Annotated in this window: 75 protein-coding genes; 37 read left to right on the plus strand and 38 right to left on the minus strand. The window is 56.9% G+C overall.

Annotation, left to right across the window (positions count from 1 at the left end):
* The 5 genes from VFE46_18940 to VFE46_18960 all read right to left on the minus strand — a co-directional run.
* Positions 1–1,250, minus strand: a 1,250-nt coding sequence (locus VFE46_18940; protein ID HZZ30081.1) for a HAMP domain-containing sensor histidine kinase, incomplete at its 3' end; no start/stop codon positions are given.
* Positions 1,251–1,394: 144 nt separating this feature from the next.
* Positions 1,395–1,976, minus strand: a complete 582-nt coding sequence (locus tag VFE46_18945) for a response regulator (protein HZZ30082.1) — start codon at positions 1,974–1,976, stop codon at positions 1,395–1,397.
* Positions 1,977–2,389: 413 nt separating this feature from the next.
* Positions 2,390–4,243 (minus strand): tRNA uridine-5-carboxymethylaminomethyl(34) synthesis enzyme MnmG, encoded by a 1,854-nt coding sequence (gene mnmG, locus VFE46_18950; GenBank protein ID HZZ30083.1) that lies wholly within the window; start codon positions 4,241–4,243, stop codon positions 2,390–2,392.
* Between the two features lie 557 nt (positions 4,244–4,800).
* Entirely contained in the window at positions 4,801–5,337 is a 537-nt protein-coding gene (locus tag VFE46_18955) for a general stress protein (protein HZZ30084.1), read from the minus strand.
* Positions 5,338–5,445: 108 nt separating this feature from the next.
* Entirely contained in the window at positions 5,446–6,321 is an 876-nt protein-coding gene (locus VFE46_18960; GenBank protein HZZ30085.1) for an ATPase domain-containing protein, read from the minus strand.
* Between the two features lie 438 nt (positions 6,322–6,759).
* Between VFE46_18960 and VFE46_18965 the strand changes: the two genes are divergently transcribed.
* The 5 genes from VFE46_18965 to VFE46_18985 all read left to right on the plus strand — a co-directional run bounded on the left by VFE46_18965 (position 6,760) and on the right by VFE46_18985 (position 12,361).
* Complete coding sequence (locus tag VFE46_18965; protein HZZ30086.1) at positions 6,760–7,227, plus strand: hypothetical protein; 468 nt, start codon at positions 6,760–6,762, stop codon at positions 7,225–7,227.
* Positions 7,228–7,347: 120 nt separating this feature from the next.
* The gene (locus tag VFE46_18970; protein ID HZZ30087.1) at positions 7,348–8,817 is read left to right on the plus strand and encodes a PQQ-binding-like beta-propeller repeat protein; all 1,470 of its coding nucleotides are present in this window, start codon (positions 7,348–7,350) and stop codon (positions 8,815–8,817) included.
* A gap of 16 nt (positions 8,818–8,833) precedes the next feature.
* A complete protein-coding gene (locus VFE46_18975) occupies positions 8,834–9,700 on the plus strand; it encodes an alpha/beta fold hydrolase (protein HZZ30088.1) in 867 nt (288 codons plus the stop codon).
* 57 nt (positions 9,701–9,757) lie between these two features.
* A complete protein-coding gene (locus VFE46_18980) occupies positions 9,758–10,888 on the plus strand; it encodes a hypothetical protein (protein ID HZZ30089.1) in 1,131 nt (376 codons plus the stop codon).
* A 21-nt stretch (positions 10,889–10,909) separates the two neighbouring features.
* The gene (locus VFE46_18985) at positions 10,910–12,361 is read left to right on the plus strand and encodes an aldehyde dehydrogenase family protein (protein ID HZZ30090.1); all 1,452 of its coding nucleotides are present in this window, start codon (positions 10,910–10,912) and stop codon (positions 12,359–12,361) included.
* 19 nt (positions 12,362–12,380) lie between these two features.
* Here the strand turns inward: VFE46_18985 and VFE46_18990 are convergent, their stop codons facing one another.
* Positions 12,381–12,764, minus strand: a complete 384-nt coding sequence (locus VFE46_18990; GenBank protein HZZ30091.1) for a four helix bundle protein — start codon at positions 12,762–12,764, stop codon at positions 12,381–12,383.
* 109 nt (positions 12,765–12,873) lie between these two features.
* On the opposite strand from VFE46_18990, the gene VFE46_18995 reads away from it, so the two are divergent.
* From VFE46_18995 to VFE46_19030, 8 genes are all read left to right on the plus strand, one after another.
* Entirely contained in the window at positions 12,874–14,025 is a 1,152-nt protein-coding gene (locus VFE46_18995) for an iron-containing alcohol dehydrogenase (protein HZZ30092.1), read from the plus strand.
* Positions 14,026–14,210: 185 nt separating this feature from the next.
* Positions 14,211–14,555 carry a GxxExxY protein gene (locus tag VFE46_19000; GenBank protein HZZ30093.1) on the plus strand — a complete coding sequence of 115 codons (345 nt, stop codon included), beginning with the start codon at positions 14,211–14,213 and terminating at the stop codon, positions 14,553–14,555.
* 14 nt (positions 14,556–14,569) lie between these two features.
* Positions 14,570–15,886 (plus strand): PQQ-binding-like beta-propeller repeat protein, encoded by a 1,317-nt coding sequence (locus VFE46_19005; protein HZZ30094.1) that lies wholly within the window; start codon positions 14,570–14,572, stop codon positions 15,884–15,886.
* A gap of 11 nt (positions 15,887–15,897) precedes the next feature.
* Complete coding sequence (locus VFE46_19010; GenBank protein HZZ30095.1) at positions 15,898–16,983, plus strand: twin-arginine translocation signal domain-containing protein; 1,086 nt, start codon at positions 15,898–15,900, stop codon at positions 16,981–16,983.
* 53 nt (positions 16,984–17,036) lie between these two features.
* Positions 17,037–18,344 carry a coproporphyrinogen-III oxidase family protein gene (locus tag VFE46_19015; GenBank protein ID HZZ30096.1) on the plus strand — a complete coding sequence of 436 codons (1,308 nt, stop codon included), beginning with the start codon at positions 17,037–17,039 and terminating at the stop codon, positions 18,342–18,344.
* Between the two features lie 155 nt (positions 18,345–18,499).
* A complete protein-coding gene (locus VFE46_19020) occupies positions 18,500–19,732 on the plus strand; it encodes a polyprenyl synthetase family protein (protein HZZ30097.1) in 1,233 nt (410 codons plus the stop codon).
* A gap of 91 nt (positions 19,733–19,823) precedes the next feature.
* Positions 19,824–20,372, plus strand: coding sequence for a hypothetical protein (locus VFE46_19025; GenBank protein HZZ30098.1), 549 nt, complete (start codon positions 19,824–19,826; stop codon positions 20,370–20,372).
* Between the two features lie 50 nt (positions 20,373–20,422).
* Positions 20,423–21,784 carry a glycosyltransferase family 4 protein gene (locus tag VFE46_19030; GenBank protein ID HZZ30099.1) on the plus strand — a complete coding sequence of 454 codons (1,362 nt, stop codon included), beginning with the start codon at positions 20,423–20,425 and terminating at the stop codon, positions 21,782–21,784.
* Positions 21,785–21,808: 24 nt separating this feature from the next.
* Here the strand turns inward: VFE46_19030 and VFE46_19035 are convergent, their stop codons facing one another.
* Entirely contained in the window at positions 21,809–22,084 is a 276-nt protein-coding gene (locus VFE46_19035; protein ID HZZ30100.1) for a hypothetical protein, read from the minus strand.
* Positions 22,081–22,317, minus strand: a complete 237-nt coding sequence (locus tag VFE46_19040; protein HZZ30101.1) for a hypothetical protein — start codon at positions 22,315–22,317, stop codon at positions 22,081–22,083. The genes VFE46_19035 and VFE46_19040 overlap by 4 nt, the downstream gene beginning before the upstream one ends.
* Before the next feature lie 425 nt (positions 22,318–22,742).
* On the opposite strand from VFE46_19040, the gene VFE46_19045 reads away from it, so the two are divergent.
* The 4 genes from VFE46_19045 to VFE46_19060 all read left to right on the plus strand — a co-directional run bounded on the left by VFE46_19045 (position 22,743) and on the right by VFE46_19060 (position 24,881).
* On the plus strand, positions 22,743–23,063 hold the full coding sequence (locus VFE46_19045) for an RNA-binding protein (protein ID HZZ30102.1): 321 nt from the start codon (positions 22,743–22,745) through the stop codon (positions 23,061–23,063).
* Between the two features lie 472 nt (positions 23,064–23,535).
* On the plus strand, positions 23,536–23,820 hold the full coding sequence (gene rpsR, locus VFE46_19050) for a 30S ribosomal protein S18 (protein ID HZZ30103.1): 285 nt from the start codon (positions 23,536–23,538) through the stop codon (positions 23,818–23,820).
* An 87-nt stretch (positions 23,821–23,907) separates the two neighbouring features.
* Positions 23,908–24,327: a thioesterase family protein gene (locus VFE46_19055; protein HZZ30104.1), complete on the plus strand. Its 420-nt coding sequence runs from the start codon at positions 23,908–23,910 to the stop codon at positions 24,325–24,327.
* Between the two features lie 83 nt (positions 24,328–24,410).
* Positions 24,411–24,881 (plus strand): nucleoside deaminase, encoded by a 471-nt coding sequence (locus VFE46_19060; GenBank protein HZZ30105.1) that lies wholly within the window; start codon positions 24,411–24,413, stop codon positions 24,879–24,881.
* A gap of 27 nt (positions 24,882–24,908) precedes the next feature.
* On the opposite strand, the gene VFE46_19065 is transcribed toward VFE46_19060, so the two are convergent.
* The 4 genes from VFE46_19065 to queF all read right to left on the minus strand — a co-directional run bounded on the left by VFE46_19065 (position 24,909) and on the right by queF (position 26,690).
* On the minus strand, positions 24,909–25,145 hold the full coding sequence (locus VFE46_19065) for a hypothetical protein (protein ID HZZ30106.1): 237 nt from the start codon (positions 25,143–25,145) through the stop codon (positions 24,909–24,911).
* A 151-nt stretch (positions 25,146–25,296) separates the two neighbouring features.
* Positions 25,297–25,917 carry a hypothetical protein gene (locus VFE46_19070; protein ID HZZ30107.1) on the minus strand — a complete coding sequence of 207 codons (621 nt, stop codon included), beginning with the start codon at positions 25,915–25,917 and terminating at the stop codon, positions 25,297–25,299.
* Between the two features lie 20 nt (positions 25,918–25,937).
* Positions 25,938–26,303, minus strand: a complete 366-nt coding sequence (locus VFE46_19075; protein ID HZZ30108.1) for a VOC family protein — start codon at positions 26,301–26,303, stop codon at positions 25,938–25,940.
* Positions 26,304–26,324: 21 nt separating this feature from the next.
* Positions 26,325–26,690, minus strand: a complete 366-nt coding sequence (gene queF, locus VFE46_19080) for a preQ(1) synthase (GenBank protein ID HZZ30109.1) — start codon at positions 26,688–26,690, stop codon at positions 26,325–26,327.
* A 46-nt stretch (positions 26,691–26,736) separates the two neighbouring features.
* Here queF and queC point away from each other — a divergent pair, with 46 nt between their 5' ends.
* Both queC and VFE46_19090 read left to right on the plus strand, forming a co-directional pair.
* The gene (gene queC, locus VFE46_19085; protein HZZ30110.1) at positions 26,737–27,474 is read left to right on the plus strand and encodes a 7-cyano-7-deazaguanine synthase QueC; all 738 of its coding nucleotides are present in this window, start codon (positions 26,737–26,739) and stop codon (positions 27,472–27,474) included.
* Between the two features lie 127 nt (positions 27,475–27,601).
* The gene (locus VFE46_19090; protein ID HZZ30111.1) at positions 27,602–28,336 is read left to right on the plus strand and encodes a 7-carboxy-7-deazaguanine synthase QueE; all 735 of its coding nucleotides are present in this window, start codon (positions 27,602–27,604) and stop codon (positions 28,334–28,336) included.
* Positions 28,337–28,413: 77 nt separating this feature from the next.
* On the opposite strand, the gene VFE46_19095 is transcribed toward VFE46_19090, so the two are convergent.
* From VFE46_19095 to VFE46_19105, 3 genes are all read right to left on the minus strand, one after another.
* Positions 28,414–29,520, minus strand: a complete 1,107-nt coding sequence (locus VFE46_19095) for a hypothetical protein (GenBank protein ID HZZ30112.1) — start codon at positions 29,518–29,520, stop codon at positions 28,414–28,416.
* A gap of 92 nt (positions 29,521–29,612) precedes the next feature.
* On the minus strand, positions 29,613–33,158 hold the full coding sequence (locus VFE46_19100; protein HZZ30113.1) for an ABC transporter permease: 3,546 nt from the start codon (positions 33,156–33,158) through the stop codon (positions 29,613–29,615).
* A gap of 53 nt (positions 33,159–33,211) precedes the next feature.
* A complete protein-coding gene (locus tag VFE46_19105; protein HZZ30114.1) occupies positions 33,212–33,889 on the minus strand; it encodes an ABC transporter ATP-binding protein in 678 nt (225 codons plus the stop codon).
* A 256-nt stretch (positions 33,890–34,145) separates the two neighbouring features.
* Between VFE46_19105 and VFE46_19110 the strand changes: the two genes are divergently transcribed.
* A complete protein-coding gene (locus tag VFE46_19110; GenBank protein ID HZZ30115.1) occupies positions 34,146–35,165 on the plus strand; it encodes a sugar phosphate isomerase/epimerase family protein in 1,020 nt (339 codons plus the stop codon).
* Positions 35,166–35,188: 23 nt separating this feature from the next.
* Here VFE46_19110 and VFE46_19115 read toward each other — a convergent pair whose 3' ends face one another.
* A complete protein-coding gene (locus VFE46_19115) occupies positions 35,189–39,496 on the minus strand; it encodes a hypothetical protein (protein HZZ30116.1) in 4,308 nt (1,435 codons plus the stop codon).
* An 867-nt stretch (positions 39,497–40,363) separates the two neighbouring features.
* On the opposite strand from VFE46_19115, the gene VFE46_19120 reads away from it, so the two are divergent.
* Positions 40,364–40,810: a TraR/DksA family transcriptional regulator gene (locus tag VFE46_19120; GenBank protein ID HZZ30117.1), complete on the plus strand. Its 447-nt coding sequence runs from the start codon at positions 40,364–40,366 to the stop codon at positions 40,808–40,810.
* Positions 40,811–41,038: 228 nt separating this feature from the next.
* A complete protein-coding gene (locus tag VFE46_19125) occupies positions 41,039–42,217 on the plus strand; it encodes a trypsin-like peptidase domain-containing protein (GenBank protein HZZ30118.1) in 1,179 nt (392 codons plus the stop codon).
* Positions 42,218–43,520: 1,303 nt separating this feature from the next.
* On the opposite strand, the gene VFE46_19130 is transcribed toward VFE46_19125, so the two are convergent.
* The 3 genes from VFE46_19130 to VFE46_19140 form a co-directional block, all read right to left on the minus strand.
* Positions 43,521–44,465, minus strand: a complete 945-nt coding sequence (locus VFE46_19130) for a nucleoside hydrolase (GenBank protein ID HZZ30119.1) — start codon at positions 44,463–44,465, stop codon at positions 43,521–43,523.
* Positions 44,466–44,738: 273 nt separating this feature from the next.
* Complete coding sequence (locus VFE46_19135; GenBank protein ID HZZ30120.1) at positions 44,739–45,143, minus strand: hypothetical protein; 405 nt, start codon at positions 45,141–45,143, stop codon at positions 44,739–44,741.
* A 51-nt stretch (positions 45,144–45,194) separates the two neighbouring features.
* Positions 45,195–47,081: a sigma 54-interacting transcriptional regulator gene (locus VFE46_19140; GenBank protein HZZ30121.1), complete on the minus strand. Its 1,887-nt coding sequence runs from the start codon at positions 47,079–47,081 to the stop codon at positions 45,195–45,197.
* Between the two features lie 168 nt (positions 47,082–47,249).
* Between VFE46_19140 and VFE46_19145 the strand changes: the two genes are divergently transcribed.
* From VFE46_19145 to VFE46_19190, 10 genes are all read left to right on the plus strand, one after another.
* Entirely contained in the window at positions 47,250–48,122 is an 873-nt protein-coding gene (locus tag VFE46_19145) for a sirohydrochlorin chelatase (protein HZZ30122.1), read from the plus strand.
* A gap of 493 nt (positions 48,123–48,615) precedes the next feature.
* Complete coding sequence (locus VFE46_19150) at positions 48,616–50,805, plus strand: carboxy terminal-processing peptidase (GenBank protein ID HZZ30123.1); 2,190 nt, start codon at positions 48,616–48,618, stop codon at positions 50,803–50,805.
* A 509-nt stretch (positions 50,806–51,314) separates the two neighbouring features.
* The gene (locus tag VFE46_19155) at positions 51,315–51,836 is read left to right on the plus strand and encodes a 3-hydroxyacyl-ACP dehydratase FabZ family protein (protein ID HZZ30124.1); all 522 of its coding nucleotides are present in this window, start codon (positions 51,315–51,317) and stop codon (positions 51,834–51,836) included.
* 116 nt (positions 51,837–51,952) lie between these two features.
* Positions 51,953–52,828 carry a rhomboid family intramembrane serine protease gene (locus VFE46_19160; GenBank protein ID HZZ30125.1) on the plus strand — a complete coding sequence of 292 codons (876 nt, stop codon included), beginning with the start codon at positions 51,953–51,955 and terminating at the stop codon, positions 52,826–52,828.
* A 67-nt stretch (positions 52,829–52,895) separates the two neighbouring features.
* Positions 52,896–53,540: a tRNA (guanosine(46)-N7)-methyltransferase TrmB gene (gene trmB / locus VFE46_19165; protein ID HZZ30126.1), complete on the plus strand. Its 645-nt coding sequence runs from the start codon at positions 52,896–52,898 to the stop codon at positions 53,538–53,540.
* A 72-nt stretch (positions 53,541–53,612) separates the two neighbouring features.
* The gene (locus VFE46_19170) at positions 53,613–53,900 is read left to right on the plus strand and encodes a DUF4258 domain-containing protein (GenBank protein HZZ30127.1); all 288 of its coding nucleotides are present in this window, start codon (positions 53,613–53,615) and stop codon (positions 53,898–53,900) included.
* Positions 53,897–54,100: a hypothetical protein gene (locus VFE46_19175; GenBank protein HZZ30128.1), complete on the plus strand. Its 204-nt coding sequence runs from the start codon at positions 53,897–53,899 to the stop codon at positions 54,098–54,100. The genes VFE46_19170 and VFE46_19175 overlap by 4 nt, the downstream gene beginning before the upstream one ends.
* Before the next feature lie 201 nt (positions 54,101–54,301).
* The gene (locus tag VFE46_19180) at positions 54,302–55,144 is read left to right on the plus strand and encodes a glycosyltransferase family 2 protein (protein HZZ30129.1); all 843 of its coding nucleotides are present in this window, start codon (positions 54,302–54,304) and stop codon (positions 55,142–55,144) included.
* Complete coding sequence (gene lpxB, locus VFE46_19185) at positions 55,141–56,460, plus strand: lipid-A-disaccharide synthase (GenBank protein HZZ30130.1); 1,320 nt, start codon at positions 55,141–55,143, stop codon at positions 56,458–56,460. Before VFE46_19180 ends, lpxB begins: the two co-directional genes overlap by 4 nt.
* Before the next feature lie 122 nt (positions 56,461–56,582).
* Positions 56,583–57,368 carry a hypothetical protein gene (locus VFE46_19190; protein ID HZZ30131.1) on the plus strand — a complete coding sequence of 262 codons (786 nt, stop codon included), beginning with the start codon at positions 56,583–56,585 and terminating at the stop codon, positions 57,366–57,368.
* A gap of 12 nt (positions 57,369–57,380) precedes the next feature.
* Here the strand turns inward: VFE46_19190 and hpnE are convergent, their stop codons facing one another.
* Genes hpnE through hpnC form a run of 3 tightly spaced genes read right to left on the minus strand, consistent with a single transcriptional unit; the run spans position 57,381 to position 60,678 of the window.
* Complete coding sequence (gene hpnE / locus VFE46_19195) at positions 57,381–58,862, minus strand: hydroxysqualene dehydroxylase HpnE (GenBank protein HZZ30132.1); 1,482 nt, start codon at positions 58,860–58,862, stop codon at positions 57,381–57,383.
* Positions 58,841–59,734: a phytoene/squalene synthase family protein gene (locus VFE46_19200; protein ID HZZ30133.1), complete on the minus strand. Its 894-nt coding sequence runs from the start codon at positions 59,732–59,734 to the stop codon at positions 58,841–58,843. Before VFE46_19200 ends, hpnE begins: the two co-directional genes overlap by 22 nt.
* Positions 59,731–60,678 carry a squalene synthase HpnC gene (gene hpnC / locus VFE46_19205; protein ID HZZ30134.1) on the minus strand — a complete coding sequence of 316 codons (948 nt, stop codon included), beginning with the start codon at positions 60,676–60,678 and terminating at the stop codon, positions 59,731–59,733. Before hpnC ends, VFE46_19200 begins: the two co-directional genes overlap by 4 nt.
* A 114-nt stretch (positions 60,679–60,792) precedes the next feature.
* Between hpnC and ispH the strand changes: the two genes are divergently transcribed.
* Positions 60,793–61,728: a 4-hydroxy-3-methylbut-2-enyl diphosphate reductase gene (gene ispH, locus VFE46_19210; GenBank protein HZZ30135.1), complete on the plus strand. Its 936-nt coding sequence runs from the start codon at positions 60,793–60,795 to the stop codon at positions 61,726–61,728.
* Positions 61,729–61,825: 97 nt separating this feature from the next.
* On the opposite strand, the gene VFE46_19215 is transcribed toward ispH, so the two are convergent.
* The 5 genes from VFE46_19215 to VFE46_19235 all read right to left on the minus strand — a co-directional run bounded on the left by VFE46_19215 (position 61,826) and on the right by VFE46_19235 (position 66,150).
* Complete coding sequence (locus VFE46_19215; GenBank protein HZZ30136.1) at positions 61,826–62,263, minus strand: CBS domain-containing protein; 438 nt, start codon at positions 62,261–62,263, stop codon at positions 61,826–61,828.
* Between the two features lie 327 nt (positions 62,264–62,590).
* Positions 62,591–62,989 carry a hypothetical protein gene (locus tag VFE46_19220; protein HZZ30137.1) on the minus strand — a complete coding sequence of 133 codons (399 nt, stop codon included), beginning with the start codon at positions 62,987–62,989 and terminating at the stop codon, positions 62,591–62,593.
* Positions 62,990–63,082: 93 nt separating this feature from the next.
* The gene (locus VFE46_19225; protein ID HZZ30138.1) at positions 63,083–64,588 is read right to left on the minus strand and encodes a hypothetical protein; all 1,506 of its coding nucleotides are present in this window, start codon (positions 64,586–64,588) and stop codon (positions 63,083–63,085) included.
* Positions 64,589–64,861: 273 nt separating this feature from the next.
* Complete coding sequence (locus tag VFE46_19230; protein ID HZZ30139.1) at positions 64,862–65,023, minus strand: hypothetical protein; 162 nt, start codon at positions 65,021–65,023, stop codon at positions 64,862–64,864.
* Positions 65,024–65,145: 122 nt separating this feature from the next.
* Positions 65,146–66,150 (minus strand): TerC family protein, encoded by a 1,005-nt coding sequence (locus VFE46_19235; protein HZZ30140.1) that lies wholly within the window; start codon positions 66,148–66,150, stop codon positions 65,146–65,148.
* Between the two features lie 643 nt (positions 66,151–66,793).
* Between VFE46_19235 and VFE46_19240 the strand changes: the two genes are divergently transcribed.
* Positions 66,794–68,431 carry a 2-isopropylmalate synthase gene (locus VFE46_19240; protein ID HZZ30141.1) on the plus strand — a complete coding sequence of 546 codons (1,638 nt, stop codon included), beginning with the start codon at positions 66,794–66,796 and terminating at the stop codon, positions 68,429–68,431.
* A 31-nt stretch (positions 68,432–68,462) separates the two neighbouring features.
* Here VFE46_19240 and VFE46_19245 read toward each other — a convergent pair whose 3' ends face one another.
* Both VFE46_19245 and VFE46_19250 read right to left on the minus strand, forming a co-directional pair.
* The gene (locus tag VFE46_19245) at positions 68,463–69,545 is read right to left on the minus strand and encodes an aldo/keto reductase (protein ID HZZ30142.1); all 1,083 of its coding nucleotides are present in this window, start codon (positions 69,543–69,545) and stop codon (positions 68,463–68,465) included.
* Between the two features lie 106 nt (positions 69,546–69,651).
* On the minus strand, positions 69,652–70,248 hold the full coding sequence (locus VFE46_19250) for a DUF420 domain-containing protein (protein ID HZZ30143.1): 597 nt from the start codon (positions 70,246–70,248) through the stop codon (positions 69,652–69,654).
* 514 nt (positions 70,249–70,762) lie between these two features.
* Between VFE46_19250 and VFE46_19255 the strand changes: the two genes are divergently transcribed.
* Positions 70,763–77,755: a Calx-beta domain-containing protein gene (locus VFE46_19255; GenBank protein ID HZZ30144.1), complete on the plus strand. Its 6,993-nt coding sequence runs from the start codon at positions 70,763–70,765 to the stop codon at positions 77,753–77,755.
* 57 nt (positions 77,756–77,812) lie between these two features.
* On the opposite strand, the gene VFE46_19260 is transcribed toward VFE46_19255, so the two are convergent.
* From VFE46_19260 to VFE46_19300, 9 genes are all read right to left on the minus strand, one after another.
* A complete protein-coding gene (locus VFE46_19260; GenBank protein HZZ30145.1) occupies positions 77,813–78,736 on the minus strand; it encodes a WecB/TagA/CpsF family glycosyltransferase in 924 nt (307 codons plus the stop codon).
* 6 nt (positions 78,737–78,742) lie between these two features.
* Positions 78,743–79,987 carry a glycosyltransferase family 4 protein gene (locus VFE46_19265; GenBank protein ID HZZ30146.1) on the minus strand — a complete coding sequence of 415 codons (1,245 nt, stop codon included), beginning with the start codon at positions 79,985–79,987 and terminating at the stop codon, positions 78,743–78,745.
* Positions 79,984–80,994 (minus strand): glycosyltransferase family 2 protein, encoded by a 1,011-nt coding sequence (locus tag VFE46_19270; protein HZZ30147.1) that lies wholly within the window; start codon positions 80,992–80,994, stop codon positions 79,984–79,986. The genes VFE46_19265 and VFE46_19270 overlap by 4 nt, the downstream gene beginning before the upstream one ends.
* A 17-nt stretch (positions 80,995–81,011) precedes the next feature.
* A complete protein-coding gene (locus tag VFE46_19275) occupies positions 81,012–82,082 on the minus strand; it encodes a GNAT family N-acetyltransferase (GenBank protein ID HZZ30148.1) in 1,071 nt (356 codons plus the stop codon).
* On the minus strand, positions 82,079–83,443 hold the full coding sequence (locus tag VFE46_19280) for an O-antigen ligase family protein (GenBank protein HZZ30149.1): 1,365 nt from the start codon (positions 83,441–83,443) through the stop codon (positions 82,079–82,081). The genes VFE46_19275 and VFE46_19280 overlap by 4 nt, the downstream gene beginning before the upstream one ends.
* Before the next feature lie 6 nt (positions 83,444–83,449).
* A complete protein-coding gene (locus VFE46_19285; protein ID HZZ30150.1) occupies positions 83,450–84,814 on the minus strand; it encodes a lipopolysaccharide biosynthesis protein in 1,365 nt (454 codons plus the stop codon).
* Positions 84,811–85,812, minus strand: a complete 1,002-nt coding sequence (locus tag VFE46_19290) for a polysaccharide deacetylase family protein (GenBank protein HZZ30151.1) — start codon at positions 85,810–85,812, stop codon at positions 84,811–84,813. The genes VFE46_19285 and VFE46_19290 overlap by 4 nt, the downstream gene beginning before the upstream one ends.
* A gap of 26 nt (positions 85,813–85,838) precedes the next feature.
* Entirely contained in the window at positions 85,839–86,921 is a 1,083-nt protein-coding gene (locus VFE46_19295; GenBank protein ID HZZ30152.1) for a sugar transferase, read from the minus strand.
* Between the two features lie 197 nt (positions 86,922–87,118).
* On the minus strand, positions 87,119–88,723 hold the full coding sequence (locus VFE46_19300) for a hypothetical protein (protein HZZ30153.1): 1,605 nt from the start codon (positions 88,721–88,723) through the stop codon (positions 87,119–87,121).
* Positions 88,724–89,485: 762 nt separating this feature from the next.
* Here VFE46_19300 and gmd point away from each other — a divergent pair.
* Both gmd and VFE46_19310 read left to right on the plus strand, forming a co-directional pair.
* Positions 89,486–90,640 carry a GDP-mannose 4,6-dehydratase gene (gmd, locus tag VFE46_19305; GenBank protein ID HZZ30154.1) on the plus strand — a complete coding sequence of 385 codons (1,155 nt, stop codon included), beginning with the start codon at positions 89,486–89,488 and terminating at the stop codon, positions 90,638–90,640.
* An 11-nt stretch (positions 90,641–90,651) separates the two neighbouring features.
* Positions 90,652–91,614, plus strand: a complete 963-nt coding sequence (locus tag VFE46_19310; protein ID HZZ30155.1) for a GDP-L-fucose synthase — start codon at positions 90,652–90,654, stop codon at positions 91,612–91,614.
* Positions 91,615–91,778: the final 164 nt, after the last annotated feature.

Below are 91,778 nucleotides of genomic sequence, written 5' to 3' on the forward strand. Positions count from 1 at the left end.
AGCTTGTCGCGAATTTCCGGCGCGATGCCGGGGCCATTGTCGGTGACTTGAATCTGCACCGCGCTCGTGGGTTGCTCGGTCGAGCCTTCGACGCCGTCGCAACGGCAAACTTCGATGGTCACTTGACCTCCCTGGTTCAGCGCTTCTAGCGAATTTTGGCACACGGCGCGTAAGGCCACGCGCAATTGCGCTGCATCGGCAACAATGGGCAGCGGTTCGATCCGGGTCGGCGCCTGCAGCGTGGTTTGTTGCGCGGCGGCCTGTTCGGCCAGCCCGGCGAGCACTTCGCGAACCAAAGCCGTTACATCAACTTGCTCCCACACCGGTCGCGGCGGATGGGCAAAGAGCATCATGTCCGCGAGCATTTCGTGAGCGCGAAAAGCTTGTGTGTTGATGGCCGCTAATCTGCGGCGCCGCTCCGGATGCGTTTCCTCTTTGAGCAGAGTTTGCGCGCGACTGGCGATATTGGCCAAGGGATTGTTGAGTTCGTGTCCTGCGCCGTAGGCAAATTCTTTGAGTGATTCGAGCTTGGCCGTTTGCAAACGCTCTGCAAAGCTTTGTTCCAGCTCCACCAGGCGGCGCAATTGCGCTGCGAGCGCCGGCAACGTTTTGTGGATGCCAGGAATTTCTACCAGCCAGCGACGCCAAGCTTCGTCGGCGGCCGGACGCGCCACGGGGTAAGTGGAGTTGTCCGCCGCAGGCGCTGTCAATGGCCACGCTGGCCAGGCAGCGACGGGGCCCGCTTCGCTATTGTTTGCAGCCAGCAACCATTCCTGCCAGCGGGTGGTTAAGGCCGCGAGATAGCACGGTTCCGAAAGCGCATTTTCGCGGCCGGCTACACGCAAAGCATGTTGTGCTGCGCCGATCGATTCGGCCACGAGCGCCGCAAACTTCCCGTGCTGATCGGACGAAAGCTCACTTGCGGCCGGGGCATCGCACCAATCGAGCAACTGCAGCAAGCGTGGCGCCAGCCAGGCGGCGAGCAACGTAATCGATTGCGGAAACTCCGCGGTGAAAGACGGCGGGGAAGGATTCGCCTGCGGCCTGGTTTTGGCCACCTGCCACACGGTCCAAATTGCCAGAGCCGGATCGGCTGACAGGGTGGCGCATAAATTGCGCGCAAGATCAGTATTCGTTTTTTCAGCCAAGGCCTCCAGCAATGCCAAGACGGAGGAATCGCACAAGGGCAAACGCCAATGGCGTGACTCGTGAACGATCGCAGGCAGGCTGAGCAATGTGCGGGAAGTCATGTCGACTGTTTAATAGGCCACGGCCCTGGGCACAAACGCATCGCCAGCCACGCGGCAAAAAAGTTGCCAAACAATAAAAGCCCACGGGCGCTAACCCATGGGCTTGGAGTTTTGTCGTGTTCATCCAACCGGCCGGCTGGCAAACTAACCGGTGGTTACCGATTCCACATCCAGCAGAGTCCCGATCCGATCGACCAAGGTTTCCACTTCGAACGGCTTGTGCATAAAGTCGTTGGCACCGGCGGCTTTCAAATCTTCGATTTTGTCGTTTTCGATCATGCCGGAAATGCAGATAATTTTTACATCATCCATGGTTTTGTCGCCGCGCACTCGCTGGCAGACCTCGCGCCCGTTGATGTCGGGCAGCATGACGTCCAGGACCAGCAAATCGGGACGATATTCCTTGACCATCATGCCGGCATCGAACCCGTTATTGACGGAACGGACTTCGAAGCGGCCGTCTTTTTCCAAGACATCGACAATCAGGTCGACCAGTTCTTGATCGTCGTCGACGACCAGGATTTTCCGCTTGCCGCTTTCGAGCGCATCGGTCGGAATGCCGTTGTCGCGCATGAAGGAGTACAACTCGGCCCGGGGAATGCGACGAAACCGGCTGCCAGGAACTCGGAAGCCCTTGAGTTGGCCGGAATCAAAGCAGCGAATAATAGTTTGTTGACTGACTTTGCAAATTTTGGCGGCTTCGCCGGTCGTGAATACGGTTTTCATCTGGCAAACTACCCTCTCGCTAGCCGCGGCGCAGCTAGTCTCAGCGGGACCCACGATTTGCATCTGTTCCGCAAGACGCCTCGGGGTACCTAGTCCTCCGTGTTTCGCAAAGACGAGCGCCGAACGATTATCACGCACGGCCTCACCGGGAAAAGTCTCTCGTCCACCCTTGACGCAAGATTCCTGTAACCAACCCAGCATACTGAGCAACCTGAAGTTGCCAAGGATGACAGACTGGATTCACCTAACCCGCCTTACCAATATTGCCATCCATGCGAATTATAGCCATCTTGTTGTTTACGTCAAGATTGATCTAATCGCCGCAACCGGCGGACAACAAATAACTTGCGCAAAACATAAATTTCTCCTTAGTCGCCTCATTTCTTATTCTAACAGCTCTTTTCATGTGGTTTTTACCCCTCCAAATGCACTAGCAAAACTGCTACGTCTGTGGGAGTTATGCCGCTAATTCGACTAGCCTGAGCCAAACTTACTGGCCGTACTCGGGCAAATTTTTCACGGGCTTCCGTGCGAAGCTGAACGAGGGAAGCGTAATCGAAACTCGCCGGAATCCGCTTTTCCTGCAGCCGGCGCAGGCGAGAGATTTCCACTTCCTGGCGCTCCACATAGCCGGCGTACTTTAGGTCGTACTCGATGCTGCGCGCCGTCTCTGCCGACGCCTGGGCAAGTTCCGGAAGTTGGGCGACCAACTCCGGCCAGCCAATCTCCGGCCGTCTTAATAGTTTGGCTAGCGAAACTTCGCCAACTCTAGTGGTTTCCAAAAGTGCCAAGCTCTGAGCGATAGCAATTTGCTTTTGCTCGAAGCGCTGCCATCGCCGCTCGTCGACCAGGCCAATTTGCCGGCCCAGCGGCGTTAGCCGGCGATCCGCATTATCTTGCCGCAGCGAAAGGCGGAATTCTGCGCGGCTGGTGAACATGCGGTAGGGCTCGTCCACTCCGCGCGTTACCAAGTCGTCGATCAACACGCCGATGTACCCTTGTTCGCGCGCCAGCATCAGCGGCTCGGCGCCGCGCAACATTAAAGCCGCGTTAATCCCGGCCATCAATCCTTGAGCAGCCGCTTCTTCGTAACCGGTGGTGCCGTTAATTTGACCGGCGAAGTACAACCCGTTAACAAGCTTCGTTTCCAAGCTGGGCCACAGTTGCACCGGCGGAGCGTAATCGTATTCCACCGCGTAGCCATAGCGCATAATCTCGGCCCGCTCCAGTCCCGGAATCAGCGGCAGCATTGCGTCTTGCACATCGCGCGGCAAGCTGGTCGATACGCCGTTCACGTAAACTTCCAGCGTGTTGCGTCCTTCCGGCTCCAAGAACAACTGATGCCGCTCCTTATCCGCAAACCGCACTACCTTGTCTTCAATCGACGGGCAATACCGTGGCCCGCGCGATTGAATTTGCCCCGAGTACATGGGCGCCCGGTGCAAATTGGCGCGAATTAAATCATGCACGGCCTGGTTGGTGTAGGTAATCCAACACGGCATTTGATTCTGCGTGATGCGGTCACTCAGAAAACTGAACGGCTGCGGATCGTCATCGCCCGGTTGAAGTTCGCAGCGGCTGTAATCGATCGTGCGGCCGTTCAAGCGACAAGGAGTGCCGGTTTTGAAGCGTGCCAGTTCGAAGCCTAATCGCACCAGCGCGCCGCTGATGCCGGCAGTGGTTCCTTCCCCGGCGCGGCCGCCGGGCGTTTGAGTTTCGCCCGTGTGCATAATCGCTTGCAAAAACGTGCCGGTGGTGAGAATGATCGCGCGGGCCCGGTATTCGGCGCCGCCGCGAACCCGAACGCCGGTGATGCGCGAAGGTTCGGAATGGGGAATGGGGAATGGGGAATGGGGAATGGGGAACGAAGATGGTTCGACCAGCAAGTCTTCCACCACTTCTTGCCGCAGTACAAGATTCACTTGCGATTCCACAATCCGCTTCATTTCCTGCTGATATGCTTTTTTATCGGCCTGGGCCCGGGGGCTGTGCATGGCCGGGCCTTTGCGGCGGTTCAGCAGGCGGAATTGAATGCCGGTGGCATCGATGGCCTGGCCCATGGCTCCCCCTAGCGCGTCGATTTCCCGCACAATTTGCCCCTTGGCCACGCCGCCAATGGCCGGATTGCAGCTCATCTGCGCCACCGTGTCGCAGTTGGTGGTGAGCAGCGCCGTGCGAGCCCCCATCCGCGCCGCCGCCAGCGCCGCTTCGCACCCGGCATGACCGGCGCCAATCACAAGCACGTCGAATTCGTAGGGGAAGGGCATGGGGGATAGGGGTTAGTGGCTAGGGACTAGTGGCTAGAGTTAGTTTTGTTCTGAGGTTTTTATTTTCGCGACAGAACGCAATCGTTTTGTCAGCGGACAGATGAAATGGGTTCCGAAAATTGCGGGTTCGGGAATCATCATGGGTGACTCAAACAGTTCGATTTACGTTCGGCAGTGTTCATTTTCGGTGAAGTGTTTTTCGTCGCTACATTTTCTTTGAATCAAATTTATGAGACAACCTCGTGCTTCACGGCATTGTCTTGGGCATCGCCCGGCCGCGAACTCTTTGCCCGCGCATGGTCGTTTTGGCCTAAATCTGCCGGCCGCACAATATCTGTGCGCAAAGCAAAGGTGTGCTGATTTTACCGGATCGCCCGATCGCGTTCAAATCAAAATTAGGCCACTGGCAACATGCAGGTGCGCCACCGGCAATCGCATGAATTCGTAAAATGCCGCTGGCTGCAGATTAAGCTGCCACAGAGTCATTCGCCGCAAATGAACGGGAATGAACGCAAATCAGAGGAGCCATTTTGCGCGGGCTTACTGTGGCCGGCCCATTATGCCTTCGGCAAATCGTCGACGCGGGGGTCGTCGGCGTCGTCGACGGCGGCGTGCAGGCGAATTTCCACGGCGTTGGTGGCGTCGTACAAAGTTTTTTCGGCCTTGGCCACCGCCAGCGGATCGTTTCCGTGGGCCAGCACCAGCACCTGGCCCGATTTGATTTTTGCTTCATACCCGGGGATGTGATCTTTGTGCACGCTCCAGCCGCGGATGGCGCCAATCAATCCGCCCACGACCACGCCGGTCAGTGCGCCCAGTGGCCCGGCAATGAACACGCCGGTGCCGGCCAATGTCACCACCGTGCCGCCGCCGAGCAGACCGATGACGCCGCCAATGCCGGCGCCAATGGCGGCATCTTTTTGGGATTCGTCCCCCAGTTCCAGCGCCCGCTTGACGGCCGCCGATTCGTTCTGGAGCGTGGCAGTGACCAGCGAAATGTTAGTTTTCGGAAAGCCGGAGCCGATGAGCTTATTGATTGCCGCTTGGGCATCGGCGACATTCTGATAAACGGCCACAACGCATTCTTCAGGCATGGTGGGAGCTAGGGGTTAGAGAGTAGGGGGTAGAGGGTAGGGGGCTAGTAAGAAATCTTGCAAACTGTGTGCCGTGGAGCGATCACATCATAACGCCGGAAGCAGGATTTAGGCTAGTCGCAGGCCGTGGTCGGTAATTTCGAACGGCACGGTCTGATCGCTGGCCGCGCTGCCCCGATGCTTGGCAATGTGCAAGGCCCGGCGGATTTTGCCGCCATCCATCACTTTGCCCAATTGAATGATGGTGTTGGCGTTGGCCAGCACGTCCCCTTCGTCCAGCGGCCGGCGAATTAGCTCGTCCAGCATGGTCTCGGCCGAAGTGTATAGCAGCAGGCAGCCAATTTGCTCGTGATCGTAACATGCCTGGGCCACGGCCTCAGCATATTCGCGGAATCGCTGGCGAAACAAATCGCGGGCGACCCAATCGGCCTGCTTGCGCAGAATTTGATGATAGACGTAATCGAACAGCTCGAATTGGATCGATTCGCTGTGCCGGCCGGCCGGTTCCACGCCGTCGATCACCGTCCGGCGCACGCCTTGGATAAAGTTCCCGTAGAAGAAGGCAATGGCCGCGTTCAGCCGGGCGTTCAATTCGGCGCGCCACTCGTGCCAGGCGTCAAAATCTAAATCAGATCGACTGACACGTTTGCCGCGGCGATCGAAAATGTGCAAGTAATCGCCGTGGCAGCGGAGCGGGTTGAAAAAATCGTCCAGGGCCGGCGACGCGGCAGCGCTGGCCGGATGCAGCTTCCAAGCGAACATCCGCTGGGCATACTCGGCCTGACTTTGCGAATCGCCGCGGGCGGTCATGTCCAAAATAATGCCGCGGTGCTGTTCCTGATGTTGGCCCGCCTCGGCAAATTGTAACCCCAGTTGCGTTTTGCCGATGCCCGTTGCCCCGACCACCACCGTTAGCCGACCGGGAAGCAACCCGCCCCCGAGCAGCTCGTCGAGACCAGGGATGCCGGTAGAGAGGCGGGACATTGCGGGGTGGGAAATGGGGAGTGTGGAATGGGGAATGGGGGAGTGCGGAATGGGGAATGTCGGCCGTTCGTTTAACCCCGGCGGCCACGCCGGGCGGCCACCGAAGACCTTTCAAGCGGCAGCGTGGTTCGCCGATGAATCGATAGTACCAGTTGAGAAGCGCAGATTGAACGATGCCCATCGTCCCGCGGTTTGAAATGCTAGCGGCGGCTTGGGCGGAGGCATGGTGATTGATCTGCCGGCAGTCGGGGCGACAGCGGAATTCCGGATTTGGCATGGTTGCCCGGCGAGCGTGTTTGTCGGGAAATTCAACGGGAAAGCTCAATTCCGCCAGAAAGCTCAAATTGTCCATGATCTTACTGGCAAGTAGTGGCAGAGGAGGGAGTTTGTTGTTAAATTAAGAGTTTAACACCTCATCTGACTTAGGATTCGCTCTCGATGTCAAACTCGATCCGCCCGGCCACCCCGTTGTATACCCAAGTCGATATTACTACGGCTGCCGCATCCATCCCTGCCCCGGCGGCCGGCAATTTGCTGGAGCAGAACCAGTTGCTGCACGATATGCTGCTGGCACTGGACCGGCAAAACGAATTGATGGAAGAGCTGATTTCGCAGGTCGGCTCGGTCCAAAAGCAACGGGCCAACGAATTAAAGCAATGGAAAGAGGCCAATCCGCGGTTGGCGCACCGCTGCCGCATTGCCTCCGAAGCGCTGACCAAAGTGCAGACCGAATTCCTGGAAACGCTGACCACGGAAGTCAACGAAAACCCCGACGCCCTGATCGACGGTGATTTCTTCCTGAACGAATTCATCGATCGCTACGGCCCTCGGCTGGCGCATTTGAACGGCGTGCTCCAGGTGTTGGCGCAATTGGGCAGTGCATCCAGCCCGGCCAACTCGCAATAACGCTTACAATCTAACCCCATTCCGTGGCATGTTCCGCGAGGAAACGGAACCCGGCCATGGCTCCCCTTGGTTACGCGGAAGCCGCCGTAAGGATTTTTGCCGGCGCTTCGCACAGGATTCATGCGCATTCAGCTTGCGTTTTGTGGGCATGACGGCCCGTTGGCGCCGATGTGGATTGCCCTGCTGGCGGCATGGTGCGCCTGCGGTTGCGGGCAAGAACATGGACGGCCCGATGTGGTGCTGTCGCTGCCGGCCAGCGCGGAATCGGCCATAGCGTCCAATCCCACGATTTCCAGTGCGGCAACCTTCCAACCCTCGGCGGTTCCAGGCGAGGCGGCAGATAGGACGGAGCCGGCGGTTGCCGATTTAAACTGGCCCGGCTGGCGCGGTGAAAACACTTCCGGCCTATCGGCCTCGCAGCATTTGCCGATTGAGTGGACCACGGAAAAATGCATTCGCTGGAAGCAGCCGGTGCCAGGGCGTGGAAATTCTTCGCCCGTGATTTGGGGCGATCATGTATTGATTACCTCGGCGCTGGGGGAAGACGAGGGAAGCAAGCTGGTGGTGTGCGCGCTGGATCGTCGCAGCGGCGCGCCGCAATGGCAGGCCGATGCCGGTACGGCGCGCGGTTCTAAGCACAATAAAAATGGTTATGCCTCGGCCTCGGTCGTGACCGATGGCCAGCGGGTGTTTGCCAGCTTTGGCAGCGCCGGCTTGTTTGCTTTTGATTTGGACACCGGCCATCCACTGTGGCACGCTGATTTAGGACCCCTGACGCACGAATGGGGCAGCGCCTCCAGCCCCGTGTTGGTGGGCCAGAACGTCATTCAATTGTGCGATAGCGCGACCGAATCGAGCCTGAAGGCATTCGATCAGCGCACGGGCCAGCCGGTGTGGAGCACGCCGCGCACCAGCACCGGTTCCTGGAGCACGCCGGTAATAATCGATGCGGTAGACGCAGCCGGGCAGCAGCGGCCAGAGTTGGTGGTAAATGGCACGGGTGTGGATGGCTCGGGCAGCGGCTTTATCACAGCGTATGATCCGGCCGATGGCCACGAATTGTGGCGCGTGCAAGGAACGACCGACGTGGTATGTCCGACGGCCATCGTGTGCGGAGGATTAGTCATTAGCACCAGTGGGCGGAATGGACCCATCATTGCCATTCGGCCCGGCGGAAGCGGCGATGTCACCGCCAGCCGCATCGCTTGGAAATATTCTCGCGGCGGGGCCTATGTGCCGACCGGCGTGGCCCTGGGGAATCGGTTGTACTTGATCGCTGACGGCGGCGTGATGAGTTGCTTGAATTTGGCCAGCGGCGAAGAAGTATGGCGCGAGCGGTTGAAGGGCACGTTCACCCCCAGCCTCGTTGCGGCCGATGGGCACATTTACGCCACGAACGAATTCGGCACGGTGTACGTGCTGGCTGCCGGCGACAAATTTCAAACGCTGGCCGCCAACGACATGCAAGAACGCACTTTGTGCACCCCGGCCATTGCCGGCGACCTGTTTTTGCGCACCGAAACCCAGCTATACTGCGTGGCAGGCGGGCAGCAGGACGATCGATCGGGCCAGGTTTCCGGCAATCAGTAAACAGAGCCGATTTCGAATGTCTCATGTTGAATTAGTCCAGGTGCGAACGGCCGACGGTCTGCGCTTGGTTGGCGCGCTGGCGATGCCAAAGCATGTCGATTCGCCGCGCCAGCCGCCGGTCGATGCGGTGTTGTGCGTGCATGGCACCGGCAGCAACTTTTACGCCTCGGCACTGTTCGAGGGCCTGGCTTCCAAACTGTTGGCCGATGGCATTGCCGTGCTGCGCGTGAACACACGGGGACACGATGTGCTTAGCATCGCCAGCACGCTGCACGGTCCGCAGCGAGCGGGCTCGGCCCTGGAGCACGTGGACGATTGCCGCCACGACCTGGTCGCTTGGTTGGAGTGCTTGGCGGCGCGCGGCTGCCAATCGGTGGCGCTGGTGGGGCACAGCCTGGGGGCCATCAAAGCGCTATATACCGCAGTTCGAATGCAACATCCGGCGCTGGTGCGGTTGGTGGCGATTTCTCCGCCGCGGCTGTCGCACGCGCATTATCTATCTTCCGAGAAGCGCGACGAATTTCTGGCTCATTACCGCCTGGCGCAGGAACATTTGGCGGCAGGGCACGGCGAGGCGCTGATGGAAATCAAAACGCCGCTGCCGTTTTTGGTCTCGGCCGCCAGCTTCATCGACAAGTACGGCCCTGAGGAAAAATATAACTTTTTGCGCGAACTGGACCGCATCAATCTGCCCACGCTGTTTGCTTTTGGCGACGTGGAACTGCAGGAGATGAATTTTCGCGGCCTGCCCGAAGCGATTTTGGCGGCCGCCTCGCCGGCCCAAAATATCCGCGTAGTCACCATCGCCGGAGCCAATCACATTTACACCGGCCAAATCGACGAGCTAGCGCACAAAATCCGCGCCTGGCTGGCGACAAACTGACTTCGGGCGATAAAATCAGTAGCTTGCCGGTTACCCGGGAATCGCTAAGGATCTTGCATGACCTCCGCCGCCGCTTTGCCAGCCCAAATTCAATCTTTGGTTGCCGCTGCCCGGGAACGGCTTGATGCCCACGTGTACGAAACCGTGCAGTGGCATTTTCATCCGTCCACCGGCTGTCCATTCTGGCTGGAGAAGGCCAAGGAATTGAAGTTCGATCCGCTGAAAGAAGTGCGCACGTTCGACGACTTGAAAAAGTTTCCGGAATTCCAGGACGAATGGCTCCGCGGCGGACCGGTGCGGCGCTGGGTGCCCAAGGCGCTGGCCGATAAGCCGATTTACGTGTTTGAAACCGGCGGCACCACGGGCATCCCCAAAAGCCGCATTGCCAGCGAAGATTTTCGCATCGATTACTCGCTATTCAGCGATACGCTGCCGGAAAAATATTTTCCCAAGGGCGCCAACTGGTTGATGCTGGGTCCGTCAGGGCCGCGGCGGCTGCGGCTGGCCGTGGAGCATTTGGCACAACATCGCGGCGGCATTTGCTTTTGCATCGATTTGGATCCGCGGTGGGTCATCAAGCTGATCAAGCGCGGCTGGATGGAGCATTTGGAAGCGTACAAGCAACACTGCATCGAACAGGCGATCACCATTTTGCGCGCCGGCCACGAGATCAAGTGCATGTTCACTACGCCCAAGCTGCTGGAGGCGCTGGCGCTGGAACTGGAGAAGCAAGGGTCCAGCATTCCGAAGGAAGGCATTACGGGAATTTTCAGCGGCGGCACAGAATTCACGCCGCAATGGACCCGCTTTGCCGTCGAGGAATTTTTGGGCGGGCCGCCGGAGCAAAGCGGCGTGTACATGACTCCGACGTACGGCAACACGCTGATGGGCCTGGCCGCCAGCAAGCCGATCACCGCCGCCGACGGCTACAAAATTAGCTACTACGCGCCGCAACCGCGGGCGATGGTGGAAGTCGTCGAGTTCAAAAACTACAACAACGTGGTCGGCTACGGCCAAACAGGCCGGGCGAAATTGACCACGCTGACCAAAGAATTTTTTGTGCCTGGGTTCCTGGAGCGAGACGAAGGGGAGCGTGAACCGCCATTCGAAAAATATCCCTGGGACGGTGTCAGCGGCGTGCGCCCCTTTCACGAGCTGGCCGAAGCCACGACGGTTGGGGTGTATTAAAGCGGGGAGTAAGGGTGGTTAATGTTAAATTTGCCTGTCATCCGCTGGGGCCAGCCATACGATTCGCTGGAGAAGGACCAGGTGGTTCACTTCCTCAGCGGCGAGCCGATTGCTTCGGTCAGCCAGGCAAACGGGGCGCTTTTGCAGCGCGACATGCGCAATGCCAAGCAGGCCCGGAAGGCACTGTTGGATTTCAAGCCGGAAGAACTGATCGAGCGGATCAAAAAAGCGGCGGATTTGTATTTGAACGCCACGTTGCCGATGGGCGATGGCACGCAATCGCCCCAGCAGTTTTCCCGACAGCAATCGGCCAGCACCGGCCTGCCGGAGCACATGGCCAAAGGGAACATGGCCAAAAACCATTTCGTGCTGACGCACATGGATCAAATGCTCGATGCGCTCACTCGCGGACTGCCGCTGTCGATTCTTTCGCGCGGCTATGGGGTGGAAAGCCGCGGCGTGGTGGTGAGCTATCAATGCCAAGCGCCGGCCCTGGGCGTGGTGCTGCCGTCCAACTCGCCGGGCGTGCACACGCTGTGGCTGCCGGTGATACCCATGCAGGTGGGCCTGGTCCTCAAGCCTGGGCCGCAAGAGCCGTGGACGCCGTATCGCATGACCGCGGCCTTTGTGCAGGCAGGCATTCCAGCCGAGGCGATCGGTATTTACCCCGGCGGGGCCGATGCCGGCGCTGCGGTGCTGGCCAGTTGCGAGCGGAGCATGATTTTCGGCGGCGCCGCCACCGTGGAACGCTACAAAGGCAATCCGAAAGTGAGCGTGCACGGTCCGGGCTTCAGCAAAATTCTGCTCGGCGATGACATGGTGGACGAGTGGGAAAAATACCTCGACGTGATGGTCGAAAGCGTGTTCATCAACAGCGGCCGAGGCTGCATCAATTGTTCCGGCATTTGGGCTTCGCGGCACACCCAAGAAATTGCTGAGGCCATCGGCAAGCGGATTGGCCCGGTGGAACCGAAACCGCCGGAGGACCCGACCGCATCGTTGGCAGCTTTCACGGTGCCCGGTCAAGCTGCCGGCGTGTGGAAGAGCATCGAGGCCGATTTGCGCGAAAGCGGCGTGCAGCATGTCACCGAGCAATACGGCCCACGGCTGGTGGAACGGGAACGCTGCGCTTATCTGCGGCCCACGGTGTTGCATTGCGAATCGCCCACGCTGGCGGCGGCGAAAAAAGAGTTCATGTTCCCGTTCGTTACCGTGGTGAAATGCCCCCAAGAAAAAATGATCGAATCGATCGGTTACACGCTGGTAGGCACGGCCATTACGAACCATCCGCAGTGGCAGCGCGAACTGACCGACGCCACGAACATTGATCGGCTGAACATCGGACCCATTCCCACCACCAAGCTCGATTGGCTCCAGCCGCACGAAGGAAGCATCGTGGAATTTTTATTCCGCGCCCGAGCGTACCAGCTTCCGCCGGATCGCGTGGCCACGTTGAAAGGGGCTAGTGGCTAGGGGCTAGTGACTAGCTTAGTCAGCGCTGTTTGGCTTTTAGCGACTTTTGAAGGCCGCGCAGCATTTTGCCGATTTCATTGAGTTGCGACAACAAATCATCGATGGCTTGTGGAGCGACGAAACCAAGATCGGCGGCAAGAATCAGTTGAGTTTCCAGTTCCGCAAGAGAACCCAGCGCATATGATATGTGGTGCAGAAACTCAAGCGTGGAATCACGTGCTTGGCCTTCTGCGATATTAGAAGGTATAGAAATGGCTGCGCGCTGGGATTGAATTGCTAAACCAAAAGTCTGTTGTTTTGGATATCGCTCGGTCAATTTGAATACGGTTTTTGCGACACCCATGGACCGTTCCCAAACCTTCAGATGACGGTAATGCCGGACTTTTAAATCTGACGAATTCATTGGAGTTCCCCAATTACGTTCCGAATGTTGTGTAACAGACCGCGCTGAAATAGCATTGTGATCGACACAAGCATCGCTAGCCACTAGTCCCTAACCACTAGCCACTCAATTGACATCGTTTGATTTTTATCCGCGGACGCGCATTGTTTTCGGGCCAGGCAAAGTGGCTGCGCTGGGTGAGTTGGCCGGCGAGCTGGGGGCCCGGCGCGTGCTGGTGGTCAGCGATCCGGGCATTGTGAAAGTCGGGCACAGCGCTCGGGCGATCAAAATGCTGGAGCAGGCGGGGATCGAAGGGCAACTCTTCGATACGGTGGGAGAAAATCCGACTACGGAGCACGTCGAAGCGGGCTTGAAAGTGGCCAAGCGCTGGGAGCCGGAACTGATTGTGGGCCTGGGGGGCGGCAGCAGTATGGATTGCGCCAAGGGAATCAATTTTCTGTACACCAACGGCGGGCAGATGCAAGATTATTGGGGCATCGGCAAAGCGACCAAGCCCATGCTCCCGATGATTGCCGTGCCGACCACGGCCGGCACCGGCAGCGAAACGCAATCGTTCGCACTCATCAGCGATGCCAAAACGCACGTCAAAATGGCCTGCGGCGATAAAAAAGCCAGCTTTCGCGTGGCGCTGTTGGATCCAGAATTAACGCTCACGCAGCCGGCACGGGTGACGGCGCTAACGGGCATTGACGCCGTGGCCCATGCCTTGGAAAGCTACGTGTGCCGGACGCGCAATCCCGCTTCGATGGCCTTCAGCCGGGAGGCATGGCTGGCCTTGGGGGGAAACTTTGCCCATGTGTTGGCCCAGCCAAGCGATTTGGCTGCCCGCGGCGGCATGCAATTGGGGGCGTGCTTTTCCGGCCTGGCGATTGAGAACAGCATGCTGGGAGCGGCGCATGCGCTGGCCAATCCGCTAACGGCCAGCTTCAACATTGCCCACGGCCAGGCGGTGGGCATGATGTTGCCGCACGTCATTCGCTTCAACGGCGAAGAGTTCGGGAATTTATATTTCGAGCTACTGGAATGCACGGCCGGCGGAAACGGCTTTCCTGCGCCGGCGGCGGGTTATCAAGGCCTGGCAGATTTCGTGGCGGAGCTGCTTCAACAGGCGGGCTTACTCGGCCGATTGCGCGAATTTAAAATCCCGGCGGAAAAGCTGGAATCGCTGGCCGCCGACGCCGCCAAGCAATGGACGGCCGAGTTCAATCCGCGAAAAGCCGGCGTGCCGGAATTGCTGTCGCTGTATCAGGCCGCGTATTGAGGCCAGGAATTGGCCGCGAATCGCCGCAAAGCAGAAAATTAGCCGCGGATGAACGCCCAGCCAAAGTATTGCCGCGAATGAACGCAAATGAACGCGAATATCTGAATGATTTAGCACAACGGGTGATCGGCGCTGCTTATGATGTTTCGAATACTTTGGGAACCGGATTTTTGGATTAGCCGCAAATGCACGCAAATTCACGCGAATATTTGAATGAATTGGCGGAGAAAGTGGTCGGTGCAGCCTACGAAGTGGCAAATGTTCTGGGGCTTGGTTTTTTGGAAAAAGTGTACGAACGGGCCATGACCAGCGAATTGACCCGACAGGGAATACGCGTGCGTCCTCAAGCGCCCATTAGCGTGATCTACAAGGATGAAATGGTGGGAGATTATTTCGTAGATCTGCTTGTCGAAGAAGTTTTAATTGTCGAGCTGAAATGCGTTGATAGTTTTTGCGATCAACATTTGGCACAATGCCTCAATTATTTGAAGGCTACTGGATATCATTTGGCGCTCCTGGTTAACTTTTAACGCAACCGGGTCGAATGGAAGCGAGTGGTCTGGAATTTTTGAAATCGGTCGCCGTTTGCATGCAACATCTGTTTCTCATTTGCGTTCATTCGCGTTCATTTGCGGCCAATCTCCTGCTGAATGCATTCCGCATCCATTCGCGTTCATTCGCGGCTAATCTCCTGCTGGGTGCATTGCTGATTTGCGGCGGTTGTGAAGGAAATCATCCTGCAGCGCCGGCAGCAGGTAATCATCCAGCAGCGGCAGTTGCTGGCGATGACAGTGACAGTTCCACCGGCGGGCCCTGGCCGGTGTTTCGCCAAAACGCTCAGGCCACGGGCGTGGCGGAGAGTACATTGCCGCAGGAGTTGCAGCTGCTCTGGAAGTACACGGTGCAGAAAGGCTCGTTCGAATCGACGCCGGTCATTGTCGACGGCGCGGTGTACATCGGCGACATGGACGGCACGTTTTACGCGCTCGATTTGCGCTCCGGTCAGGAGCGCTGGAAGTTCGACCTGGGCAAAGACAAAGCCGGCTTTACCGCCGCGGCCGCCGTGCGCGACGGGCGGGTGTATATCGGCGACATGGACGGCAATTTTTTGTGCCTGGACGCGCAGACGCACGAAAAAAAATGGACAGCCACGGCCGGCGCGGAAATCGATTCGGCGGCGAATTTCTATCACGACGTGGTGCTGTTCGGTTCGCAAGACACCACGCTGTATTGCTGCAACGCCGCTAGCGGAAAGCAGCAGTGGACGCATCAAATTGGCGATCAAATTCGCTGCTCGCCCACCGTGGTGGAAGATTGTTGTTTTCTGGCTGGTTGCGACGGCAAGCTGCATGTGATCGATTTGCACGATGGCCAAGAAACCGGCGCGGTCGAAATTGCGGCGCCCACCGGCAGCACCCCGGCCGCCAGCGGAGAGTTGATTTATTTTGGCACGGAAGGGGGCACGTTCTTGTGCGTGAATTGGAAGCGTTTGGAAAAGGTTTGGGATTGGCAGGACCGGCTGCGCGGCCAATCGATTCGTTCCAGCGCCGCCTTGACGGACAAGGCCGTGATTTTCGGTGGGCGAGATAAAATGGTTCACGCGCTGGATCCCAAGACCGGCGACAAACGGTGGGATTTTATCACCAAAGGGCGCGTCGATAGCTCGCCGGTGGTCGTGGGCCAGCGCGTGTTTTTCGGCTCGGCCGATGGCCGGATTTACGCGCTCGACATGGCCACGGGCGAAAAAGTCTGGGACTACGAATGCGGCGGCCGGCTGGTCGGCAGCCCCGCGGTGGCCCAAGGGCGCCTCGTTATCGCCAGCGATGCCGGGGTGATATACTGTTGGGGAGAGAAAAAGTGAGGAACTGAAACATGAAATTCACGCACAAATCGCCGCACCTTTCGCGGCGCGATTTCGTCAAAATTGCCGGCGTCGGTACGGGAGCCGCGCTGGCCGGAGCGCCGCTGTTTCTGCACGCCGACGATAAAGCCGGCGGCAAGCCGCCGATTTTGGGCAGCGGCGCGCACACCTATGAGGCGATTCATGGCTGGGCACAGGTGCCCGAGGGCATGCGGTTTGGCAACACGCACATGGTGCAGGAAGATTCGCAGGGGCGGATTTTCATTCATCATCAAAACGGCGCGCCCGATTCGGTGTTCATTTTCGATCCCGACGGCAAGTTTATTAAATCGTGGGGGGCCGAGTGGCGCGTTGGTGCGCACGGCATGCAACTGCGCAAGGAAGGGAACGAAGAATTTTTGTATTTGGCCACGACCAAGCAGCATCAGGTGGCGAAAACCACGCTCGATGGGGAAAAAGTATTCGTGCTCGATTATCCCAAAGAAGCGGAAAATGCCGCCAGCGATCGTTGCTATGCAAATGAGCAAAAATATTTGCCCACCAATATTGCCTTCGCCCCGAATGGCGATTTTTATGTGGCCGATGGTTACGGCTCGTATTACGTTCATCGTTACGATAAAAACGGCAAGTACATTTCCACTTTTGGCGGCGCAGGCACCGATGACGGCGTGCTCGAGGAACCGCATGGCATTTGGTGCGATACGCGCGGCCCGAATCCGATGATTTTGGTGGCCGATCGCAAGAACGAGCGGCTGCAATGGTTCGATTTGGAAGGCTCGCACCTGGAAACCTTGCTGCCGCCGGAAGAAAAGGGATTCCGCAAGCCATGCCATTTCGATCAGCGGGGCACCGAATTGCTCTTGCCGGGGCTCGATGGCCGCGTAAGTATTCTCGATAAGGACAATCAGCAAATTGTCATTTTGGGCGATAACGATAATCCGAAGCAGCGCGGCCAAAACAAGGTGCCGCCGGAGCAGCGCAAGCCGGGCGTGTTTGTTTCGCCGCACGGCTGCCTGTGGGATTGGGCCGGCAACATTTACATTACCGAGTGGCTGACCGACGGCCGAGTAATCAAGCTGCGAAAAGTGGATGCGTGATCGAAAAGTGTTTAGCCGCGACGCGCTAGCGGAGCGGGAGGGAATAGCAGAGCGTGGCGACCGGAACGACTAAAAAAACCGAAGTTGGCAGCTACTTCATTGCCAATTATCCGCCGTTTTCGCAATGGACGGCCGACGCCCTGCCGGCGGTTCAAGCGGCGCTGCATGCGCCGCCGGCCGATGTTCCCTTGGGGCTGTATTTGCATATTCCGTTTTGCCGCAAGCGCTGCAAGTTTTGCTATTTCCGCGTGTATACCGATAAAAACGCGGCGGAAGTGGAGCAATACGTAGCGGCTTTGGCGCGCGAAATTGAACTCGTGAGCAAGCTGCCGGTGATGGGCGGGCGGCCGTTCCGGTTTGTCTATTTCGGCGGCGGCACGCCGTCGTTTTTGAGCGCCAAGCAATTGACGTCGCTCGTCGATCGGTTGCGGGCCAACATCCGTTGGGATCGGGCCGAGGAAGTTACGTTTGAATGCGAACCCGGCACGCTCTCGGAGCCCAAAGTAAAAACGCTGCGCGATTTAGGCGTGACACGCATTAGCTTGGGCGTCGAAAACTTCGGCGATTCCATTTTAGAAGAGAACGGCCGGGCTCATTTGTCGGCGGAAATCGCGAAGGCTTGGCAGTGGATTGTGGATGCCGGTTTTCCCAACACGAACATCGATTTAATTTCCGGCATGGTGGGTGAAACATGGGAAAATTGGCGCGACACCGTGCGGCGGACCATCGATTGCTCGCCCGACAGCGTGACCATTTATCAAATGGAGTTGCCGTTCAACACGGTGTACTCCAAAGACGTTTTAGGCAATCACACCGAAACGCCCGTGGCCGATTGGCCGACGAAGCGGGCCTGGGTGGATTATGCCTTCGATGAGTTATGCGCCGTCGGCTACAGCGTTTCCAGTGCGTACACGCTGGTGAAAGACAAACGGAAAGTGAATTTCAGCTACCGCGATAATTTGTGGCGTGGCAGCGATTTGCTGGCCACGGGCGTGGCCAGCTTTGGGCACGTCTCCGGAGTGCACTACCAAAATTTAGCGGAATGGCCCCAATATGTGGGTGCGCTGGATCGCGGCGAATTGCCCCTGTGGCGCGGCATGCAGCCGACGGCACATCAGCGGCTGGTGCGCGAAATGATTTTACAACTCAAAACGGGCCAACTGGAGGCGGGCTATTTTCGCGACAAATTCGGCGTCGATATTTTGGAGCAGTGGCGAGAGGTGTGGCAGGAATACGTGGCGGACGAGCTGTTGGCCCTGGACGGCGACCGCATTCAATTGACCCGCGCCGGCTTGCTACAGGTGGATGCACTGTTGCCAGCATTTTTTGAGCCCGAACATCGTGGGGTGCGGTACACGTAAGGGCTGTGAAAGCGGAGTGATTCGCAGTATTACGCCGGCAGAATGTTGGGGAAAGTCTGCGCAACCGGCCGAATACCATCTTTTCTTGTGGCTTCAAACGTGTAGCATTAGACGGAACGTGAATTGACCGGCCGCGGCTTTTCAGGAAATTTACTTTGGCGACTGCATTACCCCAATCTGTCCGGGCGGATGGAAGTTTGTCGTCGGCGACAAAATCTGCGTTGAATCGCCGGTGTGCGGCTAGCGGCGCGGCGTATAGTCGGTTGCTGGAAGCAGCCGCGGCAATGTTCTTGCCGCAGGAATTGGAGCGGTTGGCGCCTCGCTTACATGCCGCAACCAGCGGGGGCCGCACGCATCCGGAGCGGCTTAACGGCCAGGGCGTGCAACATTTGGATCCGCTGTCGGCGACCGAAGCCATGGCCTACGATTTTTTGGCCAAAGGCGGCAAGCATTCGCGGCCATTCATTACGTTGGCGGCGTATCACGCCTTGGCGGAGAATGTGAATGTCTCCGGCAGCACTACTGGCGGCAGCGCGGCAAACGTGGGGGATGAATCTAAGCCCATCGCCTTGCCCGATGCCGTGAAGCGCTGCGCTTTGTCGATCGAAACGTTTCACAAGGCGTCGCTGGTGCACGACGATATTGAGGATAACGACGAGTTCCGTTACGGCACGCCCACGCTGCATCGCAAATACGGCACGCCCACGGCCATTAACGTGGGCGATTATTTGATTGGGCTGGGCTACCGGTTGGTCAGCCGCGAGGCGAAGTCGCTGGGGCCGGAAGTGGTCAGCGACATTTTGGATCGAATTGCCGATGCCCACATGAAGCTGAGCGCAGGGCAGGGCGCCGAGTTGTTGTGGCGCGATTCGCACAACAAACAGCTCACCCCGCAAGATACGCTCCGCATTTACGCTCTGAAAACCGCGCCCGCCTTCGAAGCGGCGTTGCATACCGGCTTACGTTTGGCCGGCCCGGCCGAGCACTACTTGGAGCCCGTCGGTCAATTTGCGCGCAATTTGGGCATCGCCTTTCAAATCATCAACGACCAGAACGATTGGTTGGGCGATAATCACAATAAACTGTTGGTCGCCGGCGATGTCATCGGCGGCCGCCCCACTTTGCTGTGGGCTTTAGCATTGGAAGGTTTGGCGGCGGGAAATCGCAGTGAATTGGAAACCTTGGTCAGCGAGCTTCCCTTGTCGGATGAAAAGCTATGCGAAATCCGCCGGCTGTACGAAGAGGCGGGCGCTTTTCAGAAAGCCGATCGCCTGGTCGAAAAGCATCAACAACGGGCCGAGGCGTTGGCCGCGGAAATCGAGCCCGAGCCGCTACGGCGATTGTTTTTCCATTTGATCGACATGGTATTGGAGCGCCGGCGGAGTTAAGATCGATGTCAGAGAGGCTTTGTTCCGTTTGAAGTTCCCACCGTTCGCTCCGCCTGCTGCCTACCGTTTACCGCCTACCGTTTTGCCGCCTGTGCCCACTCGCCGCGTCAACGCTGAGTTATCGGACCTCGTCGAGTTGTTTTATGATTCGCCTGTCGCGCTGGGCAAATTAGAGGAGACGGCCGCGGCCGAAGTTCCCCCGCCGTATCATCAGTTGCTGGTACATAACCATCACATGACGGTTACCGTCGAGGAGTTTTACGGCAGCCCGGTGGATGTGAAAGTACTGGAAAGAAAACGCAGCGGAACAATCTATGCGCGGCGAATTCTCTTAGCCCGCCAAACCGATGGGCGGATTGTGCAGTTCGGCATTGTACGGCTCAATTTCGAGTTTCTTAGCCCTGAAGTGCGGCAAGAAATCGAAAGCCAGCAGACGCCGCTGGGGCGGATTTTGGTTCGCCACAACGTATTGCGGGAAATCGAGCTGGTCAGGCTGTGGCGCGTGCAGCCAGGGAGCGATTTGTGCCGCCTGCTGGCCATTGGGCCAGAACAATTCACGTATGGGCGCACCGCCATTATTCACTGCAACGGCGAGCCGGCGGTAGAATTGCTGGAGATCCTTGCGCCCGTTGATGTTTAGCCGCCGGGCTTGCCCGGCGAAGGCGCCACATGACTCCGCAGGCAACCACAATGATTCAACCGCCGGAAATGCCTGGCTCTAAGGGTGCCGGGTCGTCACTGCGGATTGTGTATCTCACCGCCGGGGCAGCCACGCGCTATTGCGGTTCCTGCTTGCACGACAACGGTTTGGCGAAAGCATTAGCAGAGTTGGGCGAGGATATTTTGCTGGTGCCCGCCTATACGCCGCTGCGCACCGATGAAGAAAATGTCAGTTTGAATCGTGTGTTTTTCGGCGGCGTGAATGTGTATTTGCAACAGAACTCTTCGGTGTTCAGGCACACCCCCTGGTTTTTGGATCGCTGGTTCGATTCGCCCAAGTTCCTTAACTGGCTCGCGCAGCGCAGTGCCGGCATGGAATTCGCCAAGCTCGGCGCACTGACCGTTTCCACACTGCAAGGCGAACAAGGCCGACAGCGGAAAGAACTCGAAAAGCTGCTGCAGTGGCTAGAGCAAGAGGGGCGGCCGGAAGTCATTCATCTTTCCAATGCACTGCTCTTGGGCATGGCCGGCCGGCTGCGCAAAAAACTGAATGTGCCCATCGTGTGCGGCCTGGCAGGCGAAGATTTGTTTTTGGAACAATTGAGCGAGCCGTACTACAGCCAGGCGCGGCAGTTGCTACGCGAGCGCGCCAAGGATGTCGACGTGTTCGTGGCGTATAATCGCTACTTCGCGGATTTCATGGCCGATTATTTGGGCATTCCGCGCAGCCGGATTGAGGTGATTCGTCACGGGCTGCATTTGGCCGGACACGGCGAGCGCCAGACTAGCCAACCCGGCCAAGCGTTTACCGTTGGTTACTTTTCTCGCATTGCGCCGGAGAAGGGCCTGCATTTATTGATTGAGGCGTTTGCATTATTGCGAGCCGATGGGTCTGGCGCGCCGCTGCCGCCCCTGCGATTGAAGGCCGCCGGTTACAAATCGTCGGGCGACGAGCAATATTTTCAATCGATTTTAAAGCGCGTGCAGCAATTGGGCTTGGCCGACCAGTTTGAATTTACTGGCGAATTGGACCGTGCCGGGAAAATTGCGTTTTTGCAATCGCTGGATGTGATGAGCGTGCCGACCGTGTATCGGGAAAGCAAAGGGCTTTCGATCTTGGAATCGCTGGCCAATGGCGTGCCGGTGGTGGTGCCGCGGCACGGTTCTTTCCCGGAAATCATCGAGCACACCGGCGGCGGGCTGTTGTGCGAAGCCGAAAACCCCGCCGATCTGGCCGCTAAATTGCGCGAATATGTTTTGAATCCTGCGCTGGCCGCCGATCACGGCCGCCGCGGGCGGGAAGTCATTCACACCCATTACACCGCCGCGCAGATGGCCCAGGAACACCGGAGCTTGTATCGCCAAGTGAGTACGGCAGCAAGGAAGCAGTGACGAGTGGTGACGGAAGCTTCCCTCTCAGTCCAATCCTCGACGTTTGAGAAAGCGGACGTTGAGCACTTGAACGAGCAAGTCGGGCTCATTGACTTTATAGGTAATTACCAGGGGCGGCACAAATAGAATGCGCAGCGACTCCACTCCGCGAGATTCTCCTTGATCAGCGGGATCAACACGCAGCAACTCATCGAGTTTGCTGGCGCCCGCGTTGATGCTCGAGCGTTGTTGTGGGTAATCGAGCCAGAACTGCCCCAACGCGCCAAGTGCCATGTGGCTCCAGCGAATTTGAAAATTCACTGAAGGCTCTCCAGATGACGCAATACTTCGGCGGTTGTGTGCCACTCCGACGATTGTTCGATCTTGCGATATTCTTCGGGGCTTAAATCCGGGCCGACAATTTCATAATCGCTGGATTCAATCGCCGGCACAAAATAGCCGAGCTTTTTTCCGGAAGCATCACACAGATTTACAGGATGCGGCAAGCCCGCCAGCTGCGCGGCCAACTCGGCGGGAATAACGAAATTACCCATCAGTGGATTCCTATTAGCAACCGTAAAAACCAGCGCTTCTAAAACTTATATGATTATATCGCCAGGGCTGCCAAGTAGCACGTTTAGCGTTTAGATCGCAGTGCCGAGCATGGGCCGGTGGCGGAAGCTGCTGGTGCCTTCCCCAACCTAAAAACCGGCAAAGCTTTGCGGCTTACCACGGGAGGGGTGGGCCTAGTGTCCGCGGAAGGTCGACGGTAGTCGTCGCCGGCATTTTCGGACTTTCTAGATCGTTTTTATCACACAGACATTGCGGCTTGCGCCGGGGGCACGCTACACTTTTAGTAGCCGGTCAAGCGGCGCCAGTGGCCCTCGGGGAGCCAAGCCACGGCGTCCTCGGTTCAGTTCACGTCTCGTTTTGAAGAAGTGCTGGCTTCGCTCGTGTGCTCCCTTGTAGAAGGTGTTCGATGGGTCGACGGATTTATGTAGGGAATCTTCCCTGGTCAACCACTTCCTCGGAATTGCAAGACATGTTTGCAGAACACGGCGGCGTGAAAAACGCTGAAGTGATTTCCGATCGCGAAACCGGCCGCTCCCGCGGTTTTGGTTTTGTCGAAATGGAATCCGATGAAGCGATGAATGCCGCCATTGCCGCGATGAACGGCAAAGACATGGGCGGCCGCGCTTTAACGGTCAACGAAGCGCGGGAACGCACCCCGCGCCCCGCCGGTGGCGGTGGTGGCCGTGGCGGTTATGGTGGCGGCGGCGGCGGTTACGGCCGGCGTTAAACCGTTTTTGCGGCGGCAGCACTGGCTGCTACCACCGCAAGTAGCCTGGCGTCAAAATCGCCATATTGTTTGTGAGGGTAGTTGACGGAGAGTTAACTTGACCATCACCTCGCCCCCGGTTGGCAAGCTGCCCACCGGGGGCGAATTGTTTTTAGGGGGGATAAGTGCCTGGGTGTCTAAGTGTCTGGTTTTATTGCTGGAGCTTAAGGCTATTCAGACACTCAGACACGTAGGCACCAGGCACCTTTGGTAGTGATGCATTTTGCAGTGAACTGCATTGGGTGGCCGGGGTCGAGTGCCGCCGAGCCCCCGGAATGCTGCCCGCTGGGGGCTCCCTTCGGTCGACCCCAGCCACCCTGCGGAAGCAAAGTGCATCACGACCGGCGCCTTTTTACCGCTAGATTTCCGCTGCTGATTCCGGTATCTTAGGGAGTTTGATTCCCCCTCACTGTTTGGAAGCGCAGAACTCGCCATGCCTCGATTTGGTTTTCGTGATAAGAAGAAAATGCCTCTGCGGAAGCGGGCCAAGCCCAAGATCCGCACCAAGAAAAAAGACCCCATCTTCATCGACGGCAAGCGGCCGCGCCCGCTTTTTGTCGATTACAAAGATTTGGACCTGCTGAACAAGCTCACCAATCGCCAAGGCAAAATTGTCAGCCGCCGCAAAAGCGGTTGCACCGCCGCCAGCCAACACGCCATTACCCTGGCCGTTAAACGGGCCCGCTTCATGGCGCTGTTGCCGTACGTGGGCGAATAGTTTTCAAGGCAGAAGGCAGACCGCAGAAAGCAGAATCGAAACTCACGATTTTGTATTTTCTGCCTTCCGCCTTCTGCCTTCTGCGTTATGCCATCTTTCACTGCCACGCGCCGAGTGGAATTTCGCGATACCGATGCGGCGGGCATCATGCACTTCGCCTCGTTCTTTCCATTGATGGAATCGGTCGAGCATGAATTTCTGCGATCTCTTGGTCTGAGTGTTTTGGCCAAAGATGATAGTGGTCCGTTTAGCTGGCCACGCGTCAATGCTCAATGCGATTTTCAAAGCGCGGTGAAATTTGAAGATGTGCTAACCATCACGCTCACGATTGCTCGGCTGGGAAACAAAAGCGTGACCTATAAGTTTGAAGTCCGACAGGAAGAGCGGCCCGTGGCCGAGGGGCGCATGACCGCGGTCTGCTGCCGGCTGCCGGCGCTGGGGCACGAGTTGCAATCGATTCCCATTCCCGAAGACGTGGCCGCCAGGCTGCGGCCATATTGCGCCTGATCTGGTTTGGGACTGCCGCCGCGTGTAGACTTATCTCGGTATCATTCCACTAACTTGCCGCCCAAAGATTGGCACGTTCGGTTATGTCTCCTGAAGAATTGATGCGGTTGGCGATCGAGAAAACCCGGGAGGGTTTTAAGACCGGCAACAGTTGTTTCGGCTGTGCGATTGCCAAAGACGGCCAGGTTTTGGCGACGGCGCACAATACCGTGCTCACCACCATCGACAGCACGGCGCACGCCGAAGTGAATGCCATTCGGACGGCCTGCAAGCACACCAATGCCATTTTCCTGGAAGGAGCTATGGTGGCCACCACGTGCGAGCCGTGCCCGATGTGCATGTCGGCCTTGCACTGGGCGCGGGTGGAGACGGTTTACTTTGGCGCGACCGTGCAAGATGCCGCCGATGTGGGCTTCAACGAACTGCATATCGATGCCGCTAAGATTCTTTCCATGGGGGGCAGCAAAGTGCGAATTGTTGGCGGAATTCTGACCGACGAGTGCCGGCAAATGATGCACGATTGGAAAAAGCTGCCGACGGCGCGAACGTACTGAGCGGAAATACGACTCAACGGCAGAACGTCACTTCTTCGCAGTATTTTTTGTCCGAGTACGTTTGCCCGCGCTCGATTTCCGGCCGTTAGGCTTGATTTTTGGCTTAGACAATAGCAGCTTTTCAAGTGTCGACGGGACCGCAAGCGCAAAAAAACGATTTGCGGAGTATCCGTAGTCTTCGCCGCTTTCGTCGATCACACGCATCAAACCATGGTTTGTTGCATCGTTGTCGGGAACGACTTGATACAGCTTGCCAATTTCCAAAGAGGCGCGATACCCAGCGTTATCGACGCAAACTGCAAACACTGGAGATTCTCTCTTTCTGATCATGTTCAATCCAAGAACGGCAATTTAAGTTTCATTTCGCGACGGCCTATGCCATGGGCCAGATACCAATGGATTTTACAGAGTCAGCTCACTTCTGTTTTTCGTCCGGCAAAGTGATCGACGAAACCGCGCCGTTGTGGTCTAAATCTTTGCCGAAGGAGAGTTCGGCTTTGGCTTTGGCATCTTTAAAGTTTGGCAAGCCCACGGTGGGTGCGGAACTGTAGCCGGCGCCGCCGCTTTCCACTTCATAGCCGATGACTTTGCCGTCTTTGACCAGCGCGTAAGCCACGGCCGGCTTGGTGGGCCACATTTCGCCCTTGCTGCGCTGGTAGCGGTAGAAGTTGGAGATTTTGTCGAGCTGGTCGTTGGTGATGCCGTACTTGCCTAGGGCGTCCATCAGCGCGGCCTTGTTCTGGCGAACTTGCTCTGGATCGGGCTGGGTTCCGGCCGGGGCGGGGTGAACATGACTAAAGGCTTCGCGAAACACTTCCGGCTTCACCCCCAAGGCATTGGCAATGAGCACGACCGGGCGACCTTTATCTACGCCTTCGGTATCGTGACCGCCAGAGAATTCGACCTTCACGCGGGTGACGCCCGGCGGCAGCGGTTTCTTTTTAGCGGCATCGTCGTCCTTGGATTGAGCGAACAATGCAGCAAATGTGAAAGTAATGGACGCCACAAAGATTGAGATTCTGGCAATGCTTGACATGGTTCATCCTCAAGAGCGAATCATCGTACTTTTTCGAGCGCAAAATGTGGATTTTCAATAATGCCGAAGCTGTTGCCAAAGGGATCGGCCACGGCGGCAACTCGGATACCTTCGCCAACATCTTGCAGTGGCTCGCTGATTGCGGCGCCCAATGATTGCAATCGGGCCACTGCTGCTGCGGCATCTGCCACACCCCAATAAGCTACGGTGCCCCCTGGCCCGGGCTTTCCATCAGGAACCAGGCCCAGCTCAAAACCGCCGACGGAATAACCGACGTAAAACGGCTGATCGAAGTACGGTTCTTGATTTAAGACCTGGTTGTACCAAGTCTTTGCTGTGGCCAGATCGCTAACATGATAAATCACGGTACGCAAACCTTGGATCATTGAAGTCTCCAGTCCGCTAAGTCATTTGACATTTTTGGCTTCAAACTGCACGGTGACGTTCGTGCTGATTCCGCCGCGGGGGGTGAAAGCGGCAACCAGCTTCATGCGGCGTGGGGAAAGCACAGCCACCAGATCGTCCAGAATGCGGTTGGTGACCATCTCGTAAAAAATTCCCTCGTTACGGAACTGTTGCAAGTACAGCTTCAGGCTTTTTAGCTCTACGCATTTCGCTTCCGGCGTGTAAGTGATGGTCAGCGTGCCGAAATCGGGCTGGCCGGTTTTGGGGCAAACCGAGGTGAACTCGGGGCAAATGATTTCGATGCTGTAATCTCGCCCGGGATATTGGTTGGCAAAAGTATCGAGCGTGTGGCGGAAGTTGTCGGACACGTTCTGGCTCCTTTTCTTGCAGTTTCAATTGTGCCAACATGGAAGGATGGAAGCCAGGGTCTCCCGACAAACCAGTTCAGTTAATCCGACCTCGCAGGGTAAGCCGGCGGTGATTTTATTGTCAGGCGGGTTGGATTCCACCACGACCGGCGCGATCGCCAGGGCCGATGGGTTCGAGCTATTTGCCCTGTCGGTTGATTACGGGCAACGGCACCGGTTCGAATTGGAAGCGGCGGCACGAGCGGCCAAATTTTTGCGCGTAAAGCGGCATGAAACGGTGCGGATTGATTTGGCCCGTTTCGGCCACAGCGCACTGACGGCCGAAATTGCCGTGCCTAAGGGACGCAGCGCCGCTGAAATGGAACACGGCATTCCAGCGACGTATGTGCCGGCGCGGAACACGGTGCTGCTATCGCTCGCGCTGGCGTATGCCGAAACGGTGGCAGCGGCCGACATTTTCCTGGGCGTGAATGCGATCGATTACAGCGGCTATCCCGATTGCCGGCCGGAGTACATCTCGGCCTTCGAGCGGCTGGCGAATTTGGCGACGAAGGCGGGCGTGGAAGAAACACTACGGTTCAAAATTCACACGCCACTGATTACGATGACCAAGGCGGAAATTATTCGCCGCGGCACGGAGTTGGGCATCGATTTCGGAATGACGCACAGTTGTTACGATCCGGATTCGCAAGGCAAACCGTGTGGCCGCTGTGACGCCTGCCTGCTGCGCCGCAAAGGTTTTGCCGAAGCGGGGCTGACCGATCCGTTGCCGTATTCAGATTGAATGGGCCGCAAATGAACGCAAATCAACGGAAATGCGGTAAATTGAAATTCAGATTTCATCAACGGTCTAATTCGCGTCTATTTGCGTTCATTCGCGGCTGATTTTGCAGGCTTGGAAAATTGCCACCGTGAAAATTGCTGAGATATTTCGATCGTTGCAGGGCGAGGGCTTTCTGACCGGCACGCCCAGCGTGTTTGTCCGCGCCAGCGGCTGCAATTTAAGATGCTGGTTTTGCGATACACCGTATACGTCGTGGGAGCCGGAGGGCGAGGATCTATCGGTGGAAGAAATTCTGCGGCAGGTCGATGAATTGTTGGGCAGCCCTCACTCCGGCTCTCTGCCAAAGGGAGAGAGAGAATATGCGTGCAGTCATGCGGTGTTGACCGGGGGCGAGCCGATGTTGTTTGCCGAATTGGTGCCGCTGGCCGGCGCGCTGCGCGATCGGGGAATGCACATTACGGTGGAAACCGCCGGCACGCTGTATTTGCCGCTGGAGTGCGATTTGATGTCGATCAGTCCGAAGTTGGCCGGATCTGGACCGACGGCCGAGCAAAATGAGCGTTGGCATGTACGGCATGAGCAATCGCGGCATGCGCCGGACGTGATTCGGCGGTTGGTGACGGAGTATCCGTATCAAATTAAATTCGTGGTCGATTCGCTGGACGATTGCGTGGCAGCCGAAGCGTGGCTGGAAGAATTTCCACAGGTGAATCGCTCCCGCGTGCTGCTGATGCCGCAGGGAATCGACACGGAAACGCTCGCGCAAACCGCCGCATGGCTGGAACCCTATTGCCAGCAGCAGCAGTTAAACTTTTGCCCGCGAAAGCACATCGAATGGTTCGGCTGCGTGCGGGGAACGTGAGGGAAAAACCAATAACCAAATCCCAATGACCAACGAGAAAAACAACTCCGGTTCGGTCATTGGTGCTGGGTCATTGGTCATGATTTCGCGGGCGCCGGCGTTGGTGGTGCTGGTTGCGCTTTGGTTTCGACGGTTGGCGCAGCATGCGGCGCGCCGCGGGGAGCAAAGATCAGCACGCTGACCGCGCCGGCGACAACGACAATTAACCCGGCGTAGAAAAACGGTGAAATGCTGCTTAGTTGTTGGGCCGTGATGATGCTGAAGAAAGTGTTGACGACCGGTGCCCCACCGAACACCAGCGGCATGACGTAAATAGGTTTGCCGCCAAAGGTGAACGCCAAAATTACGCCCAGCGAGCCAACCGCGCCGGCGGTTCCGCCCGCCAGGCTCCAAATCACTCCGCGAGCGGAAATTTGGCCGTGGTCTCCCAGAGCGGTCCAAAAAATCAAAGGCGCAACGATTCCCACGACAACGTACGCCATTCCCACACAAATGAATGGACGCATCCGGCTGCCGTGCATGAAAGTTTGGCCTTTGTGCAATAACGGACCGTAACATCCCCAGCAAATTGCGGTTAAAGCGATGAAGGCTGAAATGATCAGCAGCGCGGTAAAGCCAGAACTCGCATTTGCTGCGGCAGCTTGTACGGTCGCGCCATTGGGCGCGGAAGTGGGAGCCTCTGGCGCGGCGGCCACGGTTGGAGTGGGAACTGGCGGGGCTATCTCGTGAGGCTTAAAGACCAACACCGCCACGGCCCCGGCAATGACCAAAATTAATCCGGCATAGAACAGCGGCCCTGTTTCTCGGTAGGTTTTTGAAATCCACATCGCCAGCAAGGTGTTGACGACCGGCGCTCCGCCGAACACCAGCGGCATGACATAAATCGGATTGCCCTTGTTCGTGAGCGCCAAAATTAAGCTTAGCGCGCCCACGGCAGTAACCACGCCTGCGAAAAAACTCCAGATGATGCCGCGAGAATTCCAATTACCGGGCTCACCTCGCCACAGCAACAAAGCAGTTGTCGCTAAAACCGCAATCAGGAAGTATGCCACGCCCACAAACACAAACGGCAACCAATGGCTGCCGCCCATTTGTTTTCCGCCAGCGTTCAACAAGGGACCGTAAATTCCCCAAGCAATGGCAGTCATGGCGGTAAAAAGCAAAACGTAGAATAGATTTTTCATGAAGTTGCCTGTGGGAGAGAAAATGGAAAGTTCTGTAGTGTAACATTTTCGGTGGCAGCGGAACGAGAGATGTTTTGTCGAATTCCCGCCGATCAATTTCCGCGCAACGCGGCCAGCAATGGGGCGCGTAGAACGGCTCGCACGGCCAGCATTCCGGCCGACACGCCGACAATCAGCACCACCGCCAACATGGCGCCGATCGAAAGCCACGGAATGCCAGCCCCGCCCGACATCCAATAGGGGCACAGCGTTACCAGTGCGGCCACCGTTCCCGTGCCCAGGCCGGCAACAAGCAGCGAAGCGTCTTCCCACAACACCAATTGCGCCAATCGACGTCGTCGGAAGCCTGTGGCTTGCAGCAGTGCCAATTCACCGCGGCGTTCGAAGACGCTGCGCAACTGCACGGCGGCCAAGCCAAACGTGCCCAGTAGCAATCCCAGCGCGCCCAGGCTGCGAAATGTGGCGAGATATGTGTTTTGCACGGCGAAGAACATGGCCAGGCGTGCGGCCGTACTTTGCGTGACGAAACCGTAATCGCTCAAGGCGGTTTCCAAAGCATCGGCAACTTGAGCAGCGCTGGGCAGCGGCGTGCTGCTCGCTAGTGCAGTCGGGGTGGAAACCGCGGCATCCCCGGCAGCCGGCGGCACGCTCGCCAGAAAAAAACGGTAGCCGCTGGTATCAGGAAACAGCCGTTGAAAATTTGTTTCGCTCATCAGCAAATCGCCTTGAAAAATACTATTGGCCAACAGGCCAGCAACGCGCAGACGAATTTTTCCGCCGCGCGGATTGTCGATTTCGAAGACTTCGCCGACGCCGCCGGAAAGATGCAAGCTGTACAAGGCCGTGTTTTGATCGAGCACAACCGGGATGGCATCGGCATCGGCTTCCGCAGGCGATTTTTCTTCCGCGGCATTCGCTTCGCGCTTGTGGAGCAGCAGTAACCAGGGATTGTTTTTTTCTCGGACAGTTTTCGCGGCGGTGGCCGTCCAGGCGAATCCGCCCTGGCCAATGAATTCCAGCGGCAGGCCCAAAATGCGCGGCTGCCTCGGTTGGTACAAATTCAAACAACTGGCGTCGTCGCCAGCCTGAACGCGCAGAGAATAAATGCGTGTTCCGGCAGCTTCCGCCGCGGACAATGTTTTTTCGGGTTGCGTGCTGAATCCTAAATCTTCTCGAGCGGCGGCAGAATTCAGGTTTTGATAAATTGGCTGATCGCTCTGAGCGATGAAGGCGTAACCGCCGTCGCCACTGTCGAAATCGGGTCCATGAGTCGGCGCATCGAGCTGGAACGCACTGAGCGCAACAATCAAAAAACAGGCCGCCGCCGTCAAAGCAATAGTGAGCGTGCTACGCAAGGGATGCCGGGCGGCGCTGCGCCAGGCCAATCGCACCAGCGCTCCACGACCAATCAGCACCGCGGATCGGCGATCATCTCGGAGCCGGTCCCAAATCCAGGTTAGCAGCGCGGCCAACACCAGGGCTCCGGCGGTCATAAAGGTGCCGGCCTGCTCCTCGCCGGCTAGCTGCGTGGCCGAAAAGCCGGCGGCGATGGCCGCAATCAGTAGGGCGGCAGCAATCCACGGGGTGCGCCGTGCCCGGCGCTTGGGAACAGCGCGATTTTCTTCCGCCCGGCCAGCCAGCAAAGTACGCACACTAACTTGCCGGGTTTGGCGGACGGCCCAAATGATCGTGGCCAGCGAAATCAGCACGCCGAAAAATCCGCCATGAACCACACTGTGCTCGTCGACATACAAATGTAAAAACGGCGTCGAAATCGCGCCCAGCCACCAGGTTTTCAAGCCCTCCAACATCAGCCACGCATAACCAATTCCGGCCAATGCGCCCAGTGAAGCCCCAATCAAAGCCACGCAGCCTCCTTCCACCAGCAGCATGCGCCGCGCCCAGCGTTGCCGCAGTCCGACTGCCAACAGAATGCCCAATTCCGCGGCCCGGCTATCGACTCCCAGCTTGAACAGCAGCATGACCAACAGCAGCGCAGCGGCAATGATGAACAGGCTGAATCCTAAAAATAATATCGCAAACGGCGTGGTGCCGGCAGCGGCGGTTAAACTGAGCCGTTTGACCGGCAGAAATTCAAATCCCAAATCGGCGGGTTTGATGGCCTGCTGTAGCTTTTGGGCGATGGCTTGCTCGGTCAGATCGTCACCAGGCGGAATGCGAATGGAAGTGGCATTTCCGAAGCGGCTGCCCCACAGTTCACGGCCTTGCTCTAAGCGGATAAATGCCTTGGGTGTGGCTCGATGCTGGCGCCAATATAAATCGTCTTGATTGTTGGGGGGCGTGGCGCGCACGCGCTTCGAATCGTAGGGAAACGGTGGATTCCAATCGGCGATGGAGGCTTCGTCGGTGACGCCTTTCACCTCGGGCGTGAAATTGGGATCGTCGGCCACGCCGCTGAGCGGGGTAATGTCTTTCAAGCGAAAGCTGTGGCGCGATTCGGCCACTTTGCCATGCGTGCTTTCCGGTTCGAAATAGGTGAGCACAATTGCATCGCCTGGCTTCACCGGCGTGCCTTGCGCGGCGAAATCGTCGGCGGCCCAGGAGTTGAGCACGATTTCGTCTTCAAGCAGCGGGCCAATCGGCGAGCCTTCGCGATTCACGAGCGGACCCAGCGGCGGCTGATCAGAAAAATCGATGGCGGCAACGGTGGAATACGGAAGTTTTCCACGTCCCTCGTCGGCCAGAATGTAATTGGCCAGATAAGTAAATGCCGGCTGGGCGCCCGCCGCGGCAAATGCTTGCTCGGCGGCGGATTCCACGGCCGGCTCCAGCAACATGCGGTCAGTGGTAATGTTGAAGTAACCACGGGCTGTTTTGCGAACCGAGATGTTGTAATCGGCGAGCGTCGGCTGCAGCGATTGTTGCAAAGACTGCTCGGCGGCGGCATCGGGGATGGCATTCTCGTCCGCACCACGGCCGGAGACGAAAATGGCGTTTACACGCCCATCGACGCCGAGCATTTCTTGCAGCGGCTGGATGGCCGTAAAAGCATTGAGCGGCACTTGCTGCGTGGGACGGAGGCCAAAGCGGCCCAATCCCTCGGCCGGAATGATGGCGCTAACAAGGAACCGCCGACTGCGGACCGTTTCGGTTTTGCGGCCCAGCGTACTGTCGGCCGGCACATTGCTGGCCTGAGAAAAGCGCAGAACGACTTCATCGCCGACTTGCACACTTAGCTGATTGGCCAGCGGTTGATTGAGGACGATTTCGTCTTTCACCGGCGGCTTGGGTGGAGCGCCACGGCCGAGCTGCCAAAACTGCTGGCCCACGCCCAGAACCGCCACATTACCGGCGCGGCGATGGTGATCGCCCACAGGGTTTTCCAAAGTGCCTAACAGCATGATGGCAGGCAGGGAGGCGGTGAAATTGGATTGGAAACCCGGAGCAGCGCCGACTTCCTCCGCTAGCTTTTCGCGAAAGAAATGAGGCGTAACCAGAGCGGCATCGATTTGGCCGAGACGTTCAATCGCTAAGTGCCGCAAGCTGAGCGTGACCGAATCGCCGACCACTAACGCGCCGGTCAGCACTGCCGTGGCGGCCATTACGCCCAGCGATACCGCCAGATTGCTGCGCCAATGATAGGCGAGGCTGCGAAGGGCGAGGCGGAGGAGGGACATGGCAGCGGAGTAAGTGGCTGGTGGTTAGTGGCTAGTGGTTAGAGAGTGAGTGGCTACGTCGTGGGTGAAAGTTTGCCTGCGTTTAATTCCAAGCGTCGATCGAACAAGGCGGCCAACTCCTGGCTGTGCGTAACGACAATCAGCATCATTTGCTCGTCGCGCTCCAGTTCCAATAGCAGCTTTCCAACCCCGGCGGCGGTGCTGCGGTCAAGATTGCCCGTCGGTTCGTCAGCCAAGAGCAACACAGGCTTGTGAATGAGCGCCCGCGCCAGTGCCACCCGTTGGCGCTCGCCGCCCGAGAGTTCCGCCGGACGGTGATCGATGCGCTGGGAAAGCCCAACCCGATCGATCAGCATTCGTGCGCGCTCCAAAAGCGCGCCGTTTTGTCCCGCTTGGGCGACCGTGGGGAGCAGCACGTTTTCCAGGACCGAGCATTGCGGCAACAGGTAATGATCCTGAAACACGAAGCCAATTTGCCGACTGCGAAAATCGGCCAACTGGGGCTCGTCGAGAGTAAAGGGATTGGCACCTTTTAGTTCGACACGGCCGGAAGTTGGCCGATCCAGCGTGCCGACAATGTACAGCAGCGTGCTTTTGCCCGAGCCGCTGGGTCCTAAAATTGCCACGTTCTCGCCGCGCGATAACTCCAATGACACGCCGCGCAACACGGATAGCGATTCTGCTCGTGTGGGAAACTCCTTCGTGATGTTTTCGACAACTAGATCGGGCATAGCAGAAGCCGGTCAACTTAGGACACGTGTGGGTTCAACTGGCAGTTGCTTCATTATCGCGGTGTTGACGTAAGTTGTTGTTCATTGGCAACACGACATCGTGAACTTGCATTTACAAAAACGAAATTAGGGGCAATTTGCTCCGGCCCTTGCGGGAGGTTATGCTGGGCCACACAATGGCAGTTCTTTGTCTGGTACCGCGAAGGGCGTCTGCACAAAGCGAAACTATTTCATCCCCTCAGCAAAGTCAATCACCATGCCTAACGAGCAGCCCGAGGTCATTCTTAGCGCTTTTGCGGACGAGGCTGCCAACCAAAAAACGGCGGTTCAGCAGTTTGCTGCCTTGGCTGCCTTGGGATTGCAATACTACAGCATACGGTTCATCGACGCCGGCAATGGCATTAAAAATGTGATGAAGCTGTCGCGGGCCGAAATTACCGCGCTACGCCATTTGGAAGACGAATATGGGCTGAATGTGACGTGCATTGGCTCTCCCTTGGGCAAAGTGAAATTGGTGGACGATGAAGACGGCACCAAAAACGCCTACATACCGTTCAAAAAATATTTGGCGAGCGACGTGAAGCGGGCTTGCGAATTAGCGCATGCGTTTGAGACGAAGCTGATTCGCGGCTTTTCGTTTTATCCGCCGTGTGGGGCCGATCCCGCCGATTACTTGCCGCAGGCCGTTGATCAACTGGGGCAAATTGCCGAAGCGTGCCATCGCTCCGACCTGACGTACGGACTGGAAATTGAAGCCAATTTAGTGGGACAAAGCGGCCAACTGATGGCGGAAATTTACCGGCAAGTGAATCATCCGGCGCTGGTCTTGATTTTTGACTCGGGCAACATTGTTTCGCAGGGGTACACGGCGGCCGAAGTGTATCAGCAATACTTGGCGATGAAGCCGGGCATTGGCTGGATTCATATTAAGGATTATCACCATCCTAAGCCGGCTAAGCGCAAGCGCCATGTCGATGAAGATGGGCTCAAGCATTTTGTGCCGGCCGAATTGGGAGACGGTTCTTACGCGATGATTCTCCGCGACTTCCGCAAGTCGATTCCAGCGTTGGAAAAGAAATTGAAGCGGCGCGGCATTCCCGGCGTGTTTTTGGATTTGGAGCCGCATTTGAAAGGGGGCGGCCAATTCGGCGGTTTTAGCGGGCCCGACGGATTGGGTGTGGCTACGCGCAGCCTGTGCCGCGTCTTGGACGTGGCGGGCATTGGCTATCATTTGCGCGATTTCGACGACGTGCTGGCCGCCCGCGGGAAATGCTAATTGCGGGATTGGCGTTGCGAAAATTACGCCTCGGTCGAGTGCGGCGCCGAAGATTCTGGCGATGCCGTGGAGGCGAGGCTGACCGCTTGGTGTTCCGCGGAGTGTGACTTTGCGGCGCTTTGCTCGTGCGCGATGGCAGCCAGTTGCACATTTTTGTGCCGCTTGGTTTGCAATAGATTCCGCGCCAGCAGTTGGGTGCGAGTAAGCAGGCCGATCGAAGTGACCACGCCCACGAGGCCTAGATAGAACCAAGCCGAGGTGTAATCGGGCGAAAAGACAATGAGGCACACTCCGGTTACCATACTTGCCGACGCGGTGCCGAGTGTGCTCCAAACTCGGTTCGTTCCACGACGGTGGTGGTGCGTGGCGATGGCGGCACGACTGGTGAGATTGGCAATTTCACGCATGGCGGCCAAATCATGGCTTTTTTCCGGTGCCGCGGAACGCGGTTCAAATTTTACCGGTCCAGTGGGGAGAGCCGCCGGCGAGCCTGGCGGAGGATTTTTATGTTCGCCCGTTGGCACTGCTGAGGCAACCGGTTTGGCATTTTCTGGGATGTAGGTTCGCTGTGAGGCAGACGCGGAAGCATCGCCGGTCATTCCGCGCATCCGTTCGAGCAGCCTCGCCATGTAATCGTCGACCGAGTCCTCGTTTTCCTCGTCTTCCGCAGAGGCGGACGGAGAGGTTGTGGCTTGCGCGGGCGCCGGCTCTGGCTTGAGTGTGGGAACTATCTCCGGCGGCGTTACACTCTGGTCTGCGTGAGTTCTTTCGATTACGCTTTCGTCGGGTTCTGCCTTTAACAGCGACATTGCCCGGAGCCTGGCAAACACGGCGTCGTCGCCAGAAGCCGCTGGCGTGCCAACATCCACGGCAGGAGATTGCAATGGTTCCGGCGGTTGGTGTGTTTGTAACGTTGAAGTTACGGCCGTTGCCGGCGGTTCTTCCCTAGCTGCTGCAGCAGCATCTTCCAGCTGTTTTATTGAGAGCTGTGCTTGACGATGGTTGGCATGCAGTTCTTTGTGTTCCGTTTTCAATAGGGCAAGCTCTTGTCCCAATTGCGCTGCGTGCTGGGTTAATTCCACTTCGCGCTGGGCTTTAGCTTGCTCCCATTGTGCGCGCTCGACGGCGGAATTGTGCTGTAACTTTTCTAATTCGGTGGAAAGTTGACGCACCTGTTCTTCTCGCTGGCGCGCCAGCGTTTGCAACTGCGCCAACTTGCTGTTTTCTGCAAGCAGCGCGGTTTCGGTGGCTTGCTGGTCCTGAACCAATGCGTGGCGTTGTTCGTTCAGCGCCGCTTGCTTCAGGGTCAAGTTTTGTTGCTCGAGGGCCAAGTTTTGTTTGGCTGCCTCCAGCTCGGTTTGGCGCGCGGCAAGCGTGATCTGCAGTTGTTCGATTTCTTGCCGAGTTACAGCGAAAGCCTGTTGCCTCTGCTGAAGTTCATTCCGTGCTAAGGCGAGCGATTGCTGTTGCTCTTCGAAGGTTGTTTGGCACGTTTGCAGCTTAAATTGTTCGTCGTCCAGCGAATGCTGACGGCGATCTAATTCTTGCTTCTGTTCCTCGAGCGCATGCTGGCGTTGGTCGGCTGTTTGTTGACGTTGCTCTAAAGTCTGCTGGCGATGATCCAGGGCTTGGCGCCTTTGGTCCAACAAGTGCTGCTGTTCGTCCAGCGCCTGCTGGCGCTGCTGCTGCATACGCTCCCGTTCATCCAGCGCCTGCTGACGTTGTTCCGCGGTGTGTTGCCGTTGCTCAACTGCATTTTGTTGTTCGGCACAGCAGGCGAATTGGGTTTTCAGCTCTTGATGCCGCTGATGGAGTGCCAACTGTTGTTCGGCCAGTGAGGCTGCCAAAACTTCAAGTTTGGCACGTTGAGCTTGCAGCTTGCTGGCTAAGCCGGTTTGGTCTGCTTCCCAGCTAGCCCTTTGCGCTTGCAGGCCTTCGATTTGTGTTTCCCAAGCGTAGCGTTGCGCTTCCCAGGCGGACTGGTCAGATTCCCAGTCAGTCTTGGCCGCCTCATAACGGGCACGTTCTGATTCCCACGCGCCGCGCTCGGATTCCCAGCGCGCGCGTTCCTGTTCCCAAGCAGATTGTTCCGTTTCCCAGCCGGTCTTGTTCGCTTCATAACGGGCGCGTTCGGCTTCCCAGTCGGTCTTGGTTGCTTCATAGCGGACGCGTTCGGCTTCCCAAGCCTGTTGCTGCACCTGCCAGGCTTGCCGCTCGGCGTCGAATCGGGTTTGTTCCGTTTGGAGTTGATCGCGAAGGGCCGCAATATCGGCTTGAACAGCGGATGGTCTCGACAAATCAATTGCCGCGACAGCATCCTGAAACTCCTGCTCTCGTCGCGCCAAATCTGCAGCTTGAGTTTCAATGGCTGCGGCATGCTCCCCTAACTGTGTTTCCTGATTGGCCAGCCGCGATTCAAATTCTTGCAGCCGAGCAAGTTGTTCGGCTATCTGGGCTTCGTTTTGGTCAATCGATTGTTTGCGCTGGACTAAATCGGCTTCCACCTGCTGGAGTGCGGCTTCCTTTTGCAGGCAATCGTCGTTCCAGTGTTGTTTCTCAACCTCGAGCACGGCGCGATGGGACTTAAAATCGTCTCCCGCCTGTTGGAGCGAGATTTGTTGCTGCTGGAAAGCTGTTTCTTCTTGGGCCCGTTGATTTAGCCATTGATGCTGTTCCGCTTCGAACGCCGCCTGTTGGTCTTGGAGTTCGGCACAGTGTTGTTGCAGGGCAGCCTCCTGCTGTTGCAAAGCAGCTTCCTGCTGGCGTGATTTTTCTTCCCAATTATGTCGCTGGGTTTCCAGCATTGCGCGCTGGGCTTCCAGTTCGGCTTCGCGCTGCTGGATAGCGTCCTGGCGGTGTTGAAATGCCGTATCGAGCTGTGAATTGTGGTCGCGCCAATGGTTCCGTTCTGCTTCGAAGGCAACGCGCTCGGCTTCGAACCCAAGTTCGCGCTGGTGGAGAGCCTCATTTTGCTGCTGCCACGACGCATCATTATGCAGGCTTTGCTCTTCCCATTGGCGCCGCTGGGTTTCCAGTTCAGCTTCGCGCTGCTGGATAGCGTCCTGACGGTGTTGCAAGTCCGCATCTAGCTGCGAATTGTGGTCTCGCCGATGGTCCCGTTCTGCTTCGAAGGCAAGGCGCTCGGCTTGGAGCTCAAGTTCGCGCTGGTGGAGACCCTCTTTTTGCTGCTGCCACGACGCATCATTATGCAGGCTTTGCCCTTCCCATTGGCGTCGCGCGGTTTCCAGCATTGCACGTTGGGCTTCCATCTCGGCTTCGCGCTGCTGGATAGCGTCCTGGCGGTATTGCAAGGCCGTATCGAGCTGTGAATTGTGGTCTCGCCGATCGTCCTGTTCTGCTTCGAAGGCAAGGCGCTCGGCTTGGAGCTCAAGTTCGCGCTGGTGGAGACCCTGATTTTGCTGCTGCCATGACGTGTCGTTCTGCAGGCGTTGCTCTTCCCAATAGTGCCGCTGTGCATTCAGTTCCGTCTGTTGCAACTCCAGTTCCGCCTCGCGCTGTTGAAGTGCGGCAAGCTGATTTTGGAACAGCGCTGTCTGCTGGGAATTCTGTTCGTGCCAACTGTGCCGTTCGGTTTCGAGCGCCGCACAGCGATTTTCAAACTCGTTTTGATGTTCTCGAAACGCAGCTTCCTGTTGCAGCAAGACCGCTTTTTGCCCTTGGCATTGTTCGTGCAACGCTTGTCGTTCGTTTTCGAGCTGCGTTCGCAGTGCTTCGAGTTCCGCTTCGCGCTGGATGAGCCGATGGAGCTCCTCCTGCATCTGCGCACGGTCTTGGTCCAACGAATCCTGCTGTTCTAAAGCAGCCACGCGCCATTCCTGCTCGGCCTGCTTGGCGAGAAGCTGGTCCCGATCGCTGTTGTCCTGCCACTGTCGCCGCTGTTCCTTGAGGGCCGCCAAATCAGTTTGCAGTTCCGCCAACATGCGCTCCAGTTGCTCGGATTCGCCCGACGGTTCAGTCGTTGAAAGCGCGTCGAAATTCTCATCGACAACTTCAAATTCGATCGGCCCCACCGCCAATCGGTCATGCAGACGCAGCGGCGCCTCATCGAACATGCATTCATTTAGCCGGGTATCCAAAGTCCATCGGCGAATAACGGTTTGCTTGGCGCCGCGTAGAATCACGCAATGCAAGGGTGCAATTCCGGGCGCTTTCACGCGCAGTGTGCATTGTCGCGAGGAACCAATGGTAACCTTTGGAGAAAGTAGCCGAACGAGTTGCCCATCGCGCTGGCTGCCGCACACGCGCAAGGTGAGCGCTGTCGGGGGATTTCCCAACAACGATCGACGCGGTGCAGCGGCGGTGGCCGGCATAGATGCAGAGCCTAAGCGAAGTGATGCAATCCGCAAGCGCGGCCTGAGCGACAACGCCTAGGCCGTAAACTGCGAATTTCATTGGAGATGTAGCTTATGCTGTCGCCCGGGTCAAAATCCGAAGCTCGGAATGTACGCCGGCATCGTCAAACCGGCCGCAGTGGCAGTGCTCATTTCTGGTTCGCTAGCAGCCGCACAATTCTGTGCCGTTGCCGTCTTTTCGGCAGAAATGGCTGCACCTGCTGGCCGAATTTGCCGATTATCCCATAGCGACCGGCGACCGGTCGTCGTAATCGTTACGGTCGGAAAAATTGAATCAGCCTTGTTCTTGGCGCACAGAAATCGTCCGCCGCCACGGACAAGTTCGCAGCGGCAATTTGTTTTTTCAGCGATGTTTTCTGGTGGTGGGTTTGTGAATTTTGTCACTTAAGTGTCCAAGTCGCGGTGGCTCGCATCATTGGGCATTGTCAGTTATTGCGAGATCAAAATACTTGGCCGATTTCGCCGGACGCCTATGATGTTTTGCCGAAAAATGGTGCCCTATGGTTTGTAAAACGTTAAAAATCAAGTTTTTAGAAATTTACCAGAGTCTGACGACCCAATTCGTCGGATTCACGTACTATATTTGGTTTGCTAACCACAGGCGACCGCAGCCTGTATATGTGGAGTCGTGGAACAATAGTGAACGAGGTCACAGAAAATTTTGACGGTTGAGCACGTTGTTTGAAGGGGGTTGAGGCACGCAGGTTCAATGTTCGGGGTGAATTTCAGCCGCCGTGGTCTAGGGCGGCGCGACCCAGTTCTTGGGCCCGGGCGGTCTCCAATAACTTTCTGCTTCCGCCGGCCGTCGGGTAAAGGGTAACCCACATGGCACGTAAAGATGCACTGGTCAACATGCGTCAAATTTTGATCAAGCGGCGCGACGCCCTCCGCAAAGCGCTGGCGGGCGACTTGAGTTTGCTCAAGGAGTTGCGGGCTCAAACGGCCGGCGACTTGGTCGATGCCGCCTTGGACTCGGCGCAAGATGAAATTAGCTCCCAGTTGGCGGAGGTCGAAAGCCGCGAACTGGCGAATGTCGAAAACGCGTTGGAACGGATGCGCACTGGGAACTATGGCGTGTGCGAAGGCTGTAGTTGTAAAATCCCAATTGCCCGGCTCAATGCCTTGCCGTACGCCACCTATTGCATTCAATGTGCCCGCGAGGTCGAGAAGTACGGTTCGGCCGGCGGCCACGACCAAGATTGGGGCCGAATCAGCGATTCCGGCGGCGAATCGGAAGCCACGCTCGATGACATCGAGTTGGATGTTTCGTAACCGGCGGGTTTCCTTCCCAGCGGCAGATTCAGCCAATTCGAGTTTCCAGGGAGGGCGGCGCGACAGCCCACCGAAGCATTTATCTTCGGTCCGGCCAACGCATCGCCCTCCCATTTTGTTGCGCCCGCGGAATTTCTCAGCATAATTTTCCCGCGGGGCGCATTTTACGGGCGGCTTAAGATTTGGCATACTTAGTTGTTTGAGGGGTTTTTGCTTCGGAGTTTTTGTATGGTTGCAGCGCGATTGATCGAAGCCGGCCGGGTCCGCAAAAATTGGCTTGCCGGGTTGGTGCTGGGCACGTTTTTGAGCTCTTGGCTGGCGGCCGCCCCGGCGGCTTTGGCCCAGCAGTGGAACGAAAAAGAACCGACTCCCGAAGAACGCGCCAAGCAGTTCGATGATTTGGCGGTGGAATCGGAGCGGTTGCAGCAGGCCGGCAACGTGCTGCGAAAGGTTTCGCACCTTGTGAAGCCGTCCGTGGTGCACATCGATTCGGTTCGCAAAGATCGCTACGCGCGCAAGGAAGAAGATGCCGGCTCCGGCACCATTCTCCAATTCGGCGAGAAGTTTTACGTGCTCACCAATCGCCACGTCATTCGCGATGCCACCAGCGACAACATCACCATTAAGTTGGCCGATGGCCGCGAAATTCATCCTGTCCGCATTTGGGCCGATCAGCCCACCGATATTGCCGTCGTCAGCATTCAAGGCTCGAACCTGGTGCCGGCCCGCGTCGGCAACAGCGACGATATCGATGTCGGCGATTTCGTGCTGGCCGTCGGCAGCCCGTTCGGGCTGAGTCAGTCGGTCACGTTTGGCATTATCAGCGCCAAAGGCCGGCGCGATTTGGAATTGGACGAAGGCTCCAAAGATATTCTGAAATTTCAAGATTTCTTCCAGACCGATGCTCCCATCAATCCCGGCAACAGCGGCGGACCGCTGGTGAACATGAAGGGAGAAGTCATCGGTATGAACACGGCCATTGCCTCCAGCACCAATAGCAGCGCCGGCGTGGGCTTTACCATTCCCATCGACATGGCGATGATTGTCGCCAAGCAACTCATCGACCACGGCACGGTGACCCGCGCTTACTTGGGCGTGGTGTTTTACAACAAGGAAAAAGACAAGGACAAATTCTCGGCCGCCGAGTTTATTAAAATTGGCTTGCCGCGCCCCGAGGGGGCCAGGCTTGCCGGCGTGGTGTCCAAGTCGCCGGCCGAAGCGGCCAAGCTCCAGCGCGATGACATCATTCTGGAATTCAACGGCGTGCCGATCGAGGACGACAGCCACCTCATGTTCCTCGTGAGCCTGATCGAAGTCGGCAAAGACGTGCCCATCACCGTGTTCCGCGCCGGGCAACCCATCCACCTGTCGGTCAAAGTCGGCGACCGGGCCGATTACCCCGAGTGATGGCCCGCTAGCCTGTGCGATGGCGGCCTTCTCCGCGTGCCTCGGCCTGCTGCAATGCTGTGCCGTGTTGTCGGATTGGTCCCGTAAAATCTGACCTCGCAAAAGAGCTTTCGGACAAAACTCTTGAATTTTGCACAGGCCAGCCATCGCAGCCCACGGCGTTTGCCGAGCGGCGCGGTTGGCAGGCACGTCAGAATTCAAAGCATTTGCGTCCATAGGTGCGAGTTGTTGATTGATTTCCGTTGGTGTTTTCAAGTTTGAATTTTGCGAATCACTCAGGGTAACGAGTGCAACGTGGCGGCCGGCCTCTAGCGCAGCACGCCTGGTTTTCTCACACCGCGGCGGTAGTGATGCATTTTGAAGTGAGCTGCATTCGGTGGCCGGGGTCGAGTGCCGCCGAGCCCCCGGAATGCTGCCCGCTGGGGGCTCCCTTCGGTCGACCCCAGCCACCCTGCGGAAGCAAAGTGCATCACGACCCACCGCGGCTCACTTCTTTCAATCACCGCCACCGAAGAATTAAACTGCCCAAGGCCTGAGTTTTTCCGGTGCGGGCCATCCCAGCGGCAATCCGCCGTCCTCGGGCCAAGCACTATACCAAATGAGTGGCCCAATTTTCCCAAAAAATCTGTGGGCCCGGTTGGTATATTAGAGAGAAACTAATTTCACGCCTGGAGTGCATGACCCACTTGGCTAACGGAGATCGAATATTTACTTAAGCTTCCAACTGCAAGCTGAAACTGCTTGCGGCCATGAATTGCCATCGGATGTCAAAAAATTACGCTGCACTGCTGGACAAGCCAGCAGTGGCACCCGTGCGCATGAAAAAAACCGCCGTGGAGGATTCACACACGGCGGCTCGAGATTCGAGAATTGTCAGGCTGGCTTGGGTGTTCCCTGGTCAGCAGAAGGCGTTGGCGTCGCCGGTGCTGACTGTACGCCGGAACCGCCCCGCCGACGCCGTAAGATATGTGCAATAAGTGTAGAGGAGTCGGGCCCAGCAGCGGAAATACTAGCGTGGCCGGCAATTCCGCTCACTTGAACATCCGTCGTTGTGCACAGAGCGGCGACCAATAACGCAGCGGCAAACAAAATCCTTTTTCGCATACAAGCCTCCATTTTCTAGGGAAACAAATTACTGGGCGCAGCCGCAATGTAGTAAATCGAGCTCTAGTTGACAACACCCCGCGCCCGGGCGTAATCGACGGGCGTCAAGTAGCAATAGTTGCTTGGTCTGAGAAACGGGGGAGAAACGGTGTCCGGTACTATTCTCGCGCACCCAATCAGATCAGCGCGCACTGTCCATTCAGCTTTCTTTGCCGGCGCGCTCCAGGCTGCGCAGAACGCAATCGTGCATGGCGGTCATGTCGGCCTTGAGGGCCACGTCCATGTTCTGACGCCACTCGCGAATGCTTTGCCGGCGGCGGTCGAACACCACCATGCCGGCGGTCAACTCCCCTTCGGTTTCCACGTCGCCGGCTAAGCCCTCGGTTTCAAACAGTTCCGGATTGGTCACCGCTATAAGCGCGGCCACGTCGTGCAGATTAATATGCTCCTGCCCCAACGCTTGCCGCTGGGCGCGGAAGGCAAACGGCAAAATTTTCCGCAGGAACTTGCCGGCCCGAGTGGTTTCCGGCGGCAGTTGCTCGAGCAGATCGAACGTGAAGTTCAGCTCGCTGCTGATATCCAAGGGCACCATGGTTTTGGTGGCCGCCGACTTCAGCACCCGCCGCGCGGAAAGTGGATCGCAAAAAATATTGAAATCGGCCACTGGGCTGACCCGCCCCGGCGAATTGATGGCGCCGCCGGAAACGACCAGCCGGCCCACGAGCGAAGTAAAATCGGGATCACGCTGCATCGCCCGGCCAATGTTGGTGAGCGGGCCGAGGCAAACAATGGTAATTTCTTCCGGCGCGGCGTGCACTTCGTCGCACAAAACTTTTTCCGCCGGGTGAATGTTGGCCAGGCCGGCGAAGGGGAATTCGATGTTCCCCAGGCCGTTTTGGCCGTGCAGCACGCGGCCATCGATGGGCAATGGATTATCTTCCGGCGCGGCGCCAATCCGCGGCCAGCGCGGCGGATCCAACTGCTCCACAATAATTTGCACGTTCCGCGTGGCCTGGGCCGGAAAGACATTCCCGCCGGTTGCGGTGACGGCCACCACTTCCAGCGTCGGATCGAACAGCGCCATCGTCAGAGCCACGGCGTCGTCGATGCCCGGATCGGTGTCGATAATCACCTTTCTGGCCATGAATTGCTGTCTCCTTCCAGCCGATGATTTTGCAGACGCCGTCCAGCGCTGGCGGCCTATGTATTGTAGGGCCGGCGGCGGGAAATGGGGAGTGGGGATAGATTGCTGGCAGGAGGAGGAGTGGGGAATGCGGAATGGGGAGTGGGAATCGCGCTGCCTCAAACCCAATAACCGTAATTTCCCGACGTGTGATATGGCTACTGCCTGGGGTGGCCATGCCTGGATTCTGTGTGACTTTATGCCCACACAGAACTGTGGGCATGGCACCCGTCTTCAAACGCTATTTATGAGGCGGATTTGCGGCACCAGTACAGCCAGCAGCACGGCTTTGTCAGTCGTGGCCGGGTCGATTTCCAACAGCGCAATGGGAATGCGGTAGCCGTCGGCGGCATCGACCAGGGCCACGCAGGCAGCCCGATTGCCACGCAGCGATTCGCCAAAGGTTATGCCGGCCGCCTGGAGCAAATCGACCAGCCACACGCCCTCGAACTGCGATTCGACATCGTGTGCTTTGGCCTTCAGCGTGTGATGCGGCAATTGCGAAATTTGCTTGGCGGTAAACGGATGCGATTGGCCCGATTCGTCGATCACCATAAGTTGTGGCTCAGCAGCGCAAGCACCGGAAATGAAAATGACCAGGGCGAAAGCGCACGCTGAGGAAGTAATAAATTGGCGCATGGCGGAACACCAGGAAGGGGAAATGGCGAATGGGAAAATTCGACAAAAACTTCAGCGGTTGATGCCGTACTCTTCGATTTTGCGGTACAGCGTGGCCCGGCCAATGCCCAGCAGCTTGGCGGCTTCGGGCACATTGCCATTGGTGCGTTTCAGGGCTTCGCCGATGAGCCGGCGTTCCCAATGGTCCAAGGCCAGTGTTTCCATTTCGGGCGCGCCGCTTAAATCGTGCAGGCCCAGGTCGCCGGCTTCAATGCGATTATCGCCCGCCATGACGACGGCGCTATCCAGCACGTTGCGTAACTGGCGGACATTGCCGGGCCAGTTGTATCCCAGGAGTTTTTGGCGGGCCTCGGGGGAAATTTCCAAATTCGGCCGGCCATGCTGGCGGCGAAAGTGATCGAGAAAATAATTTGCCAACAGGTTAATGTCGCTCCCCCGATCGCGCAGCGGCGGCACCACCAGCTCGAACACGCTCAGGCGGTAGTACAAATCTTCGCGAAATTTCTTCTGGCGAACGTAAGTTTGCAAATCTTGATTAGTGGCGGCGATGATCCGCACATCGGCGGTTACTTCGTGCGAGCTGCCCACGGGCAAAAACGGATGCCCTTCTAAAATTCGCAGCAGCTTGGCTTGCCCTTCCAGGGTCATTTCGCCCACTTCGTCCAGGAACAGCGTGCCGCTGTCGGCCTGTTGGAAAAAGCCGATGTGGTCGCGGTCGGCGCTGGTGAACGCGCCGGCTTTGTGGCCGAACAGTTGGCTTTCCATGAGCTCGTGCGGAATGGCGGCGCAGTTCACGCACAGCATGGGGCGATCGGCCCGCGGACTGGCTTTGTGAATGGCGCGGGCCACCAGCTCTTTGCCCGACCCGCTTTCGCCGCGCACCAGCACGCTGCCGCCAGCCTTGGCCAGCCGGCCGATTTTGGATTTTAGTTCCCGCATGCCGGTGGAATCGCCGACGAGCTCGCCGAAGACGGAAGATTTTTCGACGAGCCGCTGATAATCGGTTTCCAGCGCGGTTTGCTTGCGAGCGCGGATTAGCGCAATTTCCACAATGTGCGCCAGCGACATGGCAAAATCGAAATCGCCCTGGCGGAAGCGGCCCTGGGCCAAATAGGCGTGAATGGCGCCGAAAGTGTGTTTCTCTGTGACCAGCGGCACGCACAGGGCGTCAGCGTAATGGCCCAGGCTGTCGGACTGCGGATTGCCGCGCTGCTTGGCGATCCACACCGCGTGACGCTGGCGGCAGACCAATTCGGTGAGCGAATCGGAAAGATCGCTGGGCTCACGCGAGCCTTCGGGAATCACCAGCTTGGGCTTGAGCCGGCCTTCGTCGTCGACCCACAAGAAGCCCACCACGGAAGCTTTGGTTTGAGCCTGCAGCAGTTCCAGCGCGATGCGCACCACTTCGTCCGGCTGCGGGCAACCCAAGAGCTTGATGCTGAGTTGATACAGCACCAGCAATTGCTTGGCTTGCTCGAAATCGCGGACGGCGGCCAGGCCCAGCACGCCGGTATCGCTGAGCGATTGAGCAGCGTCGCGGGCTTCATGCACCGGCGCTTCGCGGACAATAGTGTTGGTGTACGTTTCCAGCGGGGCGGCGACAAATACCGTGGGCGGCTGATCGGCCAGATGAAATTCGAATTCGTTAGAACCCACGCGAACGTTGTGTCCTTCGTCCAACACAGCTTCGTCCGTTTTTTGGCCATTCACAAAGGTGCCATTGCGGCTGCCGCAATCGCGGACGATCCAACGACCATCGCCATCGAGCAGCACTTCGGAATGCACGCGGGAGCAGAGCGGATCGCCCAAAATAATTTGGCAATCTTCACCACGGCCCAACCGGGTAACGGTGGAGCGGTCGAGCAGAAAGTGTTCGCCGGCACGGCCGCCAACCGTCATCGTGAAGTAGGCGAATTTTTGAGCAGTGGCGACAGCCATAGGCGCATGTACAATGATGAATGACGCAACAGAAATTACGACGATTGGGCCAGCAGCCGCGCGAATCTCAGTTCGAGAATTCTCAGTTCGAGATTTCGGGCAGCCCACGCAAACCTTTAATATACCAGGATTATCGGATTCATGGGATTCCCGCAGACCAGGCAATCTGTGAAAAATGGCCTCCTTTTGGTGGGGCATGGAACACGAAATGCGCGGGGGCTCAATGAGTTTTGGACGGTAGCTCGGCAGGTGGCGGAGTTGGCCGACGAATTTGTGGTGGAACCATCCTTTTTAGAGCTCGCCGAGCCAGCCATTCCTGCGGCAGTGGAGCGATTATTGCAGCAAGGCGTGGAACGGTTAACGGTCGCACCAATATTGCTGTTTGCGGCCGGCCACGCTAAGCGCGATATACCTGCGGCAGTGGCGGAAGCGGTGCGTGGCCATGATGATAAAGCCGCGACCGGTGGTCGCGCTGCGGCTGAGAACGTGGCAGTGAATTACCTCGGCGCGTTGGAATGCCACCCGAAAATTCTGGAGCTTTCGGCGCAGCGGTTCGCAGAAGCAGTGCGCGATAAACCGCACGTGGATGCAGCGGAAACCCTGCTGCTGTTGGTAGGCCGCGGCAGTTCGCACGCCGATGCCATTGCCGCCATGCGGAAATTTGCCGCATTACGCAATCCGTACAGCGATGTGGACCGAGTGGAAACTTGTTTTGTCGCCGTGGCCCAACCGACGCTGGAAGAAGGGTTGAGTTTGGCGGCGCACAGCGGCTATCGGCGGATTGTCGTGCAGCCGCATTTATTGTTCACCGGCGAGGTGTTGGAGCAAATTGCGGAAGAAGTGGCCCGGGTGCAGGAAGCCGGAAACAATGTTCAGACGTATAAAGCCGCGACCGTTGGTCGCGCTGGAGCAGAACTGGAGCGAGCATCGAGCATGGGGGGGCCGCGCGATCAAGAATGGATCATCGCGCACCCTTTGGGGCCATCGCCGCTGGTGGCCGAGGCCATGGTGGAAATTGTCCGGTCGGCGAGGCATTTATGAGACGCAACCGCACCAGCAGCGTTTATATAAGGAGCGCGTGCCTGCGCGCTGGCCGCAAAAATCGGCATCGGCGGCCAAAACGTACCACTGCCCCGGCGCTCGAATTGATAAAAAGCGGTACTCGAATCGATGAAAAATGCCCAAACCGCAAGCGACCTCAAGGGTTCTGGCTTGCGTAACACACTCAGGTTTTCGATATTGCGTCGCGGAACTCGACCCAGTAATATCGGTTTAAGTCGTTAGATGTTTTGAACTTAGTAATACTTGCCGGTGGTTCCGGGCCGGTTCAGCATAAAGGATTTTCCCGCATTGGCGGGGGCCGCTCTCCTCTGCAATCTGGCAGGTTTCTTGGCATCATTCTTGCCAAGCCATGGTTGTTGCCTGAGGCGGACGGACATCTCCGGTATAATTCTCGGTAAGGTTTACTTAAAGTTCCTGGATTTACATTCTTCTGAACTCACTGTGTTTCTGAATTCAATTCGTGGGAGATGACATGAATCGCGCGACATACCGTTGGAACAACTACCGGCGTTTGCTGTGGACGGGCTTGGCGGCGGGGCTAATCGTATGGGCCGGCGCGGTAATTGTCCGCGCAGCAACGGGCCCGGCGCCGCAAGCGCTGGATCGGCAAATTTCGCGGACCGTAACGCGGCTGTTGATTGATGAGAACTTCACCAAGCAGCCGCTGAACGAGGACATGTCGCACCGCGCGTTCAATACGTTTTTGAAAACGCTGGACCCCATGAAGGTGTATTTCACCCAGGCCGACGTGGACGAGTTTTCCAAATACAAAGACACGATGGCCGACATGATTAAGAAGGGGGATGTCACCCTGGCGTACAGCATGTTCAATCGGTTTTTGCAGCGCGTCGATCAGCGGCTGCTATTGGTGGACGAATTGTTGTCGCAGCCGATGGATTTTAGCGTTGACGAAGACCTGAAGACCGACCCCAAGCAACTCGACTATGCGAAAAACGACGCCGAAATTCGCGATCGGTGGCGCAAGCGGCTGAAGTACGATTTGCTCGCCAAAAAGGCCGATAAGGTGGCCGATCAGGAAGCGCACGACAAAGTGGAGCGGCGCTATCACAGCTTCGCCAAGCGCATGCATCAAACCACGAGCGACGAATTGCTGGAGCGATTCTTGACCGCGCTGACGACCAGCTTCGATCCACATACCGATTACATGTCGGCCAAGACCTTGGAAAACTTCGACATCAACATGAGCTTGAAGTTGGAGGGCATTGGCGCGGCGCTGGAATATGAGCTGGAGGAAGGTTGCACCAAAGTCAGCCGGCTAATTCCCGGCGGCCCGGCGGAAAAAGACAACCGCTTGAAGCCTGAAGATCGCGTGCTGGCCGTGGGCCAGGGCGTCGATGGGGCGCTGGTGGACGTGGCCGACATGAGCTTGAACGACGTGGTCGATTTAATTCGCGGCAAGGCCGGCACCATGGTTCGCCTGCAAGTGCAAGCGGCCACCGGCGGCGATCCGCACATCATTGACATCACCCGGGCCAGCATCGAACTGAAAGATGAAGAAGCTCGGGCGGAAATTTTCCACACCGAGCCGGCCAAGGCCGATCAGCCGAAAATGACCACCGAGGAAATGGTCAAATCGACCATTATCGAAAGCGATGCCCACAAACCCAACGGGCAACCGTACAAGATTGGCGTCATCGATTTGCCCAGCTTCTACATGGATATGAAGGGGGCGAAGTTGGGATTAAGCGATTATCGCAGCACCACCCGCGACACGCAGAAAATTTTGGAAGACTTCAATTCCAAGGGTGTGGATGCGGTGGTGTTAGACCTGCGCCGCAACGGCGGCGGCTCCTTGGTGGAAGCCGTGAGCCTGACGGGGCTGTTCATCGACGAAGGGCCCGTCGTGCAGGTGAAAGACTCCAACGGCCGCGTGCAGCATTATGACGATAACGACAAGGGCGTGGCCTGGGCCGGCCCGCTGGTGGTGTTGCAAAGCAAGTTCAGCGCCAGCGCCAGCGAAATTTTTGCCGGCGCCATTCAGGATTACGGCCGGGGCATTATCGTGGGAGACAAAACCTCGCATGGCAAAGGCACGGTACAAAGCCTGCTCGATGTGAGCGGTCCGTTCTTCGGGAACATGCCCAACGCGCCGCAATTGGGCGCTTTGAAAGTTACCATACAGCAGTTTTATCGTCCCGATGGCGATAGCACGCAAAATCGGGGAGTCGTTTCCGATATTGAGCTGCCGTCCTTGACTACGCACTTTGACGTAGGCGAATCCGATTTGGATTACGCGCTCAAGTTCGACCATATCGACCCGGCCGAGTACACCAAGGTCAACATGGTCGATAAAATTTTGGTCGACGAATTGAAAAATCGCTCCGCCAAGCGAACTGCCGATTCGGAAGATTTCCAAAAGCTCGATAAGAAAATCGGGCACTATGTCGAGCAGAAGGACCGCAAAACGGTGCCGCTGAACCAGGACAAATTCCTCACCGAGCGAGCCGAGCTCAATACCGAGCAGGAAGAGGAAAAGCAATTCGAGCAGCTCGACGATCCGAACCGCCCGGTGGTGAAGCGAGACTTTTACTTCAATGAAGTGTTAAACATCACGCTGGATTATTTGCAGTTGGGCAAAAAGCTGGCGGCGGCCGATCGCGTAACCACCAGCGGCCACCGCACCATTTCGCTCGGGCAGTAGCATTTGGATAACGCCTTTTTGCCAAACCGACGAACGTTGTAGCTGAGGGCGGCGGCAAGTTCTCGCAAACGTTAAAGTTTTCCAACCCCCGACGGCAGTCGGGGGTTTTTACTGCGCCGCGCAGCATGCAGGCGCGCAGGGTGGCAATACCGCCGGCGCGCGGTGGTTTCGTCCGCTTCACACGGCGTGGGGAAGATGGTAATTTGGAGGCGTCGGGCTGCGTTTTGTGCCCGGTTCCCAAATGAATCTATTAGGAGCAAGCGACGCATGGCTAAGCCACATCGAAATTTGAAGAAAGCCAACCACGGGGCCCGGCCCGCCAATAGCAAGGCCCGGCGGATGAAACGGAAGCACATTCGGACCTAACGGGCGGACGGCGAAGGAATTTCTAAGCTCGACTTTCGATGCGTGGCGCCGGTACGAATGGGCTCGTCATTCGAATTTGGAATTGGGAGCTTGATTCGCCATTCGAGCATCGGCAGTCGTCACTTCCCACAGGGAGTTGCTGCGTGTCTGGCAAAGAGTTGATCCTCGATCCCGCCGAATTCGACACTCATCAAGTCGTGGCCGATTTGGACGAAATTCGCCGTTATAATTTGCAACGGTTCGAAATGGAGCAACTCTCCGCCATCTGCCACTGCGATACGCAGCGGCAAATTTGCGTGGGCTACAAAGATGTTACGCTCAACGAGTTTTGGGTGCGGGGGCATATGCCCAATGCGCCGCTCATGCCGGGCGTAATCATTTGCGAAGTGGCCGCGCAATTGTCCAGTTACTTCGTGCAGAAGTACGATTTGCTCGGCGCCAAAGTGGTGGGCTTTGGCGGGCTGGAAGATGTCAAATTCCGTGGCGGCGTGGTGCCGGGCGATCGGCTGGTGATGATCGTGCAACTGCTGAAAGTTCGCCGCGGCGCCATGATTGTTTGCCGCTTTCAAGGGTTTGTGAAGGACGCCATGGTGGTGGAGGGCCGGCTCAAAGGCATTCCGCTGCCGCTCGATTTGGCAGCCCTGGGCTTCAGTGCGCCCTCGTAATGGCGCCGCCTGCCTTCAGAACCAGCGAAAAAAATCGCAATCTTTCTGCAGTTGCCGGTATAAAATGGAGCGGCGGTGTGTGTTGTTCGTAAATTGATCTTCGCTGCAGCCACTGCATGTTTCCCTTTGCCGACACCGTTCCAACCAAGCGCTGGGAAGTCGTCACGTTCATCATCGTGGCGCTGAATGTGGTTTCGCTGTTGTGGTTTCAAAGCTTGTCGCCGGCTCAGCAGGAATCCATCACCGCCCAATGGGGCTTCGTGCCGGCCCGCATTGCGCAGCTTTCCGATCCGCACAAAATTGTCGAAGTGCAAGTTGGCCAGCAGCAGCAAGTGCAGGGGCCGTTTGTCATTGTGCTGCCGGTCGTCATGCGGTTGCCTGCCGACGCGCGGCAAATTGTGTTGTCGGCCTTCACCTGCATGTTTTTGCACGGCGGCTGGTGGCATTTGATCGGCAACATGTGGTACTTGCTGATCTTCGGAAACAACATTGAAGATAAGCTTGGGCATTTACTGTACGCCGTGTTTTATTTGCTCGGCGGATTAGCGGCCACGGCCGTGCATTGGGCGATGGATCCTGCCAGCGCCACGCCCATCGTCGGCGCCAGCGGGGCCATTGCCGCCGTGCTGGGCGCCTTTGTGGTTACTTTTCCGCATGCGAAAATCAAATCGCTGGTGTTCTTGCTGATGTTTGTTACCGTGATTGAGCTGCCGGCCTACATGTTCCTGGTGTTCTGGTTTGGCGCGCAGCTATTCAGCGGCCTGGGAGCGCTGGGCGGCCAAATCAACGGCGGCGTGGCCTGGTGGGCCCATGTGGGCGGATTTATTTTCGGCGCGGCCACCATGCCGCTGTTTTCGCTGATTGCGCCGGCAGAGCCAGCCGAAATTTTGGACGCCGACGAGCAGTGGAATCGCCAGCACGGCTTCGCCTCGCCTCCCCGGCCAGCTCCGCCACAAACCGCTGACCGGCATTGGCCCGAGGGATGGCGGTAAATGGGTGCTGGGTCAACGCCAATCGGGCGTTAGCCATTCGGAACTGACATTCGCTATTTTTATTTTCATGTCTCGTCGTTCGCTTAAGAAAATCGATCCGGCGTTAAATCTTTCAGAGCATTTGCTTACGCCGGAGCAACTGCCGCGACCGTGGGATGCTGTGCGCCTGTTCGGGCGCAGGGCGCCTTTGGAGGTGGAAGTAGGGAGCGGCAAGGGACTGTTTTTATCTGCGGCGGCAACGCAGTGGGCCGATCACGATTTTTTGGGAATGGAAATCGCCGCCAGGTACGCGCGGTTTTCGGCGGGGCGACTGGCCCAGCGGGGACTGGCCAATGCGCGGATGATTCACGGCGATGCCCGGCGCGTGTTCGCGGAATTTCTGCCCGCGGAGTGCGCGGCGGCGGTGCACGTGTATTTTCCCGATCCCTGGTGGAAAAAGCGTCATCAAAAGCGGCGCGTGATGAGCGCGCCGTTTTTGCGCGAAATTCAGCGTGTGCTGCAACCCGGCGGCAGGCTCCATTTTTGGACCGACGTGGAAGAGTATTTTCAAGCCACGTTGGAATTGATCGCGGCCGCCACCCAATGGCAAGGGCCCATTTCAGTAGCCGAACGGGCTGCCCAGCACGACTTGGATTTCCACACCCACTTCGAACGCCGCATGCGCTTGCACGGCGAAGCCGTGCATCGGGCCGAATTCCGCCGAATGCAATAGATTTCAATTCTTGGCAGGGCAAGGTACATTTTATATTAGGCTTTGCAGTTGTTGAACATGATGGATAAACGCATGGACGTTCGTTATTTTTCTGATGCAGAGACGGGAGAGCCGCACATTTATGGCCACGGAATTTCAGAAGCAGAAGTAGAATATGTATTGCGACATCCTGGAGAAGATCGGCCGGGTCGTGATGACTCTCGGCATGCACTGGGTCAAACCGCAGCCGGTCGATATTTGCATGTGATTTATGTGCCTGACCCGGATGCCGACAGCGTGTTTGTGGTGACCGCATACGAACTGCAGGGCAAACCAGTGTATGCATATCGACGGAGATTCCGTCGGAAGGGAAAACAATGAGCGAACAACGATTTCCACGGGGTTGGGACGAAGATAGGGTCAAGCGCTTGATAGCTCATTACGAATCGCTGACCGAAGAGGAACAGGTTGCAGACGACGAAGCCGCTATCGGTGAGCAAACAGGTCAGACTGTAATTAGCGTGCCCGAAAGTTTGCTGCCGGCAATTCGACAGCTACTGGCGGGCATAAAGAGCGATTAAATCTTATGATGCAGTGCGAGAAGCGACAGATGCTAGCATGAAGTGCCCTATGCCAAATTTGGCGGTTTTGAGATACTCTGCGACTGTTTTTAGTTGGATTCTTTGCTTGGCGTGAAAGTGTCCCGCGATTAGTTTTTCTCTGCGCCTCCGCGTCTCTGTGGTTGGAGATGCCGTGGCGCTTTGGGTCGCAAGGAAGCGACGATGGTTCGATATTCTGTCATCATTCCGCAGCATGATCGAGCGGACGAAGTGCGCCGGCAGTTGCCGGCGCTGGCGGCGGTGCTCGATCAGTTGGGCCAGACCTACGAAATGATTGTGGTGGACGATGGTTCTGCCGGCCCCATGCTGCGCTTACTGGAAAAATTGCTGACGGAATATCGTTCGCTGCGGCTGCTATGCGTGGAACCGTTTTGCGGACTGAGTGTGGCCCTGGACGCCGGCATTCGCGCGGCCCGGGGTGAGGTGTTGATTGCCTTGGAACCAGGCTTGGGATACCCGCCCGATCAAATTCCGGTCCTGTTGAGTTGGCTGCGGCGCGGAGATTTTGTGGCGGGCCGGCGTCGGAAATTTGGCGCGGCCAAACTGTGGCATCGCATCAGCCGTATTCCGCGGTGGGCGCTATTGGGCTTGGATGGGCACGATCCCGACTGCCTGTTTTGGGCCGCGCGGCGGGAAGTGTTTGGCGAGTTGGTGCTGACCGCCGGCACAGCGAGATATTTGCCGGCGCTCGTGCGGCAACGAGGCTTTCGCATTTGCGAAATGTACGTCGAACAGCAGCAGCGTGCGCTTCCGCTCCAAGAGACGCAGGCCCATCTGGGCGATTTATTGGCGGTGTGGTGGCATTGCCGCCGATGGCGAAACGCGACCGTCCGCGAATTGACGGTCGGCGGTGCTGCCGCCCGGCCAGAGTTGCGCGTTGTGAGCACGGGCGACGAAATGCAGCCTGGCTCGGTCGGGACAGACCGGCCCGCGTTGGGCATGAATTCGGCCAGCGAGGTTATGGCCCGCTCCGTTCACTCCTCGCCGGCGGTGAAAAGCGCATGAAAATTTTCTTTTCGGCCGGGGAACCCAGCGGCGACGTGCACGGAGCGAACGTCATTCGCAAGCTGCGCCAATTGCGTCCGGATATTCAGTGTGTCGGCTATGGCGGCCCGGAAATGGCCGCCGCCGGTTGCCAGTTGCACGTTGATTTAACCGCTTTGGCCGTGATGTGGTTTTTGCGCGTGCTGTTGAACTTGCACAAATTTTTGCATTTGGCCAGCCGGGCCGATCGCTACTTTCGCCACCAGCGTCCCGATGCCGTGGTACTGATCGATTACCCCGGCTTCAATTGGTGGATTGCCTGGCGGGCCAAGGCGCACGGGATTCCGGTGTTGTATTATTGCCCGCCGCAAATTTGGTCGTGGGGGAGCTGGCGGATTAAAAAAATACGGCGGTATGTTGATCACGTGCTGTGTACATTGCCGTTTGAAGAAAAGTGGTTTCGCGAGCAAGGTTGCCGAGCGACCTTTGTGGGGCATCCGTTTTTTGACGAGGTACGGCGGCAGCAACTCGACGAACAATTTCTGGAAACCATGCGGCAGAAGTCGGGCCGGTTGATTACCATTTTGCCTGGCTCGCGCACGCAGGAAGTGCAGCACAACTTGAAATGGTTTTTGAAAGCGGCGGCGCTGGTGCAGGTGCGGTTTCCCAAGGTGCGCTTTGCGGTGGCCGCATTTAAGCCGCAGCAGGCACAAATTGCCCAGCAGTTGATCGCCCAAACCAAATTGCCAGTCGAAGTATACGTGCGCAAAACTCCAGAGCTGATGCAGTTGGCAGAATGCTGCATGGCGTGCAGCGGCTCGGTTTCGCTGGAACTTTTGTATCACAAAAAGCCCACGGTCATTTTGTATTGGATTAGTCCGTTGGCGTATCGAGTGCAACAGTGTTTTCGGCGCGTGAAATACATTACGCTGGTGAATTTGTTGACGGCCAAGGAATTGTTTCCGGCCGATACCACGCCGTACAGCCCCAGCGATCCGGATGCCCACCGCGTGCTGTTTCCCGAGTATTTGACCAGCGAAGACAAATCGCTGCAAATTGCGTCGCATTTAATTCAATGGCTGGCCAGCGATGACCAACGCGACGGCCTGATTGCTCAATTGGCGGAGCTGAAAGCGAAGGTTGGTCATGGCGGCGCTTCGCAAACGGCCGCCGAAATGATTCTCGCGGAAGCGGATCGACATGCGCGCCTTGTGCCCCCCAAGCCGCACTTTGTTCCCGGCATGATCGTGGCCAGCAGCGATGGCGGCGAGAAAGCACTGCTAGCCGCCAAACAGTCAAACGGCGACAGCCCGCAGCGGTTGGATAAAGCGGCCTGAACACTTGCAAAAGCCGAATGTCTTTCGGCAGGCGGGCCCGGCCAGTATCTTGTAAGCGTGCCGCTTTGTAAGCAAGGAGTTACCTTGCAAGCAGAGGCCCTTCAAATTTCAATTGCCAATTCATGTCATATCACTCCCTGGCAAGCGATCTTCCGGACGCCAACTTGCCGCCGTGCCATGTGGGCGTGGTGTTTGCCCTGGCTTTGGAGGCGGGCGCGCTGGAAGACAAGCTGGCGGGAAAAATTGCCGTGCGGGGCAGCCATTTCACCGCTTGGCAAGGAGGCCTGAAAGGCCGCGGCGTGGTGATTGTGCATTCCGGCGTGGGGCAAAAGAATGCCGCTATGGCGGCGGCGGCGCTCATTGTTGGTCACAAGCCGCGCTGGCTGATTTCCGCAGGCTTGGCTGGCGGATTGCATCCGAGCGTGAAGCGCGGCGACATCATTATGCCCGATTGCATTTTGGGCGAAGATGGCCGGCGGTTGGCAATTGATTTTGATATTTCGCCGCAGCAGAAAGCCGCCACGCCCGGATTGCACGTGGGGCCGCTAATGACGATTGACCGGGTGGTGTTCAAAGCGGCGGAAAAACTTGCGCTGGGCCAGCAGCAGGGGGCACTGGCTGTCGATATGGAAACACTGGCCTTGGCCGAAGAATGCCGCCGCGAGAAGCAACGCTTTTTGGCAGTGCGCGTAATCAGCGACCCGGTGGATGAGGAATTGCCGGCCGACATCGAGCGATTGGTTACCCGCAAAACGTGGGCTCGACGAATTGGGGCCACGGCGGGCTCGATCATTCGCCGGCCATCGACGGTGAAAGATTTGTGGCGCTTCCGTGAAACGGCGCTGGCTTGCTCATTGAAACTTGCCAATTTCTTGGAAGGCGTGATCGAGCAGCTGGGCAGCACATGAGCAGATTGCGAATTAGCTTCCAACCAGCCAGCGCGCCAGCCACGGCCGGGGTAAATCGGGGGCGAGAATTTTTTCGTGTTGTCCCAAGCGGGCCAGAACGCTTTCGGCGGCCAGGTACCCGCTGCGGACGGCCCCTTCCATTGTGGCGGGCCAGTCGGTGGCGGTCCAATCGCCGGCTAAAAATAAATTCGGCACCGGCGTTTGTTGGGGAGGTCTTAATTGATCGCTGCCAACCAGCGGCGCAAACACGGCATGCTGCTGTGTGATCAACCGCGCTTGCAATCGCTTTGCTTTCGCGGCGGCCGGCCAAATGCTTACCAAATCCTGTTGCACTTGGGCAATGATTGCCTCGCGCGATTGTGCCGCCAACTCCCGCGAGGCACTGATGACAATTTGGTAATAATGACCCGGCGGGGTGGCTGAGCTAGCTGCAGCGGCCTGCACGCCGTGATTAAAAATCCATTGACTAAGGCGTCCGGGCAATACGGCATGGGGTAAATGGGTGATCGCTCGATCGAACCATAAATGAACCGCGGTAATGGGGGCCGATTCGAGCTGGGCCAGTTGTTGTAGTTGTGGAAGCGCCGCGCGCAATGGATCGCTGAGCAATTCGTCGACGCGCCGCCAGGGCGCCGCCAACACGACAATTTCTGTGGGCAAACGCTGTCCGTCGGCGAGGATTACTTCCGAGACGCCTTGGGCGTTACCGATCAGCTGTTTTGCCGGGCACTCTGTCCGCAACTCAATTTGGTGTTGCCGCAGCCATTGCTCCAGTCGCTGGCCGTAGAATTCGCCCAGCGGAATCGAAGGCACTTGCAATTCACACGCGCCGCGCGCGGCCAGGAAGGTATCAACGAATACTTTACGCACGGGCGGAACGGCGGCGCGGTCGACGGTTTCGCTCAGGGCACTCACAATGACCGGCGTCCAAAATAGCTCGATGGCGCGCTCGGTTTGACCGGCGGTCCGCAGCCATTGGCCCATGGTGAGTTTGGCCGGATCAGCGTGTGCCGGGGTGCGCGCCAACGTCCTAAGTGCGGAAACAATGTCGAGCCGTTCGCGCAGGCTGAGATATTTCAATTGCAACAGCGACGGCAACAAGTGCAACGGCGCCGGCAGCCAGCGGCTAGGTGAAACATCGCAGCGGCGGCCGTCCGGGCCAAAAAAATAAAGCGTCTGGTCGCGGCGGAGCCATTCGGCCAGGCCTGTCCGTCGACAGAAATCAGCCAGGTTGGTGCAGCAGCCCAAGCTGACATGCTGGCAGTGATCGACCCAGGCGTCGCTGGCCGGATCGCGAAAGGAACCCGCTCGCCCACCCAGTTGCCGCCGCGCTTCCAGCAAGGTGATGTGGAAGTTGCGGTCCGCCAATGCCACGGCGGCGGCCAAGCCTGCCAATCCGCCGCCAATAATGACGATGCGGGGGGCGGTTATGCTTCCTGCGGGCAAGTGTTCCGGCTGTGCCTGCGTGCCGCTCATGACGATAGGGCTTCCCATTTCGAAGCGGCGAGCGGCAGCCGAGGTCGCGCCAACAGTGCGCCGGCTGCGATGCGCGCTTTCTCCCAGGGGCTCAATCGAATACGGCGGCGAAACACGGCGTCCGGAGCACGTTTGATTTTCATCAACACCGCATGGTAGGTGACCGTCATGGCGCGAAATACACGCCGACCGTCTCGTTGCAACCAAGGCTCCAGCTCGGCGGCGGAGGTATAGAACTGTTCGGCCCGGCTGATTTCAAACTGCATGAGTTCGAGAAAGCGTGCATCGGCTTCGCCGCGCTGCAATTGCTCCGCGGTGCAACCGAAGCGGCGCAAATCTTCTTGCGGCAAATAAGTGCGGCCGCGCTGGGCGTCTTCCTTGAGGTCGCGCAGAATATTGGTGAGTTGGAACGCCACGCCGCAGCGGCGCGCCGGCTCCAAGGCTTCCGAGCCGCGAAAGCCCCAAATGTGAATGCAGGCCAAGCCGACGACCGACGCCACACAGTAGCAATATCGTTCCAGCTCGGCGAAAGTTTCGTAGCGGCTGTCGGCCAAATCCATTTCTACCCCGTCGATGGCCGCGGTCAGGTATTCTTTAGGGATGCGATAAATGGCGGCGGTGTCGAGCAATGCCGGCACCATGGGATGGAGGGAATGATCGCGCCCCGGTTGCTCAAGCTGAGCGCGCAATTCGGAAAGTGCAGCCTGGCGAGCGGCAACATCGCGGCGGTCGTCATCGGCCAGGTCATCGATGTGGCGCAAATACGCATACAGCACGCACATGGCCCGGCGCTTTTCGCGCGGCAACAGCAAAAACGAAAAGTAAAAGTTCGAGGCCGATCGTCGGGCCAGTCGCTGGCAGAGGGCATAGCTGGCGGAAAGGGAGTTCACGGCCGCGCCTCCAGCGAGGAGGGAAATGTAGCTCGCCGCTGCTGCCGCCAGGCATGAAAAAGCAGCGCGAGTTTCCTCCATTTGCCTACGACCGGCCGCCGTTGCCAGACGTCGTAATCGAGCTTGCGGATTGCTTGCAAAATAGCGCGGCCGCCGTCGATGAACAATTGGATGTCAATTCGTAGCCCGGGCGGCGTCAAACTTACCAGTGGCTCCCCCGCGTCGAAAAATCCTTCGGCCCGAGCCACTTCGCCGCGGAGCAATTCGCGAAACGGCGGATTGAATTCGCCGCGGGCAAACATTTCCGGCGTGTAACCGGCCTGGCGGCAACTTTCTTGCGGCAAATAAATGCGGCCGATGGAATAATCGCGAGCCACATCTTGCCAAAAATTGGCCAATTGCAAGCCGGTGCAAATACTATCGGCCAGCAGGCCGCGCTGCTCGTCGTGGCAGCGGCCTAAATACAGCACCAGCCGGCCAACCGGATTGGCGGAGTTGCGGCAATAACCGAGCAAATCGTCAAACGTTTCGTATCGGGCGCAGGTTTGATCTTGGCGAAAGGCCACGAGCAAATTGCTGAACGGTTCGCTGGGAATTTGAAACTGGCGGATGGTGTCGACCAGCGCCACAAACACCGGATGGCTGGCCACGCCGCGGTAGCAATCGTCAAGCTGCGACTGCCACCACTCCAGCAGTTCCAAGCTGTACGCGCGGTTGCCGGCTTCGTCGGCTAAATCGTCCGACCAGCGGCAGTAAGCATAAATATTGCAGAAGTGCTGCCGCAACACCGCCGGCAACAGCCAACTGGCCACGGTGAAGTTTTCGTAATGCTTGCGAGCCAAGCGGCGGCAGTAGGCTTGCGCTTCCGCAAGCGCAGGAATGCGGCGCGCAGCGGACGTGGGACCGTACAGCGCAAGTTCGTTGGGCAGCGAAGTTTGAGGCATGAGCTGATGCTAGCGAGTGGCCGAAACTGCCTATCCGCGAATCGGGCAGCACATTATGATAACGCATAGTGGAGTTTCAAGCATCGTGGTTCGAGCCCAAGGATGTTACGCTGCATGAAAATCATTCTGGCCAGTCCGCGCGGGTTTTGTGCCGGCGTAAACATGGCGATCGACACGTTGGAACAATCGCTGAATCTCTTCGGTCCGCCGGTGTACGTTTATCACGAGATTGTTCACAACAAGCACGTTGTCGATCGGTTTCGTGCCGAGGGGGCCGTGTTTGTTGACGATTTGCACGCGGTGCCCGAGGGGGCGAATTTGCTGTTTTCGGCCCACGGGGTATCTCCGGAAGTGCGGCGTGTGGCCCAAGAGCGGCGGCTGAACACGATCGACGCCACTTGTCCGCTGGTGACCAAAGTGCATTTGGAAGCGGTGCGCTATGCCAAGCTGGGATACCAAATTATTCTGGTGGGGCACGCAGGCCACGATGAAGTAATTGGCACCATGGGGGAAGCGCCCGATTCGTTTTATTTGGTCGGCAGCGAGGCGGAAGTCGACCAGTTGGAAGTTCCCTCTCGAGCGAAGCTGGCGTATCTGACGCAGACGACGCTTTCGGTCGACGATGCCAACCGCATTATCAAGCGATTGAAGGAAAAATTTCCCAGCATCATTGGCCCGCCGAAGGAAGATATTTGCTACGCCACGCAAAATCGGCAGGAAGCGGTGCGGCAAATCTCCTCGGAGGCGACCTTAGTGCTGGTCGTGGGGAGCCAAAATAGTTCCAACAGTCTGCGGTTGGCGGAGCTGGCTTCCGAGACCGGCGCGCCTGCGTATTTGATTGACGGGCCGCCGGATATCGACCTGGCCTGGTTCCAGCCGACCGACGTTGTGTTGTTGACCGCCGGCGCCAGCGCCCCGGAAAGTGTGGTGCAACAATGCATCGAGCTGCTGAAGCGGCACTTCGGCGCGACGGTCGAGCAGCGCACTTTGCGCGAAGAGCAAGTGTTTTTTGCGCTCCCCAAGGAATTGCGAGTGCTGACCAGCCAGTGATAAGCAAATTTCCACCGGGAAGCCACGAATGCCAAGGGGCACCCGACCGAAGTACCTGGTCGGTGCGCTGTTCGGAGTTCCCGCCCGGATCGCACTCTTACCCTTGGATGTAACTCTTCAGGTAATGGTTTTCCATCGTCAGTTGATTGTGCTGGTACTTCACCAGGTCGCCGATGGAAACAATGCCCACGAGTGTGCCGTCATCGTTGATGACCGGCAAGTGGCGAATGCGCCGATCGGTCATCATGCCCATGGCGTCTTGCACGCTGTCGTTGGGGGAGCACGTGGCTAAATCGGAAGTCATGACGTCGGAAACACGGTAGCGTTCCAGGGGAACTTTGCGCGCGGCACAGGCTTTGAGAATATCGCGCTCTGTGATAATTCCGAGCATGTGGGTGCAATCGTTTTCTTCACACACCACCAGTGAGCCGCAATTGTTCTTTACCAGCGTTTGCACGACATCTTCCAGCGTGGCCTGCGGCGAAATGCTGAATACCTGCGAGCCTTTGTCTTGTAGAATTTGCGCAAGCGACATAGCAAGTCCTCGCTTTCGGTGACCCAGGTAAGAGATGCTGACCAAGATTGCCAGCCCCTTCTCTGTAGCGCAGCCAAAATTCTGCTGCCGCCCTCGCTCCCATCACAAGCATACCGGCAAAAGGGGTGGATAGTCAAAGTGAAATTTTTTGATTGGGCAAGTTTTTGCGAGAGAGGTGATTCTCAGATAAGACTGTGAAAAAAATCACGAGAAGGAGATGAGTTTTGAGGGTCGGGATAACTCGCGCAGAGACGCAGAGAATGCAGAGGATATATTGTTTCGAGCACTTTCTCTCCTCTGCAATCTCCGTGTCTCTGCGCGAGAACTTTATGCATTGTCGCTCGGATGGATTGTCCGGATGACCAAACGCACGTCGCCAATCGGACTGCCCAGCGGTTGATGGGGGTCGACAACATAAACCGAAGCCGAGGCCGGGGGCTGTGGAAGTTGAGAATGCTTGTCAACTTCCACCAGTAACTCATTGGCCGGCTTAAGCAGCGAGGTAACTTCTGCACTGAAGAATTGCCCTGCGGTCAGCGGGGCTAACCGCGTGCCATTGAGCGAAGCTTCGCCTGAAAAAATTGCCCGATCGATCTCCAGCGAAACCCGCTCCCAGGTGTCCAATGCCGCTGGGGAATTAAACCGGCGGCGAAAGAGGACGCGATCTGGCGTTGGCCCAGGAAGCTCATCCCATGGATGCTGCAGACGGATGGGATGAGGAATCATGGAACGGTGGGCGGAAGGCAGTATGCGGTAAGCGGTGAGCAAACAATCGCAATGTACTGCTGTAACTGCCGGCTGCCTACAGCATACCGCGTACTACTCTGGCACAAACGATTCGACGATGCTCATTTCGTGCGTTTGCCGGCTGTCGGGCTCGTAGCAACGGATGGTGATTTTCACGCCCCGCAGCGGCACCGGATAAGGGGGCGAGGTTTCCGTATTGTTTGCAAAATCTTGGAAGCCAGAGAGGGCCTGATCGGGACCATTCGTGTTGTCGGTGAGGGGTGGCGGCAGCAATTTATCCTGATCTAGCCCATCGTGTTCGTAATGAGTGGTCCAAACATCAAATGTGGCAGGAGTGTAGCCGTTGCCTTGATAATCTGGCGGCGAGGTTTGGGGCGAGGTTGGGTTGGGTGAAGTATCAAACATCCAAGTCTTGGTGAAATCGGTGGGAGTACTCGTGGTGGCCACAAGTTGCGATTTAGGATGGCCGGTCGAATAGAACGGGCTCATCGTCAAATTGGTATTGGCCACTGTGTTCCAGGGCGCCGAAACCGCGCTGCCATCCCAGGCGTCTCCGTGCCAATTCAAATCGACAAACGAGCCAATGCTGTCGGGCACTCGAGCTCCCACGGGGGTGCCCGGGAGATAGGGGAACCCAGGATCGCTTGGAGCGACGCTCACTTGATTGGCCGAACTGCCTTGCACATACACCGGCGCGGTGGGGTCCCACATTTGCACATCAAACGAGACGACATTCGTGAGTACCACGTCCTGGCCGTAACGCGACTTACTTGTGTCGACGCTGTAATTTCCGTTCGATAAAGAACCGCCGAAGGGAACTAAATACCACGGGCAAACGCGGTGTGGAAAGCCGTTCGACAACACCGCATTATTGATGAATGCATGGCCATAGCGGCATTCACGATTGGTCAGGTCGGACAACGTGTTGGCCACAAATTTGCCTTGCGCCAGATCGTAATGTGCGGAAATATCGTTGTTGGTGTAGAAGTCTAATGCTGGGATGAGGAGCGTGCCATTGGTCGTTGGCGAAATAGAAGTCGCATTGCCTTGATAGGTAGGCATCACCAGGAACACGCGGCGATATAACGTAAAGGTCGGAGGGTTGGCGATGGTTTGGCCATCGGACATCAGCGTCGGCCGCAAAAACCAAACCACTTCGGCAACCTGCGACTGCACCGTGTTGCCATTGTACAAGCCGGTAAACGGTCCATCCTTGCTGCGGACGGTAAACATGAGCACGTCGTCGGTATCGCCCATGGGGTAGGTTGTGTTCGGCGTGACCGACCGATCTGTCAGCATGTAGGTTGACGAGCCTGAATAATTTGCGAGGCCGGAGTTTTGATCGCTTAAGGGGCCTTCGATAATTTCAAAATATCCGTCTCCGGCGGCTGGATCTTGCCAGGGAAGCATGTTGCAGGTGTGGCCTGCCAAGTCGCTGCGTAACCGCTGGGCGGTGGCTTGCATGCGGTTGGTCAGCTCGATCATCGATCGGGCATCACCAATGCGGCCGCCAACATCGCTGAATAATTGCGTGTAGGCGAACATCAGCAAGACAACGCACACCAGCGAAATCAGCATTTCGACCAGGGTGAGGCCCGCTGCACAGGCCGCCCGACGTCGGCGCACAAGACGATCGCAAGAGGCGTTCGGGGGGCAAGTTTGCATTGCTTCTCCAATCCGGCGGACCACAAGCCCCTGTTGAATGGCCGAAAAGTTCCTGGCATGGCCCGCAAGCTACCCTAGATCAATTCCACCCCGAAACGATGGAAAAGTCAAGCAGAAGTCAAGCAGAATATCAGCATTCACGGGGCAGTGCGGCACGGAAAGCAGAGCCTGGTGTCCAGATTACACTCATTGTGCGGCAGCTGGAGTCGGCTGTGCCGGACGATTAGCGGGAACATTGGGAATAGGCCCGCCCGGGTCCCCCTTCAGTTGGAACCAAACCAAGGCCGCGACCGCCAACACGACCAGCGCGAAAAACCAATGACGATGCTTGTGCAGAAAGTGATACATGGGATTCGGAATTAAGTTATGAGATGGGGTAAGGTAATAACTTCAAATGACGAATGAATGACCAATATCCAAGCACCAATGACCAATCTGAGAAGGACTGCCCATTGGTCATTGCGGCTTGGTTATTGGTCATTTTCTGTTTCCGGCGGTCCGGCGGCTAGGGAGGCCAAAATTGCGATTCCCAATAGTGCCACGATAATGACCAACGAAACCCAAGGATAATCTTTGAACAAGTGTAGTTCAAAGAAATACTCGGCAATCATCTTACAGCCTACAAAAATTAGCACGGCGGCCAGCCCGTAATGGAGGTACCGGAACAAACCCATTACGCCAGCCAGCAAAAAGTACAGCGCTCGCAGTCCCAGGATGGCAAAAATGTTGGAGGTGAACACGATAAACGGATCGCGCGTTACGCCGAAGATGGCCGGCACGCTGTCGATGGCGAATAACACATCGGTGCTTTCCACCACCAGCAGCACCAAAAACAACGGGGTGATGCAACGGCGTCCATTTTCTTGCACGAAAAAATGCTTGCCGTGCGAACCGGCAGCGACGGGCAAATACCGCCGGGCCAGCCGCATTAGCCAATTATTTTCTGGATGAGCCTCCTCATTTTTGAAGGCCAGTCGCGCGCCCGTATATACCAGCAGCACACCAAATACAACCAGCATCCACTCGAAGTAGGTAAGTAAAGTGGCGCCGACCAGGACGAACGCCAGACGCATGAAAATCGCGCCCAGAATTCCCCAAAATAGCACGCGGTATTGATACTGCAGCGGCACTTTAAAAAACGTGAAAATGACCGCAAACACAAAGACGTTGTCCATCGACAGCGACCATTCGACGAGATAACCCGTGAGAAACTGAATGGCTGCGGTCGAGCCTCCCCAATTCCACACCAAACCGTTGAATGCCAGTGCTAGCGCTGTCCAAATAACGGTCCAAAAGGCGCTTTCTGAGAGCGAAGGTTCCCGAGAGTGGCGATGAAACACTCCCAAATCGAGCGCCAACATCACGGCCACAAATACGCCAAACGCAGCCCAGTGCCACCACTGGGCCTGTATGCCCGACGGCGGTGCTTGCTCCGCGAATAGTTGGCCGGCCGAAATAGGGAGCAAACTGTACATCGAAACGATGGCGTGATGGCGGAGGAGAGAAGCCGGAACTATGCAACCTCTGGCGAATCATAGGGTTAACTGAATAGGGCAACAAGCCGAAGCGAACCGCGGCCAACGACGGACTGTCGCCAAACGTGGAAATTACACCCAACGGTTAAATCGCTTGACCCTGCGCTGACCTTCATCTAAAGTTTGGGTAGGAGATGGCCGAAAAGCAGTAGACCGAACTTTGGCCTGCCAAGCGTTTTTTACTGGGATTAATGCAATGCGTGGACTTGGTTTATTCTTGTTGTCTGAGTTGTTGCTTACCGGGAGTAGGCCGTAGGGTTCGTGCATTCACACGATATAATAAGAACCCCAAGGCCTCTCGAAGCCTTGGGGTTTTTTGTTGGATTTTTTGGATTTTTTGGATTTATCAAGCCGCGACCGCTGGTCGCGCGGAAGTGGAAACGATGAATTTGATCCTGGCGCGACCAACGGTCGCGGCTTGATAGCGGAAATAAAAATCAATGGTTACACCGCGGCCCATTTGCATCTCCGATCGCACCCAGCCCAGCAGGGCTTGGTTGGTATTGCGCCGGCCCGGGATTTGAGCCCGGGCATCAAGCGTTGTGTTCTTTCGATTTTGCAATTCCAACCATCCATAAGAATTATGTCTCAATCCACCACGACCGTTTCAGGATCAAAACCACTGTCTACAGAATCGGCGGCCAAACCCGCCGCCACCATAGGAATCGGCTCGGTGCCACCCCGGCCCATTCGCATTTTCGATACCACGCTGCGCGATGGCGAGCAATCGCCCGGCGCCAGCATGAACATTCACGAAAAGATGGAAATTGCCCAGGCCCTGGTTGACTTGGGCGTGGACATTATCGAAGCGGGCTTTCCCATCGCTTCGCCCGGCGATTTCGAAGCCGTGCGGCAAATCGCCGAGAACATTCGCGGAGCCACCATTTGCGGCCTGGCCCGGTGCAACGATGCCGACATTGATCGGGCTTGGGAAGCACTGAAAGGCGCGCCCGATGCCCGCATTCACGTGTTTCTGGCCACCAGTGCCATTCATCGCGAATTCAAATTGAAGATGGACAAGGACGAAATCATTCGCCGCGCCGTCGCCGGAGTAAAGCGGGCCGCAAGTTATTGCGACAATGTGGAGTTTTCGCCGGAAGATGCAGCGCGGACCGAGGTTGATTTTCTGTGCCAAGTGGTCGAAGCGGCGATTACCGCCGGCGCCACTACGGTGAACATTCCCGACACGGTAGGTTACGCCACTCCGGCGCATTACGGACAGGTTATCCGTACGCTGAAAGAGCGTGTGCCGAACATCGACAAGGCAGTCATCAGCGTGCATTGCCACAACGACCTGGGGCTGGCTGTGGCAAACAGTCTGGCCGGTGTGGAAAACGGCGCCGGCCAAGTGGAGTGCACCATCAATGGCATTGGCGAGCGGGCCGGCAACTGCTCGCTGGAAGAAATTGTGATGGCTCTGCGGACGCGGGCAGATTATTACCACGCCGGCACACGCATTCAAACGCAGCGGTTGGTTCCGACCAGCCGGCTGGTTTCCAACATCACCGGCATTCAGGTGCAGCGGAACAAGGCCATCGTGGGGCGCAACGCCTTTGCCCACGAGGCGGGCATCCATCAGGACGGCATGCTCAAAGAGCCGCGCACCTATGAAATTATGCGGCCAGAGGACGTGGGCCTTTCGAAGACCGATCTGGTGCTGGGCAAGCATAGCGGCCGGGCAGCTCTGGCCGATCGGACCCGGGCGCTCGGTTTTCACCTGACCGGCGAGCAACTGCAAACGGTGTTCGACGAGTTCAAGCAACTGGCCGACAAGAAAAAGGAAATTTACGACGGCGATATTGCCGCTTTGTGCGAGCAGCAAATTCTGGATGTGCCGGAAACGTGGACGCTGGTATCGTACAAAATAAGCTGTGGAACCGTGGGCAAGCCGGCCGTGCAGTTGGTGCTAAAGCGCGGCGATCAGCAATTCACGGAAGAAATGACTGCCGGCGATGGCCCGGTAGATGCCATTTTCCTGGCGATTGAAAAAATCACCGGGCTGGTTTTGAACTGCCGCGATTTCCGTGTGCATTCCGTGACCGTGGGCAAAGATGCCCAAGGAGAAGTGAATGTCGAAATTGAACACAACGGCCAGGTATACCGGGGCCGCGGCGTTTCGACCGACAGTGTGGAAGCCAGCGCATTGGCATTTTTGAATGCCGTGAACCGCGTGGCCGCCACTCCCGGCGGCCGCCTCCATCCGCAACACAGCGGGATGTGAATATAAAGCCGCGACCGTTGGTCGCGCCGGTTCATCCCAGCCATTGCGGATTTTTCGCCGTGCTGTCGAACGGATTGTCGGTTTTGAAGCGCTCGTAGCGGCCGTGTTTGGCGACGTCGGCGGTGCGGGCCAGCAAGGCTTGCAACGCAGCTTCGTCGAGCGGCTTAAAGGTTTTCACCGCGTCGAGCGCTTGGTCGAGAATTTTCATCGAGTCAATGCCGGTAATGACGACCGAAGTGGGCATGCTCATGGCATAATGCAAACACTCGGTGGCGCTAACGGTGCCTGTTTGCATAATTTCGCCGCTGGCAATTGGCTTCATTCCCAGCAGAGCGATTTCCTGTGCCATGAGCTGCGGCACAACCTGCAACAGAAAACTGCGAAAGTGGGCGTCCATCACATTGATGGGCATTTGCGCGGTATCGAAGTGGAAGTCGTGCTCTTGAGCCACTTCCAACATGCGCAAGTGCACGGCCGGATCTTTGTGACCGGTGAACCCGATGTAGCGAATTTTGCCCGCCTGCTTGGCTGCCTCGAGCGCTTCCCGCGCGCCGCCGTCGGCAAAGAAACGGTCTGGATCTTCCAGGCGAATGTTTTCGTGGAATTGAAGCAAATCGACGCGATCGGTCTGCAATCGCTTCAAGCTTTCGTCGAGTTGCTGGGCCGCGGCTTTTTTGGTGCGGCCGTCGAACTTGGTCATTAAAAATACTTTTTCGCGGTAACCGTCTTTCAGGGCGTTGCCCATCCGGCGTTCGCTATCGCCATCGTGGTAATCCCAGCAGTTGTCCATAAAGTTAACGCCACGATCGATGGCGGTGCGAATGATTTTGGTGGCCTCGCTTTCGTCCTTCACGCTGCCAATGTGGTATCCCCCCACGCCGATGAGCGAAACTTCCTCACCCGTGCGGCCGAGCTTGCGGTAACGCATATCGCCCCGAGTAGTTTCCGGTGGACGGTGCTGAGCAATGGCGGCAACGGCCGAAGCGGTCGATTCGGTGAAGGCCACTTCCGCCGCGGCAGCTTCGGCAGCTGTCAGTGATTCAAAAAAGCCCAACAGCGGGCCCGATCCGGCAGCGGCCATGCTGATGCCTTTCAATACGGTGCGACGCTGCATAGCAACCTCCCCAGCAATTAAATGCGATCTGAAATGCGAACCGAAGGTCTAATAGGGCGATCTTTTAGAACGACCACTCTGCGGCAACTTTTGTGCCGTCGGCACGCTAAGCGGCAAATGCCAGCCAGTAGAAGACCCAGCCAGTTAAGGCCGTAAGGGTCAAATCGATCGCCGCCAATCGGGCCCAGAAGATATGGCGGCCGCTGTAGGCCGAGGGCCTGGGCGGCTGCGGAATGTTGCGCAGCGCGCCAATGACCACGTATAGCCATAAGAAGAACGTCGAGATCGAAAAAATCAAATGAATGTATAGGCTCGTTTTCACGCCCACGGGCCAATATGGCGACGGCATGGCCCGAGTTTGCCAACCGCTGATGAATTGCATGTCGATTTCGAATGCTGCTACGGCCACGAGAAGGATGGTCGCCAAACTCAGTTGAATGCGCTTGTGCCAGGTATATTGCTTGCGAAACCGTGCCAGACCGATGCTAACGCCCATCACGGGCAGCACCAAAAACATCGCCAAAAACACTACGTCGAGCATGATCGACGCGCGCGTGCCCAAAAAACCGTGGATGCCGGAAAATTCGGCCAGTAGAAGTTTTTGAATCACCAAGGCGATAGTCTTTGGCGGAAACTGTTGGAACAGGCGGAACAGCTTTCGGCGGACGTGCGAATTGCCGATTGTGCTTGCGGCAAAAATCATTTTGCCCACGGTCTCTTACGATAGCTGATTGCCGGAAAAAAATAACCCGTGCGAGTTGCCGCAAATAGGCAGCTCCTGGCATTCGTGTTCGCCGATTCACATCGTGCAGATTCGAACTCTCCGCCAACACTCGGGATTGGCTTTCACCCAAATATTGGGCTGCCGTTCGAGCTCAGCGGCGATAGGCATGATGCTGAATCGGGGGGTCAGCCGCGGCCATGCAGAAACGGCCGCATTTACCATTCGTTTTTCTAAAATTCCGCCTATTGCAAACGCGAAATCATTTGATAGACTGCGCAAACTGAAAAGTATAGATAATTCTGCCGGTTGGCGGAGAACAGGCAGACTGAGTGTCAGAGAAGAGCGCAATCGGGCACTCGACCAAGTTTTTCATCATTGAAGGGACATCAAGATGTGGTTCCGCCGCTGGGATTCTAAGAGACTGCGCGCAAAATCCTCCCGTCCGTCACGTAAGCGGGTTCGTCGTTTTGAAAAGTTTGAGCCGCGTTTGTGCATGCACGATGACGGCGATCCGACCGACTGGCTGGATCACTTCACCGACGATAACGCGCTGCTCCAGCAACTCCAGCTGACTCCCCCGTCGCAAGTTGCGCAATTGTCGAATGCCGCTCCTGGGTCACAAGCAGATCCATCTGTCGTCGGGCAGTGGGGACCGTTGCAACAGTGGCCGGTCGAGTTCATTAACGCCATCATGTTGCCGACCGGAAAGGTGATGGGTTGGGATCGGTTGATGAATATCCGGCTGTGGGATCCGACGACCGGGCAAATTACCATCCCCAACAACCCGGGCTACAACATCTTCTGCACAGGCATGTCGCTGTTGGCCGACGGCAGCGTGTTGGTAACCGGTGGGCACGTCGACAATTTGGTCGGCTTGCCGTTCTCTTCGATTTACAATCCGTTCACAGATACTTGGAAACAACTGCCCAACATTAATGGGGGGCGGTGGTATCCCTCATCGACGACACTTGCCAATGGCGATGTATTGATTCTTTCCGGCGCTACGAACATGGCTGGCAATGACGATCCGTTGCCGCAGGTTTATGACGTTACCGCCAACAAATGGATCGACCTAACGACCGCGGAACAATCGTTGCCCCTTTATCCGCGCACGTTCTCTGCGCCCAACGGCGACGTGTTTGTGGCCGGTTCGCAGCAACTGTCGGAATACATCGATACCACAGGCACCGGGGCGTTGATTCCGGTAGCCAATCGCATCGACCCGGACCGAGACTATGGATCAGCCGTGATGTACGCGCCCGGAAAAATTCTGTATGTCGGCGGCGGTTCGCCGGCAACCAATTCGGCGGAAATTATCGATTTGAACCAGCCGAATCCGCAGTGGCAAGAAGTCTCGCCCATGGCCTTTGCACGCCGCAATTGCAACGCGACATTGTTGCCCGACGGCGAGGTTTTAGTTACAGGAGGAAACACCGGCTCGGCCCAATACGACGGCGACCCGGTAACCGCGGCGGAAATTTGGAATCCTGCGACTGAAACCTTCACCACATTGTCCAGTGAGTCCGACGTTCGCTGGTATCATTCCACCGCCTTGTTGTTGCCTGATGGGCGTATATTGTCTGGCAGCGGCGATAATCACCTCACCGAGCAAGTCTATTCCCCGTCATATTTATTTGAAGGCCCGCGACCAACGATCACCTCTGCTCCGCAAACGGTGGAGTACGGCGACAATTTCTTCGTCGGCACGCCGGATGCCTCCTCCATCACAAAAGTGGAATGGATCCGGATGGGCACGGCAACCCACGCTGAGAATTGGGATCAATATGCGGTGGATGCCTCGTTTGCCACGGTTGCCGGAGGCTTGAATGTGGCCGCGCCGTATACGCCCAACAGTTCGCCGCCAGGTTATTACATGCTGTTTATTTTGAAGGGCGATGTGCCTTCGGTGGCTGCCATCATTCGAGTGGGCGCCACGCTGCCCTCGATGTCCGTCGCCAACATTGCAGTCACGGAGCGAGCAGCGGGCAACACAACCAATGCCGTCTTCACGGTGAATTTGGAGCTTTCTAGCGCGAAGACCGTCACGGTGGCTTATTCAACCGCCGATGGCACCGCGGTTGCCGGCAAAAACTATACGGCGCAAAGCGGCGTACTCACGTTCAATCCAGGCGTGACGAGCCAAACCGTAACTGTGCCCGTCATTGGCGATGGAATTAATGATCCGAATTTAACGTTCTCGCTGAATTTATCATCGCCGTCGGAAGCTGCTTTAGCTCAGGCCTCGGCCCAGTGCCTCATCCGCGATTTCAACTCCCTGCCCGTGTTGCAAATCCAGGGCGTCACCATGCAGGAAGGCAACTCGGGAACAACGAATGCCAATTTTGTGGTTACGCTGTCTTCGCCCCGCACACAGGCGGTGACCGTGGCTTATACCACCGTCGATGGAACTGCAACGGCGGGCAAGGATTACATTTCGCAAAATGCCACTTTGACCTTCCCGGCGGGTGCTACGCAGGAAACGATTTCGGTCCCGGTAATCGGCGACACGATTGATGAGCCGCACAATTGGTTTTTTGTTGATTTGTCCTCGCCCGTGGGTGCGACGGTCGATGTGGGGCAGGCGGAATGCTACATCTACAACGACGACAATGCGCCCTTCGTTTCCATACCGACCACGGCGACGGTGACCGAACCAGGCGTCGGCGGCGTTACCAATTTGGTTCTTACTGCCACACTTTCGGCGGCCAGCGGTAGGACGGTTACTGTCGGCTGGCAAACGTTGGCTAACGGAACGGCGGTCGACGGCACGAATTATTCGGGTCAATACGGCGGATTAACGTTCGATCCGGGCGTCACTTCGCAGACATTTACCATTCCAATTCTTAACGATAACGTTAAGACGCCCGACCTTACCTTCAGCATCCAGTTGCAAGCTTCGTTGATTAACGGCACGTATGGGAACATGGTCACCAACGTGACCATCACCAATAGTGATGCCCTGCCGAGCATTTCTTTAGGAAACGCCTCGGTGACGGAAGGCAATTCTGGCAACAAATCAATGACGTTCACGGTAAAGCTTTCGGCGCCAACGAATCAGGCGGTCACCGTGAATTACGCAACATCCGCCGGCACGGCCACGGCAAATACCGACTACGTTCAAACCACGGGCGTCTTGACGATTCCAGCCAACGCCACCTCGGCCACGTTTACCGTGCCGGTTAAGGGAGACACGACTGTTGAATCGGACGAAACTTTTAACGTCACACTGAGTACTCCTTCGGGGGCAACCATTGCGGTCGGAAAAGCAGTTGGCGCCATTTTGGACGACGATGGTGCTCCTGTTCCGGCCACGCCCACCGGTTTGACGGCCTCGGCGTCATTTGGAGCGGCGGTTCTTTCTTGGCAAGCTGTGCCTGGCGCCACCAGCTACAGCATCTATCGCGGCCTGAGTTCCAACAGCGAAGGAACCACGCCGGTGATAACGGGCGTGACGGGCACGACCTTTACCGATTCCGGGCTAACCAATGGCAAGCCGTACTACTATTGGATTACCGCCGTCACGAAGCAAGGCGCGACGAACTTCGAAAGTGCCGCCTCGAACGAAGTGGTTATTGCGCCCACCTCGCTTTCGTTCCCGTATTTCTTCACACATCAAAGTTATGCTTTAGTCGGCTTCCCGACAAGTCAGAGCAACCTGCTGAGCTTGAACGGTTGGAATATCGAAAACGTCGGTTTCTACGGGACTTACATGCAATTGACCGATGGCGGCACGAACCAAACCGACAGCTTCTTTACGCAAAACCCGGTTTCGGTTGGCCGCTTCACCACGAATTTTACGTTCGAGCAAATTCCCACCATCAACTATGTGGGCAGCGACATCGGCAGCGGCTTAACCTTTACCATCCAAGGCGACGGACCAACGGCGCTGGGCGCGGACGATTCCGGATTGGGCTATGCCGGAATTGGCAATAGCGTGGCGGTGAAGTTCGACTTAACCGACGATGCCGGCGAAGGGCCCGATTCCACTGGGTTGTATACCGACGGAGCGAACCCGACATCGGCCAATTCTATCGATTTGCGCAACACAGGCATCGATTTGCACAGCGGGCACTTGTTTAACGTGGCCATGAGTTACGATGGCGCTACGCTGACGGTGACCCTCGAAGATACCGTCACGCAGGCTACGGCCACGCAATCGTATGCCGTGAACATTCCAGCGATTGTCGGCGGCGGCCAAGCTTACGTGGGCTTTACGGCAGGCACTGGTGAGGAATCGGCCATTCAGTCGATCAGCAACTGGACATTCACCCCGGCGCCCAACGCTCCTTCAGGACTACAAGCGACATCGCCCAGCGGTTCGCAAGTAAACCTTACGTGGACGAACAACGATCCCAATGCCACAGGCACAGTGATCCAGCGAAAAGCCGGCGCGGGCGGGACGTACGTCACCATTGGATCGACCAGCACACAGGCCGCTAATTCCTTTACCGACACCACAGCAATTCCGGGCACGATGTACTTTTATCGTGTTCAAGCAACCGATAGCGGCAGCACATCAGTATTTTCTAACGAAGCCAGCGCGACCACCGTCAGCGCGCACGCCGACTTGCAAGTGACCGTGACTGACGGCCAAACCTCCGCGACACCGGGTTCCGCCGTGACTTACACGATTGTGGTGAGTAATGCCGGCCCTGATGCGGTGGCAGGCGTTAACATTGTCGATTCGCTTTCCTCGGGCTTTGATACCACGTTTGGCAACGTGACGTTCACCGCCACTGCCACCGGCGATGCTTCAGGCTTTTGGGCCAGCGCTTACGGCACCGTGAACAACACGGTTACGATGCCGGCCGGCAGCACTATTACTTATACGGTGCATGCCACCGTGCTGCCTGGAGCGACTGGTTCGATAGCCAATACAGCCACTGTGACTGGGCCTACCGGCGAAACGGAAATTAATCCAGGGAACAATACAGCAACCGATACCGATACCATTAGCGGCACCCCGCACGCCGATTTGCAAGTTACGGCCAGCGATGGGCAAAACTCGATACTCCCCGGTTCAACCGTCACGTACACAATAGTGGTTAGCAATGCCGGGCCGGCCACCGTGGCGGGCGCGAATATTGTCGATAATTTGCCGTCGACGTTCAGCTCCATCACATTCAGTGCTACCGCCACCGGCGGAGCGTCCGGCTTCTGGCAGAATGCGTTTGGCAACTTGAACAATACTGTTACGATGCCACCGGGCAGCACCATCACGTATTTGCTGACTGGCACCCTGAGTTCCACTGCTACGGGTTCGGTTTCGAACACCGCCACGGTGACCGATCCAGCCGGCGTAACGGAAAACAACCCTGCCAACAACACGGCTACTGACACCGACACCGTCGGCGGCACACCCACAGCCGATTTACAGGTTACCGTAACCGATGGCCAAACCACGCTGGCGCCTGGCTCGACGGTAACTTACACCATCGTGGTTTCCAACGCCGGTCCCAGCACGGTCACCGGGGCCAACATCGTTGACAATTTGCCGGCCACATTCAGTAACATAAGTTTCACCGCCACGGCCACGGGCGACGCCTCGGGCTTCTGGCAAAGTGCGTTCGGCAATCTAAATAACACGGTCACGATGCCGCCGGGTAGCACTATCACCTATTTGCTCACCGGCACGCTTAGTCCAACTGCGATAGGCACCATTGCCAATACGGCAACCATTACGGGATCGGCAGGCGTGACCGAACTCAATCCGGCCAACAACACCGCCACCGATACCGATACCGTGGCAGCCACGCCGCAAGCCGATTTGCAGATCACGATGACCGACGGTCAAACAACCGTCAGCCCGGGTGCGGCCGTTACGTATACCATTGTCGTCACCAATGCGGGACCGAATACAGTCACCGGTGCAAACATCGTCACCACGCTTTCCTCCGGCTTCGATACAACCTTTGGCGCCACAACGTTTACCGCGACCGCCACAGGCGATGCCTCTGGCTTCTGGGGCAGCGCGTTTGGCAACGTGAATAACACGGTGACCATGCCGCCGGGTAGCACCATTACATACCTGTTGCATGCAAGCCTTCTGCCTGGCGTGACCACGGGCTCGGTTTCCGGGACCGCTAGCGTGACTGCTCCAGCGGGCGTGAATGAAATCAATCCGGCCAATAACACGGCGACTGACACCGATACCGTTAACGGAACGCCGCACGCCGATTTACAGGTGACGGTGACTGATGGCCAAACAACCGCGACACCGGGTTCGGCTGTAACCTACACCATTGTGGTTACCAATGCGGGACCAAGCACCGTTGTGGGTGCAAACATTGTCGACAATTTGCCCGCGGTGTACAGTTCGCCAAGCTTTACGGCCACAGCCACGGGCAATGCATCGGGCTTTTGGCAGAGCGCCGTGGGCAACTTGAACAATACGGTAACCATGCCGCCGGCCAGCACGATCACGTACCTGTTAACGGGCACGCTTAGCGGCACGGCCACAGGCAGCGTGGCAAATACGGCAACCGTAACCGCTCCGGTTGGCGTTGTGGAAAACAATCCTGCTAATAACACAGCCACCGACACGGATACCGTAGGTAACCAGCCACACGCTTTGGTGGCGCAAGCCACTCCGGCAGCAGCGCCTACGCCCATGCTCAATTTTCCGAATGGGTTCGTGGGCACAAGCAGTCAACTGAGCTTGAATGGATCGTCCGCCTCGATCGCCGGTTCTAACTTGCAACTAACGACGGGGGGCAAGAATCAAGCGGCCAGCATCTTTGCTCGCACGCCGGTGAACGTGACCAATTTCAGCACCCGCTTTGCCCTGCAGTTTGCGGGTGGAACCAATCCTCTGGGCGATGGCATGACATTTACCATTCAAGGAACTGGCATGAAGGCGCTGGGAAGCAATGGTGGAAACCTGGGCTACGGGTCGATTAAGAAAAGCATCGCGGTAAAGTTCGATCTGTTTAGCAATGCCGGCGAGGGAGCAAATTCCACGGGACTTTACACGAACGGGGCCGCACCCACCTCGGCTAAATCGAACAATCTCAACGGCTCCGGCATCGACTTGCACAGCGGTCACGTGTTCGACGTGGCAATGAACTACGATGGCGCCAAGCTTACCGTGACGATTACCGACATGGTTACGCAGGCCACGGCCACGCAATCTTACACCGTGAACATTCCGTCGCTTGTGGGCGGCAAGACGGCCTATGTCGGATTTACGGCCGGCACCAGTGCCAATACTGCGGTGCAAAAGGTCCTCAATTGGACCTATGCCGCGTTACCGCCAGCCGTGGTGGTCACTCCCACCACCTCCACGGCAACTGCTGGGGCGGCAAAAACTACTGTAACCACCGCAGGAAGCACTCCCCAAGCAACCTCGGCGGTCAAGCTTAGCTCTGCGGTCAGCAACGAATCGGCCGCAGCGACTTCCACGGCAAAAAGTAAATCGTCTTCCACTTCTTCAACCAACACCGCCGGTACAGCAGAACTTCTGCAGTCGCTGCCGAAGCTGGGCTAAGCCGGGAAGCAAGGCGAGCTTTCCGGGCATTGGATCAACCGTCTGGAACGTTATTTCTCAACTGTGACGGGTTGCTGTGCTGGATGCCCGTGCTGATTCCCGCAGCAGAGGATGAGCGGCTTCCACACGCACAGTGCTGTGGGCGTCGTTTTGCTCGGTTTCGATAGGTACGGTGTTGTTGCGTTTTTGAAACAGCCGGCCGATCGCTCGCAGCTTAATCTGCATGATGGCAAAAAATAGCTTGGCGACAAAAATGGTATTGGTTACCAGGTAACGCTTCCACAGCCGCCGCGGTTCTTGAAACAGCCGGTATAGCCATTCCAGTCCGTGGCGCTGCATCCAAACTGGCGCCGCCGATTTAGTTCCGGCGTGGAAATCGAACGCCGCTCCTACGCACAATTGAACCGCATGAATGGAATCGAGATGTTCCGCGGCGAAGTAATCTTGCTTGGGGCAGCCTAGGCCGAGAAACATCAGTCCGGCCCCGCTGGCGTTCACACGTTGGACCATCGCTGCATCTTCCGCAGGCGAAAGCGGGCGGAACGGCGGAGATTCGGCCCCGGGGATTTTTAATACAGGAAACGCGATATGCAAATTTGCCTCCAGCGCCGCCAGCGTTTCCGGGGAGCCGCCATACAAATAGATCGACACGTCCTCGGTTTCGGCGCGCTGGCAAAGTCGCCACATTAATTCCGATCCGCGCACGTTGCTAGGCAAGCGTGTGCCATATAGCCAGTTTAACGCCCAGCGAACCGGCTGGCCGTCGGGCGTAATTACGCCGAAGCGGTTTACTTTTGCCATGAGAGGCGGCTTGGTGGCCGCTTCGATCAAGGCATGCACCGAAAATGCTGAAACCGCGGCCGATTGGCCCTGGTGAGCAGCCTCTAAAATTGCATCGCAGGCATCATCCACTTGCACGGCGCTGATTTGCACGCCAAACAAATCATATTTGGTGGGCCACTGAACCGCGTTGGTTTTCATCGATGTTTATCCCTTTCTTGCGATTGGTGCACAGGCCGAGAGTGCCACAGATCGTGGGACAGAAGGTTCTGAGGCGTGGCAATTTCCGCGAGCTAATTTAAGCGCCTCTCGGTAAATGGACATCAATCGCTCGTAATACAAGTTCTCGTTATATTCCTGGCTGGCTTTGCGCCGTCCGGCCGTTCCCATTTGCAGGCACAAATCGGGATTGCCCCACAGCAAGCGAATTCGTTCGGCTAATTCAACCGAGTTGCCGGGTTCAAATAGCAGGCCGGTGACGCCGTCGTCGACAAATTCCGGCAAACCTCCAATTCGCGAAGCAATGACCGGCAGCGACTGGCTCATGCCCTCCGAAACAACTAACGGGCAGCCTTCATACCATTTGCTAGGCACGATGAGAAAGCGCGCGCCTGCGTAAAATGCCGCCATTTGATTAGGTTCCAAACGGCCGACAAACAGAACGTTAGCCGGTGCGTTCTTCCGTAATTCATCGAGAATGGGCCCATCGCCCGCCAACCGGAACGGAACGTCTGGTAAACGAGGCGCCGCCGCCAGTAGCACGTCGACCCCTTTTTCTTCTTTCATTCTGCCGGAAAAGGCAACGTAACTGCCTAATGTTCGATCGTTTTGCTCCGGTCCCAAGTTCACCATATTTGGCAGGACGGCAATTCGGGATTCTTCGAAGCCTTCCTTCACCAGCCGGGCCTTGGCAAACTCGCTAAGCACCATATGCAAAGTCACATGGCGTTGAAACCAATTCAGCTTCCGCGCGATGAAGCCTCGCAGGGCATAGGCCATGCTCTCAGCCAAGTTTTCGCGACAGTTTTTCACAACGCACCAATACTCACGGCCGCCCAGACAACGCTCGCATACTTGGCCTTTGTGCAAGTGATTGACGACCGGGCAGGTAAGCATATAGTTGTGGCTGGTCATTACCACCGGCAGGCGCGCGCGATGGCTGGCCACTAACACCGACGGTGAAATTAAAGGATACAGATTGTGCACATGCACTAAATCAGGTCGCTCCGCGTGCAGTATTTGAGCCATGTCGCGGTACGAAGAGCGGCTGTAGATGCCGTTGGCGAATGCGCGGACTTTGCCCAGCAAGCTGGCGTCTAACCCTTTGCTTGTTTTGGTAAACAATCGAGCTTGATGACCGCGCTTTTCCAATAGCGCATGAATCATTTGCACCACGGCGCCTTCGCCGCCGCAATGAGTGCGATAGTCGTTGTAGACTTGCAAAACTTTCACGCAACTGCCTCCGCAGCGACCGTTTGCTTTCCGACAACTCGCCCACGCCGAAATTCCAAGTCGGCAAAATAATTGGTTTGTGGGAACAACGCGGGGGCCAAAATGGCCAGCGTTCGCCGCACATATCCCTCGGTGCGCCACAGTCGCACGCGCTGCCCTAAAACTTCGGCCGAATCGCGCCGAATCCATCCCCACACGAGCTTTGGCACAACCACGAGTGCCGCATGGCCGAGTCGCGCAATGCACAACATGGATAACTTCAACGGTCCCTTGAATTTGTAGTCGAGGCCGGCGAAGGCATTACAGCCTTGCTGTGCGTCCCAGCGGAAGTAATCGACCGTTAAGCGATTAGGCGCAACACGGTGTTTAACAATTGCGTGAGGCGTGTAATACAGCGCCACGCCTCGCGATCGGGCTCGCATGAAGAAATCGCTATCTGATTCCCCACAAATTTTGCTGGCATCGAAGATCCCGATCGTGTCCATAACGTGCTTGGCCACCAAAGCATTGCCGGTGCCAGGCAGCCGCTTGCCGGTGTAAGGATGAACGGTCGCATAGTAATCGATTTCACGAAGTGATGTGGCCCGTACAAAGCGGCTCAGTTGAGCAAGCGTTTCCTCCGGCAAATTCAAATGGACCGCCCCACCCACGATGGGCGAAGCCGTTTCCTGGGCCGCTTGAAATAACTGACGCAACCAATCGGGGGCGGCAAGTTCGTCGTCATCGACGAACGCCAACCACATGCCCTGGGCGTGTGCAATTCCACAGTTGCGCGTAGCGCCATCACCGGGAATCGTTTGATAAAAGTATCGTACTGGCACGGGCGATGTGGCCGCCACTTCCTCGACCACGGTTTTTGTGGCGTCGCTGGAGGCATTGTCAACGACAATAATTTCGTAGGTAAATTGGTCGTTGGTCTCCTGATGCAGCAGACATTCCAAGGCGCCCCGCAGCATTTCACAGCGGTTGTAAGTGGGAAGGATAATGCTAATCAAAGGTGTGTCCATCAGTTAAACTCCTGATCTTACTGAAATGCAAACCATTCACGGATACGATATAAAACTCGCGCCGGCACGCGGGCCGGCTTACGCAAAGGTGACCGCCGTGCCCAGGCATACGCCCGATGCCATTGCCGCTGCGCGATGCCCCGCACCGGCCGCAAGTCGACACTGCCGACTGCAACTTGGCTCGCTCCGGACATGAAGTACTGTTTGTGCTGATCCATGCCCTTGCCAAAATCGAGCCGCCGACAGCCCATCGCTGCCAAGGATTTGATGAATTCCAAGTCGCGAACCATGCCCGGCGAGAATTTGGCGAACTCGGTGGCATAGCTGGGAAACCAATAATGCTGCACGCCGTACGATCGCATGCCGAAGTGCGCGGCCATTAATTTTTCGCCGGCGTAAAGTGCACACAGTGTTCCAGCAAATGCTTCTTCTCTGCAACCGAAAATGCGTTCCAACACGGCGCGCGTCCAAGCAAAGGAAAACACATTGGTGGCGCCGCTCCGCACGTATTGCTGTTGTTTCCACCGCAGCAGCGTATCGAACACTTGTGTATCGTTGGTTTCCGCTTCAAACCGCAATGGACCGATGCGGCGCTCTAGCTTTCGCGCTTTTTCCGTGATGTTTGGAAATTGATCTCCACCGCACTGAACATGTTGTGCCGCATAATTTGTAAATCCGTCGGAAAAATCTGCGTACGGCGAATCTTCCACGTGGCGGTGATAAGGGTGCAATTTCTGCTGCGACGATACGGCATGATCAAAGTGCCAGGCCTTCAACCGGCAACGCTTGAGCAACTCGACAAGGTTCCACTCGACGTTTCGACGGACGATAACACCTTGAAAATCTGACAGCCGCCCGCCGACCGGTCGGGCAATGCCGCGCGCCCGTTGATAGGGGAAGAATCCCACCATCTCACCGGCTTGTTCCAAGACGCCAACTTCCACATCGTTGCGAACGGCGGCCACCGCCTGCGTAAATTCAGGCCGAAAATAAGGACTATCGAACTCTTTCTCGGAACGTTGCACTTCTGACCAGGCAGTCCAATGTTCCTGACTCAGTTGCGCGGCAGGGAACGTGGTAATTTTCATACACGCAGCTCCTGCACCAATTCCACAGGTAGGGCAGGAACCGCCGCGCCCGAGGCAGATTCAACTGGAACCGCTTGATGGCAATATCCCAAATGCGCCAGCCCACAAACCATGACGAAAGCGCAAAAATTATTGGGCGACGTAAATGCCGATTCTAAAACCCCGTTCAGTGATCGACAAACAAGCAAGACTAGCAAAAATCCATAGCCCAGTTCTCCCGCAAACCGGTATCGATGGCCTACCTCTCCAATGGCCGACGTCAGCACCACCAGGCACAGCCCTGCACCCACAATTCCCAGGTCGAGAATGGTATCGAGATAGGCACAGTGACCGTCGGGTACGGTCCATTGAAACGTCTGAGTGAAATTGTCGATTCGCTTCGGGCTCCAAAACGTCAGGTACCCGTGTCCGAAGAGAAGGCGTTCCTCCGCATGAGGCAGCAGGGCCTCCCACAGGGGCACACGCCCGGACAATGATTCCGCTTCATCTTCGCGTCCAATCAATATTACGTTAGCGGCACGATCGATGAGGTTGAAACCAAACAGCATGCCGGTGAAAGTGATTGCGCTAGCTGCAAAAACGATAGTGGAGACGATCAAAATCCGCTTGGTCCACGATACATTGATGGCCCGGTACGCCAGCACTGCGACCAACAAAGCCGCGCACACCGTGCGCGACTTCGTCAACCACAGCAAAACCAGCGCCGCCAGGCACAAGCCCCACAATAAAAGTTTTCCCCGTTGCGCGCGACTTGCGAGAAAGCCAGCGGCGATTGCCATTGTCGCGCAATAGGGCGACTGAACGTTGGGATGCACGGTGCCGGCAAACCGATATTCGGGCGATAAAGGATGGAATGTTCCTAGCGCCAGCTCCGTGCGCACGCCGTTAAAAATAAGGATTGCCGTGACGGCCAGCGTCACCACGCACAAATCGTGCAAAGTCAACTGCTTGGCAATTCCAAGTGCGGCAATGCTGCAAAACAGGAGCACGGTGAAATGCCGGAGCGTTAGCGACGGCTCGACCGACCAAACGATGCTCAACCCGCACCACGTCAAATAGCCCAATAGCAGCCAACCCAATCTCGAATCCAACTTCAAGCGATAGCCGCCGGGAAGCAGCATCAGGAATACGCCGTAGGCGGCGATCATGGGAATGGCAAAGCGCCGGCCCGCGTCCCCTTCAGCAAACCGCTCGGACAGTTGCTCGCCAGTGACTTGAAAGGCGTTCAGACTGGAAATTTGCGTGTTGGTATGTTCGATCAAGTAGTATGCGACGGTGAGCACGAAGATCGTCAACCATACGAGCACGGTCCGCAACCGGGTCGTCGGCAGTGAATCAGTGGCGAGTTGAAGCGTCGGCATATTCGGTCAACCTTCGGCAGCTTGGGGGAATGTTTTCAACAGCCGCCGCAGCGTCAGCTCACGAATTAAGGCGCCAACGACTTTTCCAGCCAAATCGCCTAAAGCCGCTCCCAGCACTCCCATGCCGGGGAGCAAACACAACGCCACTCCCAAGGTAACCACCAATGTGCAGATGTCTGCCGATAAATTCGCGCGCGGGCGATCGATTGCCCACAAACCAATTCCAGCCGTCAGGCCCAAGCTTTGTGCCATCATGCCAAGCGACAACACTCCTATCGTTGAGCCGTAGCCGGAGTATTTGCTGCCAAATGCCAGCACCAACAAGAAATCGCCAGACAGCAGAACAATGATCGCAAATGCGCCCAACACGCAGGCATAAACCATGGTGGCGGTGCGCAGAACCTTCCGCAGTTCAGGGACGCCCCCCTGGGCAAATGCCTGGGCCGCTCTGGGAATCAAAAAAGAAGCCAGCCCAATCATGAACGTGCTGGCAGTGCCTACGATGTTGACGCAGGCCCCCAGCACGCCGGCCTCTGCGCTGCCATGAACGGCAGCCACAAGATATGGCATCAGCGACGGGGTGGCAAAACCAATGATGTGGCTGGCCAAAGCCCAACGAGCAAAACCCCAATTCCCCCACCAATCTGCAACCGCGGTAGACCACTTTAATTGCAACGGTTGGCTTTTGGAAATAAACCAACCTAAGCCGGCAATGGCGCACGCGATGCCCATCACTCCATAGGCGCGGGGTACCGTTAACTGATGAAAATACGCCAGTGTCAACAATCCGCCCAATTGAAGCAGCGAGACCGCCACGTCAATCACGACCGCGGTCGTCAACTGCAAATGTGCGATGGCCAGTCGGCGCAAAAATTCGCGCAGTTGCAGAAACGGCAACGCCCCCAGCAAAACCCAAATCGCCGGCGCAAGGCTCGCCGGTCCAAGACCTAGCGCCAGGATACCGAGGAAACCGAAAAGTGCCACCACAAGCACGCCCGACAATCCTAGGAAGTGGAGCAATGAGCTGCCGGTATATAAAGCCTGGGCGTCCTCACGGCGGCCTTGGCAGTAAATGACATAAGGTGCACAAATCAGTTGTTCTTGGATTCCCCGCGCCAGATAAAAGATGGAAAGTGCAAGATAGTAAATGCCCAGTTCTTCTTTCGTGCACAAGCGACCGATAATCACGCCCGTCAAAAAGCCAGTGCCGCTGACAACCGCTTGATCGAACAGCGACAGCGTTCCATTGCGCAAATCCGGTCGCGCGACAAACATACTCCATAACCGCACCAGCATGCCGGCAGGACGGCCCAGCGGCTCGTGGCTTGGGGCTTCTTGTGTGTCGGGAAGTGTTGTCGAAAGCGTGCTCATGCGGTGGTTTCTGCCGTTCTGTTTTTTGGCCGAAGCACCGAATCGGTCGACATTTTTTCGCCGGTCGGGAAAATGCGGTTAGCCCACCGCCGTAAGCCGCTCCAACTGCTGCGAGCCACACTGTATCGGCCGTCGAGTTTTGCGGCCAGCGATGCCGCCGAATCTGTATCGAGCGCGGCAAACCGGCCCCAATTCAGTGGATCGTCAATAGGTCGAATGACTTCGCTATTGGTCGTGACCACGCACCGCACTCCGCATGCTTCGGCCGCTGCCGACAACTCGGGACCATCCTTGAGGCGGCAACCATTCCCAAAGGGCAGCGCCAAAGGCGCTTGCGTGATGCCAAATTTCGCCCGCAATATTTCCAGCGATGTTTTTAGATCATTACAGAAATTTTCGACCCGGCCGCGAAAATCGGCATGCGTATGAGTGTGGCTGCCCAGCTCGACCAGGCCGCTGGCCAGCATTTCCGCGCACGCCGAGGTGGTAATCGGCTTCCAGGTTTCCGGCGGCACGGCAGCCGAACCCGCGTATGACCAATCGTCAAATGGCAATGGAAGCTGGCTATCGAGGTAGGCGGTCGCAACGAACATGGTCGCTGGAATTCTCAGCTCGCGTAATATTGGGAAGGCATTGCGGTACACGTTTTCATAAACGTCGTCGAATGTGACGACAAATGTTTTGTCTGGAAGCGGCTGGCCGGCCACATGCTTCTCAAAAGCTTTTTGCAACGAGCACGGGCGAAAGCCGCGCTCGAGCAATCCGATCAACTGTGCTTGAAACGAAGGCGGGGTAACGTTCCACGTGGGAGCCGCAATTCCTTTACAAATCTCAGCGACGCGATGATACATGAGAATGCCGAAGGCGGCGCCGCTGTTCCCTCGCCAGCGCGGCGGCAACACGCCCAAACCACGCGCGATGATCCGATTGCGTAGTTCGCCGAGTTGAGCACGGCGCAATTGTTTTCGATGACTGTTGGCAGTCGACAGGTGTGGCATGACATCACGGATGTGTTAAACCAGTTTCAATTTGCGCCCTTGCGCATCAATACCGCCGGAATGGTTTGTAGTAACACTCCGAGATCTGTTCGAAAAGATCGTGACCGAATGTAGCGGATGTCCATTCGCATCCATTCGGTGAAGGGAATGAGCGACCGGCCTTTCACCTGCCATGTACAAGTAATGCCAGGGGTAACATCCAGCCGCCGGCGTTGCCAGCACTCGTATTGCCGCACTTCTTTTTGCAGCGGCGGCCGAGGACCCACCAGCGACATTTCACCTGTCAATACGTTCCATAACTGCGGTAACTCATCGATGCTGGTTTTGCGTAAAAATCGACCCACGCGAGTGATGCGCGGATCATTGCGAATTTTAAATACGGGCCCCTCTTGTTCGTTCAATGCCATTAGTTTTTCCTGCAAACGTTCGGCATCGACCACCATCGTGCGAAATTTGTACATCCGAAATTGCTTGCCCCCCAATCCATTTCGCCATTGGGCAAAGAATACTGGCCCCCGCGAAGTCAATTTCACCGCCAACGCAGCAGTGATCAAAATTGGCGAAAGCAGAATCATTGCCACGACCGCCCCAACAACATCTAGCGATCGTTTCCACAGGGGTGTGGGCTGCAGAAACAGCGTATCCATGGCCGGAACGGAGGCGATTTGTTCGCGCTGATCGCTTTGCGCACCGTTGCTGCTATCGGCTTGTTCATCGTCGGATTGCGAAGGATAGGTGTACACATCGCAATGGGGAGCAGGGATGCTGCTAAATTTCAGCAATACATCGTCGGCTAAAACACGCGCCCCGTCGGCCGGAGTGCTGGGGAGCACCACGCCTAACTGGAGTGGCCCCAACCAGCCGATTTCGTCGGTGCAGCGCAAACGACCTTGCAAAATCTCCGCGAGAATCTCAAACATCTTTTTCGCGGAGGCGGCTTCACTGGGTGTGAATTTGATCACCGCGAACTCAATGCCGATGCGGTCCGCACGGGAGCGTTCTCGTTCCACGATGCCTCGCATTTGCTCGACCGATCGCAACCCATTTAATATTTTTGTAGTGACCTGTTGCCGGTTTCTAAACAGGCGAAATCCGTTGGCGAAAAACATGATAGTAAGTCCCTGCTGTCGACGAATAATTAAAAATGCTTCCAATCACGGGTGTGCATCCAGCAAGTGGCAGCCGCCAGCATAAGCCGCCGACTGAGGGCGATACGCAGCCAGGCAGGCCTTGTAAGCCCGGCGTGCGGGTAATGTTGTCAGATTTTCGCGGATTTGCATTTTCGGTTGGCCCAACCGTCAATGCGCTAAGTGGAATTACCTGATAATTGGTCCGACATGCGTCGGGAAATGGATGTAACTAATGGAACTGTCGAGTGGTTGGGAACGTGGTGGGTATCGTTGGTCAAGGAATTGCGTGTTTCCAAAAGAAGCGGCAACCCAATCGCGGATGTCAGTCCCATGAGCAAAATTAAGGCCGCCGCCAAATGGGACTTCGTCTTGATGGGGGTCGGCTCAAATGTCGCAGGCTCAAATACACTAATGTTCGAAATTCGGTCGGCCTCAAGCGCATCGTCAATCCGCGTTTGTTCCAGATGCTCTGTGTATGTCTGATAATTTGCTTCTTGCTCTTTTAAATCGCGGGAAAGTTCAGCCAACTGCACTTGAGTAGCGTTGTACGTCTTAATTTGATCGTGAGCTTCAGCAATCTGAGTTTGCAGTTTGTCCAACTTGGCGCGGAGCGCCGTCAGCACCGGTTCCAGTTTCACCAGCTCGACTTGGCTTTGCTCGTAGACAGTATTCGGGCCGCTGGTGACCATTTCGTGCGAAGGCGGCGCCGATTCGAATGACTTTTTCGCGGCAACCAGCCGCTCGCGGGCCTGCTTCAAGAGGATATGCTCGTCGGTATATTTCGATTCCATGTCTTGGACAGCCATTTGCAGTCGGTACAACTCATCCCGCATCAATTCGACGCCGTGGCTCTCAACGCCTACAGTGTGCGAGGTAACCGTCGTTGCCGGCAACGCGGCAATTTTCTGTCGCAGAGTCCGCGCTTGTGCCTCGGTGCTAGCCAACTCGGTGGTAGTGGAAGCTAATTCGTCTTCTAAATGCGCCGCCCGACTTACTAACAAATCGCGCTGGGTTTCTGGAGCTGCCAATCCCGTCTGGTCTTTCAGGTTTCTGATTTCTTCCTCGGAGCGAGCTACCGCCGCATGCATTCGATCCGCCTGCTCCTGGAAGAAGGCGTGGGCGCCGCTCGTTCGATTCAGTCGCAAATGGTCAGCCAAATAACAATCGACCAAGCAGCCCACAATTTTTTGCGAGAGGTGCGGATTGCGACTTTCGCAATCAATGTGCACCACATCCGACTTTTTTACGGCTTGAACTTGGAGCATGCGCTGCAGCTTGGTGATGGCGGAATCGCGATCGTTGTCGCTTGGGGACGACTCTTCGGAACTTGTAACGCTGGTGGCTTCCGCCGATACCGGCATGATGGAGCCCACCGGGGTCATAGGGGTTATGGCAACGGCCGGAGAGTGAACAGACTCGCTTTCATCGGGATCTTGATCGTGCAAAATAGTTTGCGTCCCCAGCCTTCCGATCACCTGCTCCGCCAGGGCGCGGGAATTCAAAATCTCAGTGACGGTGTTGATTTCTTCCTCGCGGGTCGACGGCAGTGACGACGGTAAAGAAGTACGGCCAATCGTGGCGGTCGCGTCCAGCGAGGCACTATCGCGTCCCAAGCGAATATAGAGTTGCGATTCCGAACGATAAGACCGTGGAAATATCCACAGCGCCAAAATCGCAATGAACAAACTAGCTAGCAGGCACATTGCGGAAAGCCGCCAATGTCGGGCTAAAATCCGCGATGCCTCGGCAAGAGACATTTCCCGAAGACGCTCGATATTCACGGCTGTAGTACTCTAGGAAGTTTGTGATAATTAAGGGGTTTAGCCATGTTTTATTGGTTTCTCTATGGTCCGTCAAGTATCAGCGAAAGGAAACAACATTAGTTTCCCATTAAGTCGTAAAAACAATGAAAACGATAGGAAAAATGCACGATCTAGCAGTTGAAGTTTTTGGGAATAACGTCGTCGCCGGTTATGCAATCGACATGCCGTATTGCTGATCGAGCCCTGTAGACTCAAGTTACATCGCTTAAAACTAGTCGTCAAAGTAATAAAGGACGTGCGATGATTCGACCCGGTCGCGCGTGTGAAAGTGCCATTGCGATCCGCAATGGATGCAATTCAACCGCAGTTTCAAAAAACTGAACTCAGTTATTTGGGGACAATACGGTGGAACACCACAGTAAAATGGAGAAGCTGGCAGAAATGCCTCAACTACACGCACCTAGCCGCGCAACTATTGTGCAACACCTCACAATTACGGGCAGGCTGAATAGGTGTTTGGCGGTTTCGTATTCACAACAGCAAAATTGACGATGAAAAAGCGCATAACCCCCTAAAAACGCGACCGCAATTTGGCAAATTGCGGTTTGACTTCAATCCCGCATGTGGTTAACATGGGCAAGATTCAAAACATCATAGCAGTTACCTAAAAGTGGGCCGCTGCGGACAGCGTTTGTAGCTGTTTGCTAATCTTTCACCCAAACGGCATCTCGCTGGCCCTGCGGATTCCCCGGGGATTATTCCTTGAATAGCAAAGAATCCATGTCAGTTGCTTCCCCTCGGGCACTCATCACAGGAATCACGGGTCAAGATGGCTCGTATTTGGCGGAGTTGCTCTTATCCAAAGGCTACGAAGTCCACGGCATTATCCGTCGAGCAAGTTCGTTCAATACGGGCCGCTTGGAACACTTGTATCACGACCCGCATTTGGCCGACGCGCGGCTCAAGCTGCATTATGGAGATTTGACCGACGCCAACGGCCTGGCCCGCTTAGTACGGCAAATTCGACCCACGGAAGTATATAACCTGGGTGCCCAAAGCCACGTGCGCGTCAGCTTCGATCAGCCCATTTACACAGCCGATACGGACGCCGTTGGCACGCTCAAATTGCTGGAAGCGGTCCGTGATTTTCAAGATGCTTCCGGCACCGTCGTGCGGTTTTATCAGGCTTCAAGTTCGGAAATGTTTGGCAAGGTAATGGAAACCCCACAGAAGGAAACCACGCCTTTTTACCCTCGCTCGCCCTATGCAGCGGCTAAAGTTTATTCGCACTGGATTACCATCAATTATCGCGAAAGCTACGGATTGCATGCATCGTGCGGCATTTTATTCAATCACGAGTCGCCACGCCGTGGTGAAACATTCGTCACTCGCAAAATCACTCGAGCCGCCACGCGCATCAAGCTGGGCCTGCAAGATCTGTTGTATTTGGGCAATTTGGAAGCCAAGCGCGATTGGGGTTTTGCCGGCGATTATGTCGAAGCCATGTGGTTAATGCTCCAGCAGCCTAAGCCGGATGACTATGTAATTGCCACGGGAGAAACTTATTCGGTGCGCGAATTTTGCGAATGTGCCTTTGGGCAATTGGGAATGGATTGCCGCGATTTCGTCCGGACCGACCAGCGCTATTTCCGCCCCGCCGAGGTCGATCTGTTGTTGGGCGATGCGACCAAAGCGCACAATGTATTAAAGTGGAAGCCGCGCGTATCATTCGATCAACTCGTTACGATGATGATTAACGCTGACTTGGAGTTAGCGCAACGAGAGCGGGTATTGATGGAACATTTTCCCAACGGCCAGGCCCAATTCTCAGAGTCGGCCGGCATACCGGCCCGGGCTGGCAGCTCAGGGCATGCCGCGAATGGCAACGGCCCCCACGCGCCCAAATTCGAAAAATTGTCGACCTTCAAACCGTGACGGGGCGCCCGATGATCCGTTGGGAGGAATCGCGCGTCTGTGTAACAGGAGGCGCCGGTTTTTTAGGTCGCGTTGTCTGCCGATTGCTGCTTGAGCGCGGCGTTGTTCCCGATCAGCTCATCATTCCGCGACGGGCCGAATACGATTTGACGCAAGAGGCACACGTCGAACGGTTGTACCGCGAACAGCAGCCCGATGTCGTCATTCACCTGGCGGCCGAAGTTGGTGGCATTGGCGCCAACATGGCGCAGCCGGGACGGTTTTTCTTCGCAAACATGGCGATGGGCATGCACTTGATCGAACATGCCCGACTGGCAGGAATTCGCAAATTCGTGCACACAGGCACAGTATGTGCGTATCCAAAGTTTGCACCGGTACCGTTTCAAGAATCCGAATTGTGGAACGGCTATCCAGAGGAAACGAACGCACCCTACGGAGTGGCAAAGAAGGCATTATTCGTCATGCTCGATGCCTATTATCGGCAATATGGCTTGCACAGCGCAGTGGTTGTGCCTGTGAATCTTTACGGTCCCGGCGACAATTTCGATCCAGAACAAAGCCACGTAATTCCGGCGCTCATTCGTAAATGCACGGCCGCCGTCGAACAGGGGAATGCAGAAATTGTCTGCTGGGGCTCCGGAACCGCAAGCCGGGAATTTTTATATGTCGACGATGCAGCACAGGGAATTGTGCAAGCCGCCGAAGTCATGGAGGAACCAATTCCCATTAACTTAGGAACCGGTCGTGAAATCACGATTGCCAAGCTGGTGCAATTGATCGCCGAGCGGTGCGACTTCAAAGGCCGAATTCGATGGGACGCCTCGCGCCCTGATGGTCAGCCGCGCCGGTGTCTCGATACCTCGCGTGCTGCTGAGTTGCTGCAGTGGCAGGCCACAATGTCGTTGGAGGAAGGCCTCCGCCGCACCATTCGTTGGTGGCGCGAGCAGCAAGCCGACCGAATTGCAACGCGGTAGTACGGCAGCACTTGGCTGCGCGTCACAGTGCTCCCTAGAGCGCTCTTCATCTAGCTCTAGCGCCATGCCGGCAAATTAGTTAAGCTACGCAGCAACTTGAACAAGGAGGTTGCTGTGGCACCGTATTCGAGGGAGTTTCGTCGAGACGTACTTGCCGCCTGTGA

Source organism: Pirellulales bacterium, assembly GCA_035656635.1.
Classification (GTDB): Bacteria; Planctomycetota; Planctomycetia; order Pirellulales; family JADZDJ01; genus DATJYL01.

Coding starts and splice junctions, on each gene's coding strand:
- VFE46_18985 (HZZ30090.1), top strand. CDS start 10,910: ATGTTAAATTTGCCTGTCATCCGCTGGGGCCAGCCATACGATTCGCTG.
- VFE46_19030 (HZZ30099.1), top strand. CDS start 20,423: ATGATTCAACCGCCGGAAATGCCTGGCTCTAAGGGTGCCGGGTCGTCA.
- VFE46_19060 (HZZ30105.1), top strand. CDS start 24,411: ATGTCTCCTGAAGAATTGATGCGGTTGGCGATCGAGAAAACCCGGGAG.
- VFE46_18965 (HZZ30086.1), top strand. CDS start 6,760: ATGTCAAACTCGATCCGCCCGGCCACCCCGTTGTATACCCAAGTCGAT.
- VFE46_19100 (HZZ30113.1), bottom strand. CDS start 33,158: ATGTCCCTCCTCCGCCTCGCCCTTCGCAGCCTCGCCTATCATTGGCGC.
- VFE46_18980 (HZZ30089.1), top strand. CDS start 9,758: ATGACCTCCGCCGCCGCTTTGCCAGCCCAAATTCAATCTTTGGTTGCC.
- VFE46_19275 (HZZ30148.1), bottom strand. CDS start 82,082: ATGAAAATTACCACGTTCCCTGCCGCGCAACTGAGTCAGGAACATTGG.
- VFE46_19235 (HZZ30140.1), bottom strand. CDS start 66,150: ATGTACAGTTTGCTCCCTATTTCGGCCGGCCAACTATTCGCGGAGCAA.
- rpsR (HZZ30103.1), top strand. CDS start 23,536: ATGCCTCGATTTGGTTTTCGTGATAAGAAGAAAATGCCTCTGCGGAAG.
- VFE46_19110 (HZZ30115.1), top strand. CDS start 34,146: ATGCCTAACGAGCAGCCCGAGGTCATTCTTAGCGCTTTTGCGGACGAG.
- trmB (HZZ30126.1), top strand. CDS start 52,896: ATGTCTCGTCGTTCGCTTAAGAAAATCGATCCGGCGTTAAATCTTTCA.
- VFE46_19255 (HZZ30144.1), top strand. CDS start 70,763: ATGCACGATGACGGCGATCCGACCGACTGGCTGGATCACTTCACCGAC.
- VFE46_19010 (HZZ30095.1), top strand. CDS start 15,898: ATGAAATTCACGCACAAATCGCCGCACCTTTCGCGGCGCGATTTCGTC.
- VFE46_19115 (HZZ30116.1), bottom strand. CDS start 39,496: ATGCCGGCCACCGCCGCTGCACCGCGTCGATCGTTGTTGGGAAATCCC.
- VFE46_19055 (HZZ30104.1), top strand. CDS start 23,908: ATGCCATCTTTCACTGCCACGCGCCGAGTGGAATTTCGCGATACCGAT.
- VFE46_19225 (HZZ30138.1), bottom strand. CDS start 64,588: ATGCTGATTTCGCTGGTGTGCGTTGTCTTGCTGATGTTCGCCTACACG.
- VFE46_19040 (HZZ30101.1), bottom strand. CDS start 22,317: ATGGGTAATTTCGTTATTCCCGCCGAGTTGGCCGCGCAGCTGGCGGGC.
- VFE46_19250 (HZZ30143.1), bottom strand. CDS start 70,248: ATGATTTTTGCCGCAAGCACAATCGGCAATTCGCACGTCCGCCGAAAG.
- VFE46_19045 (HZZ30102.1), top strand. CDS start 22,743: ATGGGTCGACGGATTTATGTAGGGAATCTTCCCTGGTCAACCACTTCC.
- VFE46_19175 (HZZ30128.1), top strand. CDS start 53,897: ATGAGCGAACAACGATTTCCACGGGGTTGGGACGAAGATAGGGTCAAG.
- mnmG (HZZ30083.1), bottom strand. CDS start 4,243: ATGCCCTTCCCCTACGAATTCGACGTGCTTGTGATTGGCGCCGGTCAT.
- hpnC (HZZ30134.1), bottom strand. CDS start 60,678: ATGCCTCAAACTTCGCTGCCCAACGAACTTGCGCTGTACGGTCCCACG.
- VFE46_18990 (HZZ30091.1), bottom strand. CDS start 12,764: ATGAATTCGTCAGATTTAAAAGTCCGGCATTACCGTCATCTGAAGGTT.
- lpxB (HZZ30130.1), top strand. CDS start 55,141: ATGAAAATTTTCTTTTCGGCCGGGGAACCCAGCGGCGACGTGCACGGA.
- VFE46_18970 (HZZ30087.1), top strand. CDS start 7,348: ATGCGCATTCAGCTTGCGTTTTGTGGGCATGACGGCCCGTTGGCGCCG.
- VFE46_19125 (HZZ30118.1), top strand. CDS start 41,039: ATGGTTGCAGCGCGATTGATCGAAGCCGGCCGGGTCCGCAAAAATTGG.
- queC (HZZ30110.1), top strand. CDS start 26,737: ATGGAAGCCAGGGTCTCCCGACAAACCAGTTCAGTTAATCCGACCTCG.
- VFE46_19140 (HZZ30121.1), bottom strand. CDS start 47,081: ATGGCTGTCGCCACTGCTCAAAAATTCGCCTACTTCACGATGACGGTT.
- VFE46_19070 (HZZ30107.1), bottom strand. CDS start 25,917: ATGTCAAGCATTGCCAGAATCTCAATCTTTGTGGCGTCCATTACTTTC.
- VFE46_19295 (HZZ30152.1), bottom strand. CDS start 86,921: ATGTTTTTCGCCAACGGATTTCGCCTGTTTAGAAACCGGCAACAGGTC.
- VFE46_19135 (HZZ30120.1), bottom strand. CDS start 45,143: ATGCGCCAATTTATTACTTCCTCAGCGTGCGCTTTCGCCCTGGTCATT.
- VFE46_18975 (HZZ30088.1), top strand. CDS start 8,834: ATGTCTCATGTTGAATTAGTCCAGGTGCGAACGGCCGACGGTCTGCGC.
- VFE46_19000 (HZZ30093.1), top strand. CDS start 14,211: ATGCACGCAAATTCACGCGAATATTTGAATGAATTGGCGGAGAAAGTG.
- VFE46_19005 (HZZ30094.1), top strand. CDS start 14,570: ATGGAAGCGAGTGGTCTGGAATTTTTGAAATCGGTCGCCGTTTGCATG.
- hpnE (HZZ30132.1), bottom strand. CDS start 58,862: ATGGGAAGCCCTATCGTCATGAGCGGCACGCAGGCACAGCCGGAACAC.
- VFE46_19260 (HZZ30145.1), bottom strand. CDS start 78,736: ATGAAAACCAACGCGGTTCAGTGGCCCACCAAATATGATTTGTTTGGC.
- VFE46_19280 (HZZ30149.1), bottom strand. CDS start 83,443: ATGCCGACGCTTCAACTCGCCACTGATTCACTGCCGACGACCCGGTTG.
- VFE46_19120 (HZZ30117.1), top strand. CDS start 40,364: ATGGCACGTAAAGATGCACTGGTCAACATGCGTCAAATTTTGATCAAG.
- VFE46_19190 (HZZ30131.1), top strand. CDS start 56,583: ATGTCATATCACTCCCTGGCAAGCGATCTTCCGGACGCCAACTTGCCG.
- VFE46_19105 (HZZ30114.1), bottom strand. CDS start 33,889: ATGCCCGATCTAGTTGTCGAAAACATCACGAAGGAGTTTCCCACACGA.
- VFE46_18955 (HZZ30084.1), bottom strand. CDS start 5,337: ATGCCTGAAGAATGCGTTGTGGCCGTTTATCAGAATGTCGCCGATGCC.
- VFE46_19215 (HZZ30136.1), bottom strand. CDS start 62,263: ATGTCGCTTGCGCAAATTCTACAAGACAAAGGCTCGCAGGTATTCAGC.
- VFE46_19150 (HZZ30123.1), top strand. CDS start 48,616: ATGAATCGCGCGACATACCGTTGGAACAACTACCGGCGTTTGCTGTGG.
- VFE46_19160 (HZZ30125.1), top strand. CDS start 51,953: ATGTTTCCCTTTGCCGACACCGTTCCAACCAAGCGCTGGGAAGTCGTC.
- VFE46_19240 (HZZ30141.1), top strand. CDS start 66,794: ATGTCTCAATCCACCACGACCGTTTCAGGATCAAAACCACTGTCTACA.
- VFE46_19290 (HZZ30151.1), bottom strand. CDS start 85,812: ATGCCACACCTGTCGACTGCCAACAGTCATCGAAAACAATTGCGCCGT.
- VFE46_18960 (HZZ30085.1), bottom strand. CDS start 6,321: ATGTCCCGCCTCTCTACCGGCATCCCTGGTCTCGACGAGCTGCTCGGG.
- VFE46_19285 (HZZ30150.1), bottom strand. CDS start 84,814: ATGAGCACGCTTTCGACAACACTTCCCGACACACAAGAAGCCCCAAGC.
- VFE46_19270 (HZZ30147.1), bottom strand. CDS start 80,994: ATGGACACACCTTTGATTAGCATTATCCTTCCCACTTACAACCGCTGT.
- VFE46_19220 (HZZ30137.1), bottom strand. CDS start 62,989: ATGATTCCTCATCCCATCCGTCTGCAGCATCCATGGGATGAGCTTCCT.
- VFE46_19095 (HZZ30112.1), bottom strand. CDS start 29,520: ATGAAAAATCTATTCTACGTTTTGCTTTTTACCGCCATGACTGCCATT.
- VFE46_19170 (HZZ30127.1), top strand. CDS start 53,613: ATGGACGTTCGTTATTTTTCTGATGCAGAGACGGGAGAGCCGCACATT.
- VFE46_19230 (HZZ30139.1), bottom strand. CDS start 65,023: ATGTATCACTTTCTGCACAAGCATCGTCATTGGTTTTTCGCGCTGGTC.
- VFE46_19130 (HZZ30119.1), bottom strand. CDS start 44,465: ATGGCCAGAAAGGTGATTATCGACACCGATCCGGGCATCGACGACGCC.
- VFE46_19180 (HZZ30129.1), top strand. CDS start 54,302: ATGGTTCGATATTCTGTCATCATTCCGCAGCATGATCGAGCGGACGAA.
- ispH (HZZ30135.1), top strand. CDS start 60,793: ATGAAAATCATTCTGGCCAGTCCGCGCGGGTTTTGTGCCGGCGTAAAC.
- VFE46_18945 (HZZ30082.1), bottom strand. CDS start 1,976: ATGAAAACCGTATTCACGACCGGCGAAGCCGCCAAAATTTGCAAAGTC.
- VFE46_19310 (HZZ30155.1), top strand. CDS start 90,652: ATGATCCGTTGGGAGGAATCGCGCGTCTGTGTAACAGGAGGCGCCGGT.
- VFE46_19245 (HZZ30142.1), bottom strand. CDS start 69,545: ATGCAGCGTCGCACCGTATTGAAAGGCATCAGCATGGCCGCTGCCGGA.
- VFE46_19075 (HZZ30108.1), bottom strand. CDS start 26,303: ATGATCCAAGGTTTGCGTACCGTGATTTATCATGTTAGCGATCTGGCC.
- gmd (HZZ30154.1), top strand. CDS start 89,486: ATGTCAGTTGCTTCCCCTCGGGCACTCATCACAGGAATCACGGGTCAA.